Source organism: Photorhabdus laumondii subsp. laumondii, from assembly GCF_003343245.1.
Taxonomy (GTDB): Bacteria; Pseudomonadota; Gammaproteobacteria; order Enterobacterales; family Enterobacteriaceae; genus Photorhabdus; species Photorhabdus laumondii.
The window spans coordinates 4,036,312-4,151,654 of the sequence record NZ_CP024901.1; the positions used below are offsets into that span (position 1 = coordinate 4,036,312).

Consider the following 115,343-nt stretch of genomic DNA (forward strand, 5'->3'; position numbering starts at 1 on the left):
GATATTCATCAGAGTAAATTGAAACCATATATTTAATCCTACTAAGCATTTAGGATTAAATATCAATCGATTGTTGATTTATACCAAAATGGGATTTTTTATTTTATAAGCTCCGATCATTTTAACTTTTTAGGTTGTTTTTTGAACAAAATTTTTTCTAAAATTAGCACATAATCGACAGATAGCAAGTGTGCTATATGCACAAATTCAACCACATCCAACCTTCTTTCACCATTTTCAATTTTAGCAATAAATGATTGAGGTCGATCTAAGGCTTGAGCCAAGCTTTTTTGAGTAATACCTTTTTCTATCCTAGCTTTACGAAGAGTGTTTATAACCAATTGATATTCATATGAATAAATCGATGCCATTTCTTTAACCTTGATTAATATCCCAAAATCGAATATCAACCATTTACTTAAATATCCCAAAATAGGATAATTTATTGCGTTTGTTATATGGAGATATAAAGGAAATGAATAAAAAAGATTGGCATACCGCCGACATTATCGCTGCCTTACGTAAGCTCGGCACTACCTTAGCAGCGGTATCACGTAAGGAGGGACTTAGCTCATCTACATTAGCTAATGCTCTATCACGACCTTGGCCTAAAGGAGAGTGGATTATTGCGAACAATCTCGGAGTACATCCCTCAGAAATTTGGCCAAGCCGATATTTTGACGAGAATGGACAACCTATTGAACGAGTTATCCGAAGTAATTCCTCTAGGTGACTAATTCTCAACTAAATGGTCTAAGTTCGGTATAATATCGAACCTAGGCCATATTAGCTGCTTAGACTGCCTAACTATTGGGGCCAGTTTATTGCAGCCCTTATTCTATTACTCTGGGTTTTTCAGGCCAATAAATATCTGTCGCTAAGCTAGCATCAACACGGTTCAGCAATACTCTATATTTTTTCAAAGCGGTCAACCGAGAATTTTCCTCATCACTCGCCATCCCCAAATCTACAGCATCTTGTAATGGAGCTATCTGTTTACTTACAGTGAACATAAGTTGCTGTTTCTTCTGTTCTGCTTGCTGCTGCTGTTCCCGTCTAAGCTTTATTTTATCACTCTCTGATATTATCCACTTTTCATTATCCCATTTGTGATAAACAGTCGGTGCTTGTTTTGTAAGAATTGGATAACCCTCTTTATCACTAACGATAGCAAAGCCGCGTGATTGACCGTCAAGTAATTCATTGTGTTTTTCTGCGGTTATTTCAACACATTCTTCATGAGCGTCACTATAAAAAGCGCCTTCTTTTCTGGAGAAATAAACCATTTATACCCCCCAAAATAATATATGAACAACTTTGCCTGGATTCTCATTGTTGTTGGGAGTGCCAGCTTGATATTCAAACGTCGATAACGTTGCATTACGTACTAATGTGTGACCCGTTGATGTATTGATACTCGACATGCTTGCAATATAGCCAAAAAACTTATTTTTAAAAGAAATTGGATAATTTACCTTTATCCATGATTGCTGACCTGATGGAACTTTAACCCATTGAATAATAATCCCCGTATCTCCACATTGCCACCAGCCATTTTCGGATTTTATGGCTTCATTTTGTAATGCAAGAGTACCACTTCTCTCAGGCGTTAATATATTGTAACGCCGCTGATTCTTAGGATCGTCAGAATAGATATGCAATAATTTCCCTTCAGAACCGTTAATTCCCAATATATATCCATCTTTCGATTTGAAACGCAATTTAGGAAAAGGAGTTTTACTATCAATCAATAAACTACCAACGGTTGCAGTTTTATCGCTAGAAATACGCAAGAAAGTATTATCGCTCTCAGATTTAGCATAACTTCCCACATCCCCGGCATTCAATGAAATATCAGATGACAACGCTTTTCCATTTACTTTACGAATGGATGGTACTCGGCTATTAGCGTTGTTATTTGCAGCTACAGCACTTTGATTCGCCGTATCCGTCAGTGATTGCACAAATGCTGTTGTTGCAATCTGAGTATTATTAGCGTTTTTAGCCGGTGTGGGGGCGGTTGGTGTTCCTGTGAAAATGGGACTGTCTTTCGGTGCATACTGAGTATGCGGATCTTGCACCTCAGAATGTTCCCTCAACTCATTCCCATTTTGTTCTAGTTTCTGTTTAAGATAGTTTGTGCGGTTGACCAACTGTTTAGCCTGCCGATTGGAAATACCATCAGGCCCACCTAACACGGGGTCTGAGGTTTCTATTTGATACACGCCCTCTGACCACTGTGGGGTTTCCGGCAAATTAGCCATTTTAACTGCTCCCATAATTGTAACTACCGTCATAACTGACAGTATTGTTGTAACGAATTGATACAGACTGATATTCCAAACTGGCAAGGTGGCAGCGTGCAGGCGCAAACGCTGCCAGTGTGGTACGCAGTAGCGAGGCTTGATCATTAGTGATAGGTTGCTGAAGTATGACGCGATAAACTGCCCAGGATGTTGAATCTCCATGAACATAATTACCGTTATGGCTGGCATGTCCGTCATAATTGATTTGACCAGTGCCTTCAATTAAATCAACTTCACCAAACCCAAAACGACGGATAATTTCACGAATTGACCACGGTGTGCCTTTATATCGATGCAATTCTATAGCTGATTTGATTAACGTGCGGCGAGCATTGTCTGATTCGACAAGCTCCCAGCCATCGCCAAATAGGGAGAATTGATTTGCCAGCCAATGCAGCGTGCTTCTATCGGCAGTATCAATGAGATAAACCATTAATTGGGTTAAATCGATATCATCAAAACGAGAGGCCAACTGACCTAATGCACGCATACTGATATCAGCTTCTAGTGGAGGTGGTAGATGTAACTTAACCATCAGCGACTCCAGTGACCACAACAGTGATACCGATACAGTTCGCCCATTCATTTTCATCTACAATCTGAAACGTGGGAGACTCCAGAACGACTTGATAGACGCCAGAAACAGACAATGTTGAGATGATTTGACTGGGAACAATATCCTTTCCTAACGTTGTTGCTCGTTCAGCTACCCATGTTTGTATGGCTTGTTCTGCTGCCGATTGAATACCAGGTGCATTAACGCCACTGTACAAGGTCAGTTTCGCCTTGATGGTATAATCAACCTTCACGGGAGGTTTTGCATGTACAATGTCAGTCAACGGGCGGATTTTTTCATCAGAGCAAAAGCTTTTTACCAGCGTTAAAATGCTTTCATCAGGCAATCCCGTAGCTAATAGTGGAAACAGTTCAACAACGCCCGGAATGGGAGACATGACTGCGACATCAACAATATTGGGATGGGCACGCATGGCATGAAAACGATAAGCCTGACGACTGCCCGCATTAGTAAACGATTCAGGGGCCATTTTGATTCGTACACGTAGCCTCTCGTCACTTTCCTCTGCCGAACCACCACTGCTCACTATTGTGTTGGTCACTTGCGGGTCAATGTCGTCGATTTCATCCAACAATGTACTAATTTGTGCTGGTTGCCAGCTATTCCCTGATAATCCAGTATCTGTACAAGTAGCTGTGACATTAACGAACCGTGTGCCGGCTTTCAGAACAGCATCTGTATTAGTAGCAAAAATAATACTGTCCGATGCATTAACACGAGTTCCAACTGGAATGAGTACATCTTGCTCTAATGCTTCATCAACACTAAATTGCAATATTGTCTGCGCCGGTTGGGCGGATAGCCGATATACTCCGACCAATTCCCCTAAGTAGTCCAAAATGGGCGCACGGGCAAACTCGACCAAATTCTGCTTGGCGGCTTCCTGAACTTGCATTCTGGTTAGTGCTTCACGATATGCAAATAAATTGATCAGCAGGCGTTCTGCCTGTGCTGGGTACAAAGTCTTACCTACATCAGCTTCATATTTTGCGATCATTTCGGTTGTGATTTTTTCTACATCACGCTCGATAAAATCAGGTTCTGTCAGCGCCATAGCAACTCCGTAGATTGTGTAATGCCATCAACTGCTGTCCAATTCACACGCAGAGTTAGATGCTCTCCATTGACAGTTGGTTTCACGGAGAGCAACTGGCAACGAGGTTCCCAACGTGTAATAGCGTCAATAGACTCCCTAACAACGTGAGGAATTGCGCGGTCTATGGGGTGATCAATATAAAGGTGTAAATTACTGCCAAACTCAGGTCTATGTGGATCACTGCCACGTGGTGTACGTAGAATAATGAGTATTGCTTGGGCGATATCATCCAGCCCACAGGCAATTTTGCCTGAGTTCTGGAGAGCGGGTTGCCAAAAAACAGAATGTGAGTTCGTATTCATGGGGGACAGTATTATCCCCTGTAGGTATATCTAATATTAAAGGTGTTTAAAGAAATTCATGAAAATGATGATTCGAGTTACCACCTTCATCCATGATGCTGCCCGTTGCATGGATGTTGCCATTAACGCTAACATTGCCCTGAATGGTTGCAGCACCACTATTACCACCAGAACCCGACAGCCCATTTTGATAGATTAACTGACCTTTCACTAACATATTTCCGGTTACGATTGTTTCCGGCGCATCAATAGTTGCCTGCTGTGCATAAATAACAACATTGGCTCCCGCTGCGATCTTAATGTGCTGAATGCCACCATTAATAGTCAGGGTGTGTGAGGTACGATCATAGTAAAAAGCTGCATCATCTGCATAAGTTACACCACGGATATTTTTATTATTAGCAGGCGGTTGATCAACACTGGAATAGATAGCACCTAAAATAACACCATCTTCACCATTCGCATCCAATAGCACTTCAACCTGTTCCCCAACATCGGGCAACCAATAGTCTTTGTTATTCTGGGTATTGCGCTGCAACACATTCAGCCAGTTAGTACGCATATTATCGCATTCAGGCAATCGCACGCGGGCACGAACAGTAGCAGGATCTACGGCGCTAATCGTACCAACTTGACGAGTTACACTGCTCATTTGGATTCCTCCTCGATGATCGTGTCGGAAGAACCATCGGGCTTATATACAACCAATTTCTGAGTCTTATCTTTTTTATCTTTCTTGGATTTGCTTGATGTAACAGGGCCACGAGCAACTTCAAGTTCGGTTATATATCCGCTATTACGATCAAAAGAGTGGTGAGCTGAAGTAATTAACCATTGTCCAGATAACTTGCCAAATTCAATCAACTCAATTTTATTTCCGGCGGTTAACTGAGGGGCTCCCATCAATGAAAGTGAGCCGTTCTGCTGGTACTCATTATGTAAATCCAGTGCTGACTTAGCCTTTATTTCAGCGCTATCCTTGTTAGCAGCCCGGCTGTTTACTTTTAAGGTGTCTGCGCTGGTTTCTTTACCGCTATTCTTATCTTTTGGATTGGACTGACTACTTGTACTGGTCGTGCCATCAGCTTCATAGACAATCAACTTTTTATCATCAGCCTTTTGGTGCTTCACTTTGGCTTTTTTATAGACTTTATTAATCGTGTCCCGTAGTGAAAATTGGGCAACATCACGAGGGTGTAATTTTTTTATGGGTTCTTGGCTGCGCAAAGTGGCTAAGTGGGAGAAAATTAGCTGTTCACTGACAACTTTAACGGCATAACCATATTCACTGGCCAGTCGTTTCAGGAACGCCACATCGGTTTCAGAATATTGCGTCACCCTGTCAATCTTGATGATTTCGATACTGCCGATCAGCTTTAACTGATGTTTCTTAGCGATGCGGTTAGCAATAGCGGCCAGAGTTGTATTCTCAAATCCACGGTTAGATTTGGTACGCAATGCTGTATTGATAGACGTTGCTACACCTCGAACAGATACAATAGAAGGAGGGATACTGACTTCAATTTCATCAATATAGAATGAGCCACAATTCAGTAATCGTTCTCCGAAATAGCCCAACTTCAATGTCAACGTATCACCTTTTCCCGGATACCATTTATCTAGCCAGAGACCATCAGTATCATCCAACTCTACCTCTATTTCATCGGATTCGCTTTTGATGTTGTCGGTATAGCTGACACGAGTGACATAAGGAGTGATGTCATTTGTGATATCTTTTTGCAAATATCGTAACGTGAATGTCGGACTTAAAACCTCTGAGACACCCGTTATAGATGGTGTTTGCTTGGTATCAATTATCTTAGCCACGGTGGTGTATCCTCTGCAATTACTACATCGTCAGCGTCAATGATGGGGATCAACAATACGATCCCAGATGGCAATACAGGTGTAACTGCAACGTGCGGATTAGCAGCAATTATGCGAGCGTAACCTAAAGGGTCACCATAATAATGGTGAGCCAATAAATCCCACCTATCGCCATCTCTTGTAATGTATTCAAGAAACATGATCAAAGCGCCCTTGTGGTAATTTGCGCGGCCATCTTACTAAGCGCGGGTGATATTGATGTAAATGTTGAACTGGCTGATTCAAGTTGAGTTGATACAGAATCCAATGCAGCCGCGATATTACAGCTATCTGCACGGCTTAATGACGATTGAGCATTGTTAACAAATGTTACTGCTTGCCCCGTTGCTCTGGTCAATTGAATTGCATCTGGCAATGAGTCACCGAGTGATTGAAAAGCCGGATAGCTTTTCCCTAATGGACCAGCAATATTGTTGAGCCCGGTAAGAAGACTTGGTACGCGGGTTAACGCTACGGCCGGGTTGTCTTTCATCTTCTGTGCAATACGTACCGCACTGATCGTCGTTTGCAGTGCTGATTGTGCTTGTTTGGCATAATTCACTCCATCCCTGACTTTTTTAGCCATACCTGATGGTTTCGGTATTGCATTAGACAACGCCTTTGTATTCGGGACATGAGATTTAATGGCAGGCGGTTTCAGTGGTTTTTTAGGATCACCGATATATTCACGTAATGTCACCGAGGCATTGAGGGCAAATATATTACCTACTGAATCCGTTTGTTCACTGGAGGCTGTCACATCAGTAATAACAAACCAGCCACGGTAATCACCATTTCCGAATATTAGCGCAAGTGCTTGATGTTTCCGCATTGCTTCACGCAGCCGATTCAATTCAATATCCGGCGTACAATAATGTTGATGAAAGACCAAGCTAATTTGAATTTCATCCGGTTTCTCACCTACAAACTGCAAGCCGGGCTTACCTTGAATTCGGGCATGTTCGGCATAATCAACACCAAACGTTACATCAAAACCATCCCAATATGTGATTAGCTCAAATTCAATATCACCTAATACAGCAAACATTATCCGTACCTCCGGCGTTCTCTCTGAATAACAATACGCTCCAGCAGTTTTTCTAATTCACGCATACTCAGGTTTAAAGCTTGACTAATATCGGGTATAGCCGTTTGTTGTTTATCACCAATGTATATTTGCGGGGCGAAAGAGATAGAAAAACCATTATTGCTGTTGCTGGCATCTTTATAACCTGTTCGTTTAATTGGATTGCCCGACATTATCTCAGGAGGTGAGATTTGTGGGACATCTGGGGTCATTCCCTCAGCTAGACGCTGAGTGGCACGAGCAGCCAACGGCATAGTGCGATCAATACCAACAACCGCACCTTGCACAATATTATCGCCAAATCCCATAAATACTCGACTGGGGGATTGAATACCCAACGCTTCTTTAAACCAGCTAGAAACTTTGCCACCAAAGTTTTTAATGGTGTCCTTAGCCGTGGTCAGCATATTAGAAATACCATTAACCAACCCATTAACGATATTTTTACCAAAGTCAGTAAAATTATCGGGCATATCAATGCCAAACCATTTCATAACGTCAGCGAATGTTTTATAGAACAATCCCAATGGCGACCAATTTAAAATTAATTTACTGACCTCAAATATTCCGCCATCAAACGCATTAGTAATGTCATTCCATCGAGCTGTAAACCAACCTTTGACGTTAGACCAAATATTTTTGATTCCCTGCCATCCCATTTGGAAAGCGAATTTCACTAAGATCCAAAGCGGTTTAAAGAAATTACTGATGGGCTTCCAATAGCGATAGATAAGATAAGCGGCCACTGCAATACCAGTGATGATCAATCCGATAGGATTCATTAATAGTACGCGTCCAATCCACAAAATAGCTCTGCCAGCTACCATCAAGCCCTTATAGAGAGCACTACCGAGGATTCTACCCAACCAGAGAGCTGCTCCGGCTATTTTTCCCAAGATGTTTGCAACGACACCAAATCTGCCGCCACTGCCGATAGCCATTCGAAGCAGTAACCACCGTGTGCGCATTAACATTGCACCTTTCCAGATATCAGTTATAGGGGAAAGCAAAAGATTAAGACCTAATCTGACACCGATTGAAGCTGCTTTGAATGCCAAGAACCCACCGACCAGCGTGACAACATTGCTGATGAGTTCAGGATTAGCGGCCAGCCATTTTCCGGTCTTGTCCATCAATGGAATAAAGGTTTCGGCTAACTGTATTAATGCTGGGCGCAGCGACTGACCAATGCTAATAGCCGAATCATTAAATTCAATTTGAGTACGCCGCCACTGTGCTTCTAAGGTATCATTCTGTTTATCAAAATCGGTATCAACAGATTTTTGTGCCGAATCAGTTCCCATGCCTGTTTTGATACGCTGATAATCTCCCCAACGTTGCTGCATGGCCAAGAGATGGTTGACTGTCTGTACGTCGGTGAAAATAGAGGATAGCCCGAAGGATTCCATGAGCATACGCTGTGCATCTTCATCACCTCTGGCTCCCGCTTTTTTCCACTCTTTCATGAGATCAGCGCCTTTACTCTTGATAAAGCGGTCTGCGATCATGATTGAGGCTTCATATTGTGAGTACCCCGAAGAAACATATCTGCTCATTGAGGTTTGATAATCGACGTCAGCTTCAGCGTATCTTTTGGCAATATCACCACGTCCCATTGAAGCTAGCCAGTTCCTCATATTGGTAGCTGCTTCACCTTCCGTTCCTGCGCCTTCACGGCCAACTTCCAAGCTGGCAATAATCTGTGAAACTGCCTCCTGACCATATATTCCCTTACCAGCAAATTGCTGCGCCATTTCTGGAAAGTATTGGGCGAGATCTTTTAATTCAAAACGACCCGATTTAGCACCGAAAACGGCTCGGTTAAAGGCTTCCTTGAGCGCTTGATCACCTCCAATTTTCAGGGACTCAAAGGATAGAGCCATTTTGGCTAAGTCATTAATATTAGCTTTGGACGCCGTGGCGACGCGGCCCAATAATCCACTCATATCGGTCGATTTCATGGGAGATTTTCCGGCGGCAACCAATGTGCTAACACCTTCCAACAGGGTTTCTTGTAATTGGTTTGTTTGCTTGGCGTTCTGGCGCAAGATGATTCCGATTTTTTGCTCTTCTTTCGGAGACAGATTGCCAGTGACAGCTATGTCCCTTAATCCTGATTCAAAAGAGGCATACTTTGTTACGGACTGAACAACGGGAGAGGATATCGTGTGAGTTAATGCATAGGTTTCGGCTCCCTGTGCATATAGCGCCATACGATTCGCTTTGGCTGCATCACTCATGCTAGCCGCAGACTGTAAGCGCTGTTGCTGGCGGTTCAACTGTTCCAGCGTTCGACTGATGCGTTGTAGATCCGCATTCAAACGCTGGGCACTACGGGAACCAAGTTGACCGTAACGTTCAACAGCACGGTTCAGTGCCTGCTGTCGGTTCTCCAGTTGGCGAGTCGTTTCTCCCAGTGTTCCTAGAGTACGGCGTGTACCAGACATGGCAGAACTGAACGCACTACTAATGGCCCCACCAATAATGACACCAATGGAAAATTCTGTTGACACGAATTAACCGCCTCCATTCTCGCGTTTGATTTGGGTGTTGGCCTCATTCAACCAACATTCAAATTCATCCAGCGCCAGATTATCAATCTCGCTCGGCTGGAACCGGAACCATCGTGCCAACATCGCCGATGCTTGCCACACTGTTTTTATTTCCCTGATCCAATCCGATAACTTGCTGAAATCGTTTCTGTAATGCCAGATAATCAGCAACATCCATCTGTTCGATATCTTCTGGTAACAATCCTGTCGAACGTGCTATCAAAATATCATCCCAGTCAGTAGGATTTTCGCTGGCTCGCCGGGCAGCCTTGATATCTTTAACTTTCAAACGTGATAACTGAAGCTCTTCAATGCGAACGCCAGCAGCCGTGGTATAGGGAAATTGAAGATGGTAAGTCGTGGTTGACATGATGATACTCCTCTGTAAGTTTCATTCAGTATCATCCATGTATGGAAACGGAAATATTAAAGGGGATTAAAGAAGAAAGGGGCTGATGCCCCTGTCATTAGTGAGTGCGAAAGCCTCTACAGTTACGGAAAAAGTCTATCAGATATTCTTTCCCTTTCGCTGCACCGATATCGGAAAACCAACCTTCCGGAGGAGTCCACTTATCAATCAAGTCGGCAAGCTTTCTGGCTTTGGAGCGAGTGCAGTCATGATTTAGTTTAACCTCCAATATTGATGCGATAATCGGTCAGTTGATCAATGCCGCCAACACGGAAGATATTGGCCAGATAATCCAGTTCTAACAGCTCCTCACCATCCAGTACCTGCTTAATATAGGTACTGGTAAAGCTACTGGAAAAATCAGCATTTTCATGTTGCTTAAATGTGCCCAGCGGATTCTTCTTAAATAAAATGGTCAGATATGTCACCAATGGCACTTCATCAATGCGCCCCTGTGAACTGAATTTCTGGACGCTGGAACGGCACTGCAATGCCAGAGACTTATAGGGATTGGCAGCAGATAACATGGCGTCACGGTAGAAACTGTTCCACTTGATCTCGCCTTCCAGTTTATCGAAGCCTGCCGGTAGCTCCACTTTGCCGACCATCCCCAGCGCCTTATGCTCCTGCATGGTCATGGAAACGTCTGGCAGTTTCACTTCTTCAGCCCGTCCCAACAGGTTATTGCCGTCAATATAAATATTGGCGTTGGTGATGCGGTTAATCTCTATTTTTCCGGCCATTAATTATTTCCCTTTAAATTCAGCAAATATTCAGAGGTAATTTCGGTCTCAAATGTCAGCCGTTCCAGTGGTGGTGGCGGTGTGTACTTATAACTGAGTAACAGATGACCTGATGCCAGCTCCGTTTCTTCGTTATGGGTCGGATCAAACCAGCATTTGAATCCCAACAAAGCGCCATCAGCAATCAATTTACGACCATAGGCATTCACAGATTCTGTCAGGGCATCTATCAGCGCTGGCGTGATCGGCATATCGATATATTGCTGACTGAAGTAACGCAGGGATTCATTAATCACGTCGCCCGTTCTGCGCACGTTCTCGAAGTTACGCATGTGTGTCACAGTTGGCCACGCGGCGGTACGGTTGCCCCATAAGCGCAAACCAGAGCCATAATTATTGAACACTGTAGTAATCCCTTGTTCATTGAGCTGGTTCACTTCACTTTGTGGATCGTCAATTATGGCGGATAGCTGGCGCTCAATACCTGTGATCCCCATAATTTCTTGATTGGAGGATGACCACCAAAAACCTTTGTCTGCATCAATCTTGGCACGCAGCCCTGCTGCACGAGATGACAAGGGTTCCAGGCGCTCGCTATTGCTTTCCGCATCATAGACTTTGACGTGTGGGTAACACAGCCGGACACGATCAGAACTGGTATTAAAATTGATTGTGCCAGACGGGCCGCGGCCACTGATAGCCTGAACAAAAGTGGTGCCTATCGGGGCATCAATATAGGTCATGGCACCCAATTTAGTTGCAAGGGCAATCAGTTCTGTTGTCACACTTAACTGGGTACAGTAGACAGGAGCCAGCAAAATCTTGGCAAAGAACCCATACAGGTTATAAGTATCATTCAGTAACTTCATACCTGTACGGTTACCCGCTGCACTGATGCTGCCAATAATGTCAGCAGGCGTCACTAATGTAGGATCGGCAAAGTCATAGCTGGCAATCACGGTTGCGCCCGCAGCAATGTTTTTACCGATATTCTTGAGGCTGCCTGTTTGAGCATCCAAAGAATAATCTTGCCCTTCTACATAAGGGGCACTACCAGAGGTGGATTTTAGTAAGACATTACTGACCACGGGATTAGCCAGTTTCGCTGTTCCTGTGGTTTTATCAAAGCTAATGCTTTCACTGGCAACATTAGCTTTATGCACCTCAGGATCAAGAACGTTAATAACCAGCACAGTTCCCGCCCCATGATCATAAATAGCATCCAGTGCTTGTGGGATGGTAAAACCATTCATTTGAGTACCAAATTGAGCGGCATCTTTTTCTGACAGACAAAGTGTCACTGCATTTACTGGCCCTATCGGTGCAGTACCAATTAAGCCGATCACGGCGGATTTCACTGTCTTGACAGGACGCGAGCCTTTTTCGATTTCGATAGTTTCGACGCCATGCAAATAATTAGCGGCCATCAGTGGCCTCCTCAGGCTTTTCTTTTTTCTTCAGGGGATTTTTTTGCTGTTCTGACAGTGGATGAAGATATCTCAGCGCGATCAATGTTTTCACATAATCATGCTGCTCTGGTAAATCAACAGTTTTTTCTGACCAGAGCAAAACTTCAGTGCCATCAGCTAAAGTGACGCCGCTTGCTGGGCCTGTATAGAGGTATTTCATTGTTCAGTTCCCTCATAATTGATTTGGGCTAACGGCGAACCATTCGGTAACTCACAGTCTTCGATAAATACACTTTCAGTCGCAAAATCCAGCGTGTATTGCCACAAACCAGCTATCTCACCGAGAAATGTATCCCGTACCAGCCAACATTTTCGTTGGCAGTTCGGTGGTTGGAATCCGCCGAGAACCCGGCGTACATCATCTAATGTGGCAACGGCACCGTGACGTCCATTAAGCTGACGAAAAACTATGGTGGCATTGAGCATGACAGTTTGTGTCTGCAATACCGCCCCAACATCTTCAGGCTTGTCGAAGCGAGAACCGGGATAGCTGATTAAAATGGCTCCCACCGGATGGTTCAGCCTGAATTCAGTTGGCCTTTCAGGGAAATACTCCACCTGTAAGCCAGGTAGTTTTTCTCTTAGCCTCATGATAATGGCATCAATGATCGGCGAAACATCCATCAGTATTTCTCCAACATTCCTTTACTCCCTCCAAAGGTGGGACGACGCGCCCGAACACGAAACTCCCCCGGTTCAGGGGCATCTTTTCCTGTGGAAAGCAGGCCCAGTGTTAGTTTGGCATCTCGGATGTCAGCCAGTTGGCGCAAAACAATTTTGTAATCATCTATCACGGCTTCAGGAATAGAACCCTCTGGACGGCGGGCATACAGCCGATAGCGTGTTAACGTAATGGCGGCATCACGTAATACCGTGGGAACTTCCGCCAGAGGCAGGATATAACGCCCACGTAAATGGGCATCGATGAGTTCATCGGCATAGCGGATGGCACTGTTAACCACAGGCTCATTGATCGTCTGAGCATTAGGTTCTTCGTTAGACAGCCATATCAATGATTGCGTTGGTATCTGCTCTTGCAAATCTTTCAGTGAGCAATACATGTCATATGCCACGTAAGATGCGAATGATATTACCTGCCGCTGTGGCATCATCCAGCGCAAACCCGACAGATGTTCCGGCAGCATTTTCAGCCGAACTCAGTGGTACCACACAGGCATCCTTATCCGACTGTACGACTTGCCCACGGGTTATTGGCCCACCAGCTTCAACAGCAATAATGCCCAATACATTAACAGGAACGACATCTCCAGCCTTCGCATCCACCTCTGCTATACCAAGTGCAACGGCTCCAGCCTGACACGGTGCATTATCAGTACTAACTAAACGATGCTGGATGATGTTCGCACTGGCGATAATTGTTGTCGTCAATACGGATTGTTGTGTTACTGCCATGATGATGTCTCCCTTACTTCACAATATTGGTAATCAGATAGCCGGCATCACCGCCAACAACCGCAACTTTATAAATATCGGTATAACGACAGTAATTGACCTTACCGCCCACACCTTCATATTTATCCGCTACAGGCATTCCTTTGCGGCGGAACGTATAGCCAAAGGAGGGTTCATGCTCATCAGCACTTTCTGCTCCTGCCTGCGGAGGTGATACGTAATGCAACATCAAATTATCAGCCCAGATATCAACGGGATTTTCTTTAATGCTTGGAGTAGAAACAGGTTCACCAACGACAACGTTTTGGATTTGGAAAAGGTCTTTGAGTATTTCTATTGTGATACGTTTACGTTCGTTGGCTCCAATAGCTGCCTGAATTTCAGGATGAAATTTTAACAGTGACATCACGCTAGCCCCCATTGTCATGAGGTTTGGACGTACACCAATGGTAGTACGAACAGCATCAACTCCAGCTTCAATGACTTTGATTGGATTACCTTTGCCACCAGCCCAACGTTCATTAGCTGTCAGACTCTTCACCGAGTCACTAAGATAAACTTCAGGGTCTTGTGCCAATCGAGCTGCATACAGTTCGCGCTTGAGGTTCACACCATTGGTGGAACGACGGATTGCCTTTGCTTCTTCATTAAATAAGGATTCTGATTTCTCACGATAATCAACAGGTGCAGCTAGATCATGTTCGTTGAGCACAATATCTAACGAAGAGCCTTTCTCACGGATCAAAACGTTACTGTTGGCACCAACGGCACGCGTGGTGTCATATTCCACAAAAGCACTTTTGCCAAATGTCGGCACACTAGCACCTTCTTTCTCCATTTCGACGACGGGGAAAAGATGTTCGCCGATGAATGCCGCATTTTTATAACCACGAGCAACACTGGTTAGCACAGGATCAACAATACGTTTGCCTTTCAAATAATCAGACATTTATTTCTCCTCAATAATTACGTCCCTAGTGTTACAGGCAGCGGGTAACGGCTACGTCGTAACTGATGCCTTCTTTCTTCACCAGAGCGACGGCTTTTTGATGCAACGCCAGACGTTCAGGATCTGCATCAGAAAACTCAGCAATATCTGATGATGTGTTTTGGTCTACCCGGTCTTTTGTTGCATGTTCACCAAAATCAATAACAGGCTGGACAGAACTCAGCAGATCTTTAAACGCAGTAGCCAATGGTTTTTTCACATCACCTTCAGCAAACTCGACAGGGGAATCTCCTTGGGTTACAGCGTCCAGCAAGGCGATCACGATAGATTGAGCAGCTGGCGCCAATTTGCCGTCTGTGATCAGCTTTTCGGCAAATGCCACGTTTCCGGCATGTTGCTCAGTTTGTTTGCGCTTTGCGTCGGCAGCATCACGGGCAGTAAGCTGTTCTTTCAGGCGAGTGTTTTCATCTTTGAGCGCCTTTTTTTCTTCATTTGTCACGATGTTTTCCTCATGTTGATGTGTGTTATTGGGTTCATGAAAGGCAGGAGCAGGCTGAGTCGTGCTATAAGCTTCTTCACGTAATGAATCTACCTGCCAAGAAGGAAGCGCTTTGTCTGCTTCGTCCATACCGAATTTACTAATCAAAAATTCTCGCAAACGCCCCCAAAGTGAAGCGTTGGTGATATCACTCCAATCAGAGAACTCGACGACACCATATTCTTGTTCACTGAATTCAACCTGTCTCAATCCTTTAATGGCGGGTGGCTTCGCCCCCAAAAAGCCGACATGACGCAAATAGAGCACGCCGGGTTTAGGGTTGTTTGGGGAATCAGGTAAATAGAAAGAAGCAGAAATTTTTTTATAGCGGCCTGCATCGACCAATTCAGCGAACTGAACATCAACCTGTTGAGGCTCCGCAATCAAGTCATCACCGGAAGATGTCAGCGATTTAACCCAACCATAGGCGGGCAAATTGTCTTTTGGATGCCCAATCACAATCGGTGCTTCATGCAACGATGAGTCATAAGCCTTTGCACAAGCTTGCAAATCTGCGGGGCTGAACGGCAATTGTTTGCCATTCATATCGGTATGTGTACCGGATTTGAAAATGTGAAGTGACTTCATTTTACTGCCTCTATTACGTTAATAGAGACAGTTTCACTACAATCAGAAAAAACGACTTTTAATCTGCTTTAGAAAAGGATTGGGGAAGGAAATAGAAAAGTGGAGAACTGCATGCAATTAGATACCGAAAATTTGAGTCTGTAAACGCTTTATAAAGTTTTTTGCGGATGACAATGATAAATCACCCGCATAGGGAAGCACAGTTTAACGATGCGCCGCTGATTCAAGATGTCGTTGAATGGTACTTAATACGGCTCTTACTGCTTCTGGTGATAATTCGCCTTGTTCTGTTACGGGCAGATAAGGCCGGGCTGGTAACAATACAGATTGATCGCGGCCAGTTTTACCTCCCAATTGATGAATACGCCCGTAGACTAAGTTTGTACCGACAATTGCCGTGTGAGCATCATATCGGGTACTGACTGAACGCATCAAACGAGCAGTTTTTTGCAGTGTCTGACCACCACGTTCTTTTGCCGCCACTGAGGGTATCCATGCCGGGCGTCCTTCGGCTTCAAAGTTAAAAGCGGTTTCTGCTGACAATGTTCCAGCAATTTTACGCATGGCAAGTGTCAGATCATTAGTAGCCAATTCTAATGCCCGCAGTCCACGTCTTAGGTCTCCATCATTAATGGTGATAGTGATATTACTCATTCTGTCTTCCCAGTTCGCGACGGGCCAGTCCAGATAGCTCCCCATGATATCTGGCCAAATCGGGACGATATGCTGCCCCCGGCGAATATGACCAACCTACATCAGTCGCTACTTTTGTTATGCCGGTATTGAATGTAGCAACAGGCTGCATCTCACCTGTTTTTTGTGAAACCAATTTCAACTCCCAGCCCATTGCTTTACCTGAATGCATAACTTTCACCCCTCTGGCACGAACATCATCATGACTGAGGGCAATCACACTGCAACGGCAACGCCAACCATTGGGAGGATAGAAGGCTTGCCAAAAAGGGTCGTCAGAGCGAAATACCAAACCATGCAATGCGAGATGGCTCTTGCGTGTATGGTTATCGTTGATCCCTGTATACATCCAGTACGGTCGGTCATCAATATTTTCCATTTGTTCGGCCCAACGGCCTGCACTGTACAGCACCGACATGTTGGTACGAAAGATAGTCTCAAGGTGCCACGGGCTACCTTGCTGAACAGTGACACGTTCCCCTGTAACGGGGTCATCGGTTTCTTTCGTTCCCCACCACCCCTTACGTCTTAATGTTGGCTCCAGCTCCTGACGAAACCAACGATCAGTCTTGCCTTCATCCAGTGCCTGCTGTAGCGCCTGGCGAATATCTTCCAGAATATCCAGACGCGTGACTTTCGCCACCGTGAATGCACGGGCATGAGTCTCTTGCCAAAGTTCTTCCCAATCCCACGTTATCTTGTAGCCCTTAGATTGCAGATAACCAATGGCTCGCTTGGGAGGTAATGTCATGCAATACGCCAGTTCAGGCGTGGTTATGCTCATGCAAGCGCCCCCAGATGTTAGACACAAACAAAACCCGTGCTAACTGCTCTTGCAAACCCTCTGCGTCCATGTGTGGATAAAGCTCGGCTAACTCTCCTGTTAGATCGCTGGGATTAACACCGTTTTGAACACGATAGAACAAAGGAAGCAGCAGAGATTCCAATGATTCATTCAATGATCCTTCATTCATCAAAATATCCAGTGCTTCATCTAAGGTGTCTTGTGCTGCTAAATCTGCGTGAACAGCTTCAGAGAACGCCAGTGGGAGTGGTGGAATAGGCGTGGTTGACAAGGTTGTTTCATCAATATCCCCATCCTGCAATTGATATTCGCGTTTCCAGTATTGCGGAGTAAATCTGACACCAGCCTGACTCAACTTAACATCACGATTAGCCTGTGTTTCATCTACCGATTGCTGTTCCCAAAGACGATAGACCGGACATTCAACGTTACCGAAGTTCAGTTCTACAACCCAGCGTATAGTCTGATTAATGGCGCTGGTGATAACGTCAGCATCAGCATCACGAATATCATCCGTTACCTCCAATCCCGCTTGTGCAGAGGCTTTATTGCTGTTTGCTTCGGTTGTTTGGTTTTGTCCCAGTAACGCAATAGAGATCTCACTGCGAGCAACGGTAATTAAGTTCTGGTAAATATCACTGCTGTCTGATTTACCTGCTGCCTCTTTAATCTCAACGGAGGAATCATCAGGAATGGCGGCAACTGCATCATCAATCATCGCTTCCATCGAATCCAATAACAGATCAATTTCACTTTGTGGCGTACCTCGTGGATGTTTTCCAATCACCCACGGTGAACCATACTTCTCAGCAAAGCGTACCCAAAACTTCATGCCGCCTTTCTTAAAGGTGACGGGCCAGAAGCACATGGATAAATCTGGAAATCCATAAGGGTTGTCATAAGTAGCATCTTGACGTGGTGTTACAAATTTATAGAGAGGAACCCGTTCTCCTTCTACGCCTGCATCACGGGCACGAAAACGCAGTTGGTTATCACGGTCATAGTGGAACCAGTCAGGCGGTTTGCTAACAATATCCGTCACTGACCATGATTGATTCTGGTTCCACATCAATTCACAAGGCTGATAGCCGTATAGAACAGCGTCATGCATTTCGCCAATGATACGTGACATATCCAAGTCCGCGAGCATGTCACGGATAAAGTTAAAGACTCGCACAGGGGCATTACTACGTTCTACACCACGCTCCAGTGCTTTCACTCCGGCCTTGCGGCGGCGAATACATCCACCAACTAAAGGATCAGTACGTAATTCACGATAGACACGAATATCCCGCCCTTGGGCTTTGAGAATAGTATCAGGGTTAGGTAGATATGTGCCCAGACTGTAGAAGTCAATGGAACGGCTACGCGATGCAATTTGTTCAGTGAATGACTGCTTTGATTCGGAAAAGTTAATAAATTCTGTTGGTGAAACCCAGATACCACGAGCCATTAGTATCCCTCCAGCATACGTGCAGACTGACGGCGTCGGCGGGAATTTGCCTTCACCGGACCTTTGTTAATTTCACGGCTGGCGAAGTACGCTAGGGCAAGGGCTATCGCTGCATCACCGTGGCGCTTGCCACCGTCCGCTTTTGCTTTTGAGCGCTGATCAGGTACACGGGGAACACCGTTAATGACCTGTACTGCTCTCAGGTCATCCAAAGTGTCTTCATCCTTTGGTAGAGCCTCCAGATTGCCGTCTTCCAGCGCAGCCTTCACCGGGGGCATATTGTCACGGTACCAACCTTCGGTGAGCATGACTTGCTGCACACGGCTGACGCCATATTTTTGCACGGCATATTCGGCCAGATAAGCACCGTTACCACGGGCATCAAAGGCTGCACCCAGCAGATTAGGAAGTCCATCCATTAGATACCAAGTGATTTGCTCCTGTTGTTTAAATGGCACGTTGCGCAGCTCCAGCACAAACGGCACTCTGCGTACCAGATTTTTTTGTTGCAGCAATGGATAATCCACGGACAAATCACCACTGCGGCCAAAATCGCGTCCCAGAAACGAACGAGCATCAGAAGGCAATGCATCTAACAACGGTTTCAGATTGGCTTTTAGCCACTCTTCGGTATCTGTGCGGCGTATTTCATCGGATTTAAGCTCATATCCTTTCGGGCAAGTCAGTCGCAGCAGTGGCGTATCGGGAGACATCCGAGATTCAATCAGAGCGCGGGACAACCATGCTCCACCACCATTAGCAGGAATACAGTCCAATTCTTCTGATGCTCCAGCTCCGTAGAACTTGTACACCGACATCATCCACTGTTGTTCAACCTCTTGTGACCATTCACGTCCGGTACGTAAGCAGACACGGTGAAATAGTCCTTCAGCCACAGCTTCCTTAAAGGTAATACGGTGGATAACGCCGTCCCTGCGTCCTGCCCGGATATCGTTCAGCAACTCATTAAACAAGTTGCTATCCCCGTTATGGGTGGAGATCACTCGCACTTTACCGCCCCAGATAAGCATGGCTAGCGCCGCTTTCAGTAATTCATCGAGCTGTTCGTGGAAAGCAGCTTCATCAATGACAATGATCCCCTGACGGCCACGCAAGTTAGACGGACGGCTAGAAAGCGCCACTACACGGAATCCAGAATCTGGAAATTTGATAGTGAAAGTTTTGATGTGCTTATCATCTTCGTCTTCTTCCCAGAACCCTTCTTCAATTTCACTGGCTGCATAGTTGAAAGCACGAGCCCACATTGCACAGGCTTGAATATATTCAATGGTCATATCTTGGTTATAGGCGATGTAATACACATTCATGCCACCCGCAGCGGCAGAAGATGCGGCGATGAGTACATTATCTGACGCTTCAGCCCAAGTAATTCCCGTTCGACGACTCTTCTCATTGACTTTAAAAGAAGACGAGTCGGCCACCCATCGTTGCTGGTATGGCAATAAGACGACAGGTGCTGCTATTGAGGAAGTATCTGGTAGAACAGGTGCAAGCTGACTCATGTCGCAATTCCCAATATTTCCCGACGTAATGCAGCAACTGCTTCGGCAGATAATCCACCTTTGCGTGCAATTTTCTCTGCATTACTTGCAGCAGCTTCAGTTCGTGCCCGGACTTCAGATTGGAATTTTTTCAGATTCACGCTAGCACGAGAAAGTGTAGCTACGTTTTTTGCCACCGTTGAAAGCAGTGTGACGCGCTCTTTTGGCGCAATCTCTCCGTTTTCAGCTTCCTGAAGTTGAATAATACTTTCAAAAAGTTCAGTCTGAATTAAAGCAATCACAGCCTCAGAACGTGCATCTTGATCATCCACGGCACCTTCTGTGAGCATCCGAGCTGCTTCTGTTGCTGCCCGTATTGCACCGTATCGCTTTTCTATTTTTTGTCCATAACGGTGAATAGCAGACTTACTGATTACATAACCTTGATCACGCAGCAAGGTTTCGAGTTCCTGGTATCCACTAAATCCTGATTCAGTCAAAGCCCGTTCCAACCAACGCCGAACGTCTTCAGGGAGTTTATCAATAGTGCTTCGACGCGCCATTATTCACTCCAGTACTTTTCAGGACGAGCAATACCAAGGCTGCATTCGACCGTATATTCAACAACATCAACACCAATACGAGTTAAGTCAGCAAACCAACTACCCGATGGCTGTTTATTGAGGTCAATTAATTTACGGTCTGCCAGATAATCCAATTCCTTCCGTAATTCCAATGCAGTGACGTCAGGATAAATCGCGCGAGATATATCCAATAACAAAGTTTCACTGGCGGTATATGGGCGGGTTTTATTCAGTGCGACCAACAGACTCCAGCGCAATGATTCACGACGAACACGAGCAACATCAATCATTTTTACCTCCGGCAATTCGGTGCTGCTGCACCATCTCTAATTTGCTGTAAAGCGCATCCAGCTTGGCTTCAATTACTGTTTGACCACGAATATAATCTTCACGGCGCACGTAATTCAGCGGCAAGTCAGCCTTAAACTGCATAAACTCACGTTCGAGCTGAGACCAATTGTCTACGGAATTTTTAAGCGCTTGCTCTAACGAGGCGTGTCTTTCCTCCTGTCGCTCTTCGGCTTTGCTGAATAACCACTTTGCGATACCAAAAACGAAACCAAGGAAAGAGAGCAGAAAACCTACGGCAGCCCAAAATTCAATCTGTAGTGTCATTGTTGTAATCCTTCGATGTAATCCAGCAGGCCATTGACCTGCGCTTTCAATGCAAGACACTGTTCTCCGTTATCGATGATATTGGCAAGGATATCTCGTTGTGTGATACCGGATGGCCGTAGTTGGGCATCAGAGCTTTCATTTCCACGGAACGTTTCATCAGCGCCGGAGGTAACGGAGACAGAGCGAGTTTGTTCACTGGACAGGCCGAGGGCGGCGTTGTATTGCTGCATGAAGCCACGAGTAAACACACAATTAACAGGATGAAACTGTTGTTTTTCATCCATCCAACTCTGGGTAACATGGTCAATTTTCCTCTTCAGTTGTTGGTTCTGAGTGCGGAGTTGTTCAATATCGTTGAGATAATTGGCTTCTGCCTGATGCGCTGAGTTGACCTGCATTTGGTAACGTTGCTGCAAGGCATTGAGTGCCGCCAGTTCCCGCTCTGTCCGTTGCTTTTCCAGCTGAAGAAATTCGGCTTTCTGCTGTGCTAATGCAGTGTTTCCTGTCTCCGTTGCTTTCTGAAAGCCTATGGTATGGCCTCTCCAGTGGGCCAAAGCGAACATGCCAATTAGCGACAAAATCAATACAACAGGTTTAGCCCATAATTTAATTGGCACAGCTGGTACCTCCCCAAGCCAAATAACGAGGCGCGAGTTCCAGTAATATGCGTTTGGAATAATGTCGATTTTCTTTCCATGCTGACGCTCTACGCCCAGCATTCTGAGATTCAACATGACCGAACCAGACCCACGGATTGAGACCAACTGCCTCGGTTTTCTTCTTATCCCGTAGTAACCATCCTAAGCCCCCATTATAGGAAGACAGCGCCATCGCCATTCTTTGGCACTTATCGGCAGCTTTAATGCGTTGCCATAGCCAATAGTCATAGTGAACCATTGCCCGTATAGACCAGATTGGGTTGAAGGGATCTTTATTGGATAATTCAGGAATGCGTTGACTAATCCAATCCGCTGTTGCGGGCATAAACTGGGCCATACCCTGAGCACCAACAGGAGAAATAGCTCGTGATTTCCAGTCACTCTCCTGATGCAACTGAGCGGCAAAATCAGCTACAGGCGCATTCAATCCCCAGATCACACGAGAAGCACGTATTAAGTCATTGCGGTATTGCCGCGAACGGTGTGGCAGTTCGTCAGCCAATGCTAGGCTGACCATACCACTACACCACAACAAAACAATTCCGATAATCTGCCGCCAATTCATAATCACAACCCTGTAGCTACGCTCAGACAGGTAGCGGCAACAATCAGTGCACGGCGTATCAGAACGGCAGCAAATACCATATGGTAGCCAGTCTGAACGGGATATTTTCCTTCTTTCATGAGTATTTCATCATATTTCAGATACTGACCGGGCCTTGCTTTCGGGAATAAACTGCGGTCAAGCCAGTACCCCAAGACAACAGCCAGAGCAATAAGCGACAATTTGTAAATCACAACAGGGACTTGTTGAGGGGAAACTAAACCGATAGTGATCAGCAATAGAACAGCTGTTAACAACCAGCCACCGAGGCGTAATTTTTTGATAAGTGATACAAACGATTTGAAAGTTTTCACTGAACTGTCTCCGTAGTCGTTGATGGAAACAGTTTTGCAAATTTATCGGGAAAAGGATTTTAAAGGGCGTTAAGAGCGCATCAGAAAAGTAAAAGACAGGATAAGAGCGACCTGCCTAACACTCGAATACTGGGTAGGCTATCAACTCACAGGTATGTACTGTGAGTCAACCGAGGCTCTTTCCGCTATTGATTATTGATGACCGGGAAAGCCTAACTCATTTTCAGCTAATGGAAAAGGCTTACGGATAATGAAAGAACAATCTTTACCTATCGTTCCGTGGATCGGTGGTAAACGCCGATTAGCAAAACATATTTTACCGTTATTTCCTGAGCATACCTGTTATGTCGAACCGTTCTGTGGTGCTGCCGCGCTGTATTTCCTAAAAGTACCGAGCAAATGTGAAGTGATTAATGATCTTAATGGTGAGTTGGTGAATCTTTATCGCGTAATAAAACATCACTTGGAAGAGTTTGTCCGGCAATTTAAATGGGCATTGGTCAGCCGCCAAATATATAAATGGTTGCAGATTACCCCCGAAGAAACGCTAACCGATATTCAGAGAGCAGCACGTTTCTACTATCTCCAAAAGCAGGCGTTTAGCGGTAAGGTTGCTGAACATACTTTCGGTACTTCCACCACCAGCCCACCGCGATTTAATTTACTCAGAATAGAAGAAGAGCTATCAATGGCTCACCTACGACTAGCAAGAACGATCATTGAAAATATGAACTGGACACAATGCGTCCAACGGTACGACAGGCCACATACGCTGTTTTACTGTGATCCGCCGTATTGGGGTACCGAAGGATATGGCATAGATTTCGGACTTGAGAACTATGATCTATTAGCAGAACTAGCACATACCATCCGAGGGGAAATGGTAATTTCGGTGAACGATATTCCAGAAATGCGTAAGGCATTCAAAGGATTGAAAATGCAAGTAGTCAATATCGGTTACAACTTGAAAGTTACGGGGAAAGCTAAACAGAGTAAAGAGCTGATTATTTGTAATTTCTAATAACCGAGAATGGCAAGGCAATATATTTGCTTTGCCATTTTTTACCTTTAACCTAAGCCAATAGAACGGGATACAAACTGTAAACCTATTCCGAGAGTTTGGCTAATTAAAGACCTTAATGCTTCTTTACTTTCAGTCTTCAGTGTTTCCTTAATACGATCACCTAATGGGGTTTCTAAGCTGTCAGGGATTACTTTAAGAACTTCTAAACCTTCAGCCGTTAATACGGCTCTATGACAACCTTCAGAGCTCATAGTCCCTGCCAAATAACCATTCGTTATGAGCCAATCCACTGTATCCAGAAAAAATCTATGATCTTCTACTGTAGTACAAAGTTCGTCAGAGTATGTTCCATCAGAATATTGAAGGGGTTCACCGATTACCTCTATAGATAAAAGATCTATCTTTAAAGGAAATGACTCATATAGTTTCCCAAATATAATACCTACAATTTCATTAAACTTTTCTATGTTTGTAGTAGACATAAATATCCTATTTGTTTCTAAAGTTTCAATTTCAATGTTCCACCAGGTACATTCTGTTGATCTAAACAAACAGATTGGCAAGCTGATTTAGATATGGATAAAACTGTTTCGTTATCCTCTATATCAAGAAAACAATTATTTCCATGAGCCATATAATCATTAGACAGTTTGGCATTTTCATCAATATGAAATTTGATAGTTGTGCGTGAAGGATAACTGTTTTCGTAAACTGTGATGTCAGTAAATTGATCAGAGTATTTATCCAATCCTGGGCACATTTCCCTAATAGTTGGCAATAATTTTTGGACTAACGGATTATCTGTTTTGACTATAAATTTCAATGTAGAAATAGTAGATGTATCTGTTATTTCCTGTGTATTCATTTCACCACAACCAAATATCAGAAATACGAAAATTATCGTAACTGAACCGTGTAACGTCAACATAGATGTTATCCCCAAAGTGAAATGATAAATAATAAATCTACAATTGATGTTTCCGTAATATAGATACTATAACGAAAAAACACCCCCCCATCCCCAGTGCAGCTCCTGCCTGCCATTCTTCTGGACCAAACTTAAAAAGTAAAAGAAATATAGCTCCTATACAAAAAACAGCAACAATCAATATCAACGCAAATCGTAGATCTATTTCCTGATTTCTACGTTGTTGTTCCGCATCTTCAAACTCAGCTTCACAATGTCGGCAATATTGTCGACCTGGTGTCAAATATCGCTGTTCACAATATGGGCATGGCTCTGGGCCATTATAATTATACTCATGATAATCATTAGCCGCGACCCGATTGTTATCCCCGTTAATTTTCAAATGAGACCTCCATTGCAACTACATTTTTACCACAACTACTTTTTATGCTCGTTATAGTCCCTACCTGCAATTCGGTTTCCATTACCTGTTATTTTTTGCTTTGTTGAACTAACGTTCGAGAGTCCTGACTGTAAGGCCGCTACTGCAGCAACCTTAAGAGCTAATGGTGCTTGTCTATAGTATTGAACCAACTCAGATTCATCTGGAGATAATACAACATTGGAGGAGGATGTACCTGTAAGAATAAACTGAACATTCGCTCCAGCCAATGCAAATGCAACCCATACATCACCACCAGGAACGGCTACACCACGTTCGTATTTGCTCCACATCTCACGTGATACACCACACATTTGAGCCGCCTCATCTTGTTTTAAAGACAGGCGTTTTCTTTCTTTTTTTAGACGAGCCGCACAAAGAGAATCAAAGTTCACAAATCCACCATTGACAAAGAGAATAAAAGTTCACATAATTTGGCATATATCAAAACACTATCATTGCACGACTGGAGATAAAACAATGACACCGGAGAAAATCAAACAGCGCTTTCAGCAAGACGGTATCACAGTTACTCAATGGGCAAACGAGAACGGTTATTCGCGCGAGGCTGTATACCGCGTTCTTAATGGGCAATCCAAAGCTAATTACGGAAAAGCCCATGAGATAGCCGTAAAACTTGGCCTAAAAACTCCAAATATAGGCTAACTATTTTATCACTCTATGTAACAGATTATCACATATTGAAAAGGGAGAATGTGACATGCGCAAAATTAACGTTTCCAGTTCTGGTACGCGCATATTACGAGTTCTTAAGGCTCTACGTGGTCATTCCTTGTCTGGGATGAGTAATGGTGAATTAGCGGAATTACTGGAGGAATCTCCTACAAATATTAATCGTGCACTAAATACATTAATAGAAGAAGGGCTGGCGCAAAAACTGGGTAGCGGCAGATATGCACCCGGTATGCAATTACTGCAAATAGCACAATCGTTCTCTAATGAAATGGCTAACACCCAAGCCAAAATTACAGAAATGAATCAGCGCGTTTTGGCTGGTAGCAGAAATTAATTAACAAGAGATTCATACAATGGCACGCTCAAAAAATACAACATCAGTAAAACTGGCCGAAGATGTTCAACTTGCCGACGATCTACAGGTCAATCTCAACGCTATGACAACACACCGCCTGCAAATCATGGAACAGTTTGGTGATGGTTTGCCGTATGAACGTGATCGCATCGTCCATGAAACCCGTTTCTACATGGCTCAGAGTGCTGAAGCGATGTTAGAAGCTGGGAAGCGTCTCATTATTCTTAAAGAGAATGAACCTCATGGCGAGTTTGTTAACATCGTTAAGGATCAACTCGGTCTGGAACCCCGTATTGCCCAAAAAATGGCACAAGCTGCACTCAAATTTCTTTCACCTGGATTAGAAACAAAAGCGAAAACGTTTTCGCTTTTGGGACGTTCCAAACTGTATGAGTTGATGCTTGAAGATGATGATGAACTGTCAGAATTGGCTGAAGGTGGCACTGTAGCTGGTCTGACATTAGATGATATTGATCGCATGTCTGTCCGCGAACTACGTAAGACCCTGCGTGATACACGCGCTGATCTGGAAATCTCACGCCAGACGGTGCAGGAAAAAAAGGAACTTGTTAGTAATTTGATTGAGGAGAAATCTGCAATCCAGCACAAACTTCAGCGCCGAATTAATCATGAAAAACCTGAAGAGGAAGGTGCAGCTTTGACACAAGAGGTTAATTCATTGTCTTTTGCTATTGATGCCGCTATCACCAATCTTTTCAATGGATTTGAAACACTTAATGACCATACCACACGCACCGATATTAGTCATGTTGGGTTTATGGCAGGCGTACTCGATGACCTTGAAGTCAAAATTCGTAACCTACGTAATCACTTTAATCTGCCTGAGTACAGAGAACACAGCATTGTTCCTGATTGGGCTAAAGAAAGTGCGGAAGCAGAAGAGGAAAAATTCGAACGACCAGAATGGATGGATAAGGAAGAGGCACATGAATAAATCTGAGTTGAAAAAAATGCTTGAAAAGAAACTGAAGAAATAAGGGCAATAACATGAATACCACAATGACCGAACGATTAGTTTCTATTGCACAGGCAGCACATAAAGCCGGACATGGCAGTAAAGAAGCAATATATCGGGCGGCTTGTGAAGAGCTGTGTATGTCACGTTCAACATTGATTAAAAAACTTGGTGAAGTTTCTGGCAAAAAGCCACGCAAGAAACGTTCTGATGCAGGTAATAGCGCGCTGACACGTGAAGAAGCAACTTTGATCTCAGGGGTATTGATGGAGGCCACTCGTAATACAGGGAAACGGTTATATAGCCTCGAACAGGCCGTTAATGATCTGCGTTCAAATGGCCTGATTAATGCAGGCCATATTGATACCAAAACAGGCGAATTTTCTCCGTTATCCATTGACGCGATTAGTCGTGCATTGCGCCAGTACAAACTTCATCCTGAACAGTTGAAAATGCCTGCGCCCAGCCTACAATTGGCTAGCCTGCATCCCAATCATGTCTGGGAATTAGACGCCTCAATTTGTGTGTTGTATTACCTAAAAAACCCTAATAAAAACAATGGGGTTGACAGTGGATTACGCATGATGCCTGTGGCTGAATTTAATAAAAATAAGCCGAAAAATCTGGCTCGTATCATTAATGATCGCGTCTGGTCGTTTGAATTAACAGATCACACAAGTGGCTGGATATATGTTGAATACTTATTTGGCGGTGAAACCAGTCAGAATTTTACTTCTGTGTTGATTAACGCAATGCAAGATCGTGGTGACGCAGATGTATTACACGGTGTACCCCAAATTTTATTTACTGACCCCGGTTCTGCTTTGACAGCACCTACACTACGTAACTTGTGTAAGGTCCTAGGCATTCAAATGATACAACACAAGGCCCGTAACGCCCGTGCTACGGGCTCTGTTGAAAAAGCACGTGACATCATCGAACGCAATTTCGAATCCGGTTTACGCTTTCGACAGGTTGATAATATTGATGAACTTAACCGTCTGGCACGGCTATGGCGTATGAAGTTTAACCGCAGTGCAATACATAGCCGACATGGACAAACCCGTACAGATTGCTGGCTAAAAATCACAGCAGAACAGTTAGTAAAAGCACCTGCCATTAACGTTTGTCGTGAATTGGCAATTAGCACCCCAGAAAGCCGTAAAGTACAGGCAACCTTGCGAGTATCTTTCAGGGGACGTGAGTATGACGTCAGTACTGTTCCTGGGGTGAGTGTTGGTGATTCAATCATGATCACCCGCAATCCGTGGCGTGACGAAGAGGCACAGGTAGTCATTACTGGTGAAGATGGCTTTGAGGCTTTTCATCTTGTTAATGAAGTTACTAAAGATGAGTACGGCTTTGCCATCGGCGCACCTGTAATTGGTAGTGAATTCCAAGCCATTCCTCAAACAATTGCACAACGTAATTTAGCCGAAGTTGAACAGAAAATCATGGGGACAAACAACACGGCTGAAACTGAAATAGCACGTAAATTGAAAACACTTCCCCTCAATGGTCGGTTTGATCCATATTTGGATATTGAACGTAATGATGCACCAACGTATATGCCAAAACGTGGACAAGCCTCTACGGTACATAGTCCACGAATTGAACAGCTTATGAACCCCGTTGATGTTGTCAAAATTTTACGTGAACGGTTCCAATCACATGGTAAGACATGGCGTGGTGAATTTTATCAGCAAATAGTTAAACGCTTTCCTAATGGTGTTCCAACAGATCAAATTGATGAGTTGGTTGATGAATTCATAGGGAAATCAACAACTGTTGTATGCAATATTGTTAACGGTAATTAATTTTTCATGGTGTATATTAAGGAAAAGAAAAATAGCAATTAAAATTCATGATCCACTGCTTTCACTGACAACTCAAAATACAACTGAGGTTTATTTATAAAAGTGATCCAGTTTGTTTTCGTGAAACTCATCATAACGTAAGAAATATAAAGGATGTTTTTCCAGGGAATGATGTTGCTATCTCTTATTATCAATGGAATATGCAGAAATAAAAATAGCCGCTTAACGGGGGATTATTATGCTGGTGTTTAAACAGCAGTTACAGGTACATCAGTTAACACAAAGTGCAGCAGCAAGTGCGGCAGGAATTTCAGCGGCGGCGTTGGCTCAAATTGTTAATCACAATATATGGCCACGACAGAACGCAGATGCAATTCGTCAGCGTATTACTGATTTCTTGGCAAAAAGAGGTATCGATACCGCAAAAAGTTTTGAGGTGGTACAAACAACCAATAAATCAGATATCTATACCGATAATAAAAATACAACCCTCATTTCTGAGGAGGAAAACATGTTACTAAAAAAACAAGTGTTATTTCCAGCTACGAAAAAGCACTTTGGTTTATTTCGTGATCCATTTGAAGATAGTGCAATTCAAAGTGCTGAAGATGTTTTTGTGACTCCAGATAGCCGTTATGTACGGGAAGCCATGTATCAAACAGCCCGCTATGGTGGTTTTCTGGCAGTATCAGGGGAATCGGGTTCAGGTAAAACGACACTGCGTCGTGATCTTATTGACCGTATTAACAGGGAAAATACCCCCGTTATTGTTATTGAACCCTACGTATTAGCAATGGAAGACAATGATGTAAAAGGTAAAACCTTGAAAGCATCAAACATTGTTGAAGCTATTGTGAATACCTTAGCGCCATTGGAAAACTTGAAACGATCGCCTGAAGCACGCTTCCGCCAGTTGCACAAGATATTGAAAGACAGTTCACGCGCTGGCTATCAACATGTGTTAATAATAGAAGAAGCACACTCGTTGCCTTTACCGACATTAAAACACCTTAAACGATTCTTTGAACTGGAAGATGGATTTAAAAAACTGTTATCGATCATTTTGATTGGTCAGTCTGAACTGGAATTGAAGCTATCTGAACGTAATCAAGAGGTTCGTGAAGTAGTGCAACGTTGTGAAGTTGTTAATTTGTTTCCTCTTAATGATTATCTGGAAACATTTCTGGATTTTAAATTTAGTCGCGTAGGCATGAAGACTAACAAGATTTTAGATAATAGCGTTATTGGTGCTATCCGTGACCGTTTATGTCTTAGTCGGCATAGTGGTAAAGAAACTGTTAGTTTATTATATCCATTAGCTATCGGAAACTTGATTATTGCAGCTATGAACATGGCTGCAATTAATGAGATACCTATGGTTGATGCCAATATTATTCGCAGTGTTAGCTAAAGATATCATTATGATAAAAAATTCTATTCAGCAATTAATATTGAAAATATTCATATTAAAACTTCCTTATCACAAATTAAATATTCAAGGCGGATTCGACTAATTTCTGATTTTATTAATTTCAAGTTGGTTACAACAAGGGCGGAACATACCATAACCAAAGAAATGGAAGTCTTGTAAATATTAAGTTCGGAATTTCATTGTCGATCTACTTGCAAAAATTTCTTTGTTGAGGAAAAGAAGAAAATATATTGGTATTAATAAAAGCATTCATTAAGTAACAGGTAATTAAATATGGTAGAAAGAAAAGTTATGTTTAAAGCGACTGCGGCTTCTTACACCCCGTAATTATTTAAATAAAGCTGTTATAAAAGATATTAATTAAATATCAATTAATTCAGGTAAAGAAAATTTTTCAATTATCCATTTGAATAGAAAATTAAGTAAGGAGCACATTTATGAAAATAACATGTAATCACTGCAAACAACCTGTTGAAAAAATGAATCTAAAACAAGCCAATGTTATCCAAACTCCTGAATTTGGTGAGTGGGTTGTCGATTTAATCTTAGTTTGTCCACATTGTAGTCAGCAATACGGTGTATCTGTGGCAACATGGGATTTACAGCCACTGGAGACCACTCATGGATAAAACGGCCTTATACCGAAAAGCCAAGCTCAGTAGTATCAAGTTAATGCTGGCTATTTTGGTTTACTTAATTCAAGAGTACATAGCAGAGGATGAATAAGATGGCAAAACAGAAACTTATTCAGCTTACTTTCATATTGCACGTAGTGATCTAAAACTAGACGAGGATACGTATCGCCAGATGTTACTTTCAGAAACCGGAAAAGCCTCTACGCGGGAAATGGATATCCCGCAGTTAACTCGCGTTTTGGAAGCTATGAAAAAGCGCGGTTTTAAAATTCAATCCTTTAGGAAATCCAAAAAATCACGTCCATTAGATAGTCATCCCCAATCAAAGAAGATACGTGCATTGTGGCTGGAAATGGCATCTATAGGTATTGTTCGTAATGGTTCTGAACAAGCCTTAGCTCACTGGATTAAGCGTGAAACGAATATTGATGGTTTACAGTGGTTAGATTCAGACCAAGCCAGCAGCATTATTGAAAAACTGAAGAAGTGGCAGAACCGTGTCACGAGGAAAAAGTATGAATGGTGTGAATAACTTTCGTAGCAAAGGTCCTGAGTTGCTAGTCGAACTGGCACAGCATACAGCTTGCACGGTCAGTGAAATAATCCATGTTGAGCCTGCGTTAGCCGAACAAATTGGTGAAGCTGTTGCGAACCATATGATGCAGGTTTGGGGCGGTCAGAATGTCTATTTTCCTATGGGCATGGTTTGGAAAGTCAGCCTCCGTGATCGTGAGATTTTCAACGAATTTAACGGTAAAAATCATCATGACCTGGCTCGTAAGTTTGGTGTTTCTATTCAATGGATTTACAGCGTAGTGAAACGTATTCGAAAGGAGGAACTGGATCGCCTGCAAGGTAAGTTATTCGATAACGAGTCTGAATAGGCAGGTCAAACTAATTGAGCTTAGTAAAATCAGATGGCAGACTAAACATGATTCTCGTTCGGTCTGCCTTTCAAATACTGAAAAGGATTTACAATTGAATCTCCATAACTTCCCATTTAGTCCAAGTTTTTCCCATAATTATCTTTCAGTTCCCTGTCAAATATCTTACTTATGATCAATATTGCTTAAGTTCGCGGCATTTGTGGAAATACCCATCACCTTTAGGTTGATAAGGCCCCTGATAATGTTCAGCAAATATGATCCGTTCAGTAGAAGGGAAATAAGCCCTTAAACTTTCTTTATTCTGCCTGCGCCACGGACCAGAAGGTTTTGCCCAGATAATGTGGTTAAGCACATTGAACCGTTCACGAACAAGGATTTCCGTATCAGACGCCAAACGCGAACCACAAAATATATACAAACTGCCGTTGGGTTTCAGCACACGCCAGAATTCAGTCAGTACTTCATCCAGCCACGCAAGATAAGCCGTTACATCCTCCCATTGTCTGTCCCAACCACACTCTTTTACCCGAAAATAGGGGGGATCGGTGGCGATTAAGTCTATGCAGTTGTCTGGTAACGTTTTGATAAATCGTAGAGAGTCGTCATTAATTAATGTGATACCACTTAAATTCACAATATTTTCCATAATCGATACTAGCTTACTCTCTGGTTAGCACAGAACAGGCGAATGGCTGGTGTCGTCAACTCCACCAGCCATCCATTTCACCGCTTAAGAAGTCACCCCATCAAAGGCAACGCTTGAAAAAGGTGTCGTTGTCCCGGCTTTCCATCAAGCCAGCCAGACAAAATTGAGTTAAAAGTAATTGGCAACGCGGTGTTGATAGCCCCGTCAGAGTTGAAACATCGGGAATAGAAACCCAGTCATACATTGGTACTGTTTCTAAAACACATGAGGCTGTTGTTGTCATATCTTCATGTTTTAGCATGATAATTTAAACCTTTGGTCAGTTATTGTGCATAGACACACATGTAACTCTGACCAATGACAACAGCAAGTCTTATCTGAATTTCAGGCAATAAAAAACCCCGCACTGGGCGAGGCTATCAGTCACGAATACTACTATCACAACATATACTGAAATAGTGGCTCATAAGTTCAAAGATGTCAACACGTTCGTGACAAAAGTCTTGATTTTCTTTCCTGTTCCCGTCTTATAAAGGCATCTTGCAATGGTTGATAAATCAAATATTCCGTTGCTCTTAATATTTCCTCAACCTCACGCCGACAAGTTGACATTGATGGCTTTCGCTTACGCAACATACCATTTCTGCGGATCATAATTCTTGGCTGAACCGTTGCATGATAATGTTTGGCAATTGCTCTATCAGATACACAATAAACATATCGACTAAGCAACATCCCAAATGCAACCCGATCAATGTGGTAAATATGGTCTACTACCCTAGCGATTAACATTCCGTCATCATCATTGCATATCGGACGTTCTGGATAACCTCTCAGCTATACCGTCGCCATAAGCTCAGCAATCATACTGCTCTGACGTTTATCAAGCCTGCCAGAATACACCCATGCACCGAACTTGGATAACCAGTCCTGCAACCAAATTTCTTGTGCCTGAGTCAATTGCAGCCCATCCGTTGAAAATATCACACCCGACATAACCGTACCTCTTCAACTTCCCTTTTAACTTGGGGCAATAGTTCCGTTGCCATACTGTGGATTGCTTGCCATGTCTTCGGTGCCGCATGAAAGCCCGTGGGATGCAAACGCTCGATGATAGCGAGGATGCAGCAGAATGGAGAAATGAGCAGCCCTTTGGGCCATATCTTGTACCGCTCCCACATGATGAATTTCCGCAAGTATTACTCCCAACCCCATATTCCGACAACAGATACATCCCAGTAATGTCACATTAGAAAGCCACTGTTTTTCACTTTTAGCCATTGGCTCTGCCTCTCATTACATAAAATCGGACAACTGAGAAGCTGCATGTTCAGCGGCGTTTCGGGTCGGGAAATTGCGATACAAAATAAAGTTCCAAAGCACGTTTAATGTATCTTTATAAAGCTCCTGAAATTCCATCTCTTCCATTTTGGCGAAACTGACTGAACGAGGTTCACGGTACAGACTGCCGTTGGGCATTTCGTAAATGTCATAGTGCCCTGATTCCACTGTTGCCCAGCGCCGAAAGGCATCAAAGGATTTGGTGGCAGTAATATTCTGGGCTCGGTTTTTAGATATGCCAGCAAGATATTCATCCGCAGCGGATTGTAAGACATCTTCACTGCCCGCGAAGTGTGCAAGAAATTGTACGTAGCCACGCACAAGCGCTTTCTCTTCCGGGGAAATGGTACCCCCAGCAGGTTCCCAGTATTCATAGCCGAGATTCAGAAGGGCAAAATATTTACGATGGAAACGTGGGTTACGTGCTTTCTTAAAATCCGCATAGAGCACATCGCCCCACTTCACTTTGGAGTGCAGGTATTCCCTGGCTGCGGGAGTCGCAGGTCTCAGGGTGTCATTCGAAATTTTGATAAAACTATGCTGCGTCATTACTTATCCTCAAAGTTATGACACAGCAGCTTTTGTTTAGGTTATCAGATGTTCAGGCCGATACGAACAGAATAACAGGTGTTAGTATTAATTCCCAATTTTACTTTCTATTAAATAAATTGACGACGTTTGTATCTTGTTGTGTAGTAGATATATTAATACTATTCTTCAATTGTATTCTGGATTGGAAATCAAGTACCTGTGATTCTGACAAGAATCCCTTAGGAACTGAACATAAATCCTCTAAATCTCCTTTTGGGAAACCAAATTCCTCAAGAAGTGTTTTTTTACTAAAAGTTCTAGAATCCAATAATAGATTTAAGCACCTAGGTAACAAACGAACCGACTCTGGTTTTCTAAGATCATCAAGCGGCTCTCCTTTTCGCCAACCTCTAGCAGAAATATTTTTATATAACCTCTGATATTCCAGAGAAGATATTAATTCTAAATTTCTCGCTCTAAGGATCATAAATTGTGCCGACATCCCCCAGCGATTTTTTAGAGATATGAAATTCTGCAATGTAGGATATGGAGGAAGCTCTACAGAAAATGACTCTTCCGGCAGCATGAAACTCGACGCAAACTTATGTGCTTGCTCTTCTATTGGATTAAAATTGATATTATCAAATTTATTTATATATCGATGTAAGACTATATGACCTAATTCATGAGCAGCATCAAATCGACTACGATAATAGTTATCTTTATCACTAGCTAAAACCACATACGGTCTATTCTCTAAATCATTCCATTGAGAATAGCCATCCATTACAGAACTACCTTGTTCAAATCTGGAACAGACTATCCCCGCATTCTCCATTACCAGTAATAGATCATCTATCGGTGCAATACCTAATCCCCAAGCTTTCCTACACTCAAAAGCCATTCTTTCAATCAATTGATCATCTATCGCTCTGTAATCCTTTACGTTAAGATGAGGAATGTTAACCTCTGGATAATCAAGATATTCTTGCATCTTACATGATAACTCTTGAAACCACCCCATGTATCGCTCTGAGGCGATACATAAGTCTTTTGCCGTGGTTGAAAGTGTTCGGAAGAATACTGGTTTTTTTTCGTACTTAACAATAGGCTTTGTGAACCAACTTACCGGGCAATTAAGAATCTGACTTAAGCTATGCAATACTTCTGCATCGGGGGAATGATTACCGTTTTCCCATTTGGTAATAGTTGATGGCGAACGATCTACTAACCTACCAAGGTTAATTTTCGATAATCCCCTCGCTTCTCTTATCTGTGTCAACCTTTCAGATTGGAAACCAGAAATTCCCACTCTCATAATGTCTCACCTATTCTATTTTTCCTGATCCTTCAGGCGCTTCTTGAGCTTAGGTAAAACCATATCAGGAATGACTATCTTCTTCTCTCCAGTATAGAGGGCTAAAAGCTCCGTTACAGATTTATTATAGTGAAAACCTTTCATATTGGTAAAAGGAACCACAATCCTTAAATCCATCATGCTGGCCTGAGATTCATGATATGGTGGATTAATATTTATTAACAACACACCTAACGTATCAATGTCATTATGATGTTTACTATCTTCTTCTCTAAAAAGATCTGGAGTATAGCCTTCAAATTTTTCATTCAATTGGGCTATCAATGAACGATGTTTAGCACCTCTTATATGGCGCTCATCGTGATTTAACCCAATACGGCTAATTTTAACACCTTCTGAATCGATAATAATGTAATGCTCCCCTTTCGGGGATGTATCAGCATCGTAACAAAGATAACCAGAGCGACTTGCGGCCTCCCTCAATGCTGAATTAAGGCCATAGTGCCTAGCCTGAGGCCTAAATCTACGTTGCTCCGATTCACCAAGTTTTAATATATTGCTACAGTTACTTCCTGTGCTGCAGCATACTTAGCATATAATGCATCTTGTACGTTAAGCCAAAAATCACGCCTGAAAGCGTTTATTATCAAATCGGTAATATCACTTTGTGTGTCGTTAATGCTCATTTAGATACCCTGATTGCGTTAAGCAGATTTTATGGTATTTTTTTTTCGTTTTGAACGCAAGCAATATACTTGATATGTAATTTGTACGTTACAAATACAACTTCAACTCTTATACCATCCCAGTGTGTTCCATCAGGCCACTTCACTAGAAAAACAATATTCAGCTACAGAAAGGCTTTCTCCCGCCTTCGAAGAGTACAATTGCGCTTCAGCATCTCCAGCTCCTAGTTATCCACCAGCAATTTTGGTAAAGCCAGCATCCTGCTGGCGTTTACGTTGAATCGACTAGCTTTTAAGTCTAAATTTGTAAGATAACGATGCTTTCAGCACTGCACCCAAAACGGGATAATTCATAACTACCCAAATTATCTAATAAAATCAGTTTACTGTTTATGGTCATTTTGATCTGCCTCTTTTGGTCTTTAGTTAAAATGCTTTGTCTGCGTATCGGCGCTCTTTTTGTTTAGCCTGTTGCTGTGTACGACATATTTCAGCAGCAACAATTTGATCAGTTGGTAAGTAATGCCCGTTTTTAAATTCCTGGAATATCGTTCCGGTTTCACCGTGACGATTCTTATCCAAAATAATCTCGGCATAATTTCTGGCTGGACTTAGTGGGTTATAAACAACATCACGATAAGTAAAAATAATTCGATCTGCATCTTGCTCTAGGCTACCTGAGTCTCGTAAATCCGCTGCAACAGGGCGACGCTGATGTATAGGCCGTTTATCAACGTCTCTTGATAACTGACTCAATGCTGTAACAGGTGTATGCAATCGCTTAGCTAGTCCCTTGAGGGCCCTGGATATTTGAGCGATAGCAAGGTCATTACGCTCGGCTTTGGGCCTTTCTATCAACCCAAGATAATCAACAAAAATACCTTTCAGATTCGGGTACCTGCGCTTATGCGTTTCACTGATAGCACATATCTGTTCAGCGCTTAATTCACTAGCATCAAGAATATGAATATCGCGATCTATTAACTCGCTTATTGCGTTAGATATACGAGCCCAATCTTCATCATAAAATTCACCACGTCTCAATTTCGAAACTGACAACTGGGCAGAACCAGCAACTATACGTTCTGTAATTTGTTGTGCTGCCATTTCCATTGAAAACAGCAATACCGCCCCTCCATTCCTAGTCATACCCTCAATCATGCAAAGTGCCAGTTCTGTTTTGCCCATGCCGGGACGACCACCGATGAGAATTAAATCAGTTGGGTTAAATCCCCCTGTCAACGAGTCAAATGGCTCAATACCTGTCATAATCATCCCGCGACTATCCTCACCTAAGTTACGCCTCCCCAGTATGTCAATGTACCCTTCAATCAATGTCTTGATGTGCACGGGAGCCAGGTTGCCAGTATCTCGTATTAGCTCCCCCATAGTGGACATAAAGCCCGTTATGACATGCTGTGCTTGAGTATGATTTTTAGTTTCCAGTAACGCCTGTTGGCCAGCGTTGATCACTGCTGTAACCCGCCGAACATACCAATATTCACTAACTTTATTGGCATAGCCTTTCAGGTTTGCATTCCAAACAGGACTCTTACTCAACTCCAGGATATTAGCTAATGTATTACCATCTTCACTCATAGCCTCAGCGATGAATATCGGATCAATCAGGGAACTACTGAACGCTTGTTTTTTGATTTCAACGTAGACACGACGCAAAAAACTTGAACTAAACGCCTCTTCTGACAACGTTGCAAAAACATCATAAGCATCCTGCGTTGCACCACCTGACAACAATCCGCTTATAACCGCAGACTCTAGATTGAGCTCATTCATACTACTGCCCCCTCCGGTAACTATCCCAGTCAAAAGCCAACACTACCCCACCCTGTAACACACGATCTAATACTCGGTCCCCTAAAAACACCGGCAGGTCATTCATTGGCAAATTACTGATCAGGATCGTTGGTAATAAATCTTCATATCGGTTATTAATCACCTCAAACAAGATATTTCGCTCTGATTCAGTGCCGTATTGAACGCCAATCTCATCGATGATCAGCAAATCCAACTCACTGTAAAACCTCAGTGTCTCGAACTCGTTGGTGTCAGCATCATTACTCCATGAACGACGAAATGCCCTGATAATACGTGATGCGGTTGTAATAAACGCACTGATACCGTTCTGAGTGACTATTTCACGGCATGTCGCAACAGCCAGATGAGTTTTCCCGGTACCAAGACGGCCACACATGATGATCCCCTCACCCGCAACTTTGCGTTCTTTCCAAGTCTGAACATAACTTTGGCAGATCTTCAGATTATGTTGAGCAGCTTTGTTTATAGGCTGATAATTTTCAAAGCTGGCATGTTCAAAACGTGGGGCAATGTTGATACTGTCAAGTAAGCTATTAGAGTTCATTTCTCCCCCTAATCAATATTTTCTGACCAATAAGAATCCTGTGGTTCGTAGGTTATACCCTCATAGCTTGTATGCGTATTTTGAGTAAATTTAGGTTTGATGTTTTGAGACTTTTCAGGAAACAACCCTTGCCACCCATTCGCAATTGACGTGCAAATCACTGAATCAGGATTCGTGCAATCTGCTAGTTTTTTCTCTTGCTGCTTACACATGGTTTCTGTCAGCGGCTTTTTAATTTCTAGCCGAAAAGTGACCCAATCAGCCCATACTTCATCGCTAACGTTTTTAGGCTTTGCCGTGATGGGATCGAATTTTAATTTCTCCCGTTTCCCCTTACGGGGGGTAAGGGGGGTTTTAGGTTCCGTGACTGGTTCAAAAGGGTGACTGGTTCTGGGTGCATCTCCTGCACCACTAACCCCCGCAGAATTTGCACCACTGGGTGCAAGAGATGCACCATATGGTGCAACATTTTCACTATAGCCATGACTGGATTTATCCAGATTCAGGAAATAGACATTTGATTGATTCAGTCCATTTTGTGTCTTCCGTTCTGCAACACAGACAATGCCATCTTTTACCAATTGCTTAATGTGATTTTGAACAGAACGTTCTGATATTTCGCATTGTTCAGCAATGTAAGCAACTGACGGCCAGCACTCTCCCTGGTCATTAGCGTTATCAGCCAACTTAATCAGTACCAATTTACGAAGAGGATTACCAACTTTGATACTCATAGCTTTTACCATCAATGACATACTCATAATCAAGCTCCAAGTATTTTAGCAATCTGACGGCAAACTGACTTACACCGTTCAAAGGTAAGAGACTCCTCCAGCAATTTGGCCTTTTGCCGTTCATACTGTTCCCAGATATTTAACTCAGCTTCTCTACATCCTTCATAAATTTCTGAGATTTGTTCTATAGTTACAAGCTCACCATTCAGACGAAACTTATTACAATAGGTGATCTTTTCTATGGTTTTAAGCATTGGTCTTGCCTCTTTTAAACGTTTGTCAAAGCATTCAGTGCTGATATCGCAACGGTTATTTGTTGTGATACGTCACTACCTCCTAAACCTCCCAATAGGATTGCAATTATCACCGCCGTAAATTCACGAATCGCAACAGATATCAAATAATTAGTTGTTTCACCGTTAATTCTGGCTTTGCGTTCAAGTGGAAGGGCTGATTGGATAGCGGGTAACAACTCTGATACTTTTCTTCGTGCAGCCCTTGAATCACTGCGCAACCACCTGAAAATTTGCTGCCTGTTGTTATTGATAGCTTTCCAATTAGCATTCCCATTTATTTCAATGGGATGCAACTTGGCTGATACCGTTCTTTCACAAAGCAAGAAGTACATTCGGCTTATTTCGATTGCTACATACTCCTGCCCCTTCTCTGCCGCCCACGCCTCAACTTCGGCTTTCAGGGCGTTGATGTTTTGTTCCACTGTTTACGTCTCCTGTCGCAATATTGATTATTGAGAATCAGTTTTTATACTGACTGCTCAGTTAGCATTTATTTCAGGCCATATTTTCTGCCAGTCATGGGGACGAAGATCTTGTCTTGTCACTTTTCCATTGGTTGCATTTTCTATATCAAAACATCTGGCGGGAGGAACTGGAGCATAACCATGTGCCATTTGCGATAAATAGGAACTGGATACCCCAAGCTTCTCAGCAAGAAGTTTGGCTTCACCTCGCTTTAAATTAGAAATGTAATCATTTAGTTTCATAACTACCCCTTTTAGAAATACAGAAAGTTTAATAAATACTAAACATTTGTCAAGCATTTGCTTATTTAGTGAATACTAATCACAATTTAACTGGTAGAAAAATAGTGAAATCCCTAGATATATAGGTTCTTATAAATAAAATGAGCATGAAGAACATCAGGCAACAACGCCTAAGAGATTGGTTTTCCGATAAAACTCTTCCTGAAAAAGAGAAGAGTTATTTGTCACAGCTTATGAATGGTAAAGCATCTTTCGGCGAAAAAGCCGCGAGACGTTTAGAACAAGACTATCGAATGCCAGATGGTTATTTAGACGCCGATACAAACACCCACCAATTAGGAAATCCACTACAAGTAACATTGACTCCTAAGCAAAAAGTTCTTCTAGAGCTATTCGACGAACTGCCAGATAGTGATGCCGATGATCTAATAAAAAATCTTGAAGATAAAAAACGGCATTATGATAATTTACTAGAAGAATTATTACATAAAAAGAGGCAAAAGAAAGCATAGAAAAAAGTCGCCATCCGACTTTTTTCTTATTTATCAACAAGATTTTTATCTTACCCTGAACCCTACGGAATAAACCGTTAACCTCAATCACCCAATCCAAAAATTAATTAACCTTCAGCCAACACCCAAAAACTATCATGCTATATGCATAGCGAATCTCTAAAACTATCTTGGCCATCCTATTTCACAGTGCTATCACCAAGGGAAAATTCATTCAGTTCACACCTTGAAATAAATATAAAAATTAAAATAAATCAAATGGTTAAACTTAACACTTTGATAAGCCCCTCTTATTATTTAATTTTTACTTTACTTTTCGTTTATCAATTACTAAACTCAATTTCAACAGCAAACAGGCAGGACGCCCACGCAGTAGTCGCTACCGACATACGAAGAGGTAGATGATTTGCTAATCAGTAGCACGGCACAGCAGCCGTTTAGGTTAAGTGTTCAAAACCGAATTTACAGTTTCAATTGTCATGAGGGAGGAGAAGAGCAGGGTTCAATGTGACCTGCCATGATTACCACATATAACAACTGTATTTACCAGAAAGTGGAACAGGAAAGATCAACCAACACCAGGATTCCCCAGCCAGCGGTGGGAATGGTACAAAAACACTGGCAGTTGATGCGTTACGGTTCTTCTTGCCGGGTTTCTTAGAAACTGCGTGAATCAACGGACGGCGGGGAAAGACCCGCACATTAACCAATCGAACAACAGTTCTTATGTGTAATGATATGCAGAATATCAAATTAGGCCAATTCATCGGTCTGTTTGAAACATTTATTAAAACCATAACCTCTGAATGGTATTTATCGTTGATCAATCCGTACCAACTAATACCAATATGGGGAAAAACTAAGAATCAACAGATGTAAAAAAACCCACCGAAGTGGCGGGTTCTTTTACCCCGGATCGCCGACCAAAGCTAACCGGGAGTTTCTACTAACGAGGACCAACTCGTTAGAAGAGGCAAGACCAATGATTTCCATCATTGATCGCTAACAATATATCAGGAGTTGCTATGAAAGCACAACAAGAAACAATACAAGTAAAGCTCTATGTTCACGCTATCGAAAATAATATTTCACGAAAAATGAACATCACAGTCTTACCACATGACGCAAGTAAACACGGAAATGCATCGATCTTTGGTACAGTTGTCGCTATTCATGATATAGAAATCCCATATCCAAATATTAGTCGTCCAGACTTTATAAACTCACAAATTGATACTCTAAAGAAAGAACAAAATAAAGTTCTTGCGGAAGCTCATGCTAAAGCCTCTGAACTTGAGGGCCATATTCAATCATTGTTATGCATTGAAGAAAAACCAATGTCTAAATCTGATGAAAAAATACCTGATTAAGGCTCAGGTGTATTTATGAAAAACATAAATGATGTAATTAATTTAATCCTAGATAATGGTTTAATTGCTATTGAGCATGAAAATAATAGAGATACAACAAACGCAACTATACATATATACCCGTAATCATTGAAGATGCTTGATTTTATCCGAAATGGAGATCATTATCCTCGCTATGAAAATATTCATTACCGATGAACAAAAAGCCGAACTTGAACATCTCCATCACACCTGCCGTGATAAGAGGGAGTGTGATCGCATCAAAGCGGTCCTGCTGGCCTCTGAAGGCTGGAGTTCAGTGATGATCGCTCAGGCCCTGCGTCTTCATGAAATGACCGTTAACCGTCATATCAGCGATTACCTTAATCAAGGTAAACTTAAATCTGATAATGGGGGGTCTGATAGTTTGCTTTCTCAAGAACAAACTGATTTTTTAATCAATCACTTATCTCAACATCTTTTCCATCACACCCATGAAATCGTGGCCTATGTTGCTCAGCTCTGGAATATTACCTTTAGCATTCCCGGCATGAATAAATGGCTACACCGTCAGGGTTTTTCTTATAAAAAACCTTGTGGCGTCCCTCATAAATTCGACGCAGAAAAACAGCGACAATTTATTGAATATTATGAGAATCTTAAAGTCACAGCGAAAGACGAACCCATCCTTTTTCTTGATGCTGTTCACCCGACTCAAGGCACCAAACTCGGTTATGGCTGGATGCGAAAAGGCGAGAAAAAAACAGTCAAAACAACAGGAAGCCGGACTCGCCTGAATATATTGGGCGCGCTCAACCTGAATGCCATTGGTCGTACGGTGTTCCAGGAATATCAAACCATCAATGACTACAACATTTGCTGTTTTTTCAATGAAATAAGAAAGTCTTATCCTGACTATCATCAAAAAATTCATCTTATTGTGGATGGGGCGGGTTACAACAAAGCTCATCTTGTTAAGGAGTGGGCTTATGTTAGCAATATTGAGTTACATTACCTTCCTCCCTATAGCCCAAATTTAAACCCAATAGAGCGATTATGGAAGGTCATGAATGAACAGGTTCGAAATAACCGTTATTTTGCGGATAAACATGAATTTCGAGACAACGTCTTCAAATTTTTCACCACAACGCTACCGGATATAGCGGACTCGCTGATGTCTAGAATTAACGACCATTTTCAGGTGCTAAAAACTGCATCTTGAAGTTTCTTGGGTATATCTATTATCGGTGGCAAAAGGCGAGTTGAATATTACCCAACGACAGGAATGGTTTATTCAAATGCTGTCAAGGAATTATATCCAAAAGTCAAAATGCCAAAAGCCGGGATTAAGGCAGCAATAAGATTGGCAAAAAAAGCAATTTATTAAAGAGGCAAGACCAATGTTCACATATATCTGTGTCTTTGAGCCGACAAAAAAAGCTCAAAAAAATGGAGCCGTACCACTTGCAATTGCACTCGAAGCCAATTCCGAAAAAATGGCTAAAGCTATGGCCATTGTTTACCTTGGGGAAGAGTACGCGGACGATATGAGCAACTTCAACACATCAAAACCGATTATTTGTAAAGATATACAAGGCTTCCCTCGCCCACCAATTGGTAAATTTGATGAAAAATTTGCTACTGAATACGAGTTCAACGGCACCACATGGCAGGCTAGAACGCTCGAACCAAAGAAAAACCCATCTATTACTACACGTGATTTTAATCACACTTACGCCACGTTAGATCTGGAAATTGCACTGGCATTACTAGACGGTGACTTTCATTGCTGGGCGATTATGTCACACAGTATGAAAGAAGCTAAGCAACTGATAACAAATAACAATGAAGCATGGCGGCAGTGGTCTACCGCATTTCGTATCAGAACCGACGCTCTGTCCATTCCACGGGAAACGCTTTTCAGAGTCGTACGTGAAGGTAAACACCACCCTGAATTTCTGACCGATGCCGTCGCTATTAAGGAATTCTTAAACTGTACTTTAAGTGATACCGACATACCCGTTGAATTACCAGAAGAGAAACCCAAGGTTTCCAATTATTCGGTGTCAACATCAGAAGCCTCAATAACAGATGTCACTCCAGATGAAGTTGAAACCCAACAGGCAGCGCTACAGGTTAAGGAGAAAAAAAGCGAAGCCAAGTCTCTCAAGACCAGAAAAACCAAGCAAACCAAAGAGGACAAAGCAGTAGAAGAGACTGCACAAGACAACACTACGGCGGATGATGAAGTCACCTCATTGCCTCCTGTCGCCACCCTGAGCACCAATGATGATAACTTCCAACATCGGGCCAATTTGCTGGAAGAAACTATCAAGGCACAAGGCAATGAACAGCAAACTAATCTCCGTATCTGGAAGGCTGTCCAACGTACCGATCCCCACTTTACAAAACCATTGGAGGGAATGGGGTTCAATGGTACAAGCATAAACAGTAACTATATGTTTATGCGGGCAACAGAACTATTCGGACCATTCGGTTATGGATGGGGCTGTAATGTCACAGAAGAAAAACTGATCAATGGTGCACCCATGTCAGAACCTATCTATGACGACAAAAATAAACAAATTGGGAGCCGATTCTTACGTGATTCTGACGGCACATTAATATGTGAACAAAATCACTCTATCAAAATTCTCTTTTGGTATCTGGTTGAATGTGACATTTGTGCTGAAATTGAAAGTTATGGTGCGACACCATACATGTACAGAACCAAATATGGAATTAAAACAGATGGAGAGGCCATCAAGAAATCACTCACCGATGCTATAAAGAAAGCGTTATCGATGCTTGGATTTTCTGCTGATGTATTTATGGGTATGCATGACAACCCTGAATATCTGGCTGACAATAATATTGAATTTGAAATCAAGGCCGCCAGTGATAAGGCCGAGGATCTAGTCAGATTACGCAAGGAACTAGACGATAAGTTCACCCGTAATACAGAAACTATGCGCACCGCTGTCAGCAAAAATGAAATTCGCGGCATAGCATCTACCCTTATCCGTGAATTAAGCATTCATTTAGGCAATTCCAAGGCCAAAGGAGACAAGGATTATGAAAAGTACTTATCTGGTCGTCTGCGTCGCTTGAATGAAATAGAGAAAGAATGTTTAACCCAATTAGAAGAGGCAAACCAATGACCACAACCGCAATTGCATTAGCAGCAGATTATGAAAAATTACAACAGTTGGTAGAAACCGGCGAGTTCTCGCCAGAAGATATCGCCGATACACTTGAAAGTATCGAATGTACTATCGGTGATAAACTTGACGCTATCATGATCCATGTTCGCAATATAGAAGGCCAAGCCAAGATTCTTGCGGATGAGTCTAAGCGACTCACTGACCGTAAAAAATCATTCGAAAGGCAAGTAAAAAACCTAAAAAAGTATGCGCTGGACTGTTTACTGAAAGCCGGCATGGATTCACTACGAACTACCAGAAACACGTTCACAGCCAGAAAAGGTATTATGAATGTCATCATTGATGATGAGTCAAAATTACCTGATGAGTTAGTTGATGTGCAGACAATTACCGCCCCGGACAAAAAAGCCATCAAAGAAGCTATTGAAAACGGTATCAATGTACCGGGAGCTCATATTGAAATCGGCCAGAGAAGCCTGCAAGTACGTTAATATTCATTACATCCCACAAATACTGGGGCAATAAATAATATGGAGTGATTTATGGCTGCACGATTAGAAATCATTATCTCATTTGATGAAAACCTAAATAAATACCAAGTAGAATGGATAACAGGAGAAAGTCAAGATATTACAGATGAAGAAAAGAAAATCATTGCTCAATTAAAAAATAAATTACTGGCCTCAATGGAAAATGAATTAACTGGAAATAATCAACATTACCTCCATTAGATATTTAACATTACCTTAAATTAACACAAGGGAATAATATCAAAAAATAAATCCGGCAAGCATGTGGAATTTACGTTTGTATTTCTCGGCATGTGTCTATTAGATGAAAAACATGCAGCAGAATACGAAATTGAAGGTAAATTAAAAGAGACCGACCAATGTTAAGACATTCACACAGTAAAAATGAAATTGTTAAATTAACGCTACCTGATGGTCGCAATGGAATCATTATTATCAATAGAAGTTGTAATGTACTCTACGATTTCCCGTTTGACGTTAAAATAGTTCCAGTATCCAATTCTCAAGCTATCGAGAAAATGAGGGACCGAAAATGATATACGGTCTGTTTCTACTTGTATGTTCTTCGATAAACTGCCAATACATTCCTTACGGCCATATTTACCAGGATGAAAAAAATTGCATAGCCGATATGGGGATGCAAGGCCCTGGAATTTTTGAGTGTTTACCCATTGAGGCCATAATTCACACTCAAAACTGATTAAGCTTAATCAGAAATCAGGTAACACAATGAATAGCATGATGGTAAATCCATTGACCGGAGAACCATCATGCAACCCTGGCAACCAGGACAACAGTTATTAACCAACTTCGATATCAAATTGGGAAGATTAGCAGCCAGTGTCAAAAATACATCTTGCAATCAAGGTGATATTACCCGTGTTTGTGCTGCCGTTGATCTGATCATTATATCAATGATGAGGCAAAACCATGTGAGGTAAATAAATGGTAAATATTGAATGTGTTCCCATATCCGCTTATTGCTATGCAACAGGGGAAACAGTTGACTCAATTAATAAACGCATTCAGCGCGGTGTTTGGCTTGATGGCGTACATGTACTGAAAGTTGAAGGTGTTAAGGAACGCTGGATTGATTTAAATGAGGTAGCTAAGTGGGCCAGGAAAAACAGCGTAGTAAATTGCCCAGAGGAATTACAGTAAGGAAACATCGTTCTGGTGAAACTATAAATATCTCTTTTACATATAAGGGGTTAAATGCCGAGAACCCCTCTCAAATCTGGAAGTGACGCCCAAAAATATTAAATATGCCGAGCGTAAACTCGGCGAAATATACAATAAAATTGAACGGGATATTTTTATTTATGCTGAATTTTTCCCTAATTCATCACGTCTAAAAATATTCGGAAATGTCAATAAAGGTAGAACAATAAAAGATTATTTAGATGAATATTTAAAAATCTGTGAAACCAGAAATTTATCACCATCCACAATTAATGGATATAAAAAATGTAAAACTGCTCTATCTGAATTACATAAAATTCCCGTTGTAGAGTTAACACCAGCAATATTAAAAACTTGGATTCAAAAACGATCAACTGCTCTGAAAACGATCAGGAACAATCTATCATTTTTACGAAGCGCCATAGATGAAGCAGTTACTGATTGCCTGATTAGTATGAATCCTGTGAATTTAGTCACAGCATCACGGTATCAAACTGAACGAATAGAAAATGATAGCGAATATATTGTTGACCCCCTATCTCCTAACGAGGTTACTGCATTACTGTCAGCAGCAGGCAATAAACAAAAACAATGGGAAAATTTATTCCTTTTTGCGATACATACAGGACTTAGAAGCTCCGAGTTATGCGCGCTTCGGTGGCAAGATATCGACTTTATTGGCAAAACCGCACATGTCCAGTCGGCAAAAGTTGTGGGAATAATAAAAGGAACGAAGACAAAAGCCGGTACCAGAAAAGTCGAACTGAACACTGACGCTATGTCGGCCCTATTAAATCAGAAGGCATTCACTTTCATGAAAGGCAACGTGATATTTGAAGATCCTAAAACAGGCGAGGCTTGGGCAGGTGCAGATGCAATTCGTAAAAAAGCCTGGGTACCTACACTGAGAAAGGCTGGAATTCGGTATCGCAACCCATATCAGACAAGGCACACATTTGCAACAAAACACATTAGCCAGGGAGTTAATCTTTTCTGGCTTGCCGCTCAAATGGGACATAAAGGCCCAGAGATGCTTTTCAGACATTATGGATCATATCTGAAAGACTATGACGGCAGCACATACAAACCCAAGCAGGTCAGTGGTGGGACATGAAAGGAGCTGCAAAGGATACGCAGCGAAGATATTTCATAAAAATATTATTTATAACAATAAGATGCAAAACAATTAACGCGGGTTCAACTCCCGCCAGCTCCACCAAATAAATCAAGGGGTTACACTAAGGTGTAGCCCTTTTTGTTTGCCCAATGTCCACTTTGCGTCCACTCATTTTATTTTTATGGGCATCAATGGACACTACCTGCACCGCCGCATTCCGTCTGGTTCATCACTGAAACTACTTAAGATGCTTGAACGTAGCCTTACGCTTATTAATGAATTAAAAGTACGCTAACTAATACTTTCACTTTCTTCCTTGTCATAATGCAAAAGGAGAAAACAATTTCAGTTCTGTATATCCTGTAAAGCCGCGCTCTATCTGATTTCTATGATAAAGCACGGCTTTTCTTTGTGAGCTTATTTTTCACGTAAAATACAATTTTCATTTAATATCAATGCATTGGGATTTTTCCGTGATCCTCTTTTGATCCAAAAACTGAAATTTCCTGAAAATCTTTTCAATCATTTCAGTTTGTGATTTCTCCCACTCCGCCAGTATTGGCGCGGTTTGGCAGTTTGCCTTGTAGGATTTTAAAATTGAAAAAATTTTTTGATCCAAAACGTGCAGGCGGGTGCGGTGTAGTGCCGTTTTCATCATAAGTTCATTTATTTCGTCATAAGTGCAACGAGACAAACCATCACTAAGGTATTTATTTGATTCTTGAGTCAAATAATACAATCGGTTAAAGTAGTGTTGTCATTGGCAAAATCCAGTGACCAAGGTTTTGCAGCCTTGCGTTCATGGACGCTGGTAAGAAGTTTTTACCAATGTGCCTGCTATCGCCCCTCTATGGCGGTTCAGGCAGGGGAGGTTAACACCTCGCCGGAAATGAACGCCGGTCTGCAAACCCTGTTTGAATCGCCACCACCAAAGAGGGAAGCAGGAATATGAAAAAAGACTGGCATACCGCCGATATTATCGCTGCGATACGTAAGAAGAATAAAATGCTGGCATCATTATCCAGAGAGCACGGTTTAAGCTCTTCAACATTAGCAAATGCTTTAACGCGCCCCTGGCCTAAAGGGGAATTACTGATTGCTCAGGAAATTGGTGTCACCCCTGCTGAAATATGGCCCAGTCGGTATTTTGACGAAAATAAGCAGCCTATCAAACGAACTGTCCGAAATGATTTACCAAACAATTCTGATATCACATAAGTTATTTCTATATCCGAAAAAGTAACAACAACCTTTAAACCACTAAGCTAATATAACACGCTGAATTATCAGTTTTTTATTACACTCACTGCCCATTCTTTAATATCAAAATTGTATTCATAGCCCTATGAAGATGTAAAACAGCCCGCATATTTTGCGGGCGAGAGAATTAATCAATAATGTGTTTCAGACAATCAAAACACAAACCCGTAGCGCTGATTGATACCACATTATTGACCTGGTACGTATTGGTTTGATTGATAACAGTGCTGTATGCATCTGGTCGCAGTTTATCAGGATATAAAAAAGGCCACGTATTAACGCAGCCTGTTAATTAATGGTGATTTTCATTCAATGGACAAAGTTAACTGATGTCCGATAGCCGATGCGACCTTACCCACCGTATCAATTTTAGTTGAGTGCCGTAAATCAAAGATACGGGTCACTTCCTGCTTTTTCACCCCCATACGGTTGGCTAATTCAATTTGCGTTAACTTGGAATCAAGAAACGCATTGAGCATAAGCACCTTAGAGGCCACGCTTAAGGGCACATCAACATAATCCTGCCCTACGGGGCCAGGAAGCGGGATTTTTTCATTATCTTCGAAGTAAAATTCAAAAGCGGTTATTAGCGCATCGAGTGCCATCTCTAGCGCCTCTTCCCGTGTATCCCCCTGGGTTAAAGCTTCGGGGATATCCGGGAATGAGACGAAATAACCGCCCTCTTCTACTGGCTCTAGTGTGACTGGATATCGCATATTTTTAATGATGAACCTGTGCGAGAACCCGCCCCTTGCGAGGCGGGTTTTTATCACAATCCTAATTGCTTAATGATTGCTTTCCTCAGCGGCTCTTTGATCTCTTGGCTAGGGTGTCTCGGCATAATGCTTCGTTTCCCCTGGTATCTCAGTTTCAGATGGTTTGTCCCATTTGAAACTTCGACGCCTTGAGCTTCCAGCCACCGTCTAAACTCGCTTTGCTTCACCACTCCTCCATTCTGTTGAACACACAAACACAGTAAACATTTATGCTTACCATGTCAACACTTTTGTTTACCACGTAGAAAAGGTAAAAATAAACCTTACCGAAGAGAGGCCAATCAATCTAGCCAATCACAGGCGAATACTTCTGTTTCAATCCATCGGATTTATAGCCCGTGTTCCTTATCACGCTGGCGTTCTCCGGCGCACCTGTGTTGTGGTGCGTATGGGCGGCAGTCTGTTCCGCCAGTGCTTTAACCACATCCAACGTCTCTAAATCAAGGTCATGACATTGATTTGCTGGCTGCCCACCCAAACCACGGGCGCGATGATTTCTTGCCTGGCACCGGCGATGCTCTGCTTAAGCAGACCAATCTTCTCTATCAGCTTTTGTCCGATTTCGATACTGGCCTCTTTCCCTACGCTGGCAACGAAATTTGATGAGGTCGCCATACTATAGTCACCGTCTGCAATTTGCCGGACAGCGCCCGCCAATAGCGTAGACGTGCCCAAAACCGTGGTTTTATCCGTGGCCTGTATCGTGGTTTCCCGTGCGACTACGTTACGTGTTTCCGTGTCTGCCCTGACTTCACGGTGCATAGACGATTCATTAATGGTCTGGTCAGTCTGACGAATCCAGTTTCCTTCCTGAGTTACCCTCTGAGAAACTTCCGCCCGCTGTTGCTGCAATTGTTCGCCTGGCTTGATATCGGGCAAGGTATTGCCCTGGCTTAATGTCTGCCGGATAAAGGGCTTATCCGGTCTGCCTGCCTCAAAGGCGATTTCAACCACCGTTCCGACTGGCGGATATTGAAACATACCGGATTCACTGCCCGCCATCGGCAAAGGCAGCGGGACAGCATGATAAACAGGAACCGCGGCATCCTGACCATCATCAGCCAATAATTGCACATCAACCGCATAGCGTGGCCGGAATGAGTCGGAGATATCGCCGCTGACCGTATTTTCAGGGTGTGCCTCAATGCGGGCAAATTTGGGTAAATGCAGCCCTGCCGATAATTCGGGGTAGGCGGCATCAATCTGACGCTGCATTGGCGTTTTGGTCTGCGACTGACCGGTCAGTTTGTTGACGGCTTCCCATGTAATGACCATGTTTTCATTGTTCAGATTGACCTTGTTCAACCGGTACTGATTGATCACTACACCTGGACGCAACGATGGGATCATGGGAATGGTCATCGCATTGCCTGCGGACTGGCACTGGCTAAATGCATTGGGGATCTCTACCGGTTTCCCCGCAAACATCGAATGCGCCCCGCTGCCCACATAAACCGAACCCTCCGGCAACTGATGCCAGAGATAATCCTCAATCGAAAAAACCTGCCCAAGATTAGCCAGCAACTGATAGCCGGTCCCATGATGAGTAAAATGCGGGATGGGTGTCTCCGTATAAGGGGCATCCGGCAATATGAAGGTCAGTCCGCTGTGCTCCTGCAACCAGTCCACAATCTGGCTCAGTGTTGGATGCTGAAATGAACACGACCATAATCGGTCAAACACACCAACCAGTTCACGCACAAAAAGACGCTGATAACCGTTTTGGGCTGGCTGTGAGCGTGCCACATAACCCGTAAACCAGCGTAATACCAAATCCGTGTAACCCACGTCCAGCCGTACCAGTTTTCCGGTGTAGTCCGTTGTCGTCTCCGCCGTGATAAAGCCACGACCACAGGATGCCAGCTCCAGCATAATATTGGCGTCAACCAGGTGAATTTCATCACCGGAAAGATAGAGCCGGTTAATCGGTGTCATTATTTAGCCGGTCCTATTGTGTCATTAATCGGTTTCAATACTTTGCTTTCAAACCAGCTTAATTTTTCCGGCGCTTCTTTTGCGGCGGCGGCCCCCTGACCTGTTTGCTTTCTGGCCTGAATATTATCGGCAGCACGGGCATCACGTTTCTCAGCAACAGATAAATGTTCACGTAAAGTAAATGTGACCTGCCATGCCTGTTTACCGTCGATCTTACTGGCATCAATGGTATGGGTGAATGTCCCGATGCGAAAGTTGATAGCACCTGCGGTCAGGTTAGCGACACGATAACGTTTCAGACTTCCCTTATCTTTGGCCTCCGCCAGTGCAAACAGGCGTGACAGCGTTTTTTGCTCAGTAAACGGAATGATCCCCGTAACACGTAACTCCTTGGGCTTAATACCTTGCTCCGCTACGGCGGTACTGGATGACTGGCCGCTTTGGTCTGTGTCCTGAAATACCACCGATGGGGTTACGGTCAGACTTTTTAATGGGATGGCCTCGCCATCAAGGGCCAGTGTGATAATTTGGCTCATTGTGTAGCATCCTTTCTAATGCGCGAATATCGTCCCCGGCAAATAATGTCGCCAGCGTGTAAACGGCATCCTGTTCAGGGATATCCTGACGCAGTTTTTCGGCCAGTAATGCGCCATTCCCTTTCCCTGAAAAAGCCCAGACACGGGCCGATTTGTTCCTGACGCCATTCAGAGCGGCAGTCACTTGTTGTAAGGTGTTCTGTCTTACCGTCGTGAAGTTTGTTAATTGTGATTTCAATCCCGCAATGCTGCTGCCGGCGCTAACCTGTGTTTTAGCCTGTGCAATCAATCGCGCATTCACGGCCATGCGGCTGGTTGATGTTGAAAACGGTTGAAATGGAGGCAAACCGCTGTCCGGTTTCCCAGGCAATTGCATTTTGGTGATCGCCAGACGTTCCGCTGTCTTTGCCATACGAGTGACCTGAGAAAATACCGACAACGGCAACACCGCCGAAAATGGGGTTAAATGCTGGATAAATTCATTATGCGTCTTCGCGCAGATCATGAGTACCACAGCGCTCATGTTTCCCGTTCCCCGGATTTTATTTGCCAGATAATTGATGGCGTTTGCCGGACTCAGGTAGTGACCGCTGTCCGCTTTCTGCCCGATACCGTATACGAACGGATGGACGGACAACATCGCGCAATGCATCCCCGTCATATTCGGAGAGATGCGCATTATTTTCCGTTGCCAATTCATCACGCGGGTTGCTCAGGCCAGTTGATATCGGGGCCGTAGAAAGGTCCACTCTGTTCACCCGCACACGATATTTTTTCCATTCCACGAGCGCTGATTTTTCGGCATCCGTGGCGATATCCAGATCAATGGCATCCTGTAAGGGTTTAATTGCCGCATCTGCCTGCTGCTGTCGCGCGATTTTTTGCTGTTCAGCCTGTTCAGTTTGATGAGATTTTAGGGCTGATTTATCTGTGACCCATTGCTTATTCTCCCTCTTATCAAAGGGGGTTTGGGGTGATTGCAGGGTGAGATTATCAGGCAATGCGCCGATGGCGGTAATATTGATCGGCTGGCCTGTATCGGTTGCATACGCCGTTTTACCCCGATAGTCAGGCACATGTCGCCAGGATTTTTCATCTACACGACGACAAATCGCAACATCATGCGTGTCAGGTAATTCGGGCGCATCCAGATACGCATTAGCCGCAACAGAAAAACCGCGGGACACGCTATCCATATCGGCCCCAATATATTCCCGTGTTTCAGGATGACAACGATAAACCGCAACCCATCCGCTAACAATAGCTAACCCATCCTCATCAAACCGGGCCATTTGAATATCTGCACTGTATTTAGTCATTACTTTACCCTCGTAATATAAATCACTGATTTGTTGACAGGCCGGTTTTCATTTGCGGTCGGAACCACTCTGGACGCGTCAAATGTCCATGAAATCACCCCACCACCGGCACCGGCTGCGCGACCGCCTGCCTTATACTGGTAGCTGAATGCACCAGATGCGTTGCTCCCGCTCTCAATAGTGGGATTACCTAATGATCTCGTGATATTTCTGATCGCGTCCCCCTGAACACTCCCTAGCGAACGACCCGAGTCCAGCCCCCGCCCTCTATCCAGACCACGCTTAAACAGCCCCCTGTCATCGGGTAATTTCAGGTCGGGAAAAATTTTGGCGAGTTCAGGGTAATCTGCCGCCCGGAATGAGCGCCCCTCATTGGGTTCATATCCGGCGGGTATCGGCGCAGCCGTATGCCATTCGATAGTGGCGCCAATCGGGATACCTATCGTAATCTTTTGCTCTACGGCACCGTTAGCATTGAGAAATCTGGTGTGCAACTGTGCATCGGCATCAATCCAAATTTGCCCCGTGTCACCCCCTACACCGATACTCACCCCTTTGGCCCATCCATTTTCCCGACCACAAGAAAATGGCCCTGAATAATGCCTGCCGGGTAGCTCAGTCATATAGGTAGTCTGGTGATAGGCACCAACATCACCCGCCATCAAACTGATATCAGCCGATAGCGATTTCCCGTTAATTCTCCTGTCATTCGGTACAGCATTCATTACCCGTTCGACGGTTTCCACTAAGCCGATGTTTTTGACAAATTCATTTTTATTGGGAATATCTGCGCCGTTCTGGTTTTTAGCCAGGCGACTATCGGCGTTTTCACTAACAACGGTTAATGCTGCATTAGTGGCATAGCCCCCTTTCGGCTGTTTCCCATGCAGGCCGCTTTCCAATGCCTGCTGAGTCACATATTCCCGTTTCACGCTATCAATCTCTTGATGAATGGCGGAAATATCACGGTCATTTAATGACCCCTTAATGCGCAAATCCATCACATCACCGTGACCATCAATACCCGCAACCGCAAAGACATAATGCGGATACCCTGCCGCATCGATGTAGTTTTTAAGATCATTGGCGGCGATGATATGAACGACGGTTTTCCACTGGCTGACCACATTGCCTTGATAGCTAAAATCCGCATAAACGCGGGTATCGCGCAGGCGGTTAAGTGTTTGGTCAAACGCCAACTCACCCCGCAACCCGCCAATATAAGCCAGCCCCTTTTTGACCGTGTACCGGTCACCACGACAAACCACGGAAAACCCATCACCGAAAAACGCCGCCTCACCGTAACTGTCGGTATTCATCAGACGCTGCATTTCATCGATGCCAGATAAACGGGCGGTAAAATCAATCTGCCAGGTTTCCGCCGTGGTCATAATAGCGGTCTCTTTGGCTGCCCCTTCAAACTCCAGCAAGAAAGAGCGGGTGAGTACATTTCCCTGTAATCCGTTCGCGGTCTTAATTTTTTTCTGAGCTGGGGCATGGGTAATCATGCCAATAATGCCAGAAGCCTTATTTATCAGGCCAATCCAGTTAAAATCAAAATGACCGACTTCCGTTCCCAATGTGACACTATAGGCTACTGCGTTTTCACTCGCTAACCCTGTTTTGTTCACAGCCTGACGATGCACAATATGACTTTCTGCGGGTAATGTCTCATCGCGATTGATGGCAAGAGTGGGATCTAAATCCGGCACATAAGCAAAAACAAACTCATCCAACACCACGGGCTTTCCCGCCGCCAGCTCCACCAAATTAGTAGGGACAGTGATAGGGCAACAGCTTTAATCAAAGCGGGTAACTCTCTTCTTTTCAAATCGAAGTGTCAGATCAGATTGCGACTAATACACTGTAAGGGATTGGGGAGATCCCCTCAGAGGATTCTTACTCGGACTCCTGCGCAGCCAGTTCACCCTTCATCATTTACTTACCGTGTATCTTTATAAAGATAAAGATAAAAACCACCAAACGAACAGTAAATCGAAAAAAGATTTTTTCGAAGAATAAGCTAAATCCCCACTGGAAGATGCTTCATTAGTTACCTCTGGATGGTTTTTAGAGAAGTTACACTTCAAAACGCGACAGAAATTGGGCTTTAGCTAAGACTTTCTGAAATTCAGGGCACTGCATATACTCAGGTGCAGTACAGTTTGCGATATGTTTCAACCCATTACGACTAAGCTGAGCTTGCGAATGGTTTTATCCTCGCCTTAATCAGTAACCGTTCCCTGTCTATGTTCACTTTTCCTTCCCCGTTTGCATCAAACATGGCTGCAATATCGTCAAGCGTGAATCCCGCAGATCGACCAAGCGCAATCAGTTGTAGTTTATTCAGAACATCAGGACTGTATTGTCTTCTGAGGCCAACACGTCCGATCGGACGTATCAGCCCCTTTTTCTCATAGAATCGCAATGCTGAAGGAGATATTCCAGCAAGTTGAGAGACCAAACCAATATCAAGATCTTTCATAATTGACTTAAACCTAACTTTAAGTTGCACAATGCTTACCAGCTTAACATCTCTGATCAGACGGAGCATAGAACATGTACACAGACGTTATTTTTCGGATCTTGATAACTGGTATCGGCGCGATAATATGTATGGACATCTGGACATTAATACAAAGGCGTCTGCTCGGTATTCCATCTCTTGATTATGCTCTAGTTGGCAGATGGTTTTTATGGATGCGAAAACAACGATTTTTCCACCAGACTATAGCCAATAGGATTGTCTGCTGGCTTGATAAGTTTATTTGTCCCATTTCTGATTATGCAGCCAGCATTCGGATTCGGTCTGGCTGCGTCAAAAACTCCGCTCCCCATGAAATCACGAGCAATGAACCTATTGACTCACACTTCTTATGGACTAGGGCTTTATTTCACAGCAAAAATTATGAACCTGGTAATATCATAGCGATACCTGACGTTTTTACATTTTTTATGTGTATAAAGGACATTTCAGTGGAAATAATAATAGAATCAATTATCAACCACCTTATTCCGTTAACGACCTCAAAAAGGATTAACGGGATCGTAAGGAGATTAATACTGTAAAATAAAAATCTTGTCGTGTGGAACTTTTGGCTCTCATGTAACTCACGGTTATGAATGCAAAGCCTACCCCTCAATTCAATTTGATATGCAAGGCATTAAGGAAGGCTACCTATTTTCAAGCCTGATAGATCTTCCTTTCTCGATAATCACAGACATACTTATATTTCCGAGGGATACTCATCGTTTATATACTGATGAAATATGCAAAAAACCACTCTCTTAAAAAACCATGCTGAATTATATTAATCAACAGCCGCTAAAATAAGCTAAACCGGATAATAACGGACAGTAGTTAATTTAATTTCCGGCGAACACTCTATAAAAACTGCTCCCTATGTATTGATTGATATCCAATATTATGGGAGCAATTTACCAAGTAGCTTTCAATATAATTTCTCTTCAATTCCAAAGCTAGAATATATTAATTCTTTCCGTAATAACATATTACTTAATATCCTATTGCAAACCAATACGAACCTAAGTTATCACGCCCGATTACAGCGCTGGTAGAATTAAATTCATAAACTGTTGAATAGTTATCCGCAGGAATCGCATTGGAATAAACGCTAACTTGCAAAGATAAGCACGCTGTAGGAAACGGGATTGGATACGTTATTGTAATTTGTCCAGGACCTCCTTTCGGATTATATCCCCATTGATAAATTATTCCGGTATCGCCACATTTCCACCAACCGTTTACGGCTTTTAAGGCAGTATTTTCAGTGATATTAATCATGGACTCTCCTTAAGGTTAATAATTAATATTTTCTTCAACAGAGATCTACCGACTAAATCATTTAATTACATAAATCATGCATTGATAATACACTTTAACTATAGTAGTTATTAAATGAAGTATGATGAATTATTTTTATCACTAATAGTGATTAATCATCACTGAGTAATTAATATTAATAAATAATTTTTAAGATGAAAAATATAAAAGGTTATTTATTAATAATATCAGAAACCTACCTTCCCACTTCCTACTATTTCTCTTATGTGATGTCCCGCTGCACCTGTCGTATAAATAGGAATGCAACCGTATAAATAAAAAATTTTATTATAATTTTCACAATATTAATATCAAATTAATGTATCACCATTCAAAAAAATAATAATAAAAACAATATACTTAAAGATAAAACATCAAAAAATCAATATTGAATGATTCATTATTATTAATTAAAAGCAATTATTACCCATCTTTTGTCACAAATCCACCAGCGCTACTTCAACAGATTTTCAACAATACAACAAAAAATTATACGAAAAGAGAACTTATTACCTATTATTGAACAATAATTAGTAGCTAGGATAAATTATTTTACTCTACATAATCCCCTGATGAGGTACCAACCATGAAAAAGCTATCAATTTGTTTTTTAGTATTGAGCATTACTGCTTTCTCGCCTAACTTCGCGTCGGCAAATTTATGTTATTACAATCAGAAATCTCTGAGTAAATGCGCTAAGACATGTACGCCAGTAATGATTATTAGCCTTTTCTTTTGGACAATTTGCCTTTAAATCAATTGATAATAATATATTTAATAACAAAGTGACAAGGATATTTTTGTTCTTGTCGCTTTCATTGTGCGGTTTTATTTATTTTATATTTTTTAAACCGTCAATCACTTTAAATAAATTCAATCAAAATTAAGTAGAATGCTTAATCGGCAAGCTCATAAGTTGAAATCACCAGAAATCTTAGATAAAAAATACCAGTAAATAATTCATTATATCATCTCAAAATTATATAATTTAAGAGACACAATTTTCAAAAATCCTTATTAATGGCTGATAGTGACATTGATAAGCAGAAATATTAGCTTCAATCCACTGCTTAGCATTTATAGACTCAAAAGAGATTTTATATCCACAGTTTATAACAATATATTCAAATAATAGTCGCTGTGTTCGCCCATTTCCTTCTCTAAAAGGATGAATTACATTTAATTCCGCATAATATTCAGCAAGTTTTTTAATAAGTTCCTGATAGTTTAATCCTACAAGATAATTTTCATTCTCTAGTATATCAAATATCCTATTTCCTTCTATCTCAATACATTTAGCATGACAGAAACGGGTATCCCCTTTAGATATATCAATTATCCTTAGCTGACCAGCCCAATCATATAAATCAGAAAATATCTGTTTATGGAGTTTACGCCAAAAGACTAAATCGTAAGGTGGTTTCTGGAATGAAATATTCAATATAGCAAGTTCAGTAAGTTCCCTTTCTGCCTGCTCAAGAATAACGGGATCACGAATAGCTAATTTATTAATAAGTGTATCGATGCCCGGATATGTATAGGGATCTTGCCCTGTTCCATATTTATCTACCATAACTACCTCATTGTAAACTATATTTTCTAATTAGTTTATCTTTAAGATTTTTTTGCTCTTTCGATGTTTCAGGCAAACTATTCATAACAATATTCATCCCTTCAAGACGCATACTATCTCTATAGTTTTTTAATTTTACACGGTCAAAATAATGTTTTTTTTCACTATAAGTTGTCATTATTGTTTTTCTGTTCTTTTGGTTTCTAATATCTTTTTCTTGCTGACGGGAATATTTAAATTTAGCCAGATCCAAATCGATCAATTTACAGTTAATCGCCTGACCACTTTCAAATATTCCCCAAGAAATAACTTCAAAATAACTGATCTTCCCATTTCTAATACGGTTAATCTTTACCTCTAAGTCTTGTTGCAATATTTGCAAAACCTGTTGCACCTTACGTTCAGATATCCCTGTCGCTTCTACAATTGAACGGGTATTAGGATGATCTAGTTTAGTCAAGGCCGCCATAACAGCTAATTCATATTTCATTTAAATTTCCAAGATACAATCTATGCAACAATAGTATAAAGCATCAAAGTAACGAAAACCAGAAAAGAGAATAGCGCTATTATTGACGAATCCGGTAAAGCACATGTTCATGAAGCGGATGCCCATTCGGTAATGAAGGATGCAAGAAAGTATTTTCATCTTTCACCATGCCAAGCCGCTTCATAACTTTTTGAGATCGCAAATTGGAAATTGTCGTAAATGCAACTATTTCCTCAAGTTTTAATTGGGTGAAAGCAAAATCCAATGCTTTACGTGCGGCTTCACTAGCGTAACCTTTACCCCAAAATGGCTTATCAAGACGCCATCCAATTTCGATACAAGGTGAAAACGGTAATTCCGCCACAGGAATATTCAAACCGACAAAACCAATAAAATCCCCGGTCTCTTTCAGCTCTACAGCCCATAATCCCCAACCACCCTGCTGCTCAAATCTTTGGATAATCCTATCCACCATAGTATTACTCTGTTCCATCGTCAAAGTGGCAGGAAAATATTCCATAACTTCTGAGTTACTATTCAAATGATAAAATGGTAATCTGTCCTCTTCTCTCCATGAACGCATAATTAACCTGTCTGTTTCCAACACCATAACCCTATTCTCCCTCAATATTAGTTAGCAAACAGGATACCTACTATGCGACAAACCACATACTTCAATCAGAGTAATTAAAACAATTATAGGGTATAAATTGCCAGAATGAGCAAACTAAAGAGGAAATGGAACAACGTAATTTAAACTAAAAAGGAAGTGGCCCGTGCCAAAAGTCTCTGAATCAGATGTCACACGGGCCTGGTTTATCAGGCACTTGTTTTTACCGCGGCCTTATCTTTAGATTTATCATTATTGGTATCTTTTATTGGTACAACACGTTCGGATGCTGTTTTGTTTTCAACCTGTTCCGATTGCCCAAAAAACAGGCCTCCGCGCTTGATAGACATACTGCTGCAACGACTGATTCCACGCAGCTCGCCATGTTCAAGAATATCCAACGTTGCTGCACAGCACGTCCCCACAACGTCACCATCAATAATGATTTCTGGCGCGCTAAGTTCACCTTCGACCCGTCCAGCATGCATAATGCGGATCGCCCCCTCTTTCACCCGGATATTGCCAATCACTTTGCCCCAGATTTGTATATCACCTTCTACATCAATATCGCCCTTAAATACCGAGCTCTTGGCAACAATCGTGCAACGACGAGCTTCTGCACCGGCGTTCTTTTTATCATCAACAAATTGAGATACCGGCTCGACAGCCGCTGCCTCTGCTTTTTTTCCAAACATAGTTTTTAATCTCGACCTCATGTGAATAAAGAAAAATATTAGAGCCAAAAAAGAGAGAATCGCTGTCACTGCACAGCCAAAAAAATTACCAGCCAGATAGAATCCCAGAGCAATGCTCCACATGATCCATATACAGCTCAAAAAAATGTTGTCCGAAAAACGATGTTTTGCCATGTTTGTTCACGTTTTTGTTATTTTTCATGCTTTTTTCGTTAGAAAATACAAAACCAAAATCACTATTTTAACAGAACAGATAACAATCAATGCTAAAGGAAAGCAGGTATTTACAACGTTATTAAACGGTTAAAAGCCTATACCCGTCATCTTTCAAGTTACCTCTTTGTTTTTGTTGGCTACACTCACTAGCAATTAGCAAGGAAAAATTAACATTAAAGTCGATATCTTATCTTTATAATTGTTAACATAAATCAACAATAAAATCACGTTATTAATGTTTAATTTTTTTTACAGATGATCTATTACAAGAATATTTCTCAATTAATATTTACTGATATTTATCTAACAGACATATTGCTTATTTATACAATAGAATTAATTTATTAAAAATATCAATATTATTACTCAGGCAATATACAACTAATATCCAATAAATCAATTACTTTTATGAATAAATGATTCAATTACAAACTTATAAGATTAATTATAGACTGAATAAATCATTCTAATTTACTTATTTAAACTATATCATTGGAAAAAATGAATTAAAATTCAAATCTTTTTTATCTATTCCACTTATCCTCTTTTTTATATTAATATAAAAAAGAGGATAAGACTGATGTGAAAATAATTTAATATTGAGAGATATTATGAATAAAAAATCATATAATGGGGATAACTTAAACACCAAAGTTTTATTGAAAATAATCAGACCTTACTTTTTCATAATCAATAAATCGCTATTAAAAAGTAAAATTTATCATTAATCTGAATATATGAAGCTTCTTTCGCTGGCACAACTTCGGAGATTTATCCGTCTTATTAGCTACCCACGGTAAAGCCAGTAATACTTTCAATGTTGCCCGGGATAATAACTGATGAACTACTGGTTGTGATCTGCAATTTACCAATTGATTCTCAAGACTCTTATGAATTGAAGCTCTTGCTCTTTTCAATATTACGTTGGAAATTTCCCCAGAATTTACACTTTTACCAAAAAGACCCTGCCCGGTAGAATAAGGTATAGCAATAATAGCACCATTAAAGGTCACTGTAATATAACTTCGATCAGCTTTATTTGCTATAGATGCAATAGAAACAACACCCAATATCAACATGGCCGCTATTATAATTTTATTCAGTTTCATTTCGAATTATTACGATTATCTAATAACAATCAATACCAGCATAGAACAACAATATATTTTAAATAAATAATTTCATTATCAATCCTATTTTAATCTTATGAAGATGAGAAAAAATTTAATGCCAGTAATAAATCATAAAAAATATTTATATATGAACAATGACCTTATCGACCTTTCAAGTATTACAGAATAATTCAATTAATAAAAACAAAAAATACAAATTCAAATAATTTCACAACAAAATACTTAGATAACATTTCAATCCGATCATTTGCGATCTATAGTGTCGCAAATTATATCTATATAAGAATAAAATACTTTATGCAATTTGTTTTTCAAATTAAAAGATCTAAAATTTCAATTTTTCGATATAATCGTTCTGCATAGTATAAAAACCAACCTTGACAAAACAGGATATACCCGGCAATTCTTTATGACTAGAGCATTCAGATTGCCCTCATGTGTTGAAATTAACCGTTGGATTATCCTATACCCAATGGATTTCAAGATGCATCGCGACGGCAAGGGAGCGAATCCCCGGGAGCATAGATAACGATGTGACCGGGGTGAGTGAGTGCAGCCAACAAAGAAGCAACTTGAAAGATGACAGGTATAATTGTTCAAGATATCCAACTGGGTTCAATAAAGCCTGGAGTTAATATGGAAAATCGGAAAGATTCGACTCAACCTTCCCAGACGGATCAAATACTCAATGTCATATCCGAATTATGTACTATTCGGAAAATGCAAGCGGCTCCCCCACCAGAATCATGGCCTAGTACGCGTGATGTAGCGGAACAATGCGATTTCACCATCTACAAAGCACGTTATCTGTTATTGAAACTGGCTAACAAAGGATTAGTTATGGTAACTCCGTCTCCCATTAAGAATTCTCTCCGATGGTATATATCGGAAGACAAAATTAAGTCTATCTAATGTCAAACAATTCTGAATAAATGGATGTCTGTTCTGTACAAAAGGGCCTGTCTATATAGTCGAAAACTTGAAGAAGCAACATACGGCCCTATGGCGTTATTCATTCAAATCGCTATATTCTTTCCATGACAAAAGTCTCGGCAAAACATTCAAGCACAGAGATATCATAACCCATTATTATCATTTTATCTTAAGAGGAAGCCTGGCATGGAAAAATTGCATCGTTGGGAAAAGGATGGATATGTTGTCACTACAGATAAGAATAAATTAGATATTATGATCATACAGCAGTTTTTAACGAAATCCATTTGGGCAGAAGGAATCGACAAGGAGACAGTTAAGCTGTCGATCGAAAATAGCTTGAACTTTGGTCTATATAAAAATACTCAGCAAATAGGATTTGCTCGTATCGTGACTGACTTCACAACCTTTGGTTATCTTAGTGATGTTTTTATTTTAGATGGCTATCGAGGATTGGGATTAGGGCGCTGGCTAATGACATGTTGCCTGGAACATCCCCAAATAGCACAACTTCGTCATATTATGCTTGTCACTTCGATGGCACCGTGGCTGTATGAAAAAATGGGTTATTCCCCAGTGAACGAAGAAAACTTTGTTTGGCAAATTGTTCGGCCGGATATTTATAAACAACCCAAGATATGAGGCAATCATCACGAAAAATGCCCGATCACTTTGTCGGGCATTACTACGACAATAACCACACTATTGCGACAAGTGCGACAAACAGGGCGCTACTGTTTTATCAACTTGTATCTTTTAACCAGAAATTAGAAACTGGCATTAACACCTAAGCTGAACGCATAAGTGTGATTCTGAACATCACCATCATTGCGTGATATTGACGCAAAAGCGCCCCAATCTTTTGTAATAGCAGCATTCATACCGATAACGTATTCACGCCAGTTGGTGTCCTGCTTTTGGCTTTTACTCACGAAAGATGTCTCAGTTGAGTTAATGGCACTACTAATCTGATAACGCTTATCGCCGAACTGATGGTTAAACCGAACTTCAGCATAGGGGTTAAAACGACTAAAATTGGTGTCAAAACGCCAGCCTAATGTTCCAACCTGTGAGTCGTAACGTTGATCACCGAAATGCATAGCCGTACTGCTATTACCTGATTCACGATAACCTTTAACATAACTCTTATCCCAAGCGTACTGGATAATCGGGCTGGTCATCACCGTAGATGTCAGCGGAATATCCCAACCCGCGGTAATGCGTCCTCCCCACTGATGACCGGTAGTCGAAGCATGCTCCTTGCGCAGCCACTCATTGAGCACGATACCGCGCGTAATATCCTCATATTTCATGTCCAAATAGTGAAGATCGCCGCTAATCCAACCTTTATCGTAGTAACGCCATAAGCCATAAGTGGTGAATAGATAACCACGGCCATCAGCGCGGAAATGATTAACTGAGCGTTTATCCTGATAACGCGAGATCATCCCGCCTAACAAAATATTATCCGTGAGTTGATAGTCACTACCCAGTGTCAATGTACTGTTGTGATTTCCACTATAACCACCGAATACGCCTATTTTACTCTGCTCATTACCCACGCTGCGTAGCTGTTGCAAACGGCCGTCAAGAGAGGCAAGCGCCCCCTTCACCGGCACATTATTGGTATTCGTCAGTGACATAACCTGATGTGGAGCATTAAGGATTGAAATAGTCTGCTCACCAATCATACGCTGTGCGGCTGGAGTCGGATGAAAATCATCAGAGAACAAAAAGGATTTACTGGCATCAAAACCGGTATCATCAGAACGACAAGAATTAGCCTCCTTATCCCGAACACAAGCATAGCCTAAGGTATTGGAAAAACCGTAACGTAAAGGATTATCAATGACTTCATGTAAAAGTGCATTAACATCAACCCTAACAATATTGCCGCCCTTCTTGCTAAGTGCGGTATCTTCTAATTCATTGTACTTATCAACCAATCCTGAGGCTTTTCTGCTTGTTTCGTTATACTTATCAAGTAATTGTCGCTTATATTCTTCCGCTGTTTTAGCATCTCCCTTTGAAGCCCTAGTCGCAAGCTTTTCAAAGATCCCTTGGATAACTTGAGAGCGAATATCTTCATTTATGGTTGGATATTCATTAGTGCCCGCACGGATCATATCCTTTAATTCCTCAACCTGGTCAGGAGTGAGAGAAATCGGGAGCTTAGTGAGTCCCTGAGAGACGACGGCTTTCATAATCATGGGTGTTTTTCCGAGATCGGGAACAGTAGGTACAATGACGATCCCAGCTCCCGCATCAAGAAGTTTATGCACCTGTGCCGAGGCGTTCATCGCACTATTTCTAACAATTTTCGGATCGCCTCCTAACATGACAGCTTTAAGATCATTACCACCAATCCAGTGAACATACATGCCATTAGGATCAGCACGACCACCGTGGCTTGCCAGATAATTATCTACTTGATTTTGAGTATTGTTATCTTTGTTTAAATCAGGAACAGCAGTCGCTCCACCCACTGCATAATTAGTCCCCCCATTTTGGGAATGGGTCAGTTTAGTCCCTAAATATTGAGCAATAAAATCGTTATACAACTGACTGGTTGTACCATTGATCATATATCGACCTTTATTTCCTCCATCACTCAAGCTATCACCAAAAACATATAGATGGTCATAAGTGTGTGCGTTCGAAATTGCACTTATCGAAAGTGCTAACATGCCTGGTGCAAATATAAATGCCCTTTTCATTAATATGATCCTCAAGAAGTTATTTTATATTTATCATTGAACTAGCCGCTCAACTGAAATGATCAATCCAAATAGAAACTACGTTAATGAGATATGACTCAATCCCTTTCTGATTAACCAATACCTCATTATAGTTAGCAACAGGGAGAATCTCGCATTGTTTTTTTAGGTTTTAAAGTTTAGTGTTGCTTGATTGTTCAATTAACCAAATTGGTTAAAATTCAACTATCTATAAAAAGTAATATTAGACCAAATAGATTGAATTCTCTCCTTTGTTTCATGAAATAGATCACAAAACAGACAGCATAAGATTCTGATAAGAATAATGGATAGGAATAACGGCTAAGTCTGAGTAATATCTGAAGCGATCCATCACAACAAATGTGATAGCGTTAATTCATCATCGGTTTAGAGAAATAAAAGATTAAGAAAAATGAATATGAGAATTCAGCAAGCGATAAAGGCCGATTTCAATAAACTGATCGAAATCTGGGAAGCCTCGGTACGGGCAACACATGACTTTTTATCTGACGAACATATTAATCAATTACGCCCATTGATTCTGCATACCTATTTACCGATGCTGACGGTTTATAAAGCGATAAATGATAAACACGAAATTGAAGGTTTTATTAGCGTTGATCAGCATCGAGTTGAAATGTTGTTTATCTCTCTAGATTCCCGTGGCAAAGGCATCGGCAAGACATTGCTGAATTTTGCTATTAGCAAATTAGGTATCAATGAACTTGATGTTAATGAACAAAATGTTCAAGGGGTGGGTTTCTATCAGCACTTGGGATTTGAAGTTTTTAACCGCTCAGAAATTGACGGTCAAGGTAATCCATTTCCGTTATTACATATGCGAATTGAACGGCCGAACACCGAAGCTACCTAACTTGTACCAAACTCACATGGCACCATTATTATCAGGGCAGCGACAGTCTCTTCGCTGCCCAAACCTTTATTTCAAATTAAATTCTATTGCTAAAGTGAGATCCCTTGGCAAACCGGCCGGTTTCAGTCCTACCGACCGAGCCTGTTGGATAGCCGCAAGGGCAGCGCGGTCTAATTCATCAGCGCCTGAACTCTGCACTAATTGGTGATTTGTCAAATCGCCACTATCCAGCAAGCTAAACCTGACCTGTACGATACCCTGTTGCTTCATCTTCTTAGCCCGACGCGGATAGCGTTTATGTTTTTCAATTTCACGACGCAAGGCGGACTGATAGTTTTGTAACTCATCAGCCCCCATGCCAATCATCGGTTGGCTGGTCGTCGCTTGACGGGCACCAGCTTGTGAATCCACAGCATCTCTCCCTGCTAATTGAGAGCTGCCTTCCGTTTGCTCTGCCAATTTTGGCTGAGGATCTTCCACCAGCTCTTTCTGTGGCTGAGACTTGTTCTTCGGTTTAGCATCTGCCTGTTTTTTGGGCAGTTCTTGTTTCCGTGGCCTATCCACTGGCTTATTGAGAGCTATTTTTGCCTCATGAGGTGATTCCGCTACCGCTATCTCTGGCGGTAACGGAATAGGTTCCGGGTCCACAGGTTGCTCCTGTCCGGCCGGTGCTGCCGAAGCAACCATTTCTACTGACATACTGATTATTGGCGAATTCACTGATTGATTATTCGCACTGTCATCACGCAGTAAATGCCACGCCATAAACACGAGAATGCCCGCGTGTAACAGTAAGGAAGCAAATAAGCCAATATAAATACGATTTTTCATCATAACTTCAAGCCATCTTTCCGTTCGTTATCTCTGGAGATTGCCAGCGCTCTTAACAGGCAACCGACTAATCTCCCTTAAAGAGTCAGAACCGACTGGTGACACTAAGCTTAAACGTCCGTCCGGGCGCTGGCATCATGGAACGTGTTAACGGGTCCAAATAATAGCGATCGGTTAAGTTAGTGCCGGATAATTCAATGATTACATCTGGCGTAACCTGATAATTAATATAAGCATCTACAGTCATGACCGAATTCCAACGCATCGGGTTATTATTTATTCCTTTATAAGCGCCTGGTATTTTCTTCATTAACCATTTTTCATCCTTATTCTCAACACTACTGTGGTATAATACTCTACTGCCGATTTCTAAATTTTCATTTAATAACCGGCCGCCAATATTCAGATTAAGAGAATAACGCGGTGGAATAGCTGTCCTTAAAAAACCACCGGGGAAACCACCATCAATACATTCAGGGACACCAAACTGGTTTCTTGGATCTAACATCAGCGATGCGGTTTTATCGCAAACTTTATTCTTAAGATTATAAGATAGGCCAAAATGGGTAAAGAAACTACCGTTATCATAACGCCCCTGTAGTTCTAAACCGGATAATTTCTGTTTATCTAGCTGAGTAAATACAAAGTTACTGTCACGGTCAAAGATATTTTCTATAACTGTATTATAATAAGCGAATTTAATGTCTGCATTACGCTCTGCACCTAATAACTGACTTAAATCATGCACATAACCCACCTCAACGGTTTTACTACGTTCAGGTTTAGAGGCACGTGTAGGTTTATCAATGAGACCAGAGGAGAAACCGACAGTATCTTCAAAAATACTCGGCATACGTACCGCTTCGGCATAACGGGTATAGATACGTGCATTATCAGAAATATAAGCTGTTGCGGAAAATACCGGAGCCCAAGCATGATCCTTACGTTTAGGTTGTTTAGACCAACGCTCTTGTTCGCTTTTTTCTCTATAAACACCACCATCACTGTTACTCAATATCTCTCCAGAATCATCAACATAACGGCTATTCTGTTGAGCAGTACTGTATTCATATTTATACACTTCTTTATTCGTCACAGGATCAATAACGCGCTCATTCATATCAAGTTCCCCATTGAAATAAGGGTTATCTTGTTTATATAACTTACCATCGTCATGATATTTCCAAAGCACATCTACCGGTGCCATAGGGCGAAGAATTGAATCCCGTTCTTCTGATTCTGTGATCTTCTTTTCTTCATATTCGAGAAATTCATCTAAATCATCGAAACAATCATCAGCGCAATTGCTATATTTTTTATACAATACAGCTTCCTGATCAGTAAGTGTTCTCATATATTGCAGTCCCTTACCAACCACTTTCTTATCCTGACTATAGCGAAGATCATGAGCAGCTAAACGTTCATTTAAAAAATCATCTTTAGACCAATAACTGACTCGTTTAGCTCCGGCACTTAATGCCAACCATGAAGTAGGACGCCAGTCAAAATTAAAAGCAATATTATTCTCCTGACGGCGCCCTTTTCTTGGTAGCGAACGAAAACTAGAAAAACTTTTTGCTTCATAATCATCATGAGAACCTAAACGTTCCCGTTGTAGATTAGCTGACAATGTTAAATCCAGATCCGGGGTCAACGCAAAAGCATTAGAAAGATCAACACCCCAACGGTTATTATGAGCATTGGTAGAAGCAGTATCTACCAGACGACCATCAATATTCGGATCTCTTTGCTTATTATTCACATCCCATACTTCATCTCGTTCTCGCGGTTCACGTGGATATCCCCCGGCAGTATTAGTATCGCTGATAGTACGGGTAATCCAAAATTTCATATCAAAATCAACCCACTTATTTCCATCAGGTTTCCACTTATAATCCAGATTAAATGCCTGCTGATGTACATTCGCCAACGGCCACTGCGATACAACATTATCTTTAGCACGAACCCAACCAATCCGCGAAGGCATAATCTCCCCGTAAATCGTTTTAGTGTCGCGGATACCAAGCCCAATCGTCTGTTGGTTAGCCAAGTACCAAGTATTTTTAACTAACCAAGATTCCATTTCACTGGAGGTATTAGGTACCTCATTGCCAGGGCGATATATACGTGCGACAAAAGGCAAATAAGGATCATACGACCGGGTACCACCATCAAGGATCTCTATATCCTTTTTACTGATGGGATCATCATAGCGATGAGCACCACCCTTGCCAGCAAAATAGTTTCCTTTACTGCGGTAACTATAAGCTGCCATTAAATCAAAGAGCTCTTGGCGAGTACCGATTGCCAAACGTATTGCATTATCTTTCAGACCCAATAATTTATTATCTTTTGAGGTTTTCGGCGTAATTTCTAGCGCAGGATCAACATAATTAAACCCCTTAGTAAAACCAGGAATATCTCGATAATCTTGTCCCCATGTCAAACTCGGTACACGTTCTTTAACCGCATTACTACTGGTTTCCAATTTCAAATTAATACCAAATCGTTCATCTATTGGTACCACATCATCGATACCCAAAGTTTTTATCATAATGGCCCCACCGATTGAGCCTTTTACCCCACGCGTCAGTGACGGACCTTTTTCTATTTCAATACTGCTGATCAAGTTAGGATCAATATAATTACGATTATTCGCACCATTATAACCACGCCAGGTGGTAATTGCCTGCTCAGTACCATCAATGGTAACAGGCACCCGTCCCTGCCCCTGAATACCTCGAATATTAGGATCTAATGCACCACTGTTTCTCGAATCACCACTAAATACGCCAACTGCACTTTTTAAAACATCCGCTGGTGAAGCGCCTTTATAGCGTTCTACCAAATCCTTACCCAAATAAATATTGGTAATATCTTTATCATAAACCGCATCATAACCTGCCTCATCTTTTTCACTGGTCGCTGAAACGTTAATTTTACCAAGGTCAGCTTTATTTTCAGTGGATTGTTTAGATGGCTGAGCAGAAGCTATTGATGTTTCGGCATCAACACGGTAGGGCATCATACTGTAAGCCAATGCCAGCATGAATGTTATTTTGCTATATTTATTATTTAATTTATACATAATCATTATCTGCCATAGTGGGGATTGAAATATACCCGTCATCTTTCAAGTTGCCTCTTTGTTGGCTGCACTCGCTCACCCCGGTCACATAGTTTGCTATGCTCCCGGGGATTCACTCCCTTGCCGCCGCGATCCATCTTGAAATCCATAGGGTATATACCCGTTATCTTTCAAGTTACCTCTTTGTTGGCTGCACTCACCCCGGTCACATCGTTCTCTATGCTCCCGGGGATTCGCTCCCTTGCCGCCGCGATGCATCTTGAAATCCATTGGGTATAACTTGTTACTTCAATCAGTATCAAAAATACTTTTCAAACTTGACTAACACTTCATTCTTATTATAGGAATAGAGCCAATCAACATTACTATTATTTTTTCTAAACCGATAAGTAATTACTGGGGTTAAACCGAAAACTTCAAATTTAGGCATACTCACAATTGCCGCATAGAATTGTTCATTATCTTTACGACGTGCATTTAGAGGCACACTGTAATCACCAAATTGCCGCTGGCGTAATACAGTAAATACCACTGCATTAATTCCCGGATACAATTGAGTTGAAATGCCTGCTCTCACACCTTTTTGTTGATAATCGTCAGCTTTCTCAACACTAGTTTTATTAACCCAATCACCACCCGCAAAGGTAATTGTCTGATCAGTTAAATAATAAGATAAGGTGGCATAAACAGAGGCCATATTACCGTCATTATGATTATAAAGTTTATGATAACGAAACTGCTTATATTCACCTTCCAAATTCAATACCAAATTTTCAGATAAAATATTCATCCATTCAGATTTTATTCCCGTAGTACGATAACGGGAATGGTTACCAACAGAATTAAACTCAACAACTGGCCCCATTAGGAAATCATTTTTTTGCGCTTTATAACTATAACCAAAATAAGCAGAAGTCGTATTTTCATTCTCCTCACTATGATGACGATAACTTTCCCCATAAGTCATCGAACGTAAAAAGACACCGTGGTGACCACTTAGCGGATATATCTTACGTAACGTAGCATCATAACTAATACCATTCGCTTTCTTTGCCATAGGCAGCTTACGTTCAACCGCACACTCACCATTTTCACGATAGAGAGTGCAAACAGGAGGCTTATCTGACGACATATTCGTGTTATCGTTAAAGATATATCCTACGGAGAAAGATCCACGCCAGGAATTACGCAAATTAATCGCCTCCTGATAATTAGTTATATTCTTAATGACTGCTGGTGGTAATTTATTTTCATTATCGCGACTAACTGCTGAAATCTCATTAAATAGTAAGCTGGCTTCTCTATTCTTTTGATTCTCATAATAGACTCTGGCTAACTCTAATTTAGCCCGGGTAAAATCAGGTTGTTGCTGCAAGATGGCCTGATAATGCTGTTCTGCTGCTACTAAGTCACCTTGTAAACGCGCCAGATTTGCCTGAGCAAAATGGACCAATTGGGTATCATGTCCAGGTAATTTCTGGTACATCGATAAAAAACGCTCAACATCCTGCACTTGTTGATGATTAATGGCTAAATAAAGCGCCTGACCAATATCATTCACATTGTTTTCAACACTAAACGTTTGACCATTAAGGACTATCAATAAATGATCCGTTTTTTTATCCACGGTTTCATCTGTGACCAACGCTTTTTCTTGATCCTGCAAATTTCGCTGTACGTTATACCACAATCTTCTACCGGTATCTTCATCTGCCAACACTAGAGATGGCTCTATAAACAAACAACTAATGAGTAAAGTAAAACGAACAATTGAGGTATTTAGCATCGGTAATATCACTGCTTAATCGTCGAGTCAAAAATAAACAAAAATAAGACAAAGCCCACATGGCTTTGCCTTATCCAGTTACTAAGAACGCATATTACGGGTTCTTAGTTCCACCAAAGGCGGTATCTTTACTATGGTCCGCAGCAAACGTAGCAGTCCCTGCTAAACTAGCGGCATTATCACCAAAGAAATGTCCGCTATTTCTACCAACAGCACCTCCAGCAGTCGCACTACCAACAAATGAGCCATCAGATTTAATAACAGAATTAATACCGACAGTGAGTGCGCTATTTGCTATTGAACCAGTAAGTCTTTTCTGACCGAAATCAGCAGTAAATGTTCCATGTAGAGCATTGCTACCACTATATTGGTTAATTCCTTTAACCGTATAAGTTGCAATACCACCGGTAGGCAAATTAGTCGTGACATCTTTACCGGAATAATAGGCAGTATGAGTAGTATCATTCACCTTACCGGTTTGTGACCATTCACCAAAATAGACATCAGCATCAGCCACTTTACTAAAGTTGAATACCCCCATGCCTCCATGACTACCCGATCCAGGCATAGAAATTTTATGAATTCCATTTGTATCCGCCTTGACATAAGCAGCAAGGCTTGAAAAGCTAATAATCCTACCATTAGAAATAGATTGCACCCCAATCCCCGGCTCTCCACCTAAGGTTGGGTGACCACCACCACGTGGTTCAGTCACCCCTACGTTAACGCTAGGTTTATTCTCATCAAACTTTTGAGTTTGCCCAAAACCTGGGGCCGCTATAGCTTGTGTTACTAACCCACATGTACCTAATACTGCAATTAACACTTTAACTTTGTTCATAGCATATTCCTTATGTTAACTAATTAAATGTTAGAGTATTGCTTATTACATAGTTTTAGTACCGTCCGAAGACTGGCGCGCATACTAACGTACTTTTAATAAAAAATGAAATGATAATCATTATCATAAAACAATTGTATCTATTTGTATAGAATGGCAATTAATATAGATAACTATTTAATTATTAAATAAATATTTGCCATAACCTTAATATAAGGATGGATATAATATTAGGTGAATCACCAATAATGAGCGTAAAAAAATCAATACATATAGATAGATGAATAAGAAATTATTTCAATAATAAACTAATTTAATGGTTATTATTTAAATGGTTACTATGTGATATCAAATTAGCTATTTCACATTAATTAAGAAATATTTGACAATGAGAAATAAAAACAAAAAATATATATTCCATCTAAATGATTTAAATAGAAAAATTATTTCCACAGATATAAATATACCCTATGGATTTCAAGATGCATCGCGACGGCAAGGGAGTGAATCCCCGGGAGCATAGATAACGATGTGACCGGGGTGAGCGAGTGCAGCCAACAAAGAGGCAACTTGAAGGATAACGGGTATATATTTATTCTGAGAATAATCACTAATATATCAATTAGTAAACTCACTAAAACAAAAATATTACTAACATGACTTAAATTATAACTAAATATCATCTCCCATTGATGGAAAATAAAATAACCACAGTTTTATCGAGTAAATTTTCATCAACTGTAATTTTTTACAAAATAAATAGTCAAATGGTAACATTGATACTCTTTTAGCTCCAAGATTAAAGAGTTGAATTCAGTTATTTAAATAAATTCAGAAAAATCCCCTACCTTTCGACAGGGAATTTATGTAGATACGATAGCTCTTCGATTAATATGAAATTAACCGAGAAATCATTCCTCTCTGTCTAACCTTTAATATGATAAACAGCAAAATAGCGTTCACAAAAAGACCCAAAACCAACCCATACCAAAACCCGATAATTCCCATACGCTCGGTTACCCAATCTGTCAAAGCCAAAATAAACCCTAATGGCAAACCCACCAACCAATAACCGAATAACGGCGCGTAAAATACCGATCGGGTATCATGAAAGCCTCGTAAAATACCGGATAAAGCCGCCTGACAAGAGTCAAAGAATTGGAACAGGCATAACAGAAAGATTATGTTAAGCGCAATTATTATGACGCCATTGTCGTTAGTATAGAGTGAAATAAATGAACCTGCGAAATAATAGATTAAAACACCAATAACTGCGGAAATAGATAAAATCAAAGCAATTGAGATTTTTATAGTACCTGTTAATGATATTTTATCTCTCTTGCCAATATAGGAGCCGACTCTCACAGTTACCGCGGCTGCAATTCCCCCTGTTATGGTATAGATGATAGAGGTAATATTAAGCATAATATTATGTGCAGCAATGACTTGCGCCCCCAAAGGAGCAGCGGTTATCGCAATCACATCCAGAAAAACCATTTCAACAAAAAGAGCCAATCCACTTGGCATACCAATATAAAAAGTTCTAATTAAAGAATTATATTTTGGTAAACTGAAATCTGGCCTATATCGCCGATATTCCTTCTTTAGCAAAAAATAGATAATCAGGCATACAGCAATTAGATTATTAATAATTGCAGTTGTAATACCCGCGCCAATACCTCCCATTTCTGGCAAACCCAGTTTTCCATAAATAAGTATGTAGTTTAATGGTATATTCAATAATAAAGCACCAGCAGACAAATACATTGCGATTTTTGTGTCTTCCAATCCTTGTAGAAATGAACGAAAAACATTAAATATCATAACGCTAGGAACACCACAAGCCAGAGCAATAACATAGCCCTGGGTAATTTCTAAAATATGCTCATCGATGCCTATAAACGAAAGTAGCCAGCTAACTAACATTAATAAAATAATTATTGGTATCGAAAGTATCACCGCCAGAAACAAGTAATTTTTAAGACTGTCTTTAATCCCTTCATCATCATGTTGCGCTTTCTGCTTAGCGACATCTGCTGCCAGCATGATAATCGTCCCATATCCTAATACAAATATAGGAAACCAAATACTACTTCCTAATGTTACGGCGGCTAAATCAGCCGTAGCATAGTGACCAGACATCACAATATCCACAAAACTCATGGCTGTGCGTGCTATCTGACTAACGATGATAGGGAAAGAGAAAAATAAAAGTTGTTTTAACTCCCGCCAGTTTGAAAACTTAGCCATAATAATCCCACTAATTTATTGGTTAGTGCCAATATTGATCATACTAACAATAAATTACGACCAAAATCATTTAGAAAAGTTCGAAAAAATTAGAACGATGAGTATACCTTCTATTTTCGTTCAGGCAACAGTGAAGAAATAAATTAAACCAATCTAACGAAAACTAACTATTTCACGGAAATTTTTGTGATCTTTCTAAAAGATTGGATATTTATTTGCATATTTTGTTCTCATTTTTTATTTTAATAGTTAATGTTACTTGGCTGAAATCGTTGAAGTCTTTTGTGATAATATCCACATTCTTAAAAAATAAAGATGCCAGCATAGCGAAAGCAAATAATTAGTAACTTTTTCAAATTATTTCTTTAATTAATAAAGAATTAGCGGAAATATCATGTCTATACATGATACCGATTCTAATAGTTCATCAATCAAAAAAAGATATCAATTAAATTATTTATGAGCAATAGTAAGTAAGGCTATACCCAATGGATTTCAAGATGGATCGCGACGGCAAGGGAGCGAATCCCCGGGAGCATAGCGAACTATGTGACCGGGGTGAGTGAGTGCAGCCAACAAAGAGGCAATTTGAAAGATAACGGGTATATGGTTTTAACAAAAGCTGCTTACACCTATTCATCAAAGATATATGTCATCTTACCGTAAAAGAAGAGATCGAAAATGAAACCAGAAACTCTTGCTATCCACGGCGGATATTCCCCAGATCCAACAACTAAAGCCGTTGCCGTTCCTATCTATCAAACAACATCCTATGCGTTTGACGATACTCAACATGGTGCCGATCTGTTTGATTTAAAGGTTGAGGGTAACATCTATTCCCGCATTATGAACCCAACCAATGATGTATTGGAAAAACGGGTTGCTTTACTCGAAGGAGGAATAGCCGCTTTGACCGTTGCATCTGGCATGGCGGCCGTCACTTGCGCAATTCAATCCATTGCTAGCGCTGGAGATAACATTATATCTGTTGCTAAGTTATATGGCGGCACTCATAACCTGCTAGCTCACACATTGCCGCGATTCGGTATTGAAACACGATTTGCTGAACACGATGATATTGCAGCATTGGAGTCACTGATTGATGATCGTACCAAGGCGGTATTTTGTGAATCTATTGGTAATCCAGCCGGTAATATTGTTGATCTGAAAAAATTTGCCGACGTCGCCCATCGTCATGGTGTTCCCTTAATTGTTGATAACACTGTCGCCACGCCTGTGCTTTGCCGCCCCTTCGAGTATGGCGCTGATATTGTTATTCACTCTTTAACCAAATATATGGGAGGACATGGTAACTCTATTGGCGGCATCATTGTGGATTCCGGCAATTTCCCCTGGAAAAAATATAAGCAGCGGTTTGCTATATTGACTACCCCGGACCCCTCCTATCATAACGTCGTTTATACCGAGCAATTTGGCAAGGCTGCATTTATCGGGCATTGCCGTGTGGTACCGCTACGTAATATGGGCGCTGCACTGTCGCCTTTTAATGCTTTCCTTATTCTACAAGGATTGGAAACACTGGCATTAAGAATGGAGCGTCATACTGAAAATGCACTGAAAGTCGCTCATTATCTGCAAGAGCATCCTCAAGTTAGTTGGGTGAAATATGCCGGATTGCCAAACCATCCAGAACATCAACTGGCTCAACAGTATATGAATGGAAAGCCCTCAGCGCTCCTCTCTTTTGGTATTAAAGGCGGGCAACAATCCGGCGCGCGATTTATTGACGCACTAAAATTAATTGTGCGACTGGTTAACATCGGCGATGCTAAATCACTCGCCTGTCATCCAGCGTCAACAACACATAGCCAATTAAATGATGAAGAGTTAATTAAAGCTGGCATATCACAGGATATGATTCGCTTATCAATCGGCATTGAACATATCGACGATATTATTGCCGATCTTGCCCAAGCTCTGGATGCATCGAAATAATTTAAAGTTGTCATACACCCCGTTCCAGTGAACGGGGTTTTATTCATCGATATTCACTGTTTTTTATTCTACCTATACCCTATGGATTTCAAGATGCATCGCGGCGGCAAGGGAGCGAATCCCCGGGAGCATAGATAACGATGTGACCGGGGTGAGTGAGTGCAGCCAACAAAGAGGCAACTTGAAGGATAACGGGTATATCTCAATTATTTTTTCCTAACCCATGTTGCCGACTTTAATTATCTTGCATTTTTATCAACCAATATTAACACCATATTGAATAACTAAAACGAAAAGCATATACCCTATGGATTTCGAGATGGATCGCGGCGGCAAAGGAGCGAATCCCCGGGAGCATAGATAACTATGTGACCGGGGTGAGAGAGTGCAGCCAACAAAGAGGCAACTTGAAAGATAACGGGTATAGGGGTAATAAATTAAATAGGTAACCCTGTCGTGAATATTCGATAAAGTAACGCATCTCTCCACGACAAAAAGGAGAAATTAATAACATTCATTTTTTAAATTGATATCCATAAGGTTCAAGGATTCGAATAGAAATCGGTAATAGATCTCGGATAAATATTCATGTTAAATATACAAGGAAAATAGATGAAAATTCAGCTAACTTATACATTGCTATTAAGCACACTGTTCAGTGGATATGCTCTAGCACAAATCCCCAATGAATTCAGCCCTACACCGTTATTTGAAGATAATTTCGATGGCACAATACTTAATACCCAAAAGTGGGATTACCGTGGCCTGGGTGTCAGAAAAAATTGTATTAATACTCAATCAGCGGTTATTGTGCGAAATGGACATTTAACCATAAAAACCTATTCCGATAGCTCTTCTGGCAAGCTACAGAATTATTGCGGCATGATTTCAACACAAAAAAGTTTTCTACAATCATATGGCTATTGGGAAGCCGCTATCAGATTTAATCGTGCGGAAGGTAATCAAGTTGCATTCTGGGTCCAGTCACCGACAATGGGCCTCGATTTAACAAATCCAAAAAAATCAGGTGTCGAAATTGATGTATTTGAACATTTAGCTGAAGCGACACAGGATCAATATGATCACGCAATTCACTGGAATGGTTATGGCAGCGCTCATAAAGAATGGTCAAAGAGATTGTCTACAAATAAACTTGCTGATGGTCAATTCCATAAATTTGCTGTGGCGTGGACACCAAATGGTTATACATTTTATGTTGATGATATTCCCCAAAATCTGTCTGGACTAGATCAAGTTCCAATTTCAATCGCCAACCAATATATTATTTTGAGCTCCGAAGTGCCGCGCAGTTATCCAGCACAGGGTTATGGCCCGATAAATGAAACAACCGCAACATTCGATATTGATTATATAAAAGTTTATCCGTATATCGGTAATAAGAAATAATTCTCGATCAGGAAAAGGGCACCCAATAATTGGGTGCCACTTTCTCATTAAAACTTTATATCTACTTTCGCCCACACTGTCCGGCCGGGTTCATTCACTGAGGTATTCGCTGAATAACCAAAGGTGCTATTACCGGCAAGGTTAAGGTGTTCGCTATATTCTTTATCCAAGATATTGTCAATGCCAGCGCTCACTTTTATATCTTTGTTAACCTTATAGGCAACATTGGCAGAGAGCACGCCGAAACCGGAACTATCTTGAAAATCTTTGCCGACAACATTCCCCTGCCCCACGGCAATCCGATGCTGGCTGCTCACCAATCGCCACAAACCTGTACTGCTCCAATCACCACGTTCATAGGTCAAGCCGAAGCGGGCTTCCAGAGGTGGGATCTGAGGCATCGGCTTGTTATCCGTCCGGTTTTCTCCCCAAGCATAGGCTAGGCTGGCATCCGTTTTCCAATGATCTGTCAATTGATAACCAAAGCCCATTTCTCCGCCCATGATATTGGCATTAACATTATCAGCCTGGCTAATACGGGCGTTTGTCGGGCTATATCTAAATAAAATGAAATCACTTACACACCCTACATAGGCGGATACCCAACCATTAAAACGTTCCCCGGTATATTGGGCACCAATATCAAGCTGAGTGGTTTTCTCACTTTTTACCCCATCAAAAGCACTGGTACTCCCCGTCGGACCATAGGTAGGCGAGAACAGTTCCCAATAGTCAGGGAAACGTTCGGTGTAACCAATACCGGCATAAAACATCATTGGCATAGCCGCCAGAGTATGCTCTAAGCGCATAAAACCACTCGGTAAAGTATCATTACGCTCTTTTTCACTATTACCCGCAAATTTCTTTACTCGGCTGCGATCAAGACGGGCACCGGTTATCAATTCGCTCTGTTCTGTGGCATACCAAGTTAGCTCACTAAATAGGCCATAGTTGTAGAATTGAGCATCCTTTTGCCATACATTACCTGCTTTATTACGATGGGTATTGGTTTGCGTATCTGCGCCACTTTCCAATTTGAAGTCTTGCCATAGCCAGGTGCCCATGACTCGCCCCCCGATAACACGACGATCCAGTTGCATCGACATACCGTGGTTCATATTCATGTGCATACCACATCCATGTTTACAACCCGCAGAAGACATCCCCATTGACATGGCGCTATTCGGAGAACGCAAAGTGATATTGTCCATAATATGGTTGGTATAGTTGTAATAAACTTGGGCTTCAACCTTATCAAGCACCTCACCGAGGTTAGATTTCTCAAAACGCACACCGAGACTTTCACGTTTGAATTGCGAACCGTCCATGCTACGTCCAGCATAACGCGCTTCTCCGTCCCCTTTTCCTGCGGTGAACTCAAACAATGTGTCTTTATCCGGCGTCCACCCTAACGCCAGATCACTATTCCATTTATCCCAACGTGAAGGAACGCGATATCCACCACCATCTTTGTAGTCATTTGAACGGGATTTATTTGCCATTAAACGTAAATATCCCAATTCATTGCCAATACTGGCATCCACATTGCCATCCCAACGCTCATTTGAACCCGTCAATCCACTGGCATTGAATTTGACTCCCGGCTCATCAAATCGCGGATGTTCACGTTCAAATCTTACCGTCCCTGCTGAAGCGCCAGCCCCCCACAATACCGTTTGGGGCCCTTTAATGACGGTCAGCAAATCATAACTTTCTGGCGAAATATAGGATGAAGGCGCATCCATTCTGCCGGGACAAGCTCCTAGCATTTCTGCACCATCAGTCAAAAGCTTAATCCTCGAACCAAACATTCCCCGAAATACTGGGTCGCCATTGGTGCCACCATTACGGATTTGAGAAAATCCGGGGATGGTTTTTAAATAATCAGAGCCGTCACTTGCCGGAACCGGCTGACGAGGCGTTTTTGGCGAGGTAACAATTGCCAAAGGAGAATACAAAGGTGCTGTTACGGTAATCACATCCCCATCATTAGTTTTTGCACCCTTTACATGGTCGTGTACATCCGCTGCGGTTTCAGCCGCATAGCCATTAAAAGTCGCTAGCAAAAAAAGTGGCATGGCCGAACGGATACAATGGGATAGCCTATTTTTTTTATGAGGAGAATTTTTTTCGAACATCATCATCTTGCCTTAAATGTAAACCCACCTTCCAAAGTGATATTTCTATCAACAACGGAATAGGTTATAGAATCCAACCAAATCATTTTTGGTATGAACAAACTGTTCCTAACTCAACAATGAGCAGGACATTTCATTATGTTTAAATCAATGAGATGAGATCGGTTCAGGCGGAGCACGAGGCAACGAATCAGAAAAGATGAAATGCGGCAAAAAGGAGGCTACGGTTTGAATCGGTGGTGGCCGTGAAGTCAGCGAAGTTGACCAAAATAGCGGTGTATTCGCCAAATCCAGCATAGGTATATGGATCAGAAAAACGCAGTATCCACAGGCAATATCCTCCAACATCGACATACCAACACTATGCATACCCATCTGCATGCCATCATGATGGTTAGTACTATTAGTACTATATAACTTAGTAACATGTGATGCGGAAGAAACGTCAGAATGAGACATATTCCGAGGTATATCATCGTCAGATGACATCACCCTATGGCAATCGACCACTTTCGATGAATGAGCCTCACTAATGCTGCGCGCATGTTCCAGTGACCGGGAAATCACTGGCGCAATGAACAACATCAGTATCGCGAATATACCGAGCCAAGCTGGCAGACGACTCCGCGATGTGTAAAATTGGATCAGCGACAAACTAAGCCTATTCTGTAGAGAACACATTCAGGGACGGGATTGTACGTATTTAACGACCAAATGTTAAAACACTTTATGCAGGAATGTCGCTTTGGCGACAAAATTTGTTGTTTTTATAAAATACTCTTCGTTTTATTGAACCAAGAACACTATGACCTAGAAACAATCCAAAATGATTAACAGGTTGTTTTGGAAAAAGGGGAATCGCTACAACACATTCATTGTTCAAAAAGAATGAGAACCCCAGATTGATGGTTAGTATACCTACCATCAATCTAAAAGGTACTGTCAGCTACCTAACATGCTGACGTTCATTACAGTTACTAAGTGCTTTCATTTCTTATAATTACAGTAAAACTCTTCTAAACTAATCAGGCTTGTTAACATTAACAAACTCATTATTTGCAAAGAACTATTTGCAAGTAACTAATAGTGCCTCAGTAACTTACTGTTCTTCTTAGACGAAACTCAAACTAACCAATTTTTCTTAAGTATTTTAATTGCTTGATTCTATCCTAAATAACTTATCATCTTGAGATAGTCTGAGAACGAAGTACTTTTCTTGATTAAGTTCTGGCGGTAACTTGTCTTTCAAGATTGAAGCCACATATTGAACATGTTTATGTTCTCGCTCAACTAACATAGCAATTTTCGTTAGTTGATTGTCATGCATGAGCTCCTTCTTATCGTTTAGAAGAAAGTGATAGCATGGAATCCCCTCTTTGTCCGCAAAAAGGGTATAGGCTATATCGAAACAGGTAATCTCTCCCTGCTTCTTACCCGAACTAAAATTTGTATTGAATGAACTGAATTTATATATTCTTTGCCCAGTTCGAGTAGTAGTTCGGTCAACCTTTAATGCATATTGCTCACCATAAAGTTCCTGAGAAATAGAGGAAAAGTACTTATTTAACTTATTAAGCTGCATTTGAATTGCAGATTCAAAATCTGCCGAAAATAATTCTTCATCAATTTCATTAAGAGATTTATTCAAATTTCTAAGGGTTGTATCAACAGTTAGAATTTGCTCAATAATTGTCTCAAACTCCCCCATTCGACGGTGCTTTTCATTCAACTCTATAATTAAGGATTCCAATTCTTCTAAAGAGCCGCTTTTACTAATTTTTGCGGCTAAAGTCTGCTCCTCATTTAATAAACTTGCTAGCTTATTTTCCCTAACAACTAATTCCTGCTCAAGTGCTGGAATCTCTTTAGCTATATAACGTGCCTTCTCATCCACCATCCGATTATGAAATTCTAACAAATCCTCAAACGACTTTTGTACACCTGACAAACGTTCAGTTACCTCACCGTAGAGTGCCTTTAATTGATTAGTATCAATTTCAGTATGGCTGGAATTTATCTCTCTGATTGCTTCATCAATCAAACTTCGACGAAGTTTTAACCTACTAATAACTGAACTCGATACATTAATTTTATATTTAATCTCATCAAGTGTCTCAAGATCACTTTCAAAATTAGGGTTGATATAAAACTCCGACTTCTTTTCATTTAGTTTAGCAATCTCTGTAGAAAGCAAAGCCATAGAAGCTTCATATGCAGATCGGGTTTGCTTCGACTCAAGTCTACCCTTAAAGGACATCTCCATACGAATGCTTGCCAGGAGATTCTGCTTGGTATCGCCTTGATCAAAATTACATCCCAAGAGGAATAAATAAAGAGTTTCATATTCATCATCTCGAGTAAATTCACTCAAGGTACGAAGCGTATTTATAACACTCAACTCTCTATATCTGATGTTATGAGAAATAATTTGTGGGAAAGTTGGCTTTTTACCGAAATGCCCAGGAAAAAGTTGCTCAGTGAGTGCCGCCTCAAATTCGTCAGCAGTTTTTTGATGACCATTGATCCGGCGAATAATTTGCTTACGTGGAAGAAAATTCCTCTCAATAACAAGCTCCTCAGCGAATGGGTTATCTAAGTCAGCAGTAAGAGTAAGAGTAACTAAAACAGCTGTGTCAATGAGAAAATTCTTAACAAGCACATATTCGCTTTTGCGATTCTCTGGGTCAGTATAAATTCCTTTACCATTTGCTCCCAAACAAAAATCAATCAACATTAATACTGTTGTCTTACCAACATTGTTCCCAGTAGTCTGCTCTGGCCCTGAGAGAGTCTCATCTACGATGAGATTTAAGCCCGCGTGAAAAGGAATGTGACGGATTACACCTTCAGAGTTGGAAATTCGGAGTGATTTTAGGAACATGGTACAATATTTCCGCTATCGTTATATGAAACCAAATCTGCAAGAAATAACCAATCTAACGTTAAAACGAAAATCGGCATCGGAATATCACGTAATTTACGAGACTCCACAAAGAGATCCATCATACTGACCTCTTTATACTGTCTTACAGCCTGAAGCACATAAGCTCCATTAAAGTAAAGGCTATTAGTAGGATGAATGTCTTTAGGCAACAACATTTTCTATGCCCTTAGGATTCTTAAAAATACGGCATCTAATGAATGCATCAACAACAATGACATTCACGCAAAGTTCTAGCTCTTCCAGGGGCATTGATACATAATTAGCACTTTGCTTGACTACTGTGACAGCCCGATCAACTATATTAAAGAATAGTTCATCAGCTGAATATGTAGTACACAACTTAATGTAACTATTACGTAACGAATCAAGGACAGATTTACTCTTATTTTGACCAGCCACATCAAACTCTGCATAAATACGGCTTAGTCTGCCGTGGTGAATTTTGTAATCCTCAACAACCATAGCCGCAGTATTAAGATCGTTAAAAACCAATTTTTCATCAACATTGAATGGAGTCGGTTTGTCCACACTCGGCATATCGGAAAGATTTTCTTTCGCTAATATATTTATCACAGCAGCAATGTTCGTTTCAGTAAGTGGATTCTTCACACCTACCGATGACAACTCCTTGCTAAGAAATTCATAGACTGCTTGCTGTTTGACAATATCTAAATGGAGAATGTGATCTAGTAGAGATCTGACATCATGTATGTCAAATATAGGCTCAAACACCAATGAATGAGGGTTCTTATAGGAAAGTCTTCTTAATGCGCTAGCATCTGAGATAGAAATGAATTTGAAGCTGTACCCCCTATATGTTGTAAGGTTCTTTGACAGAGCAGACTCAATTTTTTGTTTAGTCGCAGTCGAAGAAACCTGTAACACAACTTTCTGAACAGAGTCAATCAAGTCGATACCTTCAGCATTGTGAGTATACTGATTAACATTCTTCAAAACATACCCAAAGAGTAGATTAAAAAAATGAACGTAAAAGTCTTCACAATGAAGATGCAAATCGAGTAGGTTCAACTTTCCACGTAGCTCCACTCGAGTACATAGAAATGAAAGCTTTTCTTCACATAAATTAAAGTAGGTTGAGCGATTCATGATCTATTGAATACTCCCGAACTTTCTAATGTCCCATGATTTTAATGAAAATCAGCACGCTACTATCAATCACCTGCCGGTAATCTGTGATTCTGACATTGAAGATGCTGGCGGGCAAGAGAAAACAACTTCTTGTAATTGCATTGTGCCGAATCATACAATCTTTGCAGGCTGTAAGCAGCTCAAGATATCTGGAAACAACAGAATACAATGATTCCAGTAAACGATTTCACCACTCAATGCCCTATCCTTTTACCGCATTCGTCACTTTTAATAGTAAGTGCAGGAAAGACATCAGAGTCATACATCTCTTTGAACACGGAGACAACTTCCCATATGGTTGTTCCTTTCTCGCACTGAACCTTAAGTATTAAACCTTTCAGAAATACATCAATTTATTAATAATGCCGGGTTTTCCACACTATATCATGGTCGTAGACGTAATATTAGAACGTTCACGACCATATTCTGGCAAGAGGGATTTATTAACCGTGTTGGGTGGACTTATTATTTAAATAAAAAGAAACCGCCACTGAATTTTTCTATTCGGGAGTGACGGCTTAAGCAGAATTCGAATTAACTTAACTCAGGAATTAACATCCGAATAAAATTTGCTTGTTCCGGTGATATATCATCGTCGTTGTTTATGGAATGCTTAACCAGCTCCAAGTTCGTGTCATTAATAAAATTTTCAGTGATTGAAATTCCTGCCTCCAAATTTTTAACTTGATGATAGTGTGTACAAGGCGTGAAAACAATATCACCAGGATTCTGTATACAATGAATACCTTGAGCCTGAATGAAATCGGGATATAAAGCCAAATCAGGGTTAAAAGCATCAACGTTGCCATAACCTATTTTCATTGCTTCTTCCGGCCCATAAAATACCCACTCTTTTCGACCACTCATCACCGCATTCCAAGCATGAGTAGAAGCAATGTCCAAGTGCATACGAGAGCCGCTGTTTTTAGGCCCCATATAAATCCAGCGAAGTAATAGTAATGCCGCTTCATTATGCAAAATATTGTCTGAAACACGCTGACGAATTAAGCAAGAAAAATAGTCAGGGACCTCATAATCACTCACCAATTCTTTAAAATAGAGCGAAAACGGCCACGCAGAGGCATAATAAGGATCAGGTTCTTCCATATCTTTTATATAATCAATATAGTCACCAAGAGACATATATTTATTATCTTTATTATTTGATGATCGAAATACTTTTATCAGATGATGACCAAATTTTTGCTGAAAATAGTCCCATGTCCACTTTGTTCTTGCTACCCACTGTTCAGCGCCTCCTCGAATAATAAAAGGAACTCTATTTATCATACAAGCAAACACATCCTCTATGGATGGCATGGTGAACTCTACGCATTTCTGATAACCAGAATTAGAAAAATCCATCATATTTATATCGTTCCAAAGAATAAATAGTATTTACCCATCATCTTTCAAGTTGCCTCTTTGTTGGCTGCATCTTGAATCCATAGGGTATTTTCTATAACTGGCTGAAGCAACCAGCCAGTTATAATGCTTATGTTAAAAACATCAAAAAATTTCTTGTGAACCGGCACCAAGCAATCTTAATTTAATGTTTGATAACCAATTCTGAAATAGTTGATCGTTTAATCTCTTTTGGCCGATAAGGCAACGGCAATAGCTGTTTATAATGAGAATAAAATCTGCTCTGATCTGCAAAATGAGGCGAATCAATATCAGAAGATTGCGAATAAGTGAGTAACCCACGCGCATTAGGCCCTTGTTGATCAAATGCCACCAGCATTATCCAACTAGAACCATAACGAATATGATATCCTTGATCAGTTAGCTCCGATTCCAATGCCTCACCAGTCACCACATCATTACCCACAGTATAATGATGTTTAGGAAACAGGGTTTCATCCCAATCCCATGCAGCGATCTTATTAAAGCCGCCTTCTTCTCCAAACAACCCCGGCCAACTCATGCGATTATCGGCCGGTTTACCGTCAGGTGCGGTACTTTCAATAAATTGAAACTTACTCACCGGAGTATCTAAAGCCAGCCCCACATTATTCACATTGGCAACCGCTCGTGCTAACAAGGTGACAAACTCTTCACTTTGTTTTAATTGGCGTGGCGTTGTTGCCGGGTGGGCTATGTCAAACGGTACGGCAAAGTGTTTTTGCTGATCAATTAAAAAAGCTAATTCACGGAATATAATAGCGCCCCGACTATCCGCATTAAATTCACCGTTCCATTGTGATAGCAATTGACATGCCTGAGTAATATCGACCTTCATGCCATTCACCAATCTAATTAATCGGTTCTGTGTTTTATCACATAGGGCAACCACATCTTTTAATATCAGTTCGGCTAAATATGAACGCTCAGAGAATAACGCCTGTTCTAACTCCATGAGAGAAAATCGCTTATTATCACCCGCCGCATCCTGTATTAGTTGCAATCCCATACGAGTTCTGAACGACAGGGGTTTTCGTTCATTACCCAGAAGTGGGGAAAAACCTTCGAGTAAATGTTCCAAGTTCGTTGCCCAGTGAGAATCATTGGAATTTTGTACATAGGATGTTTCCACGAGCTGTGGGATCTGATCATAACCCAAGGCTTCGGTAAAAATCATGGATGATGAGTTACCCGGTAAAATAGTCACGCCATACTTCTCACGTGCTGCCGCCAAAGTTTCGTTATCATTCAATAATTGAATAGCTTCAAGAGACAATGCCGGTACAGCTTTATCACCAATAAAAATACCAACGCCTTCTTTACCAGTTAACAACGTGTTATTAAAAGCCAAACCATTAAAATCTTTATAAGATTGTTTTGCATCAGCAAGACTATCCGCTCGATTCAACGCCAACCAATGATCAATCATATCAAGATTGTAAAGATTGACATCTTTCACGACATAAAATTCAGACTCGGACCAAGCAAAGTCTTCATTTTCAATAATGGGCCCAATATCAGTATAAAAATGATCTTTCGTGACCGTTTTAATACCGCTATCAGTTTTGACTTCAATATGAATTGGCTTCGACATTACCGGTTTAATAACACCATCAATCACATAATTGAGCGGATTGTTAGCAGCAGTTTGCATTTTATAAACAATGACATGTTCAGCCGATGAATAAGTGTGAGTCCAGGCAATGTTGTGATTAAATCCAATATTAATAATACCCGGAAAACCAATTAAAGACGCTCCCATAACATCAATCTTTCCATTCATGACATGATGCACCTGCCAAAAACGCATGTTGCCTTCATAAGGAAAATGGGGATTAGCCAATAACATACCATTGACTTCTTCAACTTTGTCACGGCCTAATGCCCAACCATTGGAACCAATGGAATAACCATTATTCCTAGATATATTTAAAGACAATTGTTTTTGATCTTCTTTATTGGGATCAGCCGCATAATAATCAGCAAGAAATTGAGCAGAACCAGGAAATACCGCAATAGAAAATACATATGCCAATACATCCTCACGTTGAATAGGTGCTACCCATTCTTGATCTCGACAAGCTTTTGGTAAGGTATAACGCCCTTCCTTAACATGGGACAGGTAGGTATTATAACCTGCAACAAATCCATCAATAATTACCTGTGAATCAGCACTTAATTGCGGCCATTTTTCACGCGCCTGTTCCACCAAAGCTAACGTTTTATAACCGAAGTCCTGAATTAAATTCAGTGAGTCCCCCTGCTTATCTCTATCAGCACCAAAGAAACGCGCACGCTCCCCTCTAATGCGCACATAATCATCCGCCATAATGCATATATTATCTTGTGCCTGAGCATAGGCATTGCCAAAACTCAAGCTTCCCAAGTCGTGTGCATAAATATGAGGGACACCATAATGAGTACGAACAATTTTCGCTTCAAATGCTGTCTTCGTCTTTTCTGAATAACTTTTAAATCCGCTACAACTTATTGTTAATAAGGTAATCAACAGTAATGTGATTGATTTAAATGATATTGTTTTAAATAATATTGTTTTAAATGATGTCATTTTTATTTTGCCCTTAAAGTACCTGTATAAAAGTAATCTCTGGCTTTGAATTTTGATTCCAATATTAATGCTCTGAGTAACCAACGATCATAACCATCGTATCGAGGTTCATACTCGCTGCGTGCATGAGCAACTTTACGGTTATCAAATAGCAACATGTCTCCAGGAGATAATATAAAAGCCTCTCTATTTTCATTAATACACTGATTCAACTTTTCCAACGCGGCTTCTGCCTTTGGTGTTAAACAACGCATATAAGCGGGATCAAATATCATTTCTGGTTCTTTATGTTGACTTAATACGGCAACACAACGGCGGCCACTGACATTCGATACAAAGGTTGGATCGACATCAATCTCAAAGTTTGATTTTTGCAATTCAGCAATGGTTTCAGCATCCAAATGAATATTCTTTGTTTGAAACAAGTAGGTTTCAGCATTTTTATCGCCACGCAGACAATATAAAGCAACCCAATCCGCTTTTGCATCATGGAAACCATCTTCAACATGCCATTCTAAAAACTCTTTGTTTGTCCCTAACTGCATATCCTTATATTTTTCCATTGGAAAAACATCATCGATAAAATTAAAGTTCTTTTTATTAACAAACGAATAAATATATCCAATTCGAGATAAAATCGTTGATATCAAAGTACGAACCCCCGCCACCTCAGAACTATTTGTTTGTTCATAAGATAAAGGCGTTAAGCAAAGATCATCAGGGATAGGCAACCCCTTTATCAGCAAATAATTTTCATTTTCTAATGCACGAAAGTCAAATAACTTTTTCTGTAAACGCACAGGCAAATTAAACGATTGATAAAAACATTTCCAATAAAATTCCTCGAAATTATCAATGTCATATTTTAGAGTAGACTCTAAAAATTGCTGCTTTAAATATGTCTGCTCTGTTGAGTCAAGCTCAAAAACGAAGTCATTAGACTCCTGAATATCAGACACCATGTATTGCCTCTTTCTATTCATAAAGGCTATCCTTTTAAACTGTGTTGCTAATAGCCAACAACACACCCATATCTAGAAAAATATACCCGTTATCTTTCAAGTTGCCTCTTTGTTGGCTGCACTCACTCACCCCGGTCACATCGTTATCTATGCTCGGGGATTCGTTCCCTTGCCGTCGCGATGCATCTTGAAATCCGTAGGGTATAAGCTAACCGAAAAGTTTACGAATACCGGTAATGATCAAAACCAATGCTTCCCGTTCTGCAAATGATAAATTGGGATGCCAGATATCCATTAATAAACAAATCCTATGTTTATCTGAGCGGTTATAAGCTTCATGCTGATAAGAATAATCAAACAGTAAACATTCACCTTCTTTCCAACATCTGGCTTCATTGGCAACAATGATCTCACAATGGCTAGCAGGAATATCGACCGCAAAATGTAAATTAAGAGTGAAATTCCATAAATCACAATGCGGTTTAATCACCGTACCTGGTTGCAACACCGAAAAGTGAACTTCCAACAGAGGACAATGCCAATCCCTTAATTCATTATTAAAAATATGCCACGTAGCGGGCAAAATATTGGCAACCGCGTTATTAGGCTGACCATTTTTAAATAAATATAATGCCTTCCAATCTTTTTGAGTTCCCAAATAGTGCTCATAATCGGTGATATATTGGGACTCACCGCTGATAACCGCGTTAATTTCCTGTTTTATTTTATCCGCATTATTCATCAATGAGGTGACTAACGGCTGCAACTGCGGAAAAGAATTCGTATCCAACCACGGCGTGGTAGAAAGCCCGGGCATGATATACTTGGCATCTGCTTGTAATGGCGCTCTTTGTTGTAGTAAAGGATAAAACATATCCTCTACTCTTTTTAAACAATCACTCCCATATTTTTCTCTAATTCCAGCCAATTGATCTTCAAATAGTTCTAACATTATAACCTCCTGATATCTACGAGCGATTATAACTATACCCTTCATCTTTCAAGCTGCTGCTTTGTTGGCTGCGTTCACTTACCCCAGTCACATAGTTATCTATGCTCCTGGGGATGCGTTCTCTTGCCGCCGCACTGCAACTTGAAATCTATTGGGTATACATAGTAGAAATAGCGGACTCTAAAGCAGCATTTTCTACTTTATCGGGGTGTACGTTTATTTCAATATTATCCACCAAACCATTATCCATAGTGATAACTCTGTCGGCGATATGAAAATATTTATCGTCATGGCTAATAACGATGACGGTTTTTCCATTGCGCTTCATTTCAGAAAGTAATTCATGATAGAAAAATCTTCTATAATTAGGATCTTGATCGGCTGCCCATTCATCAAACAAATAAATAGGCGCATCTTCCATATAAGAGATAACCAGAGCTAAGCGTTTACGTTGACCATGAGAAAGCTTAGTTGTGGATAATCTACCATCTTTAACCGTGACTTTTTCTGCTAAATCCAATTTTTTCAGATATTGACGAGTTAATTCATCATCGGCAAGTTCACCTTTTCGATTAATTACTGTATCAAATAGATAAAAATCTGAATGAATAACACTGTACATATTCAGATAATTCTCTCGATTATCTTCATTAACCACCTTATCATCTATGAAAATATCACCTTCAGATTTATTCAATAGACCAATCAACAATTTAGCAAAAGTTGATTTACCACTGCCATTACCGCCTTTAATAATGATAATTTCGCCACGCTGAATATCCAGATTAATCGGCCCAACAGAAAAACAATTCCCTTCACCGGCATATTTAAAGCTTATGGAACGCAGGGAAATTCGAGACCATTCTTTAAACTCTCCTGTGTTGGTTAATGTTGGCTCCATTGATAAGTTTTCAGAAAACCTTAAGCGATCAATCTTACGTAGAGATATGAGTGCCTTTACTATGGTTTCCTGTGAGGACAAAATAAAATCAACAGGGCCCAGCAAAAAGGTCATAATAAAGATAAAGGTAAGAATATCATTGCTTTCTCCTATCTCCCACATAACGTGAGAAAATAAAATAGATCCAAGCACCAGAAATAATAATATTTGCCCCCAGTTTTCATTCAATTTCCAGAAAATTTCTGATTTAAGATCAGAGTCATTAATCTTTTCTAATGATGGTAAAACACCTCGATTAAAAAATGAATGTTTGCGCTTTTCATTATTATTAAGCTCTTTAACTCCATCTACCAGACTTTTAAACTGTTCATGAAGGCTATCATAATCATCACGATATACCTCATCATAAGCTTCGGCTTTACTAATAAAATAACGCGAAACCAAAAGCCCTAACGGGAGAGTGACCAACGTGACCATAAACAGCTCAATCGATTTGAATGCCAGAAAACCTAAACATGCAATCACTGTAATCACATGATAAATAAACTGCGGCATGGTAGAAATAGCTCTGGAAATATCACTCACATCAGATGTTAAACTGGCCTGGACTTTATGCCCGCCAATCCGTTCCAAAATAGCATAAGGGGTATTCAAGATACGTTTCACTAAGGTACTACGAACTTCAAAAATAATTTTGACGCTTAACTTTGTCATTAAGTAATTAGCAAAAGAACTCACAACAAACAAGCAGGCAAGCCCGATGAAGAATTTAACTGTCCATGATACTAAGTCAGCGCTAATCTGTTCTAATGCATCATCGGTAATCAAGGAAATTAACCAAATACTAAAGAAAGCACTAAAAGCACCAACAATACTATTAAAAATAATTTTTAACCGATTGGCTTTAACCAAATCAGAGATCATCGATATTAACTCCCAAGTAAAATTTTATTATCGCCAGATTTTAACAACCTTCACTTTGCCACAGAGTGATATTCCATCCCCCCATAAAACCTCGGCTAATTATTTTCGGCGTTAACCAAAAACAGTGTTGATAAATAGCATCATCACCATTAATTTGTAAAATCAACACTTTATAACCTTTATCATAAACATCGATTTTCAACCACTGTAGAAGTTGCTTAAGTTGATCATTAACAAAACTATCAAAGTTATAAATAACTACATGGTTTTCATTAAATCGATAGTCGTTTACATCAGCTTGTATTATCTCAATATGACTTTTTTGCTTTATCGCGTTAACATTTTGCTGTGCAATTAATGCCAATGATTCAACAATTTCTACTCCGGTAATCTTGCTAAAGTTGTAACTGGATGCACATATAATAGCTCGCCCTCTCCCACACCCCAAATCGATAAATTGAAAGTCACTGTATTCGATCGGTAGAGACATTAATGCCTTATGAATCACACTGTAATGAGCAGGCATATAGCGAGTACAAATATGAGAATCAATATGCCATTTATCGTTAAAAGTCCTTCCATTCGTTTGAACACCTAAATGCTCATCTTGGCTGTCTTGCTGTTCAATCCAGTCAAAAATCTCATCAGGTTCCGTGACGCCAAAAACAATCCATAATAAGTGATAAAGATTTTCTCCTCGTTGTACCTGAATTTTATTATCCAATATCGCCTTAGCAATAGCAGCGGACGGCTCCTCACTGGTTGCGCACGCTATTAATGTGTCCACACTGATTTCAATCTCACTATAAAAATCATATTGCGCACACATTGTATTATTAGCATTGAAATCAATATGTACACGCTCATCTGTTATTTCAATAAACCAACATCCGACCTGCGATATCACTACCCGGTGATAGCTATTGATATCACCTATAGGCCGATAAATATCGGCCCGATATTGCACCATGTCAAGCAACGCCTGATAGGTTAAGTTCAATTTTTTAAATGAGGGTTCTGGTCGGTAATGCTGTAATAATATGGCATCAGCCAGAGTCTCAACGGCACCCGGTTTTAATACTGAGTAATGATCACCGCTTACCATGCCATAAGTAATCGTTTGTGTGACATAATCTTGTAACGATGCAATAATTTTCTTTTTTTCTGCCCGTAGTTGTATGGAGCTTTCACAATAAATAAATGTCATCCTGCCGTTTAATTTGGCCGATGGTACATAATTGCAAGCCATAATAGAGTAGATTTTATAAGCCTCAATAAAGCGATCCAGAGCTTCACCTTCAATACCTTGAATCAACCTGGTGCTCACATCATCGATCTCCTCATGGGTATAAGGTTGTCGGTCATAGGCGGTAAGAAAACTCTCAATAACCATCAAGTCAACGGTTTTCCCTTCACTTTCCAGCACCAAAGCAACCTCAAAGGCTGTACATGCTCCCACACAATAACCCGCCAGTCGATAATGCTCTTGTGGATAAGCTTGCAAAAGTAATGCGGCATAACGTTCAGCCAATGTTTTGACAGAAAGTGTTTCACCCCCCAATAATAGGGAGGTTGCATCAAATACCTTAAGGCAAAAATCGGTTTTTATTTTCTCAGCCAAATCAACAAAAGATGATGCTAAAGAATCAGCACCAGGAACCAAAAATAATGGCGTTTGATCAGTACCCAATGACACCAATTTAATGGCTTCATCTGGCGCTAAAAAAGCAATAATTTCAGCTTTATTCGCCACTACCAAGGCTTTTAGTTCAGGGGTAAAAACATAACCCGATATAACTTTAAAACCCAATTTGCCGCGCTCAACAAATAACTGCACGCCCGCAGCCGAAGCTTGCCGAATAATATCAATAACTCGCATTATTCCACCTTATTTATCAGCGCCTATTTTTATCATCATAACCAGCCTTCTTCCGCCACCGTGTTACATCCCTGATGGCTTTGTTCAGTTTGTTGCAACTGTTTACGCTCAATCATCAGTGCCAGTACTGCCAGATTAGTGGCCGTCATGACATCGGCAATGCTTATCACTACAGCAAAAGTCTGTTGTATCTGATGTAAAAACCTCAACAAGGTTAATGAGTTCCCTCCCAATTCGATAAAAGACGCGGCTAAACTCACCATGCTTGACGGTAATTTCAGTGCGTCGGCACACAGTTGTACCAACTGTTTTTCAATTTCAGTTTCCGCAACACGATCCAATCCTCGCGTAATGCAAGGTTTTGGCTCAGGTAGGGCAGCAAAATTCACTTTACCATTAGCCGTAGTTGGTATAGTGGCTATCACAGCATATAGGGTTGGCACCATATACTCTGGTAATCGGGTTTTCAGTTGCTCTCTTATCGGGGGGATGACAGCATCCGTTTCGGTCCCCTCTGGCATCACCAGCCAGGCACATAGTTGTTTTTCGCTGGTTGCATCGACAGTAACCCGCACAATACTTGTCGCCACACCATCAATAGCTGACAATGCTGACTCTATTTCGCGGGTTTCGATACGAAAACCTCTGATCTTGACCTGATTATCAAGACGACCGACATAAACCAGTTCACCCTCGTTATTCCAATAAACACGATCACCGGTTTTATATAAACCTACTGTTTGTTCCGGCAAGATAGCCATTTCAACAAACTGTGCCGCATTTTGTTCCGGGTTATTCACATAGCCTAAACTTAAAGCATCACCCGCAATGTAGAGTTCACCAATAACATCTGGCGGTACCAATCCACCCTGAGAATCCAAAACATAGGTCTGACAATGGGCCAAAGGACGTCCTATCGGCACCACTGAATTTGTTAAGGTATCGAATTGTGTGACATCAATAGCGGTTGCCACAATGGTTGTTTCTGTCGGTCCATACGTGTTGAATAAACGGATCTTTCCTTGTGTTTTTTGTTGCCATAGCGCCAATAACTCCATTCGCATGGCTTCACCACCGACGATACATACCTTCAAATGCTCAACCAGTTGTTCAACATCGTCAGCAGTTAACTGATACGTCCACTCATGCCATAAGGCTGTGGGTACTGAAATCAGTGTGACTTTTTGTGCATCAATGATCTGACATAACTGTTTAACGCTATACGCTGTTTTATGATTATCCAGAACCAAACGACCACCGGAAAATACCGACAACATTAATTCTTCGATAAAAATATCAAAACCAATGTTGGCAATTTGCAATACCGCGTGGGCAGAATTTGCCGGATAACAGCGTTGAACCGCCTGATAATAGCTCAGTAAATTGTGATGGCTGATCTTAATGCCCTTCGGCGTACCCGTTGAACCCGAGGTATACATGATGTAAGCAACACGCTCTTGCGCTGATAATGCCACTTCTCGTGCCACAACCGCAGTATCAACCGAGTCAATCTCATCAACCATAACAATACGTTGTTCATCAACAGGCAAAGTGTGGCTTTCAGAACGTTGTGAAACAATAAGCTGAATATCCGCATCATTAATAATATGGGCAATACGTTCTGTTGGATAATCGGTTGCCAATGGTACAAATGTCGCGTTCGCCTTCAAAATAGCCAAGACGCTAATCACTACCTCAGGAGTACGGGATAAATAAATACCCACCGTATCATTTACCCCGATACCCCGCGCAATAAGGAGTGTCGCCAGTTTGTCAGCCGCTAACGCCAACTGAGCATAATTCATGCTGCCCCAAGGCCCTGACAAGGCCACTTCATCAGGTATCCGACGCGCAATTCGGGCAAATAATTGCGTCACAGATGGGCAATCATTAGCAATAGATGAGGCATTATGGGCTAATTGATACAAGTGTTGGATTTGACCGGATGCCAGATAATCCGCATGCCCCAAGCGATGATGTTGTGAAGCTAACATCGATTTTATCGCCGTTTCATAACAGGCTAATATTTGCCCCGCCTGATGTGCCCCAAATACCGATTGGGTCAACGCTAATTGCAGAACCAGAAAACGATTAGCTGAACTATGATGGCAAACAAAATCATAACCATAATCAACTCGTTCATATTCATGATCATAAGCCTGCTCAGGCTCAGCATCTTGCGTTGTCTGTAACTCATCAGACACATGAAAATCGACATAGTTAAACAGAGCGCCAGAGTAATCACACTTGAATTCCTCTTGCATAACAGCAACCGGATAATATCGATAAGGCCAGCTTGCAGTGCTATATTCGGTTAATTGCTGAATCAACGACGCCCAGGTTTGTTGATGGATATCGGCATTAACCGGCGGCGTATTTAAGAATAATCCAAGACAAGATTCAGCTCCCTTCACTTCAAGTCTTCCATGGCTTACCACCGAACTGGTTATCGAGTCAGTACCATTGATTTTCGCCAAGACATAAACATGGATTGCCAATAACAAGGTGCGCAGCGGTACTTTTAAGCACGTAGCAAGTTGTTGTAAATCATCATGTAAATAAGATAACTCAAGGCGAGCAGAATAATGTTGTGTTGACGCTTTTCCGGTCCAGTCAGGCAACACCGCAGCATTGGCAATGTGCTGCCAATAAGCTTTTTGCTCAGGATCATCAATAGCCGCCAGCTCCTCAGCAATGTATTCACCGTAATGCGGTAAGTCAGCTCTTGGTGGAATAGAACCGCCAGACAACACCGATAAATAGTTTTCCATAAACTCAACTTGCAGGTTGGCAACACTCCAACCGTCAAGAATGGCATGTTGATGAGATAGAACCAGTGCAAATGTATTATTAGCATCAATACATACATTAACTCGCCACATCAATTCATTTTCAACGAAAAAGTGGCTATTTTCCTGTTCCAGACAATGGTCTAATTGATGCTCAAATTCCTGCACAGAAAGGTGACGCCAATCATTGAGTGTAACCGGCAAAGCAATCGTTTTATGAATATATTGCAACGCTCTCCCTAATTCGAAGTTGTATGTCGCACGCAATAACTCATGGCGTTGTACTATGGCATTAAACGCTTGACGAAATGCTTGTTCACTCCACACGGCATTAATCAAATAATGCTCTACAATATGGTAACTTTCATCTTTTAGCTGATGATAAATAGACCCCATTTGCAAACTTGACAATGAATATGCATCATCCAATGTTGACTGCTCAATCAATGCCGCCCGTTCGTCATCCGTGAGTAATGAAAAAGCGTGATAAGCCTCTTTAGAAGAGACAATGTTGCGGTTCAAATCAGGTAACTGCTGCGTTATTTCATCAATACTTTGATAGGCCAAAATATCTTTTACACTGAGTGCCAAACCCGCCTGTTTAGCCATCGCAACAACACGCACAATTAATATTGAGTCGCCCCCCAAAGCAAAGAAATTATCGTAACGACTCACTTTCTCCTGTTTCAAAACAACGGCAAAAATAGAGGCTAATGTTCTTTCAATGTCATTTTGTGGCGCAACATATTCAGTACTGGTAAAAGCACTGGCTTCCGGTACAGGGAGTTTTTCTTTATCCACTTTTCCGGTAATACTCACCGAGAAAGCATTCAGACAGACAAATGCACTGGGGATCATGTAATGAGGTAATTGATGCCGTAGCTGTTCTCTGATCCGTTCAACTAATAACGGTCGTGGCGTTTGAAGATAAGCAATAATTTGTTTATTGCCCGGCTCAATTTCCCGCACCACAGCAATAGCATTCTGCACATCAGGCAATGCACGAAGCTTGGCATCAATTTCAGCCAGTTCAATACGGAATCCTCGCAGTTTTATTTGATCATCATTACGCCCTAAAAACTCCAGCGTTCCATCAAATTTTAATCTCGCTTGATCACCCGTGTGATAAATATAACCACAACGACCAGAAAGGTTGTCTTTAACAAATTTTTGTTGCGTTAATTCGCGATTGCGGTTGTAACCTCTTGCCAAACCGGGGCCACCTACCGCAATTTCACCCACTACCCCCATAGGTACAGGCTCGCCATAAGCATCAAGGATATAAATGTGGGTATTGGCAAACGGCGTACCGATGGGAACATAGGCATCATCAGGCAAACAGAGATGCGTGACATCACCGTAACTAGCATCAATCACCGATTCTGTTTGTCCATAAATATTGAAACAACGGGCATCGGTATGCATCAGCTTTTGTAAACGGTTCAAATCACGACCATACCAAGCTTCGGAACCCACTAATATATGGCGCAGTGAATTCAATCGAACTCTGTTTTGTTCAGCATAATCAAGTAAATTTCTCAGAATGACCGGCACAAAATCACCAAATGTCACGTGTTGTTGTTCGATAAGCTGATACAAATCCTCTGTGGTAATTAAATCCGACTTGCGACAAATCACCAAGCGGCCACCGGTGGTCAAGCTCTTAACGATATCACCCAGAAAAATATCCACAGCCAAACCCGCCATTTGCAATACGGTTGGCGGCCGCTGAAATAAACCAAATACCGCATCCCAACCATACAAACGCGCAATCATCGCCGTGTGCTCAACCATCACGCCCTTGGGATGGCCCGTTGTTCCTGAGGTGTAAGTCATGTAAGCCAAATTAGTCGCGGTTGAATGACGCTGCGTCACCGCAATATGGGTATTAAGCCGTGACCGGCTTAATATTTCATCCAATCTCCAGACGTTGTACGCCGAAGCCACCTCAGTAGGCAAACACTGAATATCATCAACCACAACTAATGGCGCACCGCTATCTTGAAGAATGTATTCAATCCGCTGCAACGGCTGATCAGCATCAAATGGCACATAGGCTAAACCCGCCTTCAAGATGCCAAGTACGGTAATCACCGAAGCCGCAGTTCGCTCCATACAAACCGCAATAAAGGAATCCGGGGTATAAGCTTTGTCCAACAAAAAGTGAGCGACCTGATTCGCTTGAGCGTTCACTTGCCGATAAGTGAGATGAAGCTCGCCGTCAATAACCGCTGTTTGTTCCGGGCTCCGTTCCGCCTGTTCTTCGAACAATTGATGAATGCACTTATCAACCGGATAAGACTGCCAGTTGTCATTAATATCGACCAACAGATATTGTCTTTCCTGCTCAGTTAACACCGGCAGTTTCGTCAAAGGAGCCGTTTGATATTGCTCACTCACTAATGCAGACAGTAAAGTCAGGAACCGTTGGCTGAATCGGGTTATTGTCGACCGTTCGAACAGTTCACAGTTGTATTCAAAACTAAAATCAAGACCGTTCTCACTTTCACCGGCATCTAAGGTCAAATCGAACTGGGCCGTGACATGTTCGCTATCAAGGGACTCAAATTCAACGTCGCTCAATTGCAATACCTGAGATTCATTGGTATCCATCGAGAATACGATTTGGAATAGCGGCGAATAACTTGTACTCCGCTCCGGCTGCATTTTTTCAACCAACAATTCAAACGGCAGTAACTGATGCGCTTGAGCATCAATATTGACCTGACGAATATACGATAGATATTCAGCAAAAGTGAGATCGGCTTGGTATTGGGTGCGCAGCACGAGCATATTGACGAAAAAGCCGATAAGCGGCTCAACTTCCGCCTGCAAACGATTCGCAACCGGCGTCCCGATGACAATATCCGGGCTTTGTCCATGACGGGCAAGTAACAGGGTAAATGCCGCATGCAATACCACAAACAGGCTCGTATTATGTTGACCGGCAAGCGATTTGAGCCCAGTCAAAAGAGACTTGTCAGCACTAAATTCAAATAGCCCACCACGGCTGCCAAGTTGCAATGGACGTGAATGATCCAACGGTAAGTCGTGTACAGGAGGCAACTCATTAAGCTGAGTTAACCAGTAATTAAGATCCGTTTGTAACGTTTCACCTTGTAGTTGTTGCCGTTGCCAGACCGCATAATCTTTATATTGAATGGCTAGCGATGGCAAAGCCGGTTGCTGAATGCCTTCAAGCAGTTGGCGGTATATGTCGACAAACTCATCAGCAAGCACTTTGATTGACCAACCATCTGATGCGATATGGTGCATGTTGAAGACCATAACGCACTGATCTTCGGCTATCTTTAGATAGGCCGCTCGCAGCATGACATCGTTCGCTAAATCAAATGGTTGCTCAGCGTGCTGCTGAATAAATTCTTGCACCTGCTGTTGGCCGCTTTTTTCCCCAAGGCTTCGATAGTCAATACGGTCGATCTTCACCGTTACCTTGTCCAGCACCTCCTGCCATGCACCGGCGGTATCATGCCGATAGACCGTTCGCAGCACTTGGTGGCGTTGAACAATGATGTTTATCGCACGTTCAGCGATAGCGAGATTGAACTCCCCTTTGACGGTTAATGCCAACGGCATATTATATTGAGGCGTTTGCCCATCTAACTGGTCAATAAACCAAAGCCGTTGCTGGGCAAATGACAATGGAAGCCGCGCCATTTCAGCGACAGGTGTAATTGGCGCTATCGCTGCATTACCGCCAGTTGTTATCCGTTGTTCAACGATCAATTGTGCAAGTTCAGCCAAAGTTTGGCTTTCAAAGACGGCCCGAACAGAGATCTGTACAGCTAAGGTTTTCTGGATTTCCGATACCAACTTAATCGCCAACAGGGAATGTCCCCCTAGTTTGAAAAAGTTATCGGTACGACCCACTTTAGGATGGCCTAACAATTGCTGCCACATATCAGCCAGTTGTTCCTCCAGTTCCCCCTGCGGGAGGCAATAGTTCTCGGGTAACGGCTCTTGCGTCTCTACACTCAATAGCGCTTTGTAGTCAACTTTACCGTTTACCGTCATTGGAATGCTGTCTAGCGAAATAAAGGCATTAGGGACCATATATTCGGGTAAGGTTTGACTTATTTGTTCCTTTAGCGCGGCCGGCTCCAGTGGCACATCAGCAACGTAGTATGCAATCAGTTGTTTGTTACCGTTAATCTCATCAGCAGTGACAACCGCCTGTCTCACCCCATCAATCGCAATAAGTTGGTTCTCAATCTCACCTGGCTCAATACGGAAACCCCGAATTTTTATCTGGCTATCCTTGCGCCCGATATATTCAATCTCACCATGAACATTAAACCTCACCAGATCACCGGTCCGGTAAAGCCGCTCAACCTCACCGTCGAAAAAAGCAACCTGGATAAAACTTCTCTGCTGCTCCTCAGGTCTGTTTAAGTAACCTCGGGAGACACCTTTACCACCAACAACCAATTCACCAATGACACCTTGTGGCACCAAATTCAAATGCTCATCAACAACATAGGCTTTAACATGACCACCTACCCTGCCAATGGGAACCGACTGCTCAATCTGCAACGCGGATTCAATCAAGTAGTAACTCGCTAAAACGGTTGTTTCGGTCGGCCCGTAGGTATTCATCACCGGAGGACGGTTTGCTGATGCGAACCAATGCCTGACAATTTCAGCATTAATGGCTTCACCGCCAACGATAACCAACCGTAATGTGTCAGGCACCAAAGCGTCGCCACTACTCACCTGATGCCAAAATGCGGTAGGCAAGCTCATTACAGTGATGTTGTGCTGACCACACTGTTGCCAAAATAGGTCAGCGCTGTTGAGCCAATCATCGTCCCTCAATACTAAAGTGGCCCCTGCACATAGGGTGACAAAACACTCTTCAATGGAAATATCAAATGCAAATGAGGAGAACTGTAATATGTTGTCGTCAGGTTTAACGGCATACATTGCCAGTGCTGCCGCCACAAAATGGCTCAACTGCGTATGCTCTACCATGACCCCTTTAGGTTTGCCCGTTGATCCGGAGGTATACATGACATAGGCAAGCTCATCCAAGCTATGGCTGATATTCGGATCATCCGATGCAGTCCCTGAAAACAGTTCCATTTCCGAGGTTAACAGCTCAACAATGACATTCAGTTCAGCAAACTTGTCTGCATATGTGTTGTTCGTCAACACAACTACCGGCTGACAATCCGTAATAATGTGATTAATTCGGGATTGAGGGTTGTCAATGTCAATAGGAGTGTAAGCGGCACCGGCTTTCAGTACAGCCAATATACTGACAATCATCTCAGGGGAACGAGGCAAACATAACGCAACAATATTGCCCGGCCTAACCCCCTTTTCGATTAGGTGATGCGCCAATCGGTTGGCCCGCTGGTTTAATTCGCGATATGTCAGGGTTTGCGTTTCGCCTGCAACCTGCCATACCAAAGCCGTCGCATCGGATCTTTGTGCTGCCTGACGTTCAAACCGGCATTGCACAGATTCTGTCGTTGTTGCGATAGAAGATGGTATCGCCAGTTGTTGCCCTAAACGACGCTTTTCGTCTTCATCCAACAACGCTAAAGAGTCTAATGTTTTATAAGGATTTTCGGCGATATCAATCAACAAGACTTCAAACGATTTGAGTAACCTTGCAATCGTGTGTTCATGGAATAGGCTACTGTTGTACACCACTTCAAACAGAATCGTGTCACCGTCATCAATCGCATCGAGTTCCAAATCAAATTTAGAGAATGCTTCCCCCGAAGATACCGGCGTAAACACCACGTCATCCAGTCTCGATTCACCGGCCTCAGTCGTATCCATTGTGAACATGAACTGGAATATCGGTGAATAAGCGATATTCCGACTCACCGCCAATTTCTCCACAAGAACATCAAACGGCAAATCCTGATTCATTTGTGCTTCAATGTTGACTTGCTTTACATGCTGCACAAACTGCATGAAATCAACCTTGCCCTGATATTCGGTTCTCAACGCCAGCGTATTGACAAACAACCCGATCAGTGACTGTAACTCTTTTTGTTTACGGTTAGTGGCCGGTGTACCAATGACAATATCCGTTTGCTGGCTGTAACGAGCGATAAATACTGAAAATGCAGCGTGCAATAACATAAACAGAGTCGCACCGGCATCGCCCGCATGTTTACGCAACATCGACGAAGATTGCCGATCCAATCGGAATCGCACCTTAACACCGTAGTTGGTCTGTTTCACCGGCCGCTGAAGATCCAATGGAAATTGGTGAACTTGCGGTATATCCGCTAGTTTTTGTTGCCAATAATCAAGTTGCTCATCAAACACCCCATCGGCAATCCATGACTGCTGAGTGTAAGCATAATCTGCATATTGCACAGGTAATACAGGCAAAGATTCTGGCAGATTCTGCTTAATCTCTTGGTAGTGGATGACAAATTCTTCCATCAAGAGAGAAAAAGACAATCCGTCTCCAGCAATATGGTGCAAGTTGATGATAAGAAATTGCCGCTGAGTATTAGTGGTAAAAAAGTCGATCCGGATCATCAGATCTTTCTGTAAATCAAACGGAGCAGAAACATACTGATAAAATATCGCTTTCAGCTCGGCAGGTTCACATGTCAAATGCCGAACATTGATTTTTGCCTTAACCGCTGACTGAATCTCCTGCCATACTTCTCCTTGCTCTTCTCGGTAAACCGAGCGCAATATTTCATGACGTTCGACAATTCGTTGCATGACTTTTTCAGCAATCGTTAAATCGAACTCGCCATTTACTTCCAACACCGTCGCCATATTGTAATGCTCGCTGCTGCCAAAGAGCTGGTCGATGAACCACAGGCGTTGTTGTGCAAAAGAGAGAGGTAATCGAGTCAATTCCCTGTCGGCGGTCTTGATCGGTAATGGATTTGATTGTTGCCCTTGCAGATACGCAATAATTTCTACCTTATGCGTTCTCAACTCAGTCAGCATATTCTGCGATACCGCGCCTTTAGGCGCGTTTAACTTAAGCGAGTCAGATTCAAGGTATACCATAATGTCTTGCTGTTTTAAGTCAGCTAAAAATGCGGCGATATTCACAGTTCAACAACCTCCCTTTCTCCCCCAATCTGTTTCTGTCGTTCGGCAAACTGCTGCTCAACATACTGCGCTAAAGCAAACAGCGTGTCATAGACGTAAAAATCCTTCACGGACAGTTCGATCTTTAATTCTTCGCTGATGGCACTACCGAGTTTGACAAATTGCAGTGAGTGAATACCGAGCTGTACAAACCGGGCCTCAATATTGATTGGCGTCAACCCAAGCTCTCTATGGAACAATCCAGCTAACTGCTTTTCAGTTGCCGTTTCTGGTGACGTAAAAGGCTCCTTAGCGATATTTTCCCTGCTTGGCGCAGGCAGAGCTTTACGATTAACTTTGCCATTCTCAGTCAGCGGCATTTCCGGCAATAACACATAGAAGCCGGGCCACATAAACTCCGGTAAGATACGCTCGACTTTATCGCGCTGTTCTCGTATGTCGAGCATCGACGGAGCCACCAAATAAGCCACCAAGGATTGCCGCTGCTTGTCATCCTGTCTCACACAAACCACAACATCCGCGACATCAAAATGCGTGCGGATACAGTGCTCAATTTCTCCCAATTCGAGCCGAAAACCGCGCAATTTCACTTGGAAATCATTTCGGCCAATGTAGGCAATTTCGCCTGATGGCAACACTTTCACTAAATCACCGGTGCGATATAGCCGTTCGCGGTTACCTTTAGCATCCAAATGATCAATAAAACGTTCAGCCGTCAGTTCCGGGCGGTTCAAGTACCCTTTTGCTAATCCGACACCACCGACATACAGTTCTCCTACTACACCGACCGGGCATTGGGAGCGATCTTTTGCCAACACATGAAGTGACACATGGGGAGCGGGCCGACCAATCGTGACTGGCTCCGTCGCCTTTTCAAAGATTTTCAACGAAGACCATACCGTGGTTTCCGTTGGCCCATATTCGTTGACAAGCGTTGCCTGAGGCTGACACTGGAAATGTTTTGTCTTTACGTTGTCCGACAAATTTTCGCCGGCGCAAATCACTTTACGTAGTGAAGGCCCGACAAGGTAATCAAGAACAGCATCGTAGAAACTGGGAATAAAAAGAACGTGGCTAATTTGTTGACTGTCTATAAGCTTCGCCACATACGATGCATCTTTCGCATCTTGAGGGGCCATTAAATGCAACGTTGCACCGCTGCCAAGCCCCCAATATATCGCCGGAATCGATGAATCGAAAGCAAAGGAGGAAACCAGTAAAAATTTCTCCGGTACTATCGAGTATGAATTAAACCGCCCAGCAGTGGATGCGCTCAACGCCCCATGCTGGATCATCACCCCTTTAGGATTACCCGTTGAACCCGAGGTATAAATGACATAGGCAAGGGAATCCGCTGTCACACTTGAGGTCAACATCGGTTCAGTACGGGGCTGGGCGGCAATTTCAGTCTCATCAAGCAAGATAGTGCAAACGCTATCCGCTGGTAAATTGACCTTATCGATACTCTTGTTATCGACGATAACCAAACCAACATGGCTGTCAGCCAAGATAAAACTTAACCGTGCCACAGAATAAGTGGGATCTAATGGCAAATAAGCACATCCTGCTTTCAATATCGCTAGCATGCTGACAACAAAGTCAATGCCAGGCTCCATCAAAATAGCAACCAACGGGTTGTTGTCAGCACCTTTAGTCAACAATAATTGAGCGATCTGATTAGCCCTTGCATCAAGTTCAGCAAAACTGAGGCTTTGCTCCTGATAGCGAATTGCCACTCGTTCAGGATACTCAGCCACCCGCTGTTGAATAAGCTGATGCACAAAAGGTTGCACCTCAGGCAGTTGCCAAGCTGATTGATGAGATTTGTCCAACACAGCTTGTTCCTGCTCACTGACAATCGCCAATTGATTAATTGGCCTATCACCGTTGACCGCAATATGTGCCAACAACAACTGCATATTTTCGGCAAAACGGGCGATGGTGTCCGAATTAAAAAGCCCTTGATTAAACTCAAAAATCAGCGACAGCCCATCCTGATCTTCTGCTGCGGTTAAGGTCAAATCAAACTGCGTTTGTCCCCCTTGTTCCATAAGCTCTTTAAATTCAACATCAGCAAGTTCCAACGGTTGAGATTCATAATTTTGCATTGAGAAAAGCACTTGGAATAAGGGAGTAAACGCGGTGCTTTGTTCAGCGAGCAATTTCTCGACCAATAATTCGAATGGAATGGCCTGATTGCTCTGTGCATCAAGGTGCACCTGCCTTGCATTGTTCAACAACGCATTGAATGTCAGCGTCGGTGTACAATCCAAACGCAATACGAGCGTATTGAGGAAACAGCCAATGAGCGACTCCAGTTTCTGTACCGGCCGACTTGTAATAGGTGTCCCAATAACCACATCCGGGTTATCACTGTAGCGAGCCAGCATCACCGCAAAAGCGGTATGCAACAACATGAATAAAGTGGCATTTGCATCTACAGCTAATCGCTTAAGTTTACTCACCGTCTCCATTGGTATCTTTTGCGTGTGCATTGCGCTACGCATATCCAATTTTTGCGGGCGAGCATAATCTAACGGCAATTCATGAACCAATGGCAGGTTAGCCAACTGTTGTTGCCAATATTGCAACTGCTCGTCAAACATTTGCTGAGTTTCAGCTTGATTCTGCCAGTAAGCATAATCCGAGTATTGCAATTCAAGCTCAGTCAGTAAGGCGGGTTTACCCTGCACAATTTGTTGATAAAGAAGGGTAAATTCATCAACTAATATCGCCAGCGACCAGCCATCAGCAGCAATATGGTGCAAATCAAAAAACAATACGCCGGTCAACGGCTTATCTGAGGTATCTGGTTTTAGATCAGAGGCCAAATAGGCCACTCTTAGCGGTAAATCCCTACTTAAATCAAATTTCCTCTGTCTCTGCCTCTCCAGCCAATCCTCTATGTGTTGCTGTTGGTCAACACCATCGGCAAGGGTGTCTTTGTCAATCTGGAAAACATAGTCGTTCAACACGACTTGTGCGGGCGTGCCCTGTGATTCCTGATAAACCGTTCGTAAAATTTCATGTCGCTTAAGAATGGCATCTATCGCCTGACTCGCGGCTTCCAAGGAAAATTGACCATATAAATTGAATGCAGTTGAAATCTTATACTGACGTTCAACTGTAGAAACCTGTTCGACCAGCCAAAAACGGCGCTGGGCAAAGGATAATGGTGCCTTGGTAAGGTGCCGACGTTGTAATAACGAAAACTTCTGTTGCCCCGCCACCTCTGTATGAGAGAGAAAATCAATAATTGCTTGTTTGTTTTGTTTAATAAATTTTCCCTGTTCAGGTGTGATGGCACCCGGAGCAGACTGAGATTTTAGCGCCCCATTTTCAACAAAAAGACGAACTTCCTGCTCGGACAATCTATCAATAAAGCCTTTTAGGTTCATAATCACCACTCGGTTACCTCATATTCTGCCACTACAGCCCCAATTGACTTGTTACGTTGAATAACCATTTCTTTTTCAAGCCAATCACATAACTGTTCTAATCTTGATCGCTCAAACACGATCGCAATCGGTACGCCAACGGAAAATGCCTGTTCAATTCGAGAAATTAGCTTCATAGCTAATAAGGAATGACCACCTAAATCAAAAAAGCTGTCGGCCATGCTTACCCTGTCTTGTTGCAACAACCCCTGCCAAATTTTCGCAACACTTCGTTCCAGTTCAGTCACTGGCGCGATGTATTTGGCTTTTACAAAGTTATCTGCTTCAGGTTGTGGAAGTCGGCTGCGATCCACTTTGCCATTGGTATTCAGCGGAAAAGCCGCCATCCGTACATACGCGGATGGCAACATGTAATCAGGTAAGCTAGCCGATAAATAGGTTTTAATTTCGGATAAATCCAACGGGTTAGCCGCGATAAAATAAGCGATAAGCTGCTTATCACCGGCTTCTGTATCAATAGCAATGACTACGGTTCCGGTTATTCCATCGAACTTACTCAATTGGGCTTCGATATCACCGAGTTCAATTCTGAATCCACGGATCTTGACCAGATGGTCGTTGCGGCCAAAGTAGTTGATTTCACCGTTTTGATGAAAGCTGGCTAAGTCCCCGGTTCGATACACTCGTTTCCCAAGAACCCAATCACAATCAAGATAACGCTCTGCGGTAAGCTGGGGCTGCTGATAATAGCCTCTTGATAAACAGTCCCCCGCTAAATACAGTTCGCCGATGGCACCCATCGGAACAGGCTGTAAATACTCATCCAAAATATAACCGGCCACGTTGGGCAATGATCGGCCAATTGTCGGCAAATCCGGCCATGAAGCAGGTTCTCCCTGTAATGTTTTAGACGTTACGACATGAGTTTCTGCCGGGCCATAGTGGTTCACTAACTTACAGTGACGATGTGTCGTGAAAAACTGTCTGATGGCCGCCGTGATTTTGAGCCTTTCCGCGCTCGACACAATCACCCTTAATTCGGGGAACTGTAGCCCATTGACACCGCTATATTCAGCCAGATTCTGCAATACAGCATAAGGTAAGTTCAGCACTTGAAGTTGCGCCTGCTGGATTTGCTTCGCTAACAGCCGAATATCCAACTGAGTCGATTTATCAATAAGCTGTACTGAACCCCCAGATAACAGCGGCATGAATATGTCTTCAAAACTGAGATCAAAACCAATTGATGAGAATTGTAACCAACGGTTCGGCCCCGTAAGCGCTGGCTCAAGCTGGCTTATACCTTGTAATAAATTGCTCAGCGCCCGCTGCGGCATTTCAATCGCCTTAGGCTTACCCGTTGAACCTGAGGTATAGAGCACGTAACCGAGGTTATCCAGAGAGGATTCGATAGCCAAATTACTGATTAGCTGTTTGCCCAAGATCTCTGCTGTGCAAGGGTCATCCAATAACACCATTTTCTGGCGTTTTACCGCAATCCTGTCATTCAAGGCGCAGGTCGTTACTAAGATTTCATCAGACAGATCACTCAGAATGATGTTTAAGCGTTCTGTCGGTAATGAGGTATCCAGTGGCACATAACCAGCACCGGTTTTTAAGATAGCGATAATAGTGATGACCATCTCAAAGGAGCGTTCAATGAACATCACGACGGGAGTATTCACTTTCGCTCCCTGGTTCACGAGATACTGCGCGAGTTGATTGGTTCGCTGATTTAACTCACGATACGTCATCGTCTCGCCAGCAAAATTCAACGCAATCTCATCAGGAGTCGCCTTAACCTGGGCTTCGAATCTATCAATCAGAGTTTGTGAGTTGTCATACGGAAATTCCGTTTGATTTAACGAATGCAGCAGGAACGCCCGCTCCTCAGCATCAAGGATGTCGAGTGACAGTGCGGCAACCTGTTCCTGACTTTGTAAAGCAGCAACAAGTTGCCTGCTAGCATTGATGAGATACGCCACCAAGCGTTCAGCATCAAATCGGCTGTCGATTTGGGCTGCAACAGCAAAATCATCACCAAAATCGTCAATGGATAGGGTAATCGGGTAATTGGTACGCTCTTTTACATCAACTAACTCAATGCCGGTTTTTTGCCAACGTTGGTTAAGCTCACTTGTCTCGCCACTCACTTCGGAATGACGGTAATTCAAGATACTGTCGAATAAACGGCTAGAACCGGCCAATTTGCTACACTGTTCAGCAATCGCCGTCGGGACTTGCTCGAATTGCAGCAAGCTAACCAGTTTCTGTTGCATTTCCTGCATTAACTGAGCAACACTCAACTGGCTCAAATCAATACGCAGTGGCAAGGTATTGATGAATAAACCAACGACTCGCTCAACATTATCAATACCCTGCAAGCGACCAGATAATACAGTGCCGAATATGACATCTTTAGTGCCGCTGGTTTTTGCCAAAACCAATGCCCATGCCATGTGAAAAATAAGCGCTGGGCTTATCCTCCATGCAGAAGAGGACCGACGAATCTGTGCGGATAAATCCGCAGGCAAGCCAATTTGGATTTCAGTGAATAAGTTATTGTCAACCATTCCACTGGTAATACCAAAGGGTGCCGTGATTTCATCAATCCCGGCCAATTGCTCGGTAAAAAACTGCTGCGCCGCTTTGGTATCGGTTTTGCTGATGGCGTTTAAGACAAAATCCCGATAACTCAACGCCTCCGGCAGTGACTTTTCATCACCTGCCAAGATAACCAGCAACTCTTCTTGAATAATCTCCAATGACACATGATCACTTATCAGGTGATGCTCCTGCACCATTGCATAGAACTGCTTTTGCTGACGGTCGATAAACCGGGTTACTCTGATCAACGGTGCCTGAGTAACATCCATCCATTGTTGTGATGGATCCATAAACTGTGCTAGCTGCTGCTGGATATCAACATCATCCCTCAAATCGATATCAACTACCGGTAATGGTACCTCTTTGTAGGCAATCTGCACTGGTTCATCAATACCTTGCCAAAAAATTCCGGTTCGCAGCGCATCATGCCTCTGTACTATTTTATCCAATGCGCCAATAAAACTTTCCATCTCGGTATTTGACGGAAATGAATACAGCATCGGCGTCACATAAAGATCAGATCGCCCACACATCATGTGATGGAATAAGATCCCTTCCTGTAATGGTGCCAAAGGATAAATGCCAGCAATATTTTGCTCACCTCCCGGCGACTGAGATACGATCAAGGCCCGCTCAGTTTCCGACAGGGAAACCCTACTTTCCAAGGCTTCATGGGCTGTTAGTTTCAGTGATTCCTGTTCGATTGCCTGTAGTTGTTTCGCCATATCCCGTAATTTCGGGTACTCAAACAAGGCCCGAATATCCAAGCGATAACCCTGTTTTTTAAGATGGGATAGCATCTTCATGCTCAACAATGAGTGTCCACCCAACTCAAAGAAGTTGGCAACAGCACTGACTTGCGCCAATCCAAACAGTGTTCGCCAAATTTCAGCTAGCAATGTCTCCTGTTCAGTGGCCGGCGCGATATATTCAATTTCCCCCTGAATAACAAAATCTGGTTTAGGGAGCGCTTTACGATCCACTTTACGGTTGGCGGTAAGCGGTATCTCCTCTAGCACCACAAAAGCGGCGGGGACCATATAGCTCGGTAATTGCTGACTTAATAGGTGTCGAATCTCAGCAACTTTCTGCTGACCATCAAGGGTGATATAGGCCGCCAGATACTTGTGAGCCGGTTCATCTTCCCGAGCAATGACAACCGCATCACGAATTGTAGGCAAGCTACGCAACCTTGTTTCTATCTCCCCTAACTCAATGCGGAATCCACGGATCTTAACCTGATGGTCATCACGCCCGTAATATTGAATATCCCCGGCCAGTGAGTAACGCCCCAAATCGCCGGTTCGGTAGAGCTTTGGATAGCGGCTTACAAAAGGATTATCAATAAATCGCTCACGGGTTAATTGCTCTTTGTTGATATAGCCCCGCGCAACGCCGTCACCCGCGACACAAATTTCCCCGACAGCACCAAAAGGCACAAGCTGCTGGTTTTTGTCCAACAAGAAGATGGCCGTATTTTGGATTGGGTGCCCGATACTGAGGGTGTCTCCCCGAAGATCGTAGGCAATACAAGTATTGACCGTGTATTCGGTTGGCCCATAGGCATTGACTAAACGGGGTAAATGCCCTGGTCGCTGGTACCATGCAACCACTTTATCTGGCTTAATCTGCTCGCCTCCGACACTGATTTGGCGAATATGCTCAGGTACTAAAACCGTCTCTTCACTGACCACTTCGTGCCAGAACGTGGTTGGCAAATTTACCGCACTGATCTGGTATTCCCGGCACCTTTGCCAGAAAGTGGCAATATCCATCAACCAATCTTCGCCACGTAAGACTAAAGTACTGCCATTACCAAGAGCACCAAATATCTCTTCGATAGACATATCAAAACTGAGGGCGGCAAATTGCAATACCCGATCCTGTTTTGAATAAAGATAGGCATCTGCAAGCCCCACTACCAGATTCACCAATGCCTGATGTTCAATCATCACACCTTTCGGCATGCCTGTAGAACCCGAGGTATAGAGAACATAGGCCAAGTGGGTAGAACATAAACCCAATTCAACGGCGGGAATATTATCGGTTGAGAGCTCGGCAAACGAGGTTGTCGTCACATCAATGCTAAATAGACTATTTTCAGGCAATAACTTCTGGTTATGGCTATTGGTTATCACCATCAAAGGCTGTGCATCATCAATAATATAAGCAAGCCTTTCTTGCGGATAGGCAGGATCAAGAGGCAAATAAGCACTACCTGATTTCAAAATGGCAAGTACCGACACAACCATGTCAATACTGCGTTCAATACATATCGCAATCATTGAATCCGGTTTGGCGCCCTGAGCAACTAAATAATGTGCCAACTGATTGGCTTTGGCATTAAGTTGCGCATAAGTCAACTGCTGGTCACCAAAGACCAATGCAATGGCATCCGGCGTTTGTTCAGCAAACGCTTCTATCCGCTCATGGATACATTGGCTACGGTCATATTCTACCGCTGTCTGGTTCAAGCTGTGCAGCAGGTAATCCCGCTCTTCCGGCGGCAATAGATCCAAATTGCCAAGCTTTTCGGACGGAGCAGCCACTATGCTCATCAACAAGGTGGTAAAACGTACCACCAGCCGCTTTATCGTCTCCTCTGCAAACAAATCCGTGTTGTACTCGAAATTAAAAGTCAGGCCGTCCTCTGTTTGGCTGGCATCCAGTGTCAATTCATACATCGCATTGCGGGTCTGTTCTGGCCTCGGCCACAAACTTACCCCTTCTAATTGCAGCTCCACACTGTCATTCGTATTCATAGAAAACATGATTTGGAACAACGGTGAATAACGGGTGCTACGTTCCGGTTGCAACCGCTCCACTAATAACTCAAACGGGACATTTTGATGCCGCTGGGCAGCAAGGTTTACCTCCCGGACCGATCTCAGATAATCGATAAACGATTGCTCCAGCTCACACTCGCTGCGCAATACCAGCGTATTGATAAAACAGCCTATCAACGGCGTTAATGATGTCTGCAAACGGTTAGCTATCGGGGTTCCCACCACAATATCTCGTTGCCCGCTGTGACGACTGAGCAGTATCGTAAATGCCGCATGCAACACCATAAAAAGAGTGCACCCTTGTGTCAGCGCCAGTTGCTGCAACCCTTTGCTAACCTCATTGTCCAGACTAAATTCATAACTGCGGCCATGACTGGTTTGGTTGGCTGGTCGCGCGTAATCCAGAGGCAACCCGTGTACCGGGGGTAAATCCGATAACTGTTGCTGCCAATAGGCTACCCCTGCTGCTAACTGAGATTCTTCTGCTGCGCTGTGTTGCCAAACTGCATAATCGGCATACTGAATCTCCAGCGCCGGTAACGGGTTAGTCCGACCTTGACGATAAGCCTGGTACAAACTCACAAATTCTTTAACCAGTACCCCCATTGACCAACCATCAGAGGCGATATGATGCATGTTAAATAACAGCACACCTTGCTCCATCGAAGTGCTGATGTAGTGACAACGCACCATCACATCCTGTGCCAAATCAAATCGGTAGGTCATTTCATGCTGAATAGCCTGTTCAATCCACGCTTCTTGCCCGGCTTTGCCTATGTCACTGATATCAGACTGAGCTATCTCAAATGACCACTCCGGCTTGATAACCTGCCAGGTTCCATTTTCATCACTGTGGTAAACAGTACGCAGCACTTCATGTCTATCTATGATGGTTTGCAGGGCCAGATTCGCTGCCGCCAGTTCAAATTTACCGCTTACCGTATAGGCTGACACCATGTTGTAGGCGGTGCTATCACCGCCAAACTGCTCGATAAAC

Annotated in this window: 106 protein-coding genes, 1 tRNA gene and 6 pseudogenes (2 of these 113 only partly in view); 28 read left to right on the forward strand and 85 right to left on the reverse strand. The window is 41.9% G+C overall.

What is annotated here, in order from left to right:
- Positions 1–28: the start of a helix-turn-helix domain-containing protein gene (locus PluTT01m_RS17630; protein WP_011147600.1), read on the reverse strand. 221 nt of this gene lie to the left of the window's left edge; only the first 28 of its 249 coding nucleotides appear in the window; the start codon lies at positions 26–28; its stop codon lies off the left edge, out of view.
- Between the two features lie 88 nt (positions 29–116).
- Entirely contained in the window at positions 117–371 is a 255-nt protein-coding gene (locus PluTT01m_RS17635; RefSeq protein WP_041380249.1) for a helix-turn-helix domain-containing protein, read from the reverse strand.
- 104 nt (positions 372–475) lie between these two features.
- On the opposite strand from PluTT01m_RS17635, the gene PluTT01m_RS17640 reads away from it, so the two are divergent.
- Positions 476–733: a helix-turn-helix domain-containing protein gene (locus tag PluTT01m_RS17640; RefSeq protein ID WP_011147602.1), complete on the forward strand. Its 258-nt coding sequence runs from the start codon at positions 476–478 to the stop codon at positions 731–733.
- A 100-nt stretch (positions 734–833) separates the two neighbouring features.
- On the opposite strand, the gene PluTT01m_RS17645 is transcribed toward PluTT01m_RS17640, so the two are convergent.
- From PluTT01m_RS17645 to PluTT01m_RS17795, 30 genes are all read right to left on the reverse strand, one after another.
- A complete protein-coding gene (locus PluTT01m_RS17645; RefSeq protein WP_011147603.1) occupies positions 834–1,286 on the reverse strand; it encodes a tail fiber assembly protein in 453 nt (150 codons plus the stop codon).
- Complete coding sequence (locus tag PluTT01m_RS27680; protein WP_232507874.1) at positions 1,287–2,264, reverse strand: gp53-like domain-containing protein; 978 nt, start codon at positions 2,262–2,264, stop codon at positions 1,287–1,289.
- 1 nt (position 2,265) lies between these two features.
- Entirely contained in the window at positions 2,266–2,841 is a 576-nt protein-coding gene (locus PluTT01m_RS17655; RefSeq protein WP_041380250.1) for a phage tail protein I, read from the reverse strand.
- Positions 2,834–3,937 (reverse strand): baseplate assembly protein, encoded by a 1,104-nt coding sequence (locus PluTT01m_RS17660; protein WP_011147606.1) that lies wholly within the window; start codon positions 3,935–3,937, stop codon positions 2,834–2,836. Before PluTT01m_RS17660 ends, PluTT01m_RS17655 begins: the two co-directional genes overlap by 8 nt.
- A complete protein-coding gene (locus PluTT01m_RS17665; protein ID WP_041380251.1) occupies positions 3,928–4,281 on the reverse strand; it encodes a GPW/gp25 family protein in 354 nt (117 codons plus the stop codon). Before PluTT01m_RS17665 ends, PluTT01m_RS17660 begins: the two co-directional genes overlap by 10 nt.
- Before the next feature lie 46 nt (positions 4,282–4,327).
- A complete protein-coding gene (locus PluTT01m_RS17670; RefSeq protein ID WP_011147608.1) occupies positions 4,328–4,933 on the reverse strand; it encodes a phage baseplate assembly protein V in 606 nt (201 codons plus the stop codon).
- Positions 4,930–6,108, reverse strand: a complete 1,179-nt coding sequence (locus PluTT01m_RS17675) for a phage late control D family protein (protein ID WP_011147609.1) — start codon at positions 6,106–6,108, stop codon at positions 4,930–4,932. The genes PluTT01m_RS17670 and PluTT01m_RS17675 overlap by 4 nt, the downstream gene beginning before the upstream one ends.
- On the reverse strand, positions 6,096–6,308 hold the full coding sequence (locus PluTT01m_RS17680; protein ID WP_036777198.1) for a tail protein X: 213 nt from the start codon (positions 6,306–6,308) through the stop codon (positions 6,096–6,098). The genes PluTT01m_RS17675 and PluTT01m_RS17680 overlap by 13 nt, the downstream gene beginning before the upstream one ends.
- A 2-nt stretch (positions 6,309–6,310) precedes the next feature.
- A complete protein-coding gene (locus PluTT01m_RS17685; RefSeq protein WP_011147610.1) occupies positions 6,311–7,195 on the reverse strand; it encodes a phage tail protein in 885 nt (294 codons plus the stop codon).
- Positions 7,195–9,747 carry a phage tail tape measure protein gene (locus tag PluTT01m_RS17690; RefSeq protein WP_011147611.1) on the reverse strand — a complete coding sequence of 851 codons (2,553 nt, stop codon included), beginning with the start codon at positions 9,745–9,747 and terminating at the stop codon, positions 7,195–7,197. Before PluTT01m_RS17690 ends, PluTT01m_RS17685 begins: the two co-directional genes overlap by 1 nt.
- Before the next feature lie 3 nt (positions 9,748–9,750).
- On the reverse strand, positions 9,751–9,870 hold the full coding sequence (locus PluTT01m_RS28100; RefSeq protein ID WP_088776128.1) for a GpE family phage tail protein: 120 nt from the start codon (positions 9,868–9,870) through the stop codon (positions 9,751–9,753).
- Positions 9,830–10,156: a phage tail assembly protein gene (locus PluTT01m_RS17700; protein ID WP_011147612.1), complete on the reverse strand. Its 327-nt coding sequence runs from the start codon at positions 10,154–10,156 to the stop codon at positions 9,830–9,832. Before PluTT01m_RS17700 ends, PluTT01m_RS28100 begins: the two co-directional genes overlap by 41 nt.
- A 257-nt stretch (positions 10,157–10,413) precedes the next feature.
- The gene (locus PluTT01m_RS17710; RefSeq protein WP_011147613.1) at positions 10,414–10,938 is read right to left on the reverse strand and encodes a phage major tail tube protein; all 525 of its coding nucleotides are present in this window, start codon (positions 10,936–10,938) and stop codon (positions 10,414–10,416) included.
- Positions 10,938–12,365 (reverse strand): phage tail sheath subtilisin-like domain-containing protein, encoded by a 1,428-nt coding sequence (locus PluTT01m_RS17715; RefSeq protein WP_011147614.1) that lies wholly within the window; start codon positions 12,363–12,365, stop codon positions 10,938–10,940. Before PluTT01m_RS17715 ends, PluTT01m_RS17710 begins: the two co-directional genes overlap by 1 nt.
- Positions 12,355–12,567 (reverse strand): hypothetical protein, encoded by a 213-nt coding sequence (locus PluTT01m_RS17720; protein WP_011147615.1) that lies wholly within the window; start codon positions 12,565–12,567, stop codon positions 12,355–12,357. Before PluTT01m_RS17720 ends, PluTT01m_RS17715 begins: the two co-directional genes overlap by 11 nt.
- Positions 12,564–13,031, reverse strand: a complete 468-nt coding sequence (locus PluTT01m_RS17725; RefSeq protein ID WP_011147616.1) for a Gp37 family protein — start codon at positions 13,029–13,031, stop codon at positions 12,564–12,566. Before PluTT01m_RS17725 ends, PluTT01m_RS17720 begins: the two co-directional genes overlap by 4 nt.
- The gene (locus tag PluTT01m_RS17730) at positions 13,031–13,468 is read right to left on the reverse strand and encodes a gp436 family protein (protein ID WP_041380252.1); all 438 of its coding nucleotides are present in this window, start codon (positions 13,466–13,468) and stop codon (positions 13,031–13,033) included. The genes PluTT01m_RS17725 and PluTT01m_RS17730 overlap by 1 nt, the downstream gene beginning before the upstream one ends.
- Position 13,469: 1 nt before the next feature.
- Positions 13,470–13,820 (reverse strand): DUF2190 family protein, encoded by a 351-nt coding sequence (locus PluTT01m_RS17735; protein WP_011147618.1) that lies wholly within the window; start codon positions 13,818–13,820, stop codon positions 13,470–13,472.
- A gap of 13 nt (positions 13,821–13,833) precedes the next feature.
- Positions 13,834–14,769 (reverse strand): hypothetical protein, encoded by a 936-nt coding sequence (locus PluTT01m_RS17740; RefSeq protein WP_011147619.1) that lies wholly within the window; start codon positions 14,767–14,769, stop codon positions 13,834–13,836.
- Positions 14,770–14,800: 31 nt separating this feature from the next.
- Positions 14,801–15,895 carry a hypothetical protein gene (locus PluTT01m_RS17745; protein WP_011147620.1) on the reverse strand — a complete coding sequence of 365 codons (1,095 nt, stop codon included), beginning with the start codon at positions 15,893–15,895 and terminating at the stop codon, positions 14,801–14,803.
- Between the two features lie 204 nt (positions 15,896–16,099).
- On the reverse strand, positions 16,100–16,549 hold the full coding sequence (locus tag PluTT01m_RS17750; RefSeq protein ID WP_011147621.1) for a phage virion morphogenesis protein: 450 nt from the start codon (positions 16,547–16,549) through the stop codon (positions 16,100–16,102).
- Positions 16,542–17,372, reverse strand: a complete 831-nt coding sequence (locus PluTT01m_RS17755) for a phage head morphogenesis protein (protein ID WP_041380253.1) — start codon at positions 17,370–17,372, stop codon at positions 16,542–16,544. The genes PluTT01m_RS17750 and PluTT01m_RS17755 overlap by 8 nt, the downstream gene beginning before the upstream one ends.
- Complete coding sequence (locus PluTT01m_RS17760) at positions 17,353–18,846, reverse strand: DUF935 domain-containing protein (RefSeq protein ID WP_011147623.1); 1,494 nt, start codon at positions 18,844–18,846, stop codon at positions 17,353–17,355. The genes PluTT01m_RS17755 and PluTT01m_RS17760 overlap by 20 nt, the downstream gene beginning before the upstream one ends.
- Positions 18,846–20,369, reverse strand: a complete 1,524-nt coding sequence (locus tag PluTT01m_RS17765) for a hypothetical protein (protein WP_011147624.1) — start codon at positions 20,367–20,369, stop codon at positions 18,846–18,848. The genes PluTT01m_RS17760 and PluTT01m_RS17765 overlap by 1 nt, the downstream gene beginning before the upstream one ends.
- A complete protein-coding gene (locus PluTT01m_RS17770; protein WP_011147625.1) occupies positions 20,366–20,911 on the reverse strand; it encodes a DUF3486 family protein in 546 nt (181 codons plus the stop codon). Before PluTT01m_RS17770 ends, PluTT01m_RS17765 begins: the two co-directional genes overlap by 4 nt.
- Entirely contained in the window at positions 20,911–21,222 is a 312-nt protein-coding gene (locus tag PluTT01m_RS17775) for a hypothetical protein (RefSeq protein ID WP_011147626.1), read from the reverse strand. Before PluTT01m_RS17775 ends, PluTT01m_RS17770 begins: the two co-directional genes overlap by 1 nt.
- Complete coding sequence (locus PluTT01m_RS17780) at positions 21,215–21,547, reverse strand: hypothetical protein (RefSeq protein ID WP_011147627.1); 333 nt, start codon at positions 21,545–21,547, stop codon at positions 21,215–21,217. The genes PluTT01m_RS17775 and PluTT01m_RS17780 overlap by 8 nt, the downstream gene beginning before the upstream one ends.
- On the reverse strand, positions 21,544–22,167 hold the full coding sequence (locus PluTT01m_RS17785; RefSeq protein ID WP_011147628.1) for a hypothetical protein: 624 nt from the start codon (positions 22,165–22,167) through the stop codon (positions 21,544–21,546). Before PluTT01m_RS17785 ends, PluTT01m_RS17780 begins: the two co-directional genes overlap by 4 nt.
- Positions 22,157–22,774 (reverse strand): transglycosylase SLT domain-containing protein, encoded by a 618-nt coding sequence (locus tag PluTT01m_RS17790; protein WP_011147629.1) that lies wholly within the window; start codon positions 22,772–22,774, stop codon positions 22,157–22,159. Before PluTT01m_RS17790 ends, PluTT01m_RS17785 begins: the two co-directional genes overlap by 11 nt.
- Before the next feature lie 2 nt (positions 22,775–22,776).
- The gene (locus PluTT01m_RS17795; protein WP_011147630.1) at positions 22,777–23,127 is read right to left on the reverse strand and encodes a putative holin; all 351 of its coding nucleotides are present in this window, start codon (positions 23,125–23,127) and stop codon (positions 22,777–22,779) included.
- 250 nt (positions 23,128–23,377) lie between these two features.
- Here PluTT01m_RS17795 and PluTT01m_RS17800 point away from each other — a divergent pair, with 250 nt between their 5' ends.
- Complete coding sequence (locus PluTT01m_RS17800) at positions 23,378–24,148, forward strand: DNA adenine methylase (RefSeq protein ID WP_011147631.1); 771 nt, start codon at positions 23,378–23,380, stop codon at positions 24,146–24,148.
- A gap of 47 nt (positions 24,149–24,195) precedes the next feature.
- Here PluTT01m_RS17800 and PluTT01m_RS17805 read toward each other — a convergent pair whose 3' ends face one another.
- The 4 genes from PluTT01m_RS17805 to PluTT01m_RS17820 form a co-directional block, all read right to left on the reverse strand.
- On the reverse strand, positions 24,196–24,633 hold the full coding sequence (locus PluTT01m_RS17805; protein WP_011147632.1) for a hypothetical protein: 438 nt from the start codon (positions 24,631–24,633) through the stop codon (positions 24,196–24,198).
- A gap of 17 nt (positions 24,634–24,650) precedes the next feature.
- A complete protein-coding gene (locus PluTT01m_RS17810) occupies positions 24,651–25,016 on the reverse strand; it encodes a hypothetical protein (RefSeq protein ID WP_125043781.1) in 366 nt (121 codons plus the stop codon).
- 100 nt (positions 25,017–25,116) lie between these two features.
- Complete coding sequence (locus PluTT01m_RS17815) at positions 25,117–25,461, reverse strand: prepilin peptidase (RefSeq protein WP_041380254.1); 345 nt, start codon at positions 25,459–25,461, stop codon at positions 25,117–25,119.
- A 35-nt stretch (positions 25,462–25,496) separates the two neighbouring features.
- Positions 25,497–25,895, reverse strand: coding sequence for a helix-turn-helix domain-containing protein (locus PluTT01m_RS17820; RefSeq protein WP_011147635.1), 399 nt, complete (start codon positions 25,893–25,895; stop codon positions 25,497–25,499).
- An 85-nt stretch (positions 25,896–25,980) separates the two neighbouring features.
- Between PluTT01m_RS17820 and PluTT01m_RS17825 the strand changes: the two genes are divergently transcribed.
- From PluTT01m_RS17825 to PluTT01m_RS17865, 8 genes and pseudogenes are all read left to right on the forward strand, one after another.
- The gene (locus PluTT01m_RS17825) at positions 25,981–26,166 is read left to right on the forward strand and encodes a DNA-binding protein (RefSeq protein WP_041380255.1); all 186 of its coding nucleotides are present in this window, start codon (positions 25,981–25,983) and stop codon (positions 26,164–26,166) included.
- A gap of 55 nt (positions 26,167–26,221) precedes the next feature.
- Positions 26,222–26,530, forward strand: a complete 309-nt coding sequence (locus tag PluTT01m_RS17830) for a helix-turn-helix domain-containing protein (RefSeq protein ID WP_011147637.1) — start codon at positions 26,222–26,224, stop codon at positions 26,528–26,530.
- A 19-nt stretch (positions 26,531–26,549) separates the two neighbouring features.
- On the forward strand, positions 26,550–27,506 hold the full coding sequence (locus tag PluTT01m_RS27155; protein ID WP_041380256.1) for a hypothetical protein: 957 nt from the start codon (positions 26,550–26,552) through the stop codon (positions 27,504–27,506).
- 53 nt (positions 27,507–27,559) lie between these two features.
- A complete protein-coding gene (locus PluTT01m_RS17845; RefSeq protein WP_011147639.1) occupies positions 27,560–29,344 on the forward strand; it encodes a DDE-type integrase/transposase/recombinase in 1,785 nt (594 codons plus the stop codon).
- 238 nt (positions 29,345–29,582) lie between these two features.
- Positions 29,583–30,755, forward strand: a complete 1,173-nt coding sequence (locus tag PluTT01m_RS17850; protein ID WP_011147640.1) for an ExeA family protein — start codon at positions 29,583–29,585, stop codon at positions 30,753–30,755.
- Positions 30,756–31,213: 458 nt separating this feature from the next.
- Positions 31,214–31,405: a hypothetical protein gene (locus PluTT01m_RS17855; protein WP_011147641.1), complete on the forward strand. Its 192-nt coding sequence runs from the start codon at positions 31,214–31,216 to the stop codon at positions 31,403–31,405.
- A 98-nt stretch (positions 31,406–31,503) separates the two neighbouring features.
- Positions 31,504–31,943 (forward strand): annotated as a pseudogene (locus PluTT01m_RS17860) (gp16 family protein).
- Complete coding sequence (locus PluTT01m_RS17865) at positions 31,927–32,295, forward strand: Mor transcription activator family protein (protein ID WP_011147643.1); 369 nt, start codon at positions 31,927–31,929, stop codon at positions 32,293–32,295. Before PluTT01m_RS17860 ends, PluTT01m_RS17865 begins: the two are co-directional and overlap by 17 nt.
- 181 nt (positions 32,296–32,476) lie before the next feature.
- Here the strand turns inward: PluTT01m_RS17865 and PluTT01m_RS17870 are convergent.
- The 14 genes and pseudogenes from PluTT01m_RS17870 to PluTT01m_RS17930 all read right to left on the reverse strand — a co-directional run.
- Positions 32,477–32,944: pseudogene (locus PluTT01m_RS17870) on the reverse strand (DNA-methyltransferase); the annotation flags it as partial.
- Between the two features lie 100 nt (positions 32,945–33,044).
- The gene (locus PluTT01m_RS17875) at positions 33,045–33,245 is read right to left on the reverse strand and encodes a hypothetical protein (protein WP_011147645.1); all 201 of its coding nucleotides are present in this window, start codon (positions 33,243–33,245) and stop codon (positions 33,045–33,047) included.
- 179 nt (positions 33,246–33,424) lie between these two features.
- Positions 33,425–33,940: pseudogene (locus tag PluTT01m_RS17880) on the reverse strand (antiterminator Q family protein).
- Positions 33,941–33,964: 24 nt separating this feature from the next.
- The gene (locus tag PluTT01m_RS17885) at positions 33,965–34,225 is read right to left on the reverse strand and encodes a hypothetical protein (RefSeq protein ID WP_011147648.1); all 261 of its coding nucleotides are present in this window, start codon (positions 34,223–34,225) and stop codon (positions 33,965–33,967) included.
- 15 nt (positions 34,226–34,240) lie between these two features.
- Complete coding sequence (locus PluTT01m_RS17890) at positions 34,241–34,834, reverse strand: DUF1367 family protein (protein ID WP_011147649.1); 594 nt, start codon at positions 34,832–34,834, stop codon at positions 34,241–34,243.
- Between the two features lie 100 nt (positions 34,835–34,934).
- A complete protein-coding gene (locus tag PluTT01m_RS17895) occupies positions 34,935–36,134 on the reverse strand; it encodes a helix-turn-helix domain-containing protein (RefSeq protein WP_011147650.1) in 1,200 nt (399 codons plus the stop codon).
- Between the two features lie 15 nt (positions 36,135–36,149).
- On the reverse strand, positions 36,150–36,617 hold the full coding sequence (locus PluTT01m_RS17900) for a hypothetical protein (RefSeq protein ID WP_011147651.1): 468 nt from the start codon (positions 36,615–36,617) through the stop codon (positions 36,150–36,152).
- A 65-nt stretch (positions 36,618–36,682) separates the two neighbouring features.
- Entirely contained in the window at positions 36,683–36,820 is a 138-nt protein-coding gene (locus tag PluTT01m_RS27685; RefSeq protein WP_232507875.1) for a hypothetical protein, read from the reverse strand.
- 426 nt (positions 36,821–37,246) lie between these two features.
- Positions 37,247–38,614: a replicative DNA helicase gene (locus PluTT01m_RS17905; RefSeq protein ID WP_011147652.1), complete on the reverse strand. Its 1,368-nt coding sequence runs from the start codon at positions 38,612–38,614 to the stop codon at positions 37,247–37,249.
- A gap of 1 nt (position 38,615) precedes the next feature.
- Entirely contained in the window at positions 38,616–39,200 is a 585-nt protein-coding gene (locus PluTT01m_RS17910) for an ATP-binding protein (RefSeq protein ID WP_011147653.1), read from the reverse strand.
- Positions 39,201–39,208: 8 nt separating this feature from the next.
- Positions 39,209–39,961: a helix-turn-helix domain-containing protein gene (locus PluTT01m_RS17915; RefSeq protein ID WP_011147654.1), complete on the reverse strand. Its 753-nt coding sequence runs from the start codon at positions 39,959–39,961 to the stop codon at positions 39,209–39,211.
- Between the two features lie 2 nt (positions 39,962–39,963).
- Complete coding sequence (locus PluTT01m_RS17920; protein ID WP_011147655.1) at positions 39,964–40,188, reverse strand: hypothetical protein; 225 nt, start codon at positions 40,186–40,188, stop codon at positions 39,964–39,966.
- A gap of 14 nt (positions 40,189–40,202) precedes the next feature.
- Positions 40,203–40,652 (reverse strand): toxin YdaT family protein, encoded by a 450-nt coding sequence (locus tag PluTT01m_RS17925; RefSeq protein WP_011147656.1) that lies wholly within the window; start codon positions 40,650–40,652, stop codon positions 40,203–40,205.
- 57 nt (positions 40,653–40,709) lie between these two features.
- Positions 40,710–40,937 (reverse strand): transcriptional regulator, encoded by a 228-nt coding sequence (locus PluTT01m_RS17930; protein ID WP_041380257.1) that lies wholly within the window; start codon positions 40,935–40,937, stop codon positions 40,710–40,712.
- Positions 40,938–41,083: 146 nt separating this feature from the next.
- On the opposite strand from PluTT01m_RS17930, the gene PluTT01m_RS27690 reads away from it, so the two are divergent.
- The 10 genes and pseudogenes from PluTT01m_RS27690 to PluTT01m_RS26710 all read left to right on the forward strand — a co-directional run bounded on the left by PluTT01m_RS27690 (position 41,084) and on the right by PluTT01m_RS26710 (position 48,893).
- Positions 41,084–41,449: a hypothetical protein gene (locus tag PluTT01m_RS27690; protein ID WP_052760825.1), complete on the forward strand. Its 366-nt coding sequence runs from the start codon at positions 41,084–41,086 to the stop codon at positions 41,447–41,449.
- Between the two features lie 1,025 nt (positions 41,450–42,474).
- Entirely contained in the window at positions 42,475–42,819 is a 345-nt protein-coding gene (locus tag PluTT01m_RS17940; protein WP_011147660.1) for a hypothetical protein, read from the forward strand.
- A 175-nt stretch (positions 42,820–42,994) separates the two neighbouring features.
- Positions 42,995–44,020: an IS630-like element ISPlu19 family transposase gene (locus tag PluTT01m_RS17945; RefSeq protein WP_011144720.1), complete on the forward strand. Its 1,026-nt coding sequence runs from the start codon at positions 42,995–42,997 to the stop codon at positions 44,018–44,020.
- Positions 44,021–44,306: 286 nt separating this feature from the next.
- Positions 44,307–45,959: a phage-associated endonuclease gene (locus tag PluTT01m_RS17950; RefSeq protein WP_331469358.1), complete on the forward strand. Its 1,653-nt coding sequence runs from the start codon at positions 44,307–44,309 to the stop codon at positions 45,957–45,959.
- A complete protein-coding gene (locus PluTT01m_RS17955; RefSeq protein ID WP_011147663.1) occupies positions 45,956–46,453 on the forward strand; it encodes a siphovirus Gp157 family protein in 498 nt (165 codons plus the stop codon). The genes PluTT01m_RS17950 and PluTT01m_RS17955 overlap by 4 nt, the downstream gene beginning before the upstream one ends.
- 51 nt (positions 46,454–46,504) lie before the next feature.
- Positions 46,505–46,693, forward strand: coding sequence for a hypothetical protein (locus PluTT01m_RS17960; protein WP_011147664.1), 189 nt, complete (start codon positions 46,505–46,507; stop codon positions 46,691–46,693).
- Positions 46,694–47,262: 569 nt separating this feature from the next.
- Positions 47,263–47,433 (forward strand): hypothetical protein, encoded by a 171-nt coding sequence (locus PluTT01m_RS27160; RefSeq protein WP_011147665.1) that lies wholly within the window; start codon positions 47,263–47,265, stop codon positions 47,431–47,433.
- Positions 47,434–47,437: 4 nt separating this feature from the next.
- Complete coding sequence (locus PluTT01m_RS17965) at positions 47,438–47,653, forward strand: hypothetical protein (protein ID WP_011147666.1); 216 nt, start codon at positions 47,438–47,440, stop codon at positions 47,651–47,653.
- Positions 47,605–48,788, forward strand: a pseudogene (locus tag PluTT01m_RS17970) (Arm DNA-binding domain-containing protein). Before PluTT01m_RS17965 ends, PluTT01m_RS17970 begins: the two are co-directional and overlap by 49 nt.
- Before the next feature lie 2 nt (positions 48,789–48,790).
- Positions 48,791–48,893: transfer RNA gene (locus tag PluTT01m_RS26710), tRNA-OTHER, on the forward strand.
- Between the two features lie 340 nt (positions 48,894–49,233).
- Here the strand turns inward: PluTT01m_RS26710 and PluTT01m_RS26980 are convergent.
- The gene (locus PluTT01m_RS26980) at positions 49,234–49,446 is read right to left on the reverse strand and encodes a hypothetical protein (protein WP_157866906.1); all 213 of its coding nucleotides are present in this window, start codon (positions 49,444–49,446) and stop codon (positions 49,234–49,236) included.
- A gap of 66 nt (positions 49,447–49,512) precedes the next feature.
- Here PluTT01m_RS26980 and PluTT01m_RS17980 point away from each other — a divergent pair, with 66 nt between their 5' ends.
- Entirely contained in the window at positions 49,513–49,743 is a 231-nt protein-coding gene (locus PluTT01m_RS17980; RefSeq protein ID WP_011147669.1) for a hypothetical protein, read from the forward strand.
- Positions 49,740–50,009 (forward strand): helix-turn-helix domain-containing protein, encoded by a 270-nt coding sequence (locus tag PluTT01m_RS17985; protein WP_011147670.1) that lies wholly within the window; start codon positions 49,740–49,742, stop codon positions 50,007–50,009. The genes PluTT01m_RS17980 and PluTT01m_RS17985 overlap by 4 nt, the downstream gene beginning before the upstream one ends.
- A gap of 347 nt (positions 50,010–50,356) precedes the next feature.
- Here PluTT01m_RS17985 and PluTT01m_RS17990 read toward each other — a convergent pair whose 3' ends face one another.
- The 8 genes and pseudogenes from PluTT01m_RS17990 to PluTT01m_RS18025 form a co-directional block, all read right to left on the reverse strand.
- The gene (locus PluTT01m_RS17990) at positions 50,357–50,767 is read right to left on the reverse strand and encodes a type II toxin-antitoxin system HicB family antitoxin (RefSeq protein ID WP_036808644.1); all 411 of its coding nucleotides are present in this window, start codon (positions 50,765–50,767) and stop codon (positions 50,357–50,359) included.
- A gap of 53 nt (positions 50,768–50,820) precedes the next feature.
- Complete coding sequence (locus PluTT01m_RS17995; protein WP_011147672.1) at positions 50,821–50,994, reverse strand: type II toxin-antitoxin system HicA family toxin; 174 nt, start codon at positions 50,992–50,994, stop codon at positions 50,821–50,823.
- A gap of 119 nt (positions 50,995–51,113) precedes the next feature.
- A pseudogene (locus PluTT01m_RS18000) lies at positions 51,114–52,762 on the reverse strand (hypothetical protein).
- A complete protein-coding gene (locus tag PluTT01m_RS18005; RefSeq protein ID WP_041380260.1) occupies positions 52,762–53,298 on the reverse strand; it encodes a baseplate complex protein in 537 nt (178 codons plus the stop codon). Before PluTT01m_RS18005 ends, PluTT01m_RS18000 begins: the two are co-directional and overlap by 1 nt.
- Positions 53,270–53,938 (reverse strand): hypothetical protein, encoded by a 669-nt coding sequence (locus PluTT01m_RS18010; protein ID WP_237146611.1) that lies wholly within the window; start codon positions 53,936–53,938, stop codon positions 53,270–53,272. The genes PluTT01m_RS18005 and PluTT01m_RS18010 overlap by 29 nt, the downstream gene beginning before the upstream one ends.
- Positions 53,841–54,617 carry a tail fiber assembly protein gene (locus tag PluTT01m_RS18015; RefSeq protein WP_011147677.1) on the reverse strand — a complete coding sequence of 259 codons (777 nt, stop codon included), beginning with the start codon at positions 54,615–54,617 and terminating at the stop codon, positions 53,841–53,843. Before PluTT01m_RS18015 ends, PluTT01m_RS18010 begins: the two co-directional genes overlap by 98 nt.
- Positions 54,617–56,383, reverse strand: a complete 1,767-nt coding sequence (locus PluTT01m_RS18020; protein WP_257791335.1) for a phage tail protein — start codon at positions 56,381–56,383, stop codon at positions 54,617–54,619. The genes PluTT01m_RS18015 and PluTT01m_RS18020 overlap by 1 nt, the downstream gene beginning before the upstream one ends.
- A gap of 425 nt (positions 56,384–56,808) precedes the next feature.
- Positions 56,809–57,102, reverse strand: a complete 294-nt coding sequence (locus PluTT01m_RS18025) for a MerR family transcriptional regulator (RefSeq protein WP_011147679.1) — start codon at positions 57,100–57,102, stop codon at positions 56,809–56,811.
- A 74-nt stretch (positions 57,103–57,176) separates the two neighbouring features.
- On the opposite strand from PluTT01m_RS18025, the pseudogene PluTT01m_RS18030 reads away from it, so the two are divergent.
- Positions 57,177–57,546: pseudogene (locus tag PluTT01m_RS18030) on the forward strand (DUF2938 family protein).
- A gap of 588 nt (positions 57,547–58,134) precedes the next feature.
- Here the strand turns inward: PluTT01m_RS18030 and PluTT01m_RS18035 are convergent.
- The 6 genes from PluTT01m_RS18035 to PluTT01m_RS18060 all read right to left on the reverse strand — a co-directional run bounded on the left by PluTT01m_RS18035 (position 58,135) and on the right by PluTT01m_RS18060 (position 63,154).
- Positions 58,135–58,422 (reverse strand): gp53-like domain-containing protein, encoded by a 288-nt coding sequence (locus tag PluTT01m_RS18035; RefSeq protein WP_011147682.1) that lies wholly within the window; start codon positions 58,420–58,422, stop codon positions 58,135–58,137.
- A 1,027-nt stretch (positions 58,423–59,449) separates the two neighbouring features.
- A complete protein-coding gene (locus PluTT01m_RS18040; protein ID WP_011147683.1) occupies positions 59,450–60,034 on the reverse strand; it encodes a putative adenosine monophosphate-protein transferase Fic in 585 nt (194 codons plus the stop codon).
- 7 nt (positions 60,035–60,041) lie between these two features.
- The gene (locus tag PluTT01m_RS18045) at positions 60,042–60,524 is read right to left on the reverse strand and encodes a YhfG family protein (RefSeq protein WP_011147684.1); all 483 of its coding nucleotides are present in this window, start codon (positions 60,522–60,524) and stop codon (positions 60,042–60,044) included.
- A gap of 79 nt (positions 60,525–60,603) precedes the next feature.
- Positions 60,604–61,134, reverse strand: a complete 531-nt coding sequence (locus PluTT01m_RS18050; protein WP_011147685.1) for a GNAT family N-acetyltransferase — start codon at positions 61,132–61,134, stop codon at positions 60,604–60,606.
- A 209-nt stretch (positions 61,135–61,343) separates the two neighbouring features.
- Positions 61,344–61,829 (reverse strand): bactofilin family protein, encoded by a 486-nt coding sequence (locus PluTT01m_RS18055; protein ID WP_228957339.1) that lies wholly within the window; start codon positions 61,827–61,829, stop codon positions 61,344–61,346.
- Between the two features lie 920 nt (positions 61,830–62,749).
- Entirely contained in the window at positions 62,750–63,154 is a 405-nt protein-coding gene (locus tag PluTT01m_RS18060) for a fimbrial protein (RefSeq protein ID WP_011147687.1), read from the reverse strand.
- Positions 63,155–63,814: 660 nt separating this feature from the next.
- On the opposite strand from PluTT01m_RS18060, the gene PluTT01m_RS18065 reads away from it, so the two are divergent.
- Both PluTT01m_RS18065 and PluTT01m_RS18070 read left to right on the forward strand, forming a co-directional pair.
- Positions 63,815–64,090 (forward strand): FaeA/PapI family transcriptional regulator, encoded by a 276-nt coding sequence (locus PluTT01m_RS18065; RefSeq protein ID WP_011147688.1) that lies wholly within the window; start codon positions 63,815–63,817, stop codon positions 64,088–64,090.
- A gap of 207 nt (positions 64,091–64,297) precedes the next feature.
- A complete protein-coding gene (locus PluTT01m_RS18070) occupies positions 64,298–64,753 on the forward strand; it encodes a GNAT family N-acetyltransferase (protein ID WP_011147689.1) in 456 nt (151 codons plus the stop codon).
- A 125-nt stretch (positions 64,754–64,878) separates the two neighbouring features.
- On the opposite strand, the gene PluTT01m_RS18075 is transcribed toward PluTT01m_RS18070, so the two are convergent.
- Positions 64,879–66,828, reverse strand: a complete 1,950-nt coding sequence (locus tag PluTT01m_RS18075) for an autotransporter domain-containing esterase (RefSeq protein WP_011147690.1) — start codon at positions 66,826–66,828, stop codon at positions 64,879–64,881.
- Between the two features lie 439 nt (positions 66,829–67,267).
- Between PluTT01m_RS18075 and PluTT01m_RS18080 the strand changes: the two genes are divergently transcribed.
- Positions 67,268–67,723 (forward strand): GNAT family N-acetyltransferase, encoded by a 456-nt coding sequence (locus PluTT01m_RS18080; RefSeq protein WP_041381049.1) that lies wholly within the window; start codon positions 67,268–67,270, stop codon positions 67,721–67,723.
- 66 nt (positions 67,724–67,789) lie between these two features.
- Here the strand turns inward: PluTT01m_RS18080 and PluTT01m_RS18085 are convergent, their stop codons facing one another.
- The 5 genes from PluTT01m_RS18085 to PluTT01m_RS18105 all read right to left on the reverse strand — a co-directional run bounded on the left by PluTT01m_RS18085 (position 67,790) and on the right by PluTT01m_RS18105 (position 76,519).
- The gene (locus PluTT01m_RS18085) at positions 67,790–68,557 is read right to left on the reverse strand and encodes an energy transducer TonB (protein WP_011147692.1); all 768 of its coding nucleotides are present in this window, start codon (positions 68,555–68,557) and stop codon (positions 67,790–67,792) included.
- A gap of 82 nt (positions 68,558–68,639) precedes the next feature.
- Positions 68,640–71,684 carry a TonB-dependent receptor domain-containing protein gene (locus tag PluTT01m_RS18090; protein ID WP_011147693.1) on the reverse strand — a complete coding sequence of 1,015 codons (3,045 nt, stop codon included), beginning with the start codon at positions 71,682–71,684 and terminating at the stop codon, positions 68,640–68,642.
- 256 nt (positions 71,685–71,940) lie between these two features.
- Positions 71,941–73,428: a surface lipoprotein assembly modifier gene (locus PluTT01m_RS18095; RefSeq protein ID WP_041380263.1), complete on the reverse strand. Its 1,488-nt coding sequence runs from the start codon at positions 73,426–73,428 to the stop codon at positions 71,941–71,943.
- Positions 73,429–73,522: 94 nt separating this feature from the next.
- Complete coding sequence (locus PluTT01m_RS18100) at positions 73,523–74,269, reverse strand: Slam-dependent surface lipoprotein (protein WP_011147695.1); 747 nt, start codon at positions 74,267–74,269, stop codon at positions 73,523–73,525.
- Positions 74,270–75,157: 888 nt separating this feature from the next.
- A complete protein-coding gene (locus PluTT01m_RS18105) occupies positions 75,158–76,519 on the reverse strand; it encodes an MATE family efflux transporter (protein WP_011147696.1) in 1,362 nt (453 codons plus the stop codon).
- A 681-nt stretch (positions 76,520–77,200) separates the two neighbouring features.
- On the opposite strand from PluTT01m_RS18105, the gene PluTT01m_RS18110 reads away from it, so the two are divergent.
- Together PluTT01m_RS18110 and PluTT01m_RS18115 are read left to right on the forward strand one after the other, a co-directional pair.
- Positions 77,201–78,475 carry a bifunctional O-acetylhomoserine aminocarboxypropyltransferase/cysteine synthase gene (locus PluTT01m_RS18110; protein WP_011147697.1) on the forward strand — a complete coding sequence of 425 codons (1,275 nt, stop codon included), beginning with the start codon at positions 77,201–77,203 and terminating at the stop codon, positions 78,473–78,475.
- A 612-nt stretch (positions 78,476–79,087) separates the two neighbouring features.
- Positions 79,088–79,882, forward strand: a complete 795-nt coding sequence (locus tag PluTT01m_RS18115) for a glycoside hydrolase family 16 protein (protein ID WP_011147698.1) — start codon at positions 79,088–79,090, stop codon at positions 79,880–79,882.
- A gap of 47 nt (positions 79,883–79,929) precedes the next feature.
- Here PluTT01m_RS18115 and PluTT01m_RS18120 read toward each other — a convergent pair whose 3' ends face one another.
- The 14 genes from PluTT01m_RS18120 to PluTT01m_RS18185 all read right to left on the reverse strand — a co-directional run.
- A complete protein-coding gene (locus PluTT01m_RS18120) occupies positions 79,930–81,960 on the reverse strand; it encodes a TonB-dependent copper receptor (RefSeq protein ID WP_011147699.1) in 2,031 nt (676 codons plus the stop codon).
- Between the two features lie 207 nt (positions 81,961–82,167).
- Positions 82,168–82,701 (reverse strand): DUF2946 domain-containing protein, encoded by a 534-nt coding sequence (locus PluTT01m_RS18125; RefSeq protein WP_255562353.1) that lies wholly within the window; start codon positions 82,699–82,701, stop codon positions 82,168–82,170.
- A 469-nt stretch (positions 82,702–83,170) separates the two neighbouring features.
- Positions 83,171–84,901, reverse strand: coding sequence for a DUF2326 domain-containing protein (locus PluTT01m_RS18130; RefSeq protein ID WP_011147701.1), 1,731 nt, complete (start codon positions 84,899–84,901; stop codon positions 83,171–83,173).
- Complete coding sequence (locus PluTT01m_RS28315; RefSeq protein WP_011147702.1) at positions 84,892–85,119, reverse strand: ABC-three component system middle component 6; 228 nt, start codon at positions 85,117–85,119, stop codon at positions 84,892–84,894. The genes PluTT01m_RS18130 and PluTT01m_RS28315 overlap by 10 nt, the downstream gene beginning before the upstream one ends.
- Positions 85,106–86,071, reverse strand: coding sequence for an ABC-three component system protein (locus PluTT01m_RS18140; RefSeq protein ID WP_011147703.1), 966 nt, complete (start codon positions 86,069–86,071; stop codon positions 85,106–85,108). Before PluTT01m_RS18140 ends, PluTT01m_RS28315 begins: the two co-directional genes overlap by 14 nt.
- Before the next feature lie 576 nt (positions 86,072–86,647).
- Entirely contained in the window at positions 86,648–87,481 is an 834-nt protein-coding gene (locus PluTT01m_RS18145; RefSeq protein ID WP_011147706.1) for a cupin-like domain-containing protein, read from the reverse strand.
- A 181-nt stretch (positions 87,482–87,662) separates the two neighbouring features.
- Entirely contained in the window at positions 87,663–90,086 is a 2,424-nt protein-coding gene (locus tag PluTT01m_RS18150) for an acylase (RefSeq protein WP_011147707.1), read from the reverse strand.
- A 2-nt stretch (positions 90,087–90,088) separates the two neighbouring features.
- On the reverse strand, positions 90,089–91,048 hold the full coding sequence (locus PluTT01m_RS18155) for a TauD/TfdA family dioxygenase (RefSeq protein ID WP_041380266.1): 960 nt from the start codon (positions 91,046–91,048) through the stop codon (positions 90,089–90,091).
- Positions 91,049–91,256: 208 nt separating this feature from the next.
- A complete protein-coding gene (locus PluTT01m_RS18160) occupies positions 91,257–92,000 on the reverse strand; it encodes an aspartyl/asparaginyl beta-hydroxylase domain-containing protein (protein WP_041380267.1) in 744 nt (247 codons plus the stop codon).
- A gap of 148 nt (positions 92,001–92,148) precedes the next feature.
- Positions 92,149–93,825 (reverse strand): cyclic peptide export ABC transporter, encoded by a 1,677-nt coding sequence (locus tag PluTT01m_RS18165; protein WP_011147710.1) that lies wholly within the window; start codon positions 93,823–93,825, stop codon positions 92,149–92,151.
- 40 nt (positions 93,826–93,865) lie between these two features.
- Positions 93,866–95,704, reverse strand: a complete 1,839-nt coding sequence (locus tag PluTT01m_RS18170; protein ID WP_011147711.1) for a thioesterase domain-containing protein — start codon at positions 95,702–95,704, stop codon at positions 93,866–93,868.
- Between the two features lie 35 nt (positions 95,705–95,739).
- Entirely contained in the window at positions 95,740–105,555 is a 9,816-nt protein-coding gene (locus PluTT01m_RS18175; RefSeq protein ID WP_011147712.1) for a non-ribosomal peptide synthetase, read from the reverse strand.
- Positions 105,552–108,953, reverse strand: a complete 3,402-nt coding sequence (locus PluTT01m_RS18180; RefSeq protein ID WP_011147713.1) for a non-ribosomal peptide synthetase — start codon at positions 108,951–108,953, stop codon at positions 105,552–105,554. The genes PluTT01m_RS18175 and PluTT01m_RS18180 overlap by 4 nt, the downstream gene beginning before the upstream one ends.
- Positions 108,954–108,955: 2 nt before the next feature.
- On the reverse strand, positions 108,956–115,343 hold the 3' portion of the coding sequence (locus PluTT01m_RS18185) for a non-ribosomal peptide synthetase (protein ID WP_109791742.1). It continues 3,428 nt past the right edge of the window; only the last 6,388 of its 9,816 coding nucleotides appear in the window; the start codon falls outside the window, past its right edge; the stop codon is at positions 108,956–108,958.

Bases quoted from the DNA above. Each gene is read 5' to 3' on its own strand.
- PluTT01m_RS17740 (WP_011147619.1), bottom strand. From the start codon at position 14,769: ATGTCTGATTATTTGAAAGGCAAACGTATTGTTGATCCTGTGCTAACC.
- PluTT01m_RS18115 (WP_011147698.1), top strand. From the start codon at position 79,088: ATGAAAATTCAGCTAACTTATACATTGCTATTAAGCACACTGTTCAGT.
- PluTT01m_RS17920 (WP_011147655.1), bottom strand. From the start codon at position 40,188: ATGCTTAAAACCATAGAAAAGATCACCTATTGTAATAAGTTTCGTCTG.
- PluTT01m_RS17750 (WP_011147621.1), bottom strand. From the start codon at position 16,549: ATGAGTAATATCACTATCACCATTAATGATGGAGACCTAAGACGTGGA.
- PluTT01m_RS18080 (WP_041381049.1), top strand. From the start codon at position 67,268: ATGAGAATTCAGCAAGCGATAAAGGCCGATTTCAATAAACTGATCGAA.
- PluTT01m_RS17645 (WP_011147603.1), bottom strand. From the start codon at position 1,286: ATGGTTTATTTCTCCAGAAAAGAAGGCGCTTTTTATAGTGACGCTCAT.
- PluTT01m_RS17940 (WP_011147660.1), top strand. From the start codon at position 42,475: ATGAAAGCACAACAAGAAACAATACAAGTAAAGCTCTATGTTCACGCT.
- PluTT01m_RS18025 (WP_011147679.1), bottom strand. From the start codon at position 57,102: ATGAAAGATCTTGATATTGGTTTGGTCTCTCAACTTGCTGGAATATCT.
- PluTT01m_RS17910 (WP_011147653.1), bottom strand. From the start codon at position 39,200: ATGAACTCTAATAGCTTACTTGACAGTATCAACATTGCCCCACGTTTT.
- PluTT01m_RS18170 (WP_011147711.1), bottom strand. From the start codon at position 95,704: ATGCGAGTTATTGATATTATTCGGCAAGCTTCGGCTGCGGGCGTGCAG.
- PluTT01m_RS27155 (WP_041380256.1), top strand. From the start codon at position 26,550: ATGGCACGCTCAAAAAATACAACATCAGTAAAACTGGCCGAAGATGTT.
- PluTT01m_RS17770 (WP_011147625.1), bottom strand. From the start codon at position 20,911: ATGGCGCGTCGAAGCACTATTGATAAACTCCCTGAAGACGTTCGGCGT.
- PluTT01m_RS17850 (WP_011147640.1), top strand. From the start codon at position 29,583: ATGCTGGTGTTTAAACAGCAGTTACAGGTACATCAGTTAACACAAAGT.
- PluTT01m_RS17845 (WP_011147639.1), top strand. From the start codon at position 27,560: ATGAATACCACAATGACCGAACGATTAGTTTCTATTGCACAGGCAGCA.
- PluTT01m_RS18045 (WP_011147684.1), bottom strand. From the start codon at position 60,524: ATGAAATATGAATTAGCTGTTATGGCGGCCTTGACTAAACTAGATCAT.
- PluTT01m_RS17890 (WP_011147649.1), bottom strand. From the start codon at position 34,834: ATGACGCAGCATAGTTTTATCAAAATTTCGAATGACACCCTGAGACCT.
- PluTT01m_RS28100 (WP_088776128.1), bottom strand. From the start codon at position 9,870: ATGTTGGCACGATGGTTCCGGTTCCAGCCGAGCGAGATTGATAATCTG.
- PluTT01m_RS28315 (WP_011147702.1), bottom strand. From the start codon at position 85,119: ATGTTGTTGCCTAAAGACATTCATCCTACTAATAGCCTTTACTTTAAT.
- PluTT01m_RS18065 (WP_011147688.1), top strand. From the start codon at position 63,815: ATGGAAAATCGGAAAGATTCGACTCAACCTTCCCAGACGGATCAAATA.
- PluTT01m_RS17665 (WP_041380251.1), bottom strand. From the start codon at position 4,281: ATGAATACGAACTCACATTCTGTTTTTTGGCAACCCGCTCTCCAGAAC.
- PluTT01m_RS17950 (WP_331469358.1), top strand. From the start codon at position 44,307: ATGGCCATTGTTTACCTTGGGGAAGAGTACGCGGACGATATGAGCAAC.
- PluTT01m_RS17945 (WP_011144720.1), top strand. From the start codon at position 42,995: ATGAAAATATTCATTACCGATGAACAAAAAGCCGAACTTGAACATCTC.
- PluTT01m_RS17710 (WP_011147613.1), bottom strand. From the start codon at position 10,938: ATGGCCGGAAAAATAGAGATTAACCGCATCACCAACGCCAATATTTAT.
- PluTT01m_RS18090 (WP_011147693.1), bottom strand. From the start codon at position 71,684: ATGACGGGTATATTTCAATCCCCACTATGGCAGATAATGATTATGTAT.
- PluTT01m_RS17685 (WP_011147610.1), bottom strand. From the start codon at position 7,195: ATGTTTGCTGTATTAGGTGATATTGAATTTGAGCTAATCACATATTGG.
- PluTT01m_RS17825 (WP_041380255.1), top strand. From the start codon at position 25,981: ATGACACCGGAGAAAATCAAACAGCGCTTTCAGCAAGACGGTATCACA.
- PluTT01m_RS18160 (WP_041380267.1), bottom strand. From the start codon at position 92,000: ATGTTAGAACTATTTGAAGATCAATTGGCTGGAATTAGAGAAAAATAT.
- PluTT01m_RS17805 (WP_011147632.1), bottom strand. From the start codon at position 24,633: ATGTCTACTACAAACATAGAAAAGTTTAATGAAATTGTAGGTATTATA.
- PluTT01m_RS17875 (WP_011147645.1), bottom strand. From the start codon at position 33,245: ATGCTAAAACATGAAGATATGACAACAACAGCCTCATGTGTTTTAGAA.
- PluTT01m_RS17760 (WP_011147623.1), bottom strand. From the start codon at position 18,846: ATGGCTCGTGGTATCTGGGTTTCACCAACAGAATTTATTAACTTTTCC.
- PluTT01m_RS17680 (WP_036777198.1), bottom strand. From the start codon at position 6,308: ATGTTTCTTGAATACATTACAAGAGATGGCGATAGGTGGGATTTATTG.
- PluTT01m_RS27690 (WP_052760825.1), top strand. From the start codon at position 41,084: ATGAAGAACATCAGGCAACAACGCCTAAGAGATTGGTTTTCCGATAAA.
- PluTT01m_RS18035 (WP_011147682.1), bottom strand. From the start codon at position 58,422: ATGATTAATATCACTGAAAATACTGCCTTAAAAGCCGTAAACGGTTGG.
- PluTT01m_RS17960 (WP_011147664.1), top strand. From the start codon at position 46,505: ATGGCTGCACGATTAGAAATCATTATCTCATTTGATGAAAACCTAAAT.
- PluTT01m_RS18060 (WP_011147687.1), bottom strand. From the start codon at position 63,154: ATGAAACTGAATAAAATTATAATAGCGGCCATGTTGATATTGGGTGTT.
- PluTT01m_RS27160 (WP_011147665.1), top strand. From the start codon at position 47,263: ATGCAACCCTGGCAACCAGGACAACAGTTATTAACCAACTTCGATATC.
- PluTT01m_RS17660 (WP_011147606.1), bottom strand. From the start codon at position 3,937: ATGGCGCTGACAGAACCTGATTTTATCGAGCGTGATGTAGAAAAAATC.
- PluTT01m_RS17745 (WP_011147620.1), bottom strand. From the start codon at position 15,895: ATGAAGTCACTTCACATTTTCAAATCCGGTACACATACCGATATGAAT.
- PluTT01m_RS17655 (WP_041380250.1), bottom strand. From the start codon at position 2,841: ATGGTTAAGTTACATCTACCACCTCCACTAGAAGCTGATATCAGTATG.
- PluTT01m_RS18145 (WP_011147706.1), bottom strand. From the start codon at position 87,481: ATGATGGATTTTTCTAATTCTGGTTATCAGAAATGCGTAGAGTTCACC.
- PluTT01m_RS17735 (WP_011147618.1), bottom strand. From the start codon at position 13,820: ATGGCAGTAACACAACAATCCGTATTGACGACAACAATTATCGCCAGT.
- PluTT01m_RS17885 (WP_011147648.1), bottom strand. From the start codon at position 34,225: ATGGCTAAAAGTGAAAAACAGTGGCTTTCTAATGTGACATTACTGGGA.
- PluTT01m_RS18100 (WP_011147695.1), bottom strand. From the start codon at position 74,269: ATGAACAAAGTTAAAGTGTTAATTGCAGTATTAGGTACATGTGGGTTA.
- PluTT01m_RS18120 (WP_011147699.1), bottom strand. From the start codon at position 81,960: ATGCCACTTTTTTTGCTAGCGACTTTTAATGGCTATGCGGCTGAAACC.
- PluTT01m_RS27680 (WP_232507874.1), bottom strand. From the start codon at position 2,264: ATGGCTAATTTGCCGGAAACCCCACAGTGGTCAGAGGGCGTGTATCAA.
- PluTT01m_RS17810 (WP_125043781.1), bottom strand. From the start codon at position 25,016: ATGAATACACAGGAAATAACAGATACATCTACTATTTCTACATTGAAA.
- PluTT01m_RS17670 (WP_011147608.1), bottom strand. From the start codon at position 4,933: ATGAGCAGTGTAACTCGTCAAGTTGGTACGATTAGCGCCGTAGATCCT.
- PluTT01m_RS17715 (WP_011147614.1), bottom strand. From the start codon at position 12,365: ATGGCCGCTAATTATTTGCATGGCGTCGAAACTATCGAAATCGAAAAA.
- PluTT01m_RS18010 (WP_237146611.1), bottom strand. From the start codon at position 53,938: ATGTTGTCCGTCCATCCGTTCGTATACGGTATCGGGCAGAAAGCGGAC.
- PluTT01m_RS18085 (WP_011147692.1), bottom strand. From the start codon at position 68,557: ATGATGAAAAATCGTATTTATATTGGCTTATTTGCTTCCTTACTGTTA.
- PluTT01m_RS18005 (WP_041380260.1), bottom strand. From the start codon at position 53,298: ATGAGCCAAATTATCACACTGGCCCTTGATGGCGAGGCCATCCCATTA.
- PluTT01m_RS17730 (WP_041380252.1), bottom strand. From the start codon at position 13,468: ATGTATTGCTCACTGAAAGATTTGCAAGAGCAGATACCAACGCAATCA.
- PluTT01m_RS17855 (WP_011147641.1), top strand. From the start codon at position 31,214: ATGAAAATAACATGTAATCACTGCAAACAACCTGTTGAAAAAATGAAT.
- PluTT01m_RS17800 (WP_011147631.1), top strand. From the start codon at position 23,378: ATGAAAGAACAATCTTTACCTATCGTTCCGTGGATCGGTGGTAAACGC.
- PluTT01m_RS18095 (WP_041380263.1), bottom strand. From the start codon at position 73,428: ATGCTAAATACCTCAATTGTTCGTTTTACTTTACTCATTAGTTGTTTG.
- PluTT01m_RS17700 (WP_011147612.1), bottom strand. From the start codon at position 10,156: ATGTCAACCACGACTTACCATCTTCAATTTCCCTATACCACGGCTGCT.
- PluTT01m_RS17990 (WP_036808644.1), bottom strand. From the start codon at position 50,767: ATGCGATATCCAGTCACACTAGAGCCAGTAGAAGAGGGCGGTTATTTC.
- PluTT01m_RS17780 (WP_011147627.1), bottom strand. From the start codon at position 21,547: ATGACACTACAGATTGAATTTTGGGCTGCCGTAGGTTTTCTGCTCTCT.
- PluTT01m_RS17790 (WP_011147629.1), bottom strand. From the start codon at position 22,774: ATGAATTGGCGGCAGATTATCGGAATTGTTTTGTTGTGGTGTAGTGGT.
- PluTT01m_RS17985 (WP_011147670.1), top strand. From the start codon at position 49,740: ATGAAAAAAGACTGGCATACCGCCGATATTATCGCTGCGATACGTAAG.
- PluTT01m_RS27685 (WP_232507875.1), bottom strand. From the start codon at position 36,820: ATGAGCATTAACGACACACAAAGTGATATTACCGATTTGATAATAAAC.
- PluTT01m_RS17915 (WP_011147654.1), bottom strand. From the start codon at position 39,961: ATGAGTATGTCATTGATGGTAAAAGCTATGAGTATCAAAGTTGGTAAT.
- PluTT01m_RS18105 (WP_011147696.1), bottom strand. From the start codon at position 76,519: ATGGCTAAGTTTTCAAACTGGCGGGAGTTAAAACAACTTTTATTTTTC.
- PluTT01m_RS18140 (WP_011147703.1), bottom strand. From the start codon at position 86,071: ATGAATCGCTCAACCTACTTTAATTTATGTGAAGAAAAGCTTTCATTT.
- PluTT01m_RS18130 (WP_011147701.1), bottom strand. From the start codon at position 84,901: ATGTTCCTAAAATCACTCCGAATTTCCAACTCTGAAGGTGTAATCCGT.
- PluTT01m_RS17830 (WP_011147637.1), top strand. From the start codon at position 26,222: ATGCGCAAAATTAACGTTTCCAGTTCTGGTACGCGCATATTACGAGTT.
- PluTT01m_RS17955 (WP_011147663.1), top strand. From the start codon at position 45,956: ATGACCACAACCGCAATTGCATTAGCAGCAGATTATGAAAAATTACAA.
- PluTT01m_RS17765 (WP_011147624.1), bottom strand. From the start codon at position 20,369: ATGAGTCAGCTTGCACCTGTTCTACCAGATACTTCCTCAATAGCAGCA.
- PluTT01m_RS18165 (WP_011147710.1), bottom strand. From the start codon at position 93,825: ATGATCTCTGATTTGGTTAAAGCCAATCGGTTAAAAATTATTTTTAAT.
- PluTT01m_RS18015 (WP_011147677.1), bottom strand. From the start codon at position 54,617: ATGACTAAATACAGTGCAGATATTCAAATGGCCCGGTTTGATGAGGAT.
- PluTT01m_RS18070 (WP_011147689.1), top strand. From the start codon at position 64,298: ATGGAAAAATTGCATCGTTGGGAAAAGGATGGATATGTTGTCACTACA.
- PluTT01m_RS17775 (WP_011147626.1), bottom strand. From the start codon at position 21,222: ATGATTGATGTTGCTCGTGTTCGTCGTGAATCATTGCGCTGGAGTCTG.
- PluTT01m_RS17725 (WP_011147616.1), bottom strand. From the start codon at position 13,031: ATGGATGTTTCGCCGATCATTGATGCCATTATCATGAGGCTAAGAGAA.
- PluTT01m_RS17720 (WP_011147615.1), bottom strand. From the start codon at position 12,567: ATGAAATACCTCTATACAGGCCCAGCAAGCGGCGTCACTTTAGCTGAT.
- PluTT01m_RS18050 (WP_011147685.1), bottom strand. From the start codon at position 61,134: ATGGTGTTGGAAACAGACAGGTTAATTATGCGTTCATGGAGAGAAGAG.
- PluTT01m_RS17965 (WP_011147666.1), top strand. From the start codon at position 47,438: ATGGTAAATATTGAATGTGTTCCCATATCCGCTTATTGCTATGCAACA.
- PluTT01m_RS18075 (WP_011147690.1), bottom strand. From the start codon at position 66,828: ATGAAAAGGGCATTTATATTTGCACCAGGCATGTTAGCACTTTCGATA.
- PluTT01m_RS17930 (WP_041380257.1), bottom strand. From the start codon at position 40,937: ATGAAACTAAATGATTACATTTCTAATTTAAAGCGAGGTGAAGCCAAA.
- PluTT01m_RS18180 (WP_011147713.1), bottom strand. From the start codon at position 108,953: ATGAACCTAAAAGGCTTTATTGATAGATTGTCCGAGCAGGAAGTTCGT.
- PluTT01m_RS17895 (WP_011147650.1), bottom strand. From the start codon at position 36,134: ATGAGAGTGGGAATTTCTGGTTTCCAATCTGAAAGGTTGACACAGATA.
- PluTT01m_RS26980 (WP_157866906.1), bottom strand. From the start codon at position 49,446: ATGAAAACGGCACTACACCGCACCCGCCTGCACGTTTTGGATCAAAAA.
- PluTT01m_RS18055 (WP_228957339.1), bottom strand. From the start codon at position 61,829: ATGTTTGGAAAAAAAGCAGAGGCAGCGGCTGTCGAGCCGGTATCTCAA.
- PluTT01m_RS17635 (WP_041380249.1), bottom strand. From the start codon at position 371: ATGGCATCGATTTATTCATATGAATATCAATTGGTTATAAACACTCTT.
- PluTT01m_RS17905 (WP_011147652.1), bottom strand. From the start codon at position 38,614: ATGAATGAGCTCAATCTAGAGTCTGCGGTTATAAGCGGATTGTTGTCA.
- PluTT01m_RS17640 (WP_011147602.1), top strand. From the start codon at position 476: ATGAATAAAAAAGATTGGCATACCGCCGACATTATCGCTGCCTTACGT.
- PluTT01m_RS17755 (WP_041380253.1), bottom strand. From the start codon at position 17,372: ATGAGCATAACCACGCCTGAACTGGCGTATTGCATGACATTACCTCCC.
- PluTT01m_RS18040 (WP_011147683.1), bottom strand. From the start codon at position 60,034: ATGGTAGATAAATATGGAACAGGGCAAGATCCCTATACATATCCGGGC.
- PluTT01m_RS18110 (WP_011147697.1), top strand. From the start codon at position 77,201: ATGAAACCAGAAACTCTTGCTATCCACGGCGGATATTCCCCAGATCCA.
- PluTT01m_RS17865 (WP_011147643.1), top strand. From the start codon at position 31,927: ATGAATGGTGTGAATAACTTTCGTAGCAAAGGTCCTGAGTTGCTAGTC.
- PluTT01m_RS18155 (WP_041380266.1), bottom strand. From the start codon at position 91,048: ATGGTGTCTGATATTCAGGAGTCTAATGACTTCGTTTTTGAGCTTGAC.
- PluTT01m_RS18125 (WP_255562353.1), bottom strand. From the start codon at position 82,701: ATGTGTTCTCTACAGAATAGGCTTAGTTTGTCGCTGATCCAATTTTAC.
- PluTT01m_RS18150 (WP_011147707.1), bottom strand. From the start codon at position 90,086: ATGACATCATTTAAAACAATATTATTTAAAACAATATCATTTAAATCA.